This window comes from Asaia sp. Ae19-3 (assembly GCF_059801175.1).
Map to the genome: position 1 here is coordinate 2,719,388 of NZ_JBCHWF010000001.1, position 95,613 is coordinate 2,815,000.

General features: G+C 60.1%; 93 protein-coding genes and 3 tRNA genes (2 of these 96 only partly in view). 52 read left to right on the top strand and 44 right to left on the bottom strand.

Features of this window, described 5'->3' with window-relative positions; genetic code table 11:
• The 5 genes from AAID99_RS11915 to mlaD all read right to left on the bottom strand — a co-directional run.
• Positions 1 to 902, bottom strand: the 5' portion of a protein-coding gene (locus AAID99_RS11915; RefSeq protein ID WP_498493979.1) for an alpha,alpha-trehalose-phosphate synthase (UDP-forming). The gene continues 442 nt to the left of window position 1, outside the view; only the first 902 of its 1,344 coding nucleotides appear in the window; it begins with the start codon at positions 900 to 902; its stop codon lies off the left edge, out of view.
• Positions 902 to 1,645 (bottom strand): trehalose-phosphatase, encoded by a 744-nt coding sequence (gene otsB / locus AAID99_RS11920; RefSeq protein ID WP_498493980.1) that lies wholly within the window; start codon positions 1,643 to 1,645, stop codon positions 902 to 904. Before otsB ends, AAID99_RS11915 begins: the two co-directional genes overlap by 1 nt.
• Positions 1,646 to 1,771: 126 nt before the next feature.
• Entirely contained in the window at positions 1,772 to 2,590 is an 819-nt protein-coding gene (locus AAID99_RS11925) for a DUF2155 domain-containing protein (protein ID WP_498493981.1), read from the bottom strand.
• A complete protein-coding gene (locus AAID99_RS11930; RefSeq protein WP_188427170.1) occupies positions 2,587 to 2,793 on the bottom strand; it encodes a hypothetical protein in 207 nt (68 codons plus the stop codon). The genes AAID99_RS11925 and AAID99_RS11930 overlap by 4 nt, the downstream gene beginning before the upstream one ends.
• Entirely contained in the window at positions 2,790 to 3,290 is a 501-nt protein-coding gene (mlaD, locus tag AAID99_RS11935; RefSeq protein WP_188427171.1) for an outer membrane lipid asymmetry maintenance protein MlaD, read from the bottom strand. Before mlaD ends, AAID99_RS11930 begins: the two co-directional genes overlap by 4 nt.
• A 219-nt stretch (positions 3,291 to 3,509) precedes the next feature.
• Between mlaD and AAID99_RS11940 the strand changes: the two genes are divergently transcribed.
• The 4 genes from AAID99_RS11940 (at position 3,510) to AAID99_RS11955 (ending at position 7,158) form a co-directional block, all read left to right on the top strand.
• Complete coding sequence (locus tag AAID99_RS11940; RefSeq protein ID WP_498493982.1) at positions 3,510 to 5,063, top strand: TSCPD domain-containing protein; 1,554 nt, start codon at positions 3,510 to 3,512, stop codon at positions 5,061 to 5,063.
• A 32-nt stretch (positions 5,064 to 5,095) separates the two neighbouring features.
• Positions 5,096 to 5,560, top strand: a complete 465-nt coding sequence (locus AAID99_RS11945) for a RidA family protein (protein ID WP_188427173.1) — start codon at positions 5,096 to 5,098, stop codon at positions 5,558 to 5,560.
• An 87-nt stretch (positions 5,561 to 5,647) separates the two neighbouring features.
• Entirely contained in the window at positions 5,648 to 6,802 is a 1,155-nt protein-coding gene (locus AAID99_RS11950) for a GNAT family N-acetyltransferase (protein WP_498494300.1), read from the top strand.
• A 164-nt stretch (positions 6,803 to 6,966) separates the two neighbouring features.
• The gene (locus AAID99_RS11955; protein ID WP_188427174.1) at positions 6,967 to 7,158 is read left to right on the top strand and encodes a hypothetical protein; all 192 of its coding nucleotides are present in this window, start codon (positions 6,967 to 6,969) and stop codon (positions 7,156 to 7,158) included.
• 36 nt (positions 7,159 to 7,194) lie between these two features.
• Here the strand turns inward: AAID99_RS11955 and AAID99_RS11960 are convergent, their stop codons facing one another.
• Both AAID99_RS11960 and AAID99_RS11965 read right to left on the bottom strand, forming a co-directional pair.
• Complete coding sequence (locus AAID99_RS11960) at positions 7,195 to 9,129, bottom strand: M1 family metallopeptidase (RefSeq protein WP_498494301.1); 1,935 nt, start codon at positions 9,127 to 9,129, stop codon at positions 7,195 to 7,197.
• A 349-nt stretch (positions 9,130 to 9,478) separates the two neighbouring features.
• Positions 9,479 to 10,702 carry a glycosyltransferase family 32 protein gene (locus AAID99_RS11965; protein WP_498493983.1) on the bottom strand — a complete coding sequence of 408 codons (1,224 nt, stop codon included), beginning with the start codon at positions 10,700 to 10,702 and terminating at the stop codon, positions 9,479 to 9,481.
• A gap of 448 nt (positions 10,703 to 11,150) precedes the next feature.
• On the opposite strand from AAID99_RS11965, the gene AAID99_RS11970 reads away from it, so the two are divergent.
• From AAID99_RS11970 to AAID99_RS11980, 3 genes are all read left to right on the top strand, one after another.
• Complete coding sequence (locus AAID99_RS11970; RefSeq protein WP_188427176.1) at positions 11,151 to 11,516, top strand: hypothetical protein; 366 nt, start codon at positions 11,151 to 11,153, stop codon at positions 11,514 to 11,516.
• 80 nt (positions 11,517 to 11,596) lie between these two features.
• Complete coding sequence (locus AAID99_RS11975; protein ID WP_498493984.1) at positions 11,597 to 13,972, top strand: TonB-dependent receptor family protein; 2,376 nt, start codon at positions 11,597 to 11,599, stop codon at positions 13,970 to 13,972.
• An 11-nt stretch (positions 13,973 to 13,983) separates the two neighbouring features.
• Positions 13,984 to 15,351, top strand: a complete 1,368-nt coding sequence (locus AAID99_RS11980) for a PepSY-associated TM helix domain-containing protein (protein ID WP_498493985.1) — start codon at positions 13,984 to 13,986, stop codon at positions 15,349 to 15,351.
• Here the strand turns inward: AAID99_RS11980 and AAID99_RS11985 are convergent.
• The 3 genes from AAID99_RS11985 to AAID99_RS11995 form a co-directional block, all read right to left on the bottom strand.
• On the bottom strand, positions 15,337 to 16,023 hold the full coding sequence (locus tag AAID99_RS11985; RefSeq protein ID WP_498493986.1) for an SCO family protein: 687 nt from the start codon (positions 16,021 to 16,023) through the stop codon (positions 15,337 to 15,339). The genes AAID99_RS11980 and AAID99_RS11985 overlap by 15 nt on opposite strands.
• A 138-nt stretch (positions 16,024 to 16,161) precedes the next feature.
• On the bottom strand, positions 16,162 to 17,451 hold the full coding sequence (gene ahcY, locus AAID99_RS11990; RefSeq protein WP_062165552.1) for an adenosylhomocysteinase: 1,290 nt from the start codon (positions 17,449 to 17,451) through the stop codon (positions 16,162 to 16,164).
• Between the two features lie 144 nt (positions 17,452 to 17,595).
• Positions 17,596 to 17,967: a hypothetical protein gene (locus AAID99_RS11995; protein ID WP_498493987.1), complete on the bottom strand. Its 372-nt coding sequence runs from the start codon at positions 17,965 to 17,967 to the stop codon at positions 17,596 to 17,598.
• A gap of 209 nt (positions 17,968 to 18,176) precedes the next feature.
• On the opposite strand from AAID99_RS11995, the gene AAID99_RS12000 reads away from it, so the two are divergent.
• On the top strand, positions 18,177 to 19,262 hold the full coding sequence (locus AAID99_RS12000) for a CorA family divalent cation transporter (RefSeq protein WP_188427181.1): 1,086 nt from the start codon (positions 18,177 to 18,179) through the stop codon (positions 19,260 to 19,262).
• A 13-nt stretch (positions 19,263 to 19,275) separates the two neighbouring features.
• Here AAID99_RS12000 and AAID99_RS12005 read toward each other — a convergent pair whose 3' ends face one another.
• Together AAID99_RS12005 and trhO are read right to left on the bottom strand one after the other, a co-directional pair.
• The gene (locus tag AAID99_RS12005; RefSeq protein WP_498493989.1) at positions 19,276 to 19,800 is read right to left on the bottom strand and encodes a 2'-5' RNA ligase family protein; all 525 of its coding nucleotides are present in this window, start codon (positions 19,798 to 19,800) and stop codon (positions 19,276 to 19,278) included.
• Positions 19,801 to 19,888: 88 nt separating this feature from the next.
• Complete coding sequence (gene trhO / locus AAID99_RS12010) at positions 19,889 to 20,818, bottom strand: oxygen-dependent tRNA uridine(34) hydroxylase TrhO (RefSeq protein WP_498493990.1); 930 nt, start codon at positions 20,816 to 20,818, stop codon at positions 19,889 to 19,891.
• Between the two features lie 298 nt (positions 20,819 to 21,116).
• Here trhO and AAID99_RS12015 point away from each other — a divergent pair, with 298 nt between their 5' ends.
• On the top strand, positions 21,117 to 23,345 hold the full coding sequence (locus AAID99_RS12015; RefSeq protein ID WP_498493992.1) for a Hint domain-containing protein: 2,229 nt from the start codon (positions 21,117 to 21,119) through the stop codon (positions 23,343 to 23,345).
• A gap of 18 nt (positions 23,346 to 23,363) precedes the next feature.
• Here the strand turns inward: AAID99_RS12015 and AAID99_RS12020 are convergent, their stop codons facing one another.
• Complete coding sequence (locus AAID99_RS12020) at positions 23,364 to 25,709, bottom strand: TonB-dependent receptor (RefSeq protein WP_498493993.1); 2,346 nt, start codon at positions 25,707 to 25,709, stop codon at positions 23,364 to 23,366.
• Positions 25,710 to 26,127: 418 nt separating this feature from the next.
• Between AAID99_RS12020 and AAID99_RS12025 the strand changes: the two genes are divergently transcribed.
• Together AAID99_RS12025 and AAID99_RS12030 are read left to right on the top strand one after the other, a co-directional pair.
• Positions 26,128 to 27,000 carry an aldose 1-epimerase family protein gene (locus AAID99_RS12025; protein WP_498493995.1) on the top strand — a complete coding sequence of 291 codons (873 nt, stop codon included), beginning with the start codon at positions 26,128 to 26,130 and terminating at the stop codon, positions 26,998 to 27,000.
• A 102-nt stretch (positions 27,001 to 27,102) separates the two neighbouring features.
• Positions 27,103 to 28,014 carry a S1/P1 nuclease gene (locus tag AAID99_RS12030; RefSeq protein ID WP_498493997.1) on the top strand — a complete coding sequence of 304 codons (912 nt, stop codon included), beginning with the start codon at positions 27,103 to 27,105 and terminating at the stop codon, positions 28,012 to 28,014.
• A 45-nt stretch (positions 28,015 to 28,059) separates the two neighbouring features.
• Here the strand turns inward: AAID99_RS12030 and AAID99_RS12035 are convergent, their stop codons facing one another.
• The gene (locus AAID99_RS12035; RefSeq protein WP_498493998.1) at positions 28,060 to 29,949 is read right to left on the bottom strand and encodes an alpha/beta hydrolase family protein; all 1,890 of its coding nucleotides are present in this window, start codon (positions 29,947 to 29,949) and stop codon (positions 28,060 to 28,062) included.
• 169 nt (positions 29,950 to 30,118) lie between these two features.
• Between AAID99_RS12035 and AAID99_RS12040 the strand changes: the two genes are divergently transcribed.
• From AAID99_RS12040 to AAID99_RS12050, 3 genes are read left to right on the top strand one after another with little or no spacing between them, the layout of a single operon-like run.
• Positions 30,119 to 30,703 (top strand): DedA family protein, encoded by a 585-nt coding sequence (locus AAID99_RS12040; RefSeq protein ID WP_188427189.1) that lies wholly within the window; start codon positions 30,119 to 30,121, stop codon positions 30,701 to 30,703.
• Positions 30,700 to 31,650 (top strand): SDR family oxidoreductase, encoded by a 951-nt coding sequence (locus tag AAID99_RS12045; RefSeq protein WP_188427190.1) that lies wholly within the window; start codon positions 30,700 to 30,702, stop codon positions 31,648 to 31,650. The genes AAID99_RS12040 and AAID99_RS12045 overlap by 4 nt, the downstream gene beginning before the upstream one ends.
• A gap of 2 nt (positions 31,651 to 31,652) precedes the next feature.
• Positions 31,653 to 31,955: a hypothetical protein gene (locus tag AAID99_RS12050; protein ID WP_188427191.1), complete on the top strand. Its 303-nt coding sequence runs from the start codon at positions 31,653 to 31,655 to the stop codon at positions 31,953 to 31,955.
• A gap of 244 nt (positions 31,956 to 32,199) precedes the next feature.
• Here the strand turns inward: AAID99_RS12050 and speE are convergent, their stop codons facing one another.
• The 4 genes from speE to fbaA form a co-directional block, all read right to left on the bottom strand.
• Positions 32,200 to 33,072: a polyamine aminopropyltransferase gene (speE, locus tag AAID99_RS12055; protein WP_188427192.1), complete on the bottom strand. Its 873-nt coding sequence runs from the start codon at positions 33,070 to 33,072 to the stop codon at positions 32,200 to 32,202.
• Positions 33,073 to 33,152: 80 nt separating this feature from the next.
• Entirely contained in the window at positions 33,153 to 33,629 is a 477-nt protein-coding gene (gene speD, locus AAID99_RS12060) for an adenosylmethionine decarboxylase (protein ID WP_025841063.1), read from the bottom strand.
• Positions 33,630 to 33,773: 144 nt separating this feature from the next.
• Complete coding sequence (locus AAID99_RS12065) at positions 33,774 to 34,082, bottom strand: hypothetical protein (protein ID WP_188427193.1); 309 nt, start codon at positions 34,080 to 34,082, stop codon at positions 33,774 to 33,776.
• A 5-nt stretch (positions 34,083 to 34,087) separates the two neighbouring features.
• On the bottom strand, positions 34,088 to 35,197 hold the full coding sequence (fbaA, locus tag AAID99_RS12070; protein WP_188427194.1) for a class II fructose-bisphosphate aldolase: 1,110 nt from the start codon (positions 35,195 to 35,197) through the stop codon (positions 34,088 to 34,090).
• Positions 35,198 to 35,451: 254 nt separating this feature from the next.
• Between fbaA and AAID99_RS12075 the strand changes: the two genes are divergently transcribed.
• The 3 genes from AAID99_RS12075 to AAID99_RS12085 all read left to right on the top strand — a co-directional run bounded on the left by AAID99_RS12075 (position 35,452) and on the right by AAID99_RS12085 (position 38,030).
• Entirely contained in the window at positions 35,452 to 36,138 is a 687-nt protein-coding gene (locus AAID99_RS12075) for a TetR/AcrR family transcriptional regulator (protein WP_188427195.1), read from the top strand.
• A gap of 130 nt (positions 36,139 to 36,268) precedes the next feature.
• Complete coding sequence (locus tag AAID99_RS12080) at positions 36,269 to 37,060, top strand: glutaminyl-peptide cyclotransferase (protein ID WP_188427196.1); 792 nt, start codon at positions 36,269 to 36,271, stop codon at positions 37,058 to 37,060.
• Positions 37,061 to 37,253: 193 nt separating this feature from the next.
• Positions 37,254 to 38,030: an IclR family transcriptional regulator gene (locus tag AAID99_RS12085; protein ID WP_188427197.1), complete on the top strand. Its 777-nt coding sequence runs from the start codon at positions 37,254 to 37,256 to the stop codon at positions 38,028 to 38,030.
• 337 nt (positions 38,031 to 38,367) lie between these two features.
• Here AAID99_RS12085 and AAID99_RS12090 read toward each other — a convergent pair whose 3' ends face one another.
• Entirely contained in the window at positions 38,368 to 38,676 is a 309-nt protein-coding gene (locus AAID99_RS12090; protein WP_229719876.1) for a YggT family protein, read from the bottom strand.
• 133 nt (positions 38,677 to 38,809) lie between these two features.
• On the opposite strand from AAID99_RS12090, the gene AAID99_RS12095 reads away from it, so the two are divergent.
• Positions 38,810 to 38,885, top strand: a tRNA-Ala gene (locus AAID99_RS12095).
• Positions 38,886 to 38,935: 50 nt separating this feature from the next.
• Here the strand turns inward: AAID99_RS12095 and AAID99_RS12100 are convergent.
• Positions 38,936 to 39,862 (bottom strand): retroviral-like aspartic protease family protein, encoded by a 927-nt coding sequence (locus AAID99_RS12100; protein ID WP_188427198.1) that lies wholly within the window; start codon positions 39,860 to 39,862, stop codon positions 38,936 to 38,938.
• Positions 39,863 to 39,868: 6 nt separating this feature from the next.
• Positions 39,869 to 40,804 carry a tyrosine recombinase XerC gene (locus AAID99_RS12105; RefSeq protein WP_188427199.1) on the bottom strand — a complete coding sequence of 312 codons (936 nt, stop codon included), beginning with the start codon at positions 40,802 to 40,804 and terminating at the stop codon, positions 39,869 to 39,871.
• Positions 40,805 to 40,878: 74 nt separating this feature from the next.
• Here AAID99_RS12105 and AAID99_RS12110 point away from each other — a divergent pair, with 74 nt between their 5' ends.
• The gene (locus AAID99_RS12110) at positions 40,879 to 43,095 is read left to right on the top strand and encodes a primosomal protein N' (RefSeq protein ID WP_498494001.1); all 2,217 of its coding nucleotides are present in this window, start codon (positions 40,879 to 40,881) and stop codon (positions 43,093 to 43,095) included.
• A gap of 128 nt (positions 43,096 to 43,223) precedes the next feature.
• Here the strand turns inward: AAID99_RS12110 and AAID99_RS12115 are convergent, their stop codons facing one another.
• From AAID99_RS12115 to ykgO, 3 genes are all read right to left on the bottom strand, one after another.
• Positions 43,224 to 43,478, bottom strand: a complete 255-nt coding sequence (locus AAID99_RS12115) for a hypothetical protein (protein ID WP_498494002.1) — start codon at positions 43,476 to 43,478, stop codon at positions 43,224 to 43,226.
• A 70-nt stretch (positions 43,479 to 43,548) separates the two neighbouring features.
• Complete coding sequence (locus tag AAID99_RS12120; RefSeq protein ID WP_498494003.1) at positions 43,549 to 44,199, bottom strand: tetratricopeptide repeat protein; 651 nt, start codon at positions 44,197 to 44,199, stop codon at positions 43,549 to 43,551.
• Positions 44,200 to 44,236: 37 nt separating this feature from the next.
• Entirely contained in the window at positions 44,237 to 44,362 is a 126-nt protein-coding gene (gene ykgO, locus AAID99_RS12125) for a type B 50S ribosomal protein L36 (RefSeq protein WP_023978233.1), read from the bottom strand.
• Positions 44,363 to 44,529: 167 nt separating this feature from the next.
• Between ykgO and AAID99_RS12130 the strand changes: the two genes are divergently transcribed.
• On the top strand, positions 44,530 to 44,922 hold the full coding sequence (locus tag AAID99_RS12130) for a hypothetical protein (RefSeq protein WP_498494005.1): 393 nt from the start codon (positions 44,530 to 44,532) through the stop codon (positions 44,920 to 44,922).
• A gap of 35 nt (positions 44,923 to 44,957) precedes the next feature.
• On the opposite strand, the gene AAID99_RS12135 is transcribed toward AAID99_RS12130, so the two are convergent.
• Positions 44,958 to 47,042: a S9 family peptidase gene (locus AAID99_RS12135; protein ID WP_188427204.1), complete on the bottom strand. Its 2,085-nt coding sequence runs from the start codon at positions 47,040 to 47,042 to the stop codon at positions 44,958 to 44,960.
• 240 nt (positions 47,043 to 47,282) lie between these two features.
• Here AAID99_RS12135 and AAID99_RS12140 point away from each other — a divergent pair, with 240 nt between their 5' ends.
• A complete protein-coding gene (locus AAID99_RS12140; RefSeq protein ID WP_188427205.1) occupies positions 47,283 to 47,810 on the top strand; it encodes a YjjA family protein in 528 nt (175 codons plus the stop codon).
• A gap of 287 nt (positions 47,811 to 48,097) precedes the next feature.
• Here the strand turns inward: AAID99_RS12140 and mdoH are convergent, their stop codons facing one another.
• The 6 genes from mdoH to AAID99_RS12170 form a co-directional block, all read right to left on the bottom strand.
• Positions 48,098 to 50,275: a glucans biosynthesis glucosyltransferase MdoH gene (mdoH, locus tag AAID99_RS12145; RefSeq protein ID WP_498494006.1), complete on the bottom strand. Its 2,178-nt coding sequence runs from the start codon at positions 50,273 to 50,275 to the stop codon at positions 48,098 to 48,100.
• Positions 50,251 to 51,774: an OpgD/OpgG family glucan biosynthesis protein gene (locus tag AAID99_RS12150; protein ID WP_498494007.1), complete on the bottom strand. Its 1,524-nt coding sequence runs from the start codon at positions 51,772 to 51,774 to the stop codon at positions 50,251 to 50,253. The genes mdoH and AAID99_RS12150 overlap by 25 nt, the downstream gene beginning before the upstream one ends.
• Before the next feature lie 135 nt (positions 51,775 to 51,909).
• Positions 51,910 to 53,373 carry a mannitol dehydrogenase family protein gene (locus AAID99_RS12155; RefSeq protein ID WP_498494009.1) on the bottom strand — a complete coding sequence of 488 codons (1,464 nt, stop codon included), beginning with the start codon at positions 53,371 to 53,373 and terminating at the stop codon, positions 51,910 to 51,912.
• A 168-nt stretch (positions 53,374 to 53,541) separates the two neighbouring features.
• Entirely contained in the window at positions 53,542 to 54,597 is a 1,056-nt protein-coding gene (locus AAID99_RS12160; protein ID WP_188427209.1) for an FUSC family protein, read from the bottom strand.
• Positions 54,598 to 54,600: 3 nt separating this feature from the next.
• Positions 54,601 to 56,145: a Do family serine endopeptidase gene (locus AAID99_RS12165; RefSeq protein WP_498494011.1), complete on the bottom strand. Its 1,545-nt coding sequence runs from the start codon at positions 56,143 to 56,145 to the stop codon at positions 54,601 to 54,603.
• A gap of 19 nt (positions 56,146 to 56,164) precedes the next feature.
• Positions 56,165 to 57,364: an OpgC family protein gene (locus AAID99_RS12170; protein ID WP_188427210.1), complete on the bottom strand. Its 1,200-nt coding sequence runs from the start codon at positions 57,362 to 57,364 to the stop codon at positions 56,165 to 56,167.
• 142 nt (positions 57,365 to 57,506) lie between these two features.
• On the opposite strand from AAID99_RS12170, the gene AAID99_RS12175 reads away from it, so the two are divergent.
• A complete protein-coding gene (locus tag AAID99_RS12175; protein WP_267310416.1) occupies positions 57,507 to 58,652 on the top strand; it encodes an Mrp/NBP35 family ATP-binding protein in 1,146 nt (381 codons plus the stop codon).
• A complete protein-coding gene (locus AAID99_RS12180) occupies positions 58,649 to 58,819 on the top strand; it encodes a hypothetical protein (RefSeq protein WP_188427268.1) in 171 nt (56 codons plus the stop codon). Before AAID99_RS12175 ends, AAID99_RS12180 begins: the two co-directional genes overlap by 4 nt.
• A 126-nt stretch (positions 58,820 to 58,945) precedes the next feature.
• Here AAID99_RS12180 and AAID99_RS12185 read toward each other — a convergent pair whose 3' ends face one another.
• A complete protein-coding gene (locus AAID99_RS12185) occupies positions 58,946 to 59,578 on the bottom strand; it encodes a preprotein translocase subunit YajC (protein ID WP_188427212.1) in 633 nt (210 codons plus the stop codon).
• 317 nt (positions 59,579 to 59,895) lie between these two features.
• Between AAID99_RS12185 and AAID99_RS12190 the strand changes: the two genes are divergently transcribed.
• The gene (locus tag AAID99_RS12190; protein ID WP_498494012.1) at positions 59,896 to 62,142 is read left to right on the top strand and encodes a TonB-dependent receptor; all 2,247 of its coding nucleotides are present in this window, start codon (positions 59,896 to 59,898) and stop codon (positions 62,140 to 62,142) included.
• On the opposite strand, the gene AAID99_RS12195 is transcribed toward AAID99_RS12190, so the two are convergent.
• Positions 62,115 to 63,206 (bottom strand): lysophospholipid acyltransferase family protein, encoded by a 1,092-nt coding sequence (locus AAID99_RS12195; protein WP_498494013.1) that lies wholly within the window; start codon positions 63,204 to 63,206, stop codon positions 62,115 to 62,117. The two genes, AAID99_RS12190 and AAID99_RS12195, sit on opposite strands and share 28 nt — an antisense overlap.
• A 263-nt stretch (positions 63,207 to 63,469) precedes the next feature.
• On the opposite strand from AAID99_RS12195, the gene AAID99_RS12200 reads away from it, so the two are divergent.
• Positions 63,470 to 64,039 (top strand): HdeD family acid-resistance protein, encoded by a 570-nt coding sequence (locus AAID99_RS12200; protein ID WP_188427215.1) that lies wholly within the window; start codon positions 63,470 to 63,472, stop codon positions 64,037 to 64,039.
• Positions 64,040 to 64,107: 68 nt separating this feature from the next.
• Here the strand turns inward: AAID99_RS12200 and trpA are convergent, their stop codons facing one another.
• On the bottom strand, positions 64,108 to 64,923 hold the full coding sequence (trpA, locus tag AAID99_RS12205) for a tryptophan synthase subunit alpha (RefSeq protein WP_498494014.1): 816 nt from the start codon (positions 64,921 to 64,923) through the stop codon (positions 64,108 to 64,110).
• Positions 64,920 to 66,146: a tryptophan synthase subunit beta gene (gene trpB / locus AAID99_RS12210; RefSeq protein WP_188427217.1), complete on the bottom strand. Its 1,227-nt coding sequence runs from the start codon at positions 66,144 to 66,146 to the stop codon at positions 64,920 to 64,922. Before trpB ends, trpA begins: the two co-directional genes overlap by 4 nt.
• 124 nt (positions 66,147 to 66,270) lie before the next feature.
• Between trpB and AAID99_RS12215 the strand changes: the two genes are divergently transcribed.
• The 3 genes from AAID99_RS12215 (at position 66,271) to rho (ending at position 69,301) form a co-directional block, all read left to right on the top strand.
• On the top strand, positions 66,271 to 67,257 hold the full coding sequence (locus AAID99_RS12215) for a magnesium transporter CorA family protein (protein ID WP_188427218.1): 987 nt from the start codon (positions 66,271 to 66,273) through the stop codon (positions 67,255 to 67,257).
• The gene (locus AAID99_RS12220; protein WP_498494016.1) at positions 67,254 to 67,781 is read left to right on the top strand and encodes a hypothetical protein; all 528 of its coding nucleotides are present in this window, start codon (positions 67,254 to 67,256) and stop codon (positions 67,779 to 67,781) included. Before AAID99_RS12215 ends, AAID99_RS12220 begins: the two co-directional genes overlap by 4 nt.
• Positions 67,782 to 68,005: 224 nt before the next feature.
• Entirely contained in the window at positions 68,006 to 69,301 is a 1,296-nt protein-coding gene (gene rho, locus AAID99_RS12225; RefSeq protein WP_188427220.1) for a transcription termination factor Rho, read from the top strand.
• 179 nt (positions 69,302 to 69,480) lie between these two features.
• Here rho and AAID99_RS12230 read toward each other — a convergent pair whose 3' ends face one another.
• Positions 69,481 to 69,927 carry a methylated-DNA--[protein]-cysteine S-methyltransferase gene (locus AAID99_RS12230; protein WP_188427221.1) on the bottom strand — a complete coding sequence of 149 codons (447 nt, stop codon included), beginning with the start codon at positions 69,925 to 69,927 and terminating at the stop codon, positions 69,481 to 69,483.
• Positions 69,928 to 69,940: 13 nt separating this feature from the next.
• Between AAID99_RS12230 and mnmE the strand changes: the two genes are divergently transcribed.
• The 6 genes from mnmE to AAID99_RS12260 all read left to right on the top strand — a co-directional run bounded on the left by mnmE (position 69,941) and on the right by AAID99_RS12260 (position 75,534).
• Positions 69,941 to 71,245 carry a tRNA uridine-5-carboxymethylaminomethyl(34) synthesis GTPase MnmE gene (gene mnmE, locus AAID99_RS12235; protein WP_229719879.1) on the top strand — a complete coding sequence of 435 codons (1,305 nt, stop codon included), beginning with the start codon at positions 69,941 to 69,943 and terminating at the stop codon, positions 71,243 to 71,245.
• Between the two features lie 7 nt (positions 71,246 to 71,252).
• Positions 71,253 to 73,109, top strand: a complete 1,857-nt coding sequence (mnmG, locus tag AAID99_RS12240) for a tRNA uridine-5-carboxymethylaminomethyl(34) synthesis enzyme MnmG (protein ID WP_498494017.1) — start codon at positions 71,253 to 71,255, stop codon at positions 73,107 to 73,109.
• Entirely contained in the window at positions 73,106 to 73,687 is a 582-nt protein-coding gene (gene rsmG, locus AAID99_RS12245; RefSeq protein ID WP_188427223.1) for a 16S rRNA (guanine(527)-N(7))-methyltransferase RsmG, read from the top strand. Before mnmG ends, rsmG begins: the two co-directional genes overlap by 4 nt.
• On the top strand, positions 73,677 to 74,489 hold the full coding sequence (locus tag AAID99_RS12250; RefSeq protein ID WP_498494018.1) for a ParA family protein: 813 nt from the start codon (positions 73,677 to 73,679) through the stop codon (positions 74,487 to 74,489). Before rsmG ends, AAID99_RS12250 begins: the two co-directional genes overlap by 11 nt.
• Positions 74,486 to 75,373, top strand: a complete 888-nt coding sequence (locus AAID99_RS12255) for a ParB/RepB/Spo0J family partition protein (protein WP_188427225.1) — start codon at positions 74,486 to 74,488, stop codon at positions 75,371 to 75,373. The genes AAID99_RS12250 and AAID99_RS12255 overlap by 4 nt, the downstream gene beginning before the upstream one ends.
• A gap of 85 nt (positions 75,374 to 75,458) precedes the next feature.
• A tRNA-Lys gene (locus tag AAID99_RS12260) sits at positions 75,459 to 75,534 on the top strand.
• A gap of 288 nt (positions 75,535 to 75,822) precedes the next feature.
• Here AAID99_RS12260 and AAID99_RS12265 read toward each other — a convergent pair.
• The 5 genes from AAID99_RS12265 to AAID99_RS12285 form a co-directional block, all read right to left on the bottom strand.
• Positions 75,823 to 75,897, bottom strand: a tRNA-Gln gene (locus AAID99_RS12265).
• 46 nt (positions 75,898 to 75,943) lie between these two features.
• Positions 75,944 to 76,573: a TetR family transcriptional regulator gene (locus AAID99_RS12270; RefSeq protein ID WP_188427263.1), complete on the bottom strand. Its 630-nt coding sequence runs from the start codon at positions 76,571 to 76,573 to the stop codon at positions 75,944 to 75,946.
• A 96-nt stretch (positions 76,574 to 76,669) separates the two neighbouring features.
• Complete coding sequence (gene proC, locus AAID99_RS12275; RefSeq protein ID WP_188427226.1) at positions 76,670 to 77,467, bottom strand: pyrroline-5-carboxylate reductase; 798 nt, start codon at positions 77,465 to 77,467, stop codon at positions 76,670 to 76,672.
• A complete protein-coding gene (locus AAID99_RS12280) occupies positions 77,464 to 77,970 on the bottom strand; it encodes a type III secretion system chaperone family protein (protein ID WP_188427227.1) in 507 nt (168 codons plus the stop codon). The genes proC and AAID99_RS12280 overlap by 4 nt, the downstream gene beginning before the upstream one ends.
• Before the next feature lie 158 nt (positions 77,971 to 78,128).
• Positions 78,129 to 78,413 (bottom strand): accessory factor UbiK family protein, encoded by a 285-nt coding sequence (locus tag AAID99_RS12285; RefSeq protein ID WP_188427228.1) that lies wholly within the window; start codon positions 78,411 to 78,413, stop codon positions 78,129 to 78,131.
• A gap of 206 nt (positions 78,414 to 78,619) precedes the next feature.
• Between AAID99_RS12285 and rfaD the strand changes: the two genes are divergently transcribed.
• The 4 genes from rfaD to AAID99_RS12305 are packed head-to-tail and all read left to right on the top strand — an operon-like array spanning position 78,620 to position 82,155.
• Positions 78,620 to 79,600: an ADP-glyceromanno-heptose 6-epimerase gene (gene rfaD, locus AAID99_RS12290; protein WP_498494019.1), complete on the top strand. Its 981-nt coding sequence runs from the start codon at positions 78,620 to 78,622 to the stop codon at positions 79,598 to 79,600.
• 8 nt (positions 79,601 to 79,608) lie between these two features.
• On the top strand, positions 79,609 to 80,442 hold the full coding sequence (gene lgt, locus AAID99_RS12295; RefSeq protein ID WP_188427230.1) for a prolipoprotein diacylglyceryl transferase: 834 nt from the start codon (positions 79,609 to 79,611) through the stop codon (positions 80,440 to 80,442).
• Entirely contained in the window at positions 80,435 to 81,229 is a 795-nt protein-coding gene (gene pgeF, locus AAID99_RS12300) for a peptidoglycan editing factor PgeF (protein WP_498494020.1), read from the top strand. Before lgt ends, pgeF begins: the two co-directional genes overlap by 8 nt.
• The gene (locus tag AAID99_RS12305; RefSeq protein ID WP_188427232.1) at positions 81,226 to 82,155 is read left to right on the top strand and encodes a hypothetical protein; all 930 of its coding nucleotides are present in this window, start codon (positions 81,226 to 81,228) and stop codon (positions 82,153 to 82,155) included. Before pgeF ends, AAID99_RS12305 begins: the two co-directional genes overlap by 4 nt.
• Before the next feature lie 70 nt (positions 82,156 to 82,225).
• On the opposite strand, the gene AAID99_RS12310 is transcribed toward AAID99_RS12305, so the two are convergent.
• Entirely contained in the window at positions 82,226 to 83,230 is a 1,005-nt protein-coding gene (locus AAID99_RS12310) for a glycosyltransferase family 61 protein (RefSeq protein ID WP_498494022.1), read from the bottom strand.
• A gap of 238 nt (positions 83,231 to 83,468) precedes the next feature.
• Here AAID99_RS12310 and AAID99_RS12315 point away from each other — a divergent pair, with 238 nt between their 5' ends.
• The 13 genes from AAID99_RS12315 (at position 83,469) to AAID99_RS12375 (ending at position 94,008) form a co-directional block, all read left to right on the top strand.
• Positions 83,469 to 84,194: a CsgG/HfaB family protein gene (locus tag AAID99_RS12315; RefSeq protein WP_188427234.1), complete on the top strand. Its 726-nt coding sequence runs from the start codon at positions 83,469 to 83,471 to the stop codon at positions 84,192 to 84,194.
• Positions 84,195 to 84,246: 52 nt separating this feature from the next.
• The gene (locus AAID99_RS12320; RefSeq protein WP_498494023.1) at positions 84,247 to 84,672 is read left to right on the top strand and encodes a DUF4810 domain-containing protein; all 426 of its coding nucleotides are present in this window, start codon (positions 84,247 to 84,249) and stop codon (positions 84,670 to 84,672) included.
• The gene (locus AAID99_RS12325) at positions 84,669 to 85,337 is read left to right on the top strand and encodes a DUF799 domain-containing protein (RefSeq protein WP_229719882.1); all 669 of its coding nucleotides are present in this window, start codon (positions 84,669 to 84,671) and stop codon (positions 85,335 to 85,337) included. The genes AAID99_RS12320 and AAID99_RS12325 overlap by 4 nt, the downstream gene beginning before the upstream one ends.
• 317 nt (positions 85,338 to 85,654) lie before the next feature.
• On the top strand, positions 85,655 to 86,587 hold the full coding sequence (locus AAID99_RS12330) for a ribose-phosphate pyrophosphokinase (protein WP_188427236.1): 933 nt from the start codon (positions 85,655 to 85,657) through the stop codon (positions 86,585 to 86,587).
• Positions 86,588 to 86,599: 12 nt separating this feature from the next.
• Complete coding sequence (locus AAID99_RS12335) at positions 86,600 to 87,184, top strand: histidine phosphatase family protein (protein ID WP_498494024.1); 585 nt, start codon at positions 86,600 to 86,602, stop codon at positions 87,182 to 87,184.
• A gap of 235 nt (positions 87,185 to 87,419) precedes the next feature.
• Positions 87,420 to 88,058 (top strand): 50S ribosomal protein L25/general stress protein Ctc, encoded by a 639-nt coding sequence (locus tag AAID99_RS12340; protein WP_188427238.1) that lies wholly within the window; start codon positions 87,420 to 87,422, stop codon positions 88,056 to 88,058.
• A gap of 20 nt (positions 88,059 to 88,078) precedes the next feature.
• A complete protein-coding gene (pth, locus tag AAID99_RS12345; RefSeq protein WP_188427239.1) occupies positions 88,079 to 88,657 on the top strand; it encodes an aminoacyl-tRNA hydrolase in 579 nt (192 codons plus the stop codon).
• Positions 88,657 to 89,751 carry a redox-regulated ATPase YchF gene (gene ychF, locus AAID99_RS12350; protein WP_188427240.1) on the top strand — a complete coding sequence of 365 codons (1,095 nt, stop codon included), beginning with the start codon at positions 88,657 to 88,659 and terminating at the stop codon, positions 89,749 to 89,751. The genes pth and ychF overlap by 1 nt, the downstream gene beginning before the upstream one ends.
• A 104-nt stretch (positions 89,752 to 89,855) precedes the next feature.
• Positions 89,856 to 91,010, top strand: coding sequence for a glycerate kinase (locus AAID99_RS12355; RefSeq protein WP_498494025.1), 1,155 nt, complete (start codon positions 89,856 to 89,858; stop codon positions 91,008 to 91,010).
• A gap of 75 nt (positions 91,011 to 91,085) precedes the next feature.
• Positions 91,086 to 92,342: a glutamate-5-semialdehyde dehydrogenase gene (locus AAID99_RS12360; protein ID WP_498494026.1), complete on the top strand. Its 1,257-nt coding sequence runs from the start codon at positions 91,086 to 91,088 to the stop codon at positions 92,340 to 92,342.
• Position 92,343: 1 nt separating this feature from the next.
• Complete coding sequence (locus tag AAID99_RS12365) at positions 92,344 to 92,970, top strand: nicotinate-nucleotide adenylyltransferase (RefSeq protein WP_229719883.1); 627 nt, start codon at positions 92,344 to 92,346, stop codon at positions 92,968 to 92,970.
• A 114-nt stretch (positions 92,971 to 93,084) separates the two neighbouring features.
• Entirely contained in the window at positions 93,085 to 93,543 is a 459-nt protein-coding gene (gene rsfS, locus AAID99_RS12370) for a ribosome silencing factor (protein WP_188427265.1), read from the top strand.
• Positions 93,544 to 93,552: 9 nt separating this feature from the next.
• Positions 93,553 to 94,008, top strand: a complete 456-nt coding sequence (locus tag AAID99_RS12375; RefSeq protein ID WP_188427266.1) for a 23S rRNA (pseudouridine(1915)-N(3))-methyltransferase RlmH — start codon at positions 93,553 to 93,555, stop codon at positions 94,006 to 94,008.
• Positions 94,009 to 94,109: 101 nt separating this feature from the next.
• On the opposite strand, the gene AAID99_RS12380 is transcribed toward AAID99_RS12375, so the two are convergent.
• Complete coding sequence (locus tag AAID99_RS12380) at positions 94,110 to 94,886, bottom strand: CHAP domain-containing protein (RefSeq protein WP_498494027.1); 777 nt, start codon at positions 94,884 to 94,886, stop codon at positions 94,110 to 94,112.
• Positions 94,887 to 95,036: 150 nt separating this feature from the next.
• Entirely contained in the window at positions 95,037 to 95,387 is a 351-nt protein-coding gene (locus tag AAID99_RS12385; RefSeq protein ID WP_188427245.1) for a RidA family protein, read from the bottom strand.
• 194 nt (positions 95,388 to 95,581) lie between these two features.
• On the opposite strand from AAID99_RS12385, the gene AAID99_RS12390 reads away from it, so the two are divergent.
• Positions 95,582 to 95,613, top strand: the beginning of a protein-coding gene (locus tag AAID99_RS12390; RefSeq protein WP_498494028.1) for an MBL fold metallo-hydrolase. Its footprint extends 610 nt past the window's final position; only the first 32 of its 642 coding nucleotides appear in the window; the start codon lies at positions 95,582 to 95,584; the stop codon falls past the right edge of the window.

The following is a 95,613-nucleotide window of genomic DNA, read 5'->3' on the forward strand; positions in this document are numbered from 1 at the left end:
CGGCGCAGGGCGCGATAGCTCGCGACCCCTGCGCGAGAGACAGGGGTGATCTGAAGCAGAACCGTCTCGCCCTTGTGCTCGGGATAGCGGTTCAGAAAGGTCTCATAGCCATGGATACGCTCGGGAATACCCTTGGAATAATCGAGACGATCGACGCCCAGAATGAGCTTGCGTCCTCGCAGTGAGGCCTGCAGGCGTTGTACCTCTTCGGCCATCACGTTCTGGATGGCCTGTTCGCCGAATTCGACCGGGTCGATACCGATCGGAAAATGCGCGGCGCGGTTGGGCAGGTTATTGGCTTCGAAGCAGCCATCCATATTGCGGGCGTCTTCGGCGGTCTGCACACCGATCAGATCATAAGCCGCCATTTCACGCAGCATTTCCTCAGCACAGGGCAGGACGCGGGTCACGCTCCAGGGCGGAAAGGGAATATGCAGGAAGAAGCCGATCTTCGCCTTGACCCCGCGTCTGCGCAGTTTCGCGCCCAGCGGGAAGAGATGGTAATCATGGATCCAGATCGTGTCGTCATCGCGCAGCAGGGGCACGAGCTGATCGGCAAAGAGCGCGTTGACCTCGCGATAGACCTTATAATCGGCGCGTTTGTAATTGATGATGCCGATACGATAATGACAGAGCGGCCAGAGTAATCCGTTCGAGAAATTCTCGTAGAAATGCTCGTACTCGCTGCGCGTCAGATCGATCGTGGCATAGGTGCAGCTCTCATGCGTGTCGAGCTTGGGTGTCTGGTCTTTCGACTGGCTGGTATGACGCCCGGACCATCCGAACCACAGGCTTTCAGTGCCGCGCACGGCATCGCGCACGCCGACAGCAAGGCCGCCTGCAGGCTGACTGCGTTCACGAGGGGCGGGAACACGGTTGGAAACGACAACGAGGCGACCCATCAGGCATTCTCCCCAAGCTGGGCGAGCCAGGCCCGGAAATCATGAGCGGTCCTGAAATCATCGGGGATGAGATAGCCATATCCCCCCATCGCCTTGGCTGCCCGCACACCGTCCATATCGGTCACATCATCGCCCACAAAGACGGGAATGCGCCCTGCGAAAGGAGCCTGTGCCATAAGGGCCTCGACGGCGTTGCCCTTGTGGATACCGGCGAGCCGGATTTCCCATGCCATTTTGGAGGGATGGATTTCGAAAATATCCTGCCCTGAAAGCCATGTTTCGATGGCGGTCCTGAAAGGCGTCTCGGCAGCAGGATTGCCGCGATAATGCAGCACCAGACCAGCCTTTTTGTGCTCCAGCGCCGTATCGCGAAACTGGCTGACAAGGGCTTCAGCCTGTTGCTGCCATGCGGTGGGTATCGGGCTGGCGCTGACGGGCTCTTCAGCGCCGTCCGGGCTGCGACGCAGGGTCAATCCATGCTCGCCCGCGACAGCTGTCGGTATGCCGGGCAGGAAATGGTCGATCTGGGCTATGGGTCTGCCGGTTACGATGGCGAGGGCGCCGCCGCAAAGATCTCTCAGGCGCAGGAGGGTGTCGATAAGGCCGGGCTCGACCTGAACACTGTCAGGGGTTGGTGCAATATCGACCAGAGTCCCGTCGAAATCGAGCAGAAATGCCGCACGGTCCAGCGAGGGCGCTGAGGGACCGGATGACGAGTAAGCCGAGGGAGAGGGGGTTGTCATGAGACTGATAACTTCCTCATTGATACGCGGTTGCACCGAAATGCAGGATCAGCCGCGTTATCACCCTCAAATCTGATCATAATATGGTCAGAGGATTACTTCGGTCATTTATCTCCGGCTACAGGGTCATTGATTATAGGGCTGCGGTGGCGGCAGTGCCTGCCCGGTGCCGCCCGACGTGCTGCCTCCGGAGAGAGGGGCAAGCTGCATCGGGCCGCCTGCGTCCTGATGCTGTGGCTGGCCGGTCATCTGACGGGGCGCAGAAACCGGGGGACGCGACGGCGTCGTCTGTTCGCCGAAGGGGGTCAGAGCCATCGGACCGCCGGATTGTGTGGCAGGAGGTCTGGCTGGCAGGGAGCCCGGAGGGGTGTTCGGCAGGGTCTGTGGCGGGGCGCCGCCGGAGGCTGCCGCATGGGTGGGGTCGTCGAGATCGCCCGGCTGGTTCTGTGCGCCTTCGGGTGTCGCATTGGTGAGCACGGGCACCACTGATTGTGGCAGGGGCGCCAGAGCCGGATCGGTTTTCGGGCCTGAGCAGGCAATGACGGTAATGCCGTAAAGCGCGCTCTTGTATCCAGTAAGCGACGGCTCTTCAGCCAGAATCCAGCCTTCATAATGACCGCCCGGATCGGTGTCATCGCTGGTGGTGATCAGGGCTGCAGAATCGCTGGGCAGGGTCTCGGGGCGATCGACGCAGCGCGTGACGCCAAGATGCAGACTGCGATACTGCGCCTGCCCGCCAACCGGAATGGTCAGGGTCTCGATATGGGAGTCGGTGCGGTTGAGTACGCGGATAACCGCCTCACCGCGACCCTGCCACAGATCGGCCGGATACATGACGGGGGGAGCAACGGCTTCTGCAGCCATGGCCGCAGGGATGATCGCACCAGGCGCCATGGCGAGAGGCAGAGCGACAAGCATCGCCGTTCGGGAGAGGGCGCGTTTCATGCGTTGAGCTCCTTGAGGGCTGCGACCATATCGACCAGATGGCGGCGCATTGCGTCAGGATCGACCCCCATCAGCAGCGCGTCCTCAAACACATCCTGCAATGTCTGGCGCAGCTCGGTCTCGTTCTCTCTCAACACCTTGAGCTTTTCGACGCAGGCGATGGGGGCGCCCTGACGATCAGTCCAGAGGGTGGGGCTGCTCATTGGGCAGCGGCCTTGCGGCTCTTGTCGAGTGAGTCGGTGACCGAGAAAATGAACTTGCTCAGAAGCTGCTCGAGGCTGATCGCACCCTGTGTCTGCGACACGATCCCGCCCGGCTTGAGGTTCTTCTCGTCGCCGCCGGGTGAGAGGGCGATGTACTTGCCGCCCAGCAGACTGTCAGAGGTCACGATGGCGGCGCTGTCGGTCGGCAGTTCGATGCCGTCACGCACCGTGAAGCCTACTTCGGCGCGATAGCTTTTCGGATCGACCGTCTCGGAGGTCACGTGCCCGACCGTAATGCCCGCCAGTCGCACATCGGAGCCGACTGACAACCCGTCGATCTGGTTGAAGACGGCGCGCAGCTTGTAACCATCATTGCCACTCTGGCTGCGCCCCAGAACGGCAATCACCAGAAGGGCCGCCAGGACCGCAAGCACAAGAAAGCCGGTCGTCAGTTCGAGAAGATCGCGACGGGGGCGAACGCCAGACAATGAACTCATGGTGATTTGGAACTCACAGGCTTGGGTCGCGCAGGGAAGGACGCAGGAAAAACGATCCGTTCCAGTCCTACAGGCTTCGCTTGCCAGCGTCCATCACCCCGCCGGGCTTTGAGTCGTGGAATGTTATCCACCATATCCCCATTATGCGGACCATTATCCCCTGTCCGGCGGCCCGAATGCCCCTTTTCCAGCCCCAATTCGGGGCCTAGATTCATAGGTATGACAACGCTTCTCCAGTGGAACGGGGTGCGGATGCGCGTCGCGCATGTCGCTGCCGATCCTGACGATCTCGCCCTGCGTGCCGTAACTCTTCCTGCCAGTTGGGAAGACGAGGCGGCGATCGCGCTCATGCAGCTTTCCGGCTCGACTGGCGCCCTGCGTCTGTCGAGCGAGGCAGCACGCTGGCTCGATCGTCTTGGCAGCCTGCCTGCCTTGCCCGGTGAGACGGAAATGCCTGTGCCCGCTCTGGGTCCTGCTCTGGCGGGTGCCCTGCTTGAGCGCCAGATCGCGCCACTTGCGGCCCTCTGGCAGGGGCAGGTCGATCGTCGTTCCGGCTTCGTGGTCAATCTGGCCGCATTCGTTCAGGAAGGCGATTTCGACGGTGAGCGCTTTGTCGAGACCCTGCGTCTCGCCTGCGTGGCGCTGCGTCGTCTGCATGCCGTCAACGGGCCGATGCTCAATGGCGAGTTGCCGCTTTTCGACGCACCTTCGGCCTCTGCGCCGGAGCAGGATGGTCTGGGTGGACCGGCGGGTACGCTGCTTCTGACCAATCTTGATAGCTGCCTTGCCCTGATGGGTCTCGATTACGACAGCGAGACCGGGCGCGATGCGGCCTGCTATCTGAGTTGGCTGGCCACGTCTCTGGCGCGTCAGGGGGCTGGCCCTGTGCCGTTGCCGCCTATTTCCTGCCCGATTGCCGGGCTCGAGATCACGGGCCGTCAGATACGTGACGAGATGGAAGACAGCCTGCCGGATCTGCCCAATCGCGCGTTGATCGAAACAGGCTTCTCCCTGCCCGGCCCTGTCGATGCCCTGCTCGGTGTCGAATCCTGCGGTCTGGCACCGATCTTCTCGCCGCTGCGCGCTGATGGTCATCTGCGTGCAAGTGCCCTGTCGCGTCTGGCCCATCGCGGTCTCAGCCTCGAGGCGGCTCTGGCTTCAGCCGTTCTGGGCGAGAACCCGCTTCCGCAGCCGGGGCCGGAGGCGCATCTGTCTATGCATCGTGCCCTGACGGGTTTTGTCGATCGCATGCCGGCACGTCCCGATCCGCGCGCGTCGCTGCCGCTCACGGCGCGTCTGGGGCGTGGTGTGCGCCGTCCTCTGCCTGCCCGTCATGGCGGATTCACGCAGCGCACCGCCATTGGCGGCCATCGCCTCTATCTGCGCACGGGGGAATATGAAGACGGTTCGCTGGGCGAGATCTCCCTGACGCCGGGGCGTGAAAGCTCGATGGTGCGCGGCCTGCTTGAAAGCGTGGGTCAGGCGGTCACGATCGGCCTGCAGCATGGCGCACCTCTCTCGGCTTATGTCGAGCAGTTTGCCCATACCCGTTTCGGGCCTGCGGGCACGGTCGAGGGCGATCCGGTGGCTGCCTATGCCTCATCGCTGCTTGATTATGCATTCAGGGCGCTGTCAGATAGTTATCTGGGCAAGCGTCTGCCCGACAGTGCGCCGGAAGATCCTCATGTGATTGAAGAGGATCCGATGTTGCCGCTAGATATCCCCGGTGATCTTCCCCCGCGTGAACGCGGCAGGCTGCGTCTGGTCAGCTGAGGGGAAGCACCCCTCAGCAAGGAGACTGGTCCATGTCTGAAACACCGTCCATGCGCCTCGCGGCGCTCGGCCTTCATCTGCCAAAGGCAGCGGCGCCGGTTGCAACCTATGTGCCTGTAGCACGCACGGGTTCGCTGCTTGTCGTGTCAGGACAATTGCCCCTGTCGGGTGGCACGCTCAAGGCGACAGGAAAGCTGGGAGAGGATGTGTCTCCCGAACTGGGGCGTGAATGCGCCGAACTCTGTCTGTTGAACGTTCTGGCGCAGGTCCAGGCCGAGTTGGGCGATCTGTCAAAGGTCAAGCGCATCGTGCGTCTGGGCGGCTTCATTGCATGCACGCCTGACTTTACACAGCATGCCACCGTCATGAATGGTGCGTCAGATCTGGCGGTCGCTGTGTTCGGTGATGCCGGTCGTCATGCCCGCTCGACGATCGGTGTGCCTTCCCTGCCGCTCGATGCTCCTGTCGAGGTCGAAGCACTGATCGAGATCGCCTGATCTCACAGCGCAAGACCTTGTCGTTTTTCAACCGCAACTGTCCGGCTTGCGGTTGATTCGATCTCAGTGACAGCCCACATGCCCTGCATGACGGACTGGTCCCTGACGCTGCATGCTTCCATTACCGAAATCGGTGCCACAGCGTGGGATCGCTGTGCCGGGGACGATAATCCCTTTCTCAGCCATGCCTTCTTTCTGACTCTCGAGGAAAGCGGTTCCGTCGGGGCCAGAACGGGCTGGCTGCCGCGTTATGCGGCCCTGCATGACGGCACCGCTCTGGTGGCTGTGGCTCCTCTCTTCCTCAAGGGGCATTCCTACGGGGAATATGTATTCGACCAGAGTTGGGCGCGTGCCTATGAGCAGGCCGGGGGGCAATACTACCCCAAGTTGCAGATTGCCGTCCCTTTCTCTCCTGTCAGTGGAAAACGGCTTCTGATCGACCCTGCCCAGCTGGCGCAGGATACGATCGCGGGTGTTTTCGGCGATGCGCTGCGCCAGGCCTGTCAGGAGCTGGGGCTGTCTTCCGTTCATATGAGTTTTTGCACCGAGGCCGAGCAGGATGTGCTCGCCGGTCATGGCTGGATGAAACGCATTGGCCTGCAATATCACTGGTATAACCAGGGCTATGCCGATTTCGAGCAGTTTCTCGAGGTGCTTGCGTCGCGCAAGCGTAAGGTCATCAGGCGCGAGAGACGCGAGGCACAAGGCTGCGGCCTGACATTTCGCACACTGCGCGGACCCGAAATCACGGCGCGGGATTGGGACAGGTTCTTCACTTTCTATCAGGCCACGATCGACCGCAAATGGGGGCAGGCCTATCTCACGCGCCAGTTTTTCAGTGGCTTGGCAGAGCGGCTTGGCAAGCGTGTGGTACTGATTCAGGCCCTGCATGACGGGATACCTGTTGCGGCGGCGCTCAACCTCGCCGGGCGCGATACGCTCTATGGTCGTAACTGGGGCTGCGAAGGCGACTGGCCCTTTCTGCATTTCGAGTTGTGCTATTACCAGGCCATCGATTTTGCCATTGCCGAGGGGCTGGCCCGGGTCGAGGCTGGTGCGCAGGGCGAACACAAGATCCAGCGCGGTTATCTGCCGAGTCTGACCTATTCCAGCCACTTCATACGCGACCCGGCGCTCGCCCGGGCTGTCAGGCCGTTTCTCGAAGAAGAGCGAGAGGCGATTTTGCAGGAGAAAGAAGCACTTGCCTCTTTCTCGCCCTATCATCACAAAAATAGTTATTGAGAACGACTCTCACTTTCATATAGGCTGATCACATCGTCAGCACGCGGGGGCGCTCTCCGCGTCTTTCCAAATGGCCTTCAGGCCTTTGGGATCGTTGTTTTCATGCGCCTTGCCTGCCTGATGGAGTGATCGGGTCGGGGGTGCAGTCGTGAGGGTCAGACTGAATGATCAGATATCTTTCGACCGGTGCCGCCGATCTTGCCCGCCTGCTCGCGCAGAGCCATGCAGCACAGCCATCGCCCGTCTGGGCCGAGGCACAGCTTTTTTTCGGTTTCGATTCCGCCGAGCGCAACGAGGCCGCAGGCCTCGTTACCTCCGCAGGTTGGGGTGAACGCGTCGAGTCCATCGCCGGGTGAAGCGCTTCCTCCTGCCAATGGCAGGAGGAACAGGGATCATGGGTGGCTGGTGGCTGCCGGCGTGATCGTGAGCCCATTCCGGTCAGGTATGGGCAGACCCTGATCGGGGTCGAGCGCGATCGCCTTGACGGCACCATGATCAGGGAATGTGAGATTCAGCCTGTCATGCAGCATCCAGGTTTCAGTGGGGATAACCCGCTCGGTTCTGGAGCCATCCTGCCAGGTAATGCGCAGCGTTACGGGCAGCATCAGCTTGCCTTCGTTGCGTACGCCGATGCTGATCGTGCTTTCCTCTCCGGGTTTGGCATTGCTCTGGCTGAAGCCATCCAGACGATATTGCGGCCACCAGTTCTCAAAATACCAGCCACGCCAGAACCAGGTCAGATCCTCGCCCGCTTCGCTCGACATGAAGCGGAAGAAATCGGACGGGGTCGGATGCTTGAAGGCCCAAGCGCGGATATAGGCTCGGAAGGCCGCATCGAACCGGTCTGGACCGAGAATTTGCTCACGCAGCAGCATCAGCCCGTAGGCGCCTTTGAAATAGGTCACCTTGTGGCGATATTTCTCTGGCACCAGCTCGGCGGGCATCATCAGGGTGGGAGCATCCGACGCTGTCAGAACAGGAACGATATCTTTCGCCGGATCGCCGGTCTCGGGGGCGAATTCCGCGTCTTTCTTCGGGGCATATTCCCCATGATTGAAGTGCTGTGAGGCATAGGCGTCGATGAAGGTATTGAATCCTTCATCCATGAAGGCATGACGGCGCTCGTTGCTGCCGACGATCATCGGAAACCAGCCATGACCCAGTTCATGCGTGGTGATCCAGAACAGGACGTCATTCTTGTCCTGCCAGCCATCGAAAACGATGCCCGGATATTCCATGCCCGCGCCATGGCCGCCCAGATTGACGGCATTTGGCCACGGGTAGGGATACCATTGCGACGAGAAATACTCGATGGCGTGTTTGACGTATTCGGTCGAACGGTCCCAGGCCTGCGGGCCTGCACCCTCACGCGGATAGACCGACATGGCGAGGCGGGGCTGCGGCTTCAGGCCTTTGGCAACAGGCAGGGCGGGCAGATCGAGTTTGGCGGCGTCCCAGACGAAAGCGGGCGATGCGGCGAAAGCGACGTCGCGCGTATTCTCCATATGGAAGCGCCATGTCTTCTCACCTGACCGCGCCAGATGGGAATTGGGGTCGAGCACATCCTGCGGGGTACGGATCAGCACGGGTTTGTCGCTCTTTGCCGCATCGGCGAGACGCGCCCGTTCGGTGGTGGTCAGCACGTCCTGCGGATTGGTGAGTGCGCCCGAGCCGACCACGGTGAAGTTCCAGGGCACGGTCACGGCATAGTCGATGCTGCCGTATTCGAGATAGAATTCCTGCCCCAGATAGGGAAGCGTGTCCCAGCCACGCAGATCGTCATAGACGCAAAGACGCGGATACCACTGGGCGACTTCGAAAATTGCTCCGTCCTTGACCGGGGTAACGGCCGTGCGGCCGCCCCACTCACCGGGAATGGTATGATGCCAGGTGACATGCAGCTTCAGGGCATGCCCTGAGGCTGCGAGGGGCACGGGCAGGCTCACCTGCATGCGGGTATCGGAAATCCGGAACGGAACGGGTTTTTCCACGCCGTTCGTCTCGAGTGTCACACGCTCAATGGCATAGCCGTCCGAACTGGCCGGATGCCAGTCAGGAAAGGCCACCCAGGAGCGGGAATCCTTGCGATAGAGGTTCTGGTCAAGTTGCAGCCAGAGCACGTCGAGCGCATCGGGGCTGTTATTGGTATAGGTGATCGTCTCGGTGCCGGTCAGGACATGGCTGGCCGTATCGATGCGGGACTCGATGCGATAATCGGCGCGGTTCTGCCAGTAGGCCGAGCCGGGGCGGCCAGAACCGCTACGCCAGATATTGGGTGCGTCAGGCAGGACCAGCGTATCGAAAACCGGACGCATCGAGAGCGGCATGTTCTGGCTGGGGGCCGGTCGCGCCGCCAGGGCGGGCTCCAGACACAATGCCAGACCGAGAAACGGGAAAAACGAACGCATAGGCAGAAAGCCCTATTGATCAGGATGAAGAAACACTCCTGCCAATCGTTTCATTTTCGATCCCATCGCACAAGGTGCTTTTCCCCGAGGGTCGTCTTACGTGGGGATCCGGGTGTACCGTCGGGCCCGTGGGATCGGACATGCGTCGTCGGGTTGGTGTTCAGGGAGTAGAAACGTCACAGAGGATTCATGGCGCTCCATGCCAGGTCAGACAGGACGAGGCATGGGCAGAAGCCATTATGGTGCGTGTTACGCGTCCGGCGATGGCTCAGACGGCCTGCCAGTGCTTGATCTGATACTTGTAGGGAGTATCGAATTCTTCGATCAGGCGGCTGAACACGTGATGGTCATGCACGCTGGTCGGTGCCATGGGGGCGATGCCGGAAACATCGCGATGAATCAGGCGGTTTACGGCGCGATTGAACACGCCGGGTCCGGTCTTGTACGAGATAAACAATCCCGTATGCAGGTAGCTGTTGCGGTAGATGTTCAGCAAGCACTCACTGAGAAGCGGGCTCTGTGGAACCGATCCGTAGAAATCGTTATGGACAAACTTGTTCTGGGTCAGGAACAGGACATTCTCTTCCTTCTGGTCGAGCATGAACTGGATGGTCTGATCATCACGCAGGCGGATATCAGCATCAAGCCACCAGCCGCCAAGCGCCTGAATGACGTGAACGCGCAGGATATCGGCTGCCTCGGCTGGATGACGGGCCGAAAGGAAGAGCGAGCGCGCTTCGACGCCGTAGACGTCGTAGAGCCATTGTTCTGCCTCAGGCTTGTCGAAGATGCGGACATTGAGCCCGGAGATCTGACGATGGAAGTCGAAATTGGCGCGGATCTCTTCGGGAGGGTTCTGGTCCCAGTAGAGGAAAAGCTGATTGGGGATGACGCGGTGTTCGCTGCGTCCCTTTGTGAAAGGGAAGCCGGCTTGGAGAGCGAAGCCGAGATAAAGCTGGTCGATTTCCTCGCCTGTATGGAATTCCTCAAAGGTATTGGCCGTCAAGCGCATGGCGCCCGTCGGGTCTCCGCCACGCCAAGCCAAATGAACGCCTCTGATGAAATTGGCATAGAGTGGAGCGAGAGTTTGCAATTCAGCAATCTCATCGTCGGGCAACTCCAGACCCGCCTTCATCAGGCATAGCAGGCGGGCCTGCAGGAGCGACTGCGCCAGGGGGTATTCGCCAAGGTTTTTCGAGTGGAACTCGTAGGCAATACGATAAAAGCGCGAAGCTTCTTTCACACAGAAGTTGGTATGCAGGATATTCGCGAGGGTAAAGGCCTGCATGAGTGTCGAGCAGCCATTCTGCCGGTAGAAAGCGATGGCCTGCGCCTCATGGGCAAAATCGTCGTCGGTCAGCGCGTCAAGGCCAGCGAGCACACTCGGGAGCGAAGCTGCGGCTTCCTGCTGCGGTGCTTCTTCGGCTCTCAGTTCATCCCACGCATCGATATCGACCAGAGCAGGATCTGATCCCGGATTTTCGCTGTCCATTGCCCTTAATTTCCCGCTTCTGTGATAATCGCGTCAGTAACCTATCTCACATCTGTATCCACATGTCCATTCATTGATGGTCATCAGTAATGGAGTATATTATCATTTTATTTCTGATATCATAATATATATGTTTTCCACATGTCGGGAAATATTTTGAATGAGTTCAAATGTCCTGCCGTATTGACTGGATTGCGTGTCTGGCATTCTGGCGCGTCGTCACCTTGTTACGTACCATCAATATTACTTGAATCCGTTCAACCATATTTTTTCGCGATATAAGTCTACCTAAACCAATGCTTGTTCCGGCTTGACCTTGTCGGTGCATGTGTCGAACTCTGGGGTTGTCTGAACACGGTAGTGACGCGATTTCCTGACTCCCTATGGGCAAAGCCGTCTTCATCGCCTAGTGAATCAGGGCATGAGAGCAATGGGGCGAACGGGTGGCATGAGGGCGGCATTCCTGCTGCTGACTGCGCTCGCCCTGATGGTTCGTCTGGCCGGCACGCCTCCTCAGACCGGTGTTGCAACCGATGACCCGCTGGGCACTCTCGCAGCGCTCTCTGTTCTTTGCGAGACGCCCTCGCCTGATGATCCTGACCATAGACATCATGACACGACCCTGTCTGACGGGGCCATGCTGCTCTCCCTCGGTGCAGACATATCGGGGCCTGCCCTGGCCCTGATGGTGCCGCAACGCGGTATCGTGCTTTTTGTCCATTCTGTGGGGTTCTGGTGTTTCCCTCCCGTGCGTGGCCCTCCCGAGCCCGCGCGTGACAGCCGATCACCCCAGGGGCCACCCGTCTCAACCTGACACACGCCGCTTCATGACAACGGCTGCGCCTGAAGGCGCTCGTCCGGTCATGACCTTTTTCCCGGTCAGGTTATCTCATCATGTCCCTGTTTTTTCGGACCGTGCGCCGCTGTGGACGCACGCTTCCTGCTTTCCTCGGTCTGGGCAGTCTTCCTGCTCTTGCTGCACAAAACCCGTCTTTGCCGATGCTGCCTCACCATGGTGCCTCCATGCAGCGCCCTGTTCAGTCATCGCAGACGCCCCCGCCTCAAAAGCGCAATGCACACGAAAAGAAGCGCCTTGCAGCAAGCGAGATCATTCAGGTCACAGGGCAGGCCCGTGGCCCTGCGACCCTCTCGCCTACAGGGCAGACAAGCTATAGCGCCGAGCGCAAGGATTTTGCCGGTCACGTCGCGCAAAGCGTGGCCGACATGCTGGTGACTGTGCCCGGGGCGAGTTTCCTGCAGGGCAACGGCCCGCGAGACACCGTCGTTTCCATACGCGGGTCAGGGGCGCGTCAATCCTACGGGTTGCGTAACCTGCAGGTTTCGGAAGACGGATTCCCCGTCACGCAGCCTGACGGTACGGCGCGTGCCGATCTGATAGACCCTCACGCCTATGAAGGGGTCGATGTCTTTCAGGGCCCGGCCTCGACCCTCTATGGCAATTACGCCATCAACGGGGCGATCAACTTTCGCACACGCAGCGGCGCTTCGATCCACGGGCTCGAACTCGGATCCGATTTCGGCAGCTTTGGCATGTTCAATAACTACATGACGCTTGGTGCGGGCAATCGCGTCTATGATTTCATGCTGTTTGCGAGTGATGTGCGCAGCGATGGCTTCATCGCCAACAGCCAGTATGCGACCTCGACTGAAAACATGCGTCTGCGTGTGTCCCTGTCGTCGAAAGATCGTCTGGTACTGAAATTCATCAACAATGTGACCGATGCCTTTCTGCCGTTGCGTCTGTCTCTCAGCCAGTATCGCGTCAACCCCTATCAGCAGGGTTGTACCACGGCCGCTGGTGCCGCCGCCGGATGTGGTACAGTCTCACTCTATCGCAATGGCGCTTATGGCGTGCAGACGGCGGTAACGCCCCAACAGGCCAATCTGGGGCGGTTTGACCGGCGCAGTATCGTCGGGCTGCGCTGGGAGCATGATTTCACGCCGCGCATGTTCTGGCGTACGCAGTTCACCTATGACCAGCGTCATATCGAGCAACCAACTTCGACGACCTCCTTTATCGGGCCGTTCAACTCCTACAACGTCCAGACTGATCTGACCCGTCACGACAAGCTGGGCACGACACCGCTCACAAGCTTTGTCGGGGCGAATTTCGACTATATGGATTATGGCTATCAGGTTTACGCCTTGCTGCCACAGCCCGGTGCAACACGCGGCAGCCAGACATCGACTTCTTATGGCCATCAATGGAATATTGGCCTGCGTTTTGAGGAAGACTGGCAGTTCGCACCGAGATGGCATGTCGTGATCGGATTGGGGGGCACGCAATCCGATATCGGCGCCGTGCAGACCGTCTCCAGTCACGCTGCCACGGGTACGCGCACGCAATACATCACGGCCAACAGACGCTTTTTCAATCTCGCCCCCGAAGCCTCTGTCGTCTTTGCGCCTGACAAGGCCTGGACATGGCATGCCCGACTGGGCACTGCCTATGCCACGCCGGGTTATTCCAGCTTCTTTGTAACGCCGCAGGGCAATTACGGGAACAACACCCAGCTCAAGAGTCAGAGCAGCCTTGGCATCGATCTTGGAACAGAATGGCACCCCTCGCCGTCAGTCAATGTGCAGGCGACCGGGTTCTATGAGTTTTACAGGAACGAACTGGTCAGCCAGTCGGCCGGGGTGAACACCCAAGCGGGCAGCTACACCTTCAATGCCCCCGCGTCCCAGCATCGCGGTGTGGAACTCGCTGCCACATGGCAGGCCTTGCCCCGGTCCCTGCCGGGGGCGAAGCTGCGTCTGTCCTATACCTATGACAACCAGATCTACACGAATTACACCGAAATCCTGTCGAACAGCACGTTGTCGCGCAGCTTTTCGCGCAAGGGTAATCTCATACCCGGGGTCATGCCGCATTTTCTGAATGCGCGCGTGCTCTATGACCAGCCCTCAGGGATTTTCGAGGGGCTGGGTGGGTTTGCCGAAGTGACATGGCGCAGCGCCTTCTACATCGACAATGCCAATCTGCTCAAAATCCCCGGTTACGGTCTGCTCAATCTGGAGGTGCATTACGACCCACCGGCACGGCTGGGCTGGGTGCATCGTCTGCACAGCTATCTCGAAGTGCAGAATGTCGCCAACACTGTCTATGCCGCCGGTGCGACGACCATCAGCGATACGCTTCTGGCCAACGGGCAGCAGGCCGGGGCGGCCACACTCGCGACAAAGACTGGCTCGATCTATGCGGGTAGCCCACGCGCCTTTTTCGGCGGTGTACGGGTGCGGTTCTGAGGGAAGATATCATGGCTTTTTTTTCCAGTCGCAGTCATGTCCTGTGGCCAGACCGCACCACACTCTGGCGGTGGCATTTCTTTGCCGGGCTTTTCTGCCTGCCTTTCGTGATCATGCTCTGCGTGACCGGCTCGCTCTATCTGTTCAAGCCGCAGATCGAAACCTTTCTGGATCGCGATATCGATCATGCGGTTTCGGACGGGCTGCCACGAAGCGTCAGTGCCCAGCGCGATGCGGCTCTCGCCGCCGTGGAGGGGGGACATTTCCTGGCACTGGAAATGCCCTCTCGGAAAAAGCAGGCAACACGTGTTCTCGTGGCGCATGGTGCCGATGTCGCGCGCGTCTATATCGACCCGGTCACGCTCAGGGTGTTGGCCTGTCGCGATGAGCAGACACGGTTCGAGCGGCTGGTGTTCCGGCTCCACGGGCAATTGCTGATAGGCAACTGGGGCTCGGTGATCATGGAGATGGTGGCCTCATGGACCATTGTTCTCGTGGTGACGGGGCTGCTGCTCTGGTGGCCGCGTGGGGGTGGGGCGCAGGGCAGTTTCGTGCCGAGGCTTCGTCTGGCCGGGCGCCCGTTCTGGCGCGATCTCCACGCTGTCGGGGGGATGTGGGTCTCTCTGGTGCTGGTCTTGTTTCTGGTGTCGGGGCTGCCCTGGTCGTTTGTCTGGGGCTCCGCATTTTCGGCTGTCGAAAGCCGTATCGGCAGGCTTGTGGCGATACAGGATTGGGAGATCGGGGCGGTTCCCATCGCGGCAACGCTCTCGGGCCATGCGGCAATGCCGGGCATGTCTGATGCCGAAATGGCCAGCATGGATGGGGGCAGCGAAAACGGTTCAGACTCTGGTCGTCAGACTGAGAGGGCAAGCCATTCCGGTCTGGATGCGGTTTTCGAGACCGCGCAGCATCTCGCCTTTCCCGCACCGGTGCTTGTGACACCGCCCACATCAGCCGGGGGCGAGTGGCACATACGCTCTGACGCGCAAAATCGCCCCAGACGTATCGAGGCAAGCGTGACGGCTGGAGGCGCCGTTACGCATATAGCGCGTTTTGCCGACAAGACTTTTTCAGATCGCCTCATCGGTTATGGCGTGGCCTTTCATGAGGGGCATCTCTTCGGCGTGCTCAATCTCGCGCTCAACCTGCTCGTTGCGTTTGTTCTGACCCTGGCGAGTGTGGCTGCGCTCGTGATCTGGCTGAAGCGACGCCGCCCCGGTCATCTGGACGCCCCCAAAGCCTCACCACGCCCTGTCGCGGCAGGGGCTCTGGTCGTCATGGTCGTTCTGGGAGTTCTGCTGCCGGAGCTTGGGGCGTCACTGCTTCTGCTTGTGCTGGCGAATGCCCTGTTCGGGCGGCGTTTTTCAGCGCTTCGATAGATAGGGCATGAGATTACGCGCAACGAGGGCCGGGCTGGAATCTGCGGGCAGTATCGCCTGTAGATGGTTCTGGCCGTCCATCAGATAAAGCACTGAAGAATGGTCGATGCGGTAATCGCCCTTCTGCTCACCCGCCATCATGGCGTGATCCGGATCGGATCCGCTCATGGCGGGCATCGTAATATGGGAGGTGACGTGAAATTCCCGGGCCACGGCCTCTATTTGGGCAGGTGTACCGGTGAGGCCGACAATATCGAGTGAGAAATGCCTCGTATAGCGGGCGACATCTTCCGGCCGGTCGCGCTCCGGGTCGAGCGTGATGAAGAGCGGGACAGGGGGGCGTTTGTCTGGGGGCAGAAGCGTATAGGCCTGCGCAACGGTAGCCAGTGTCAGCGGGCAGACATCGAGGCAATGCGTATAGCCGAAATAGATCAGGGTCTGCTGCCCGGCAAAGCGCGCCTCGGTAGTTGGCCGGTTCTCGCTGTCGATCAGGGTGTAGGGGCCACCAATCGGCGCGCTCTGCCGATGCGCAAGAAGCGTCTGAAGCCCGATGGCGCCAGCAAACAGACCGGCCAGGACAAGCGCGGGCACGATCCAGAGACGGCGTGCAGAATGTCGGGATGCGGGCTGTCTGGAGCGGGAGGGTCTGGCGGCGGAGCGTTTTCGGGCCATGCGCGTCTCCCTTGTGGAAGGAGGCGGGGCTCTGCCCCGCTCCCCGGAAAGGAGCGAACCCCTTTCATCCCTGCAAGAGGGTTTCCAGAGGGCGATGACCCTCTGGCGGTTTGCAGGGTGGAACCCTGCGCACCTCTTTTAGTAGCGGTATTCTTCGTGCTTGAACGGACCGGCAACCGGCACACCGATGTAATCGGCCTGCTTGTCGCTCATCTTGCTCAGCTCGGCGCCGACCTTGGCGAGATGCAGCGCTGCCACCTTCTCGTCCAGCTTCTTCGGCAGGGTGTAGACCTTGACGTCATACTGGCCGGGCTTAGCCGTCCAGAGTTCGATCTGGGCCAGGGTCTGGTTGGTGAAGGAAGCCGACATGACGAAGGACGGATGACCCGTGGCGTTGCCAAGGTTCACGAGGCGGCCTTCAGACAGCAGGATGATGCGCTTGCCGTCGGGGAACTCGATCTCGTCCACCTGCGGCTTGACGTTGTCCCACTTGTAGTTGCGCAGCGCCTCGACCTGAATTTCGCTGTCGAAATGGCCGATATTGCACACGATGGCGCGGTGCTTCATCTCGCGCATATGCTCGACGGTGATGATGTCGACATTGCCCGTGCAGGTCACGAAGATGTCGCCACGCGGTGCGGCGGCTTCCATCGTCACGACCTCATAGCCTTCCATTGCGGCCTGCAGGGCGCAGATCGGATCGACTTCGGTCACGAGCACGCGGCAGCCTGCGTTGCGCAGCGAGGCGGCAGAGCCCTTGCCCACGTCGCCATAACCGGCAACCACGGCGACCTTGCCAGCCATCATGACGTCGGTGCCACGGCGGATGGCGTCCACCAGGCTCTCACGGCAGCCATAGAGATTGTCGAATTTCGACTTGGTGACGCTGTCATTCACGTTGATGGCCGGAACCTTCAGCGTGCCCTTCTTTGCCATTTCCCACAGGCGATGCACGCCCGTGGTCGTCTCTTCGGACAGGCCGCGCACGTCGTTCAGCATCTCGGGGTACTTGTCGTGCATCAGCACGGTCAGGTCGCCGCCGTCATCGAGGATCATGTTCGGCGTCCAGCCATCGGGACCCTTGATGGTCTGCTCGATGCACCACCAGAATTCTTCTTCGCTCAGGCCCTTCCAGGCGAAAACCGGCACGCCGGTCGCGGCGATGGCGGCAGCAGCCTGGTCCTGGGTCGAGAAGATGTTGCAGGACGACCAGCGCACGGTCGCGCCGAGAGCCGTCAGCGTCTCGATCAGCACGGCGGTCTGGATGGTCATGTGCAGGCAGCCAGCGATGCGCGCGCCCTTGAGCGGCTGGCTGGCGCCATATTCCTCACGGAGCGCCATCAGGCCGGGCATTTCGCCTTCGGCAATGGAAATCTCCTTGCGGCCCCATTCGGCCAGGGCGATGTCGCGCACCTTGTAATCGGTCATTCTGAAACCCTTGTTTCTCTGATGAGGGGCATTTGTATAATGCGAGTTCCGGCTTTGGGCCAGCGCACAAGAAAAAAGCGCCCGACCCCATGAGGGCGGGCGCCTGATTCAGGCCCGGTAAGGCGGGATGGACGCTATGGTTGCTTATTGCTGGGCCGATTTGTCGGACATCTTCATGCCCTTCATGCTGTGCTTGTGCTTGGAGGCCTGCTCGTGCTGCGGCGACGAGATGGGCATCTTGTCCGAGGTTTCGCCCGTGGGCACGACCGTCGCACCGGGTGCGCTCGCTGTTTTCGGATCGGGCTGCTCATTCGCCTGGTTCTTGAACGTCTTGTTCTGTTCGGTCGGGTTATGGATGCGGGTCGACTGGTTCTTGAGCGTTTCGGCCTTCTGGGCTGACGGGGCCTGATCGCTGTCGGTAGCCGTCGTCGCCTGGGCGAAGGCAGGGTCTGAAACGAGAGGAGGGGCCGCAAGCAGGGCGGATGCGGTCAGGACGGCTTTGAATGCGTGTTTCATGACAGGCTCCTGTCGGAAAACGGGGTAGGGATGTCGGGCCAGGTTCTTCGTTTTGCGGGACATCTGGACGAACTGGTAACAAACCGGCGGCGTTCCGGTTTCCTCGTCACAAGATTAAGGTTTGAAACCGGTTGCCTGTCTCGGGCACACATGCGAGAGAGCGAGCGGCGCCCAGCTTGCGCTTCCGATCCCTCACGATGGAGGATGGCATGTCCAACACACGCTCGCAGCTGCCGTTCTCAGTCGTCGCAGGCCAGGACATGAAGCCGAACGGCGTATTGCCTCACGGCATTGCCAACGGGCTGGTGTGGGCCATCAGGGCGAGGCCGGGTGAAGATCCTGTGCCGCTCGAGCCGCATGAGATCGAGAGCCTGCTCAATGATCGCACGCCACCCTCGAATTATCCCAAACCTTCGGAAAGCTGGGCCTGGCTGCATTTCGACACCGTGCACAGCTCGGCGCGACAGCATGTAGCCACCCTGCCCTGCCTGCCGGAAGACGTTAGCGCCATGCTGGCCGAAACCGAATATGGCGTCATGCTGGAGGCCCTTCCCGGTCTCGTATGGGGGGCGCTCCCTGCTTTTGACGATGCCGTTTCGGAAGAAGATCGCGATATCTGCGCCTGGCGCTTTGCCATGCGCCCCGATCTGCTCATCACGACGCGACGCAACCCTATACCGGTTCTGGGGGCTGCGTTTCGCACGCTGCGGGCAGACTCCATTCCGCGCAGCCCCGCTGGGGTGATCGATCGTGCCCTGCGCGAATTTACCGGCAGTGTGCGTCGTCAGATCGGCAAGCTCGATGACGAACTCGACCGTGCCGAAGACGCGCTGCTTCTGATCGAGCGTCGCACCGACCTGGGTCATCTTGGTGGTATTGTCGGTAAGGGCCGTCGTCGCGCAACCGAACTACGTCGCGTCGTGACCCCGATCGACCGTGTGTTGCGTGACGAGGATCTCGAACTGCCGGAATGGGCCGAAGACGAGTTGCGTGACCGTACCGAGCGTCAGGTTCATGCGGCGCTGGACGACATGATCGCGCTTCTCGATCGCGCACGCTCGCTTCAGGACGAACTGGGCTCCTCCCAGGCCGAAGAGACGAACCGGCGCCTGTATATTCTGACCGCTGCCACCATTCTCATGTTTCCTGCGACGCTCGTGACCGGATTTTTCGGCATGAATACGGGCGGCATGTATCTGGCCAGCGGGCAGCTCGGCACACTCGAGGCGGGCGCTGTGTGCTTTATCGCCATGATCCTGACCTGGGTGTTCCTGAAGCTCGCCCGCCTGCTCTAGGCTGGTTTCAGGCTTAGTGGTCCTGACCGGGTGTGAAAGCCGCCCGTTCGATCTGCTCCCAGGGGCCGCCCAGATAGCGCCACAAGGTCAGGGCTGCGGCAGGACGGGTCTCCCGCATCGGTTCGGCCAGCAGTTGGTGATGCAGGTCTCGCGCCTGCTCTGGCGATACCTTGTTCTGCACGGTCAGATGCGGTCGCCATGGCGCCTGATCCTGCCTTGTCATTCTGTCTTTGGGTATGAGCGCGCAGAACGATGCGCGTATTGCCGCGCCCTCCGGGCTCGAGAGGCGATACGCCACGCCTTTTCCCAGCAGATAAGGCGCGCCGATCGTTACGAGAGGGGCCGGACGTGGCTGTCTCATGAGGGTCAGAACCTGCGTCAGATACTCTGCGGGCAAGGCATGAAACAGGGTGACATGGGCAGGCACGATATTCCGCTCGCGCGGAAAATACAGGTCGCGCTGCGTCTGCGCCCACGCCTGCTCTTCCGGCGCTAATTCGAGCGTCATGATCAACGGCGCTTCGCTGGGTTCGTGCACGGTTTTTCCTCTCTCCGCCCGGGTGGGAGCCAGAGCGGTTCAGCCGCAGCTATGGTTGCATGAGGAAAAGGCGAAGAGGTCGACGCGTTCACTCCGCGCCGATATGGTGCGTGCCACGGGCGCGGGCGAGGTCTTCCTGATGCTGGCGGGCGGCATAACGGGCGCGTTGTTCATCTGTGCGTTCGGCAGCGCAGGCAGGGCACTGGACGCCTTCGATATAGAGATCTGACAGCTTGTCCTCTGCGGAAACCGGGCGGCGGCAGGCATGGCACAAATCATAGGCACCGGGCTCGAGGCCGTGACGCACGGTGACACGCTGGTCGAAGACGAAGCATTCGCCTTCCCACAGGCTTTCGGATTCCGGCACGTCTTCGAGATATTTCAGAATGCCGCCCTTGAGGTGATAGACGTCTTCCACGCCTTCGGAGAGCGCGAAGGCGGTCGATTTTTCGCAGCGTATGCCGCCTGTGCAGAACATGGCGATTTTCGGCTTGCGTCCCTCTGCTTCAAGAGCCGCGCGGCGGGCACGAAACCACTCGGGGAACTGACGAAAGCTTTGAATGTCAGGGTCGATGGCGCCCTTGAAGGTGCCGACAGCCACCTCATAGTCATTGCGCGTGTCGATCAGGATCGTATCGGGGTCTGAAATCAGCGCGTTCCAGTCGGCGGCAGGCACGTAATGGCCGACACCGGCAAGCGGATCGATATCAGGCTGTCCCATGGTCACGATCTCACGTTTCAGACGCACCTTCATGCGATTGAAGGGCATGGAAACATCATAGGACAACTTCCACTCCAGCGCATCGCAGCCAGGCAATGTGCGAATATGGGCAAGAATGGCGTCTATGCCCTCGGGGGTGCCGGCAATTGTCCCGTTGATACCCTCGCGCGCCAGAAGCAGCGTACCCCGAATACCAAAACTGGTGCAGGCATCCAGCAGGGGAGCGCGCAGCCCGGCAGGATCTGCAAAACACGTAAAACGATAGAGGGCTGCAATGCAGATGGAATGCTGCGGCATAATGGAATCCCCGGTAACCTCAAGAGCTATTCGGGGGCTTCATAGCGCAGGAAGACGGTCGGCTTCCACCAGGAATGGTCGGTATGAGCAAGGCCTTGTTCGTATTTCACGACACTCGCCCCACAGAAATAATTAACGTTATTTAACTGAGATATAGCAATCTGAAGATTGCAATCGTTAATTTAATGTCAAAAAATCTGCATTTTAATTGTATCGTCGAGGGTGATTTAGCATATGCCGCGTTATCGTGAAACTTTAACGATTTTAGCCTTAGGATGAGCGGGTTGGGGAGGCTCAAATGGCAACATCAGTGACAGTTCTCAGCGGTGGTAACTGGACTGCGACATACAAAAACGGTGCGACCTGGTATGTGAGCGGCTCAGTGTCTGCCACGGGTGCCGTAACGCTGTCGAATATCGGGACTCTCACCGTTTCCAGCGGTGCCGTCGTGTCCGGGGCAACTGTTACGGGTGGCGTCCCGACCGTTTCCGTCCTGAATGGCGGAACCATGGTCTCCTCTTACGAGCTCAACGGTTATCTGCGCGTAGCGAACGGGGGAGTGGTTTCGGGGAATACCCTCAACTCCACCGAGGTCACCCTGTCTTCAGGCGGGAGTTCGGTCAATGATCTCTTCGTCAATAGTGGATCAGGGACAGATACTGACGCCTATGTCTATGTGAGCTCGGGCGCTTCTCTGGTGGGTGCCACCATGAGTGATGGTGCAGTGGCAGGGCTGGCTCTTTCGGCATTTTCAGGCGCAACGGTGTCTGGGCTGACCTTGGGATCTGGCGCCAGTGCGTATGTGTCTTCCGGCGCCACAGCCTCTGACATCAACACGGGTGCTGGCAGCGTTCTGTCGATGGCTACCTCTTATGGCAGTGGCAGCGCCTATGTGTATGTTCCGCCGCAGAGTGCGGTGGTTCTGCGCGGCGGAACATGGTCGGCTGTATCGATCAACAAGGTCACCTATTATGTCAGCGGCAATGTCTCTGCGACTGGCGCCGTGACCTTCTCGGGAATATCGACACTGACCATTTCAAGTGGCGCAACTGTTTCTGGCGTCACAATCAGCGGCAGTGTGGCGACAGTATCGGTCATGGGCGGTGGGACTCTGGAGAATTCTCTCCTTCTCAACGGCTACGTCTCAGCCATGAGTGGCGCGACGCTTTCGAGCAATGTCCTCAATTCGAATGTTGTCTATCTCTCATCGGGTGCGCAATCCATAAATGATACCTACGTCAATAGTGGGTCGGGTGCCGATGGGTATTCGGATGCCTATATCTATAGTGGCGCGAGTATTATCTCTCCCTATATAGGATCGGCGGGTGCGGGCAGTTTCGTTGTGCGCGTGTCCTCCGGTGCGTCGATTACCGACCCGACATTAATTCAGAATGGCGGCCAGCTTCTCGTATCTGGCGGCACCGTCAGTACGACAGACCCGGCCCCCTGCTTTCTGGCTGGAACACTCATCGAAACCCACAAGGGGATGGTCGCGGTTGAGGATATCGAGATCGGTGACAAGGTTCTGGCCCGTGTAGGGGGAGTGACCGAGGAACGCGAGGTGATCTGGGCCGGAAAAGCATCCGCGATAATCCGGCCTGATCTGCCAAGTGATCTTTCTGGTTATCCCGTCCGGATACTGAAAGATGCTCTCGGAGAGAGCCTGCCCTTCAAGGATATGCTCATCACTTCAGAACACTGCCTTTTTCTGGATGATGCGTTCGTTCCCGTCCGCATGTTGGTCAATGGAAGCTCGATTTTCTATGATCGAACCTTCAGTGAATACGAGTATTATCACATCGAAACAGAGCATCACTCGGTGATCATGGCTGACGGTGTCTGGAGCGAAAGCTATCTGGATACCGGCAAGCGCCAGTCTTTCCGGCAGACCGGAGCGGTGCATGTTCTGGGTGCGCGAACACTGGACTGGCATATCGCCGCCGCCGCCCAACTGAGGACTGACCGCGCATTTGTTGAGCCGATCTTCGAGCGTGTGGTGGCCCGTGCTGCGCTTAATGATGTGCAGACCCGCGATGGGGCTCAACTGGAGACGACGCTTGATCCGGACCTCTACATCGTCACAGAAGCAGGTGAGTGGATCGGACGCAGTCGATCCAGAGACGGTCACTATGTTTTCGTTCTGCCGGACAACGCCCGTGACGTGCGTATCGTCTCCAACACAAGTCGCCTCAGTGACGCTATTGCGCCTTATGTCGATGACAGACGGCGCCTCGGCGTTCTGGTGGGAGCGATCACGCTTTTTGACAGCTGGGAAACAGTCAATCTGCCGGACGCGCTCAATAATGCTGGCCAGCATGGTTGGAATAATCTCGAGCCGTGCGGCAGACGCTGGACAAATGGCAATGCTGCCTTGTCTCTGCCTGAGCGCCGTCCGGGAGGGCTAACTCTTCTCGCGCTCAGGGTTGATGCTGCCGGCCCATACCTCAAGCCGCGTTTTCCGGCAGAAACCGCTTATTACGGAAATATCGACGATGAAGACACTGTTCAGGCGCTGCGTCGCGCCTGACATTTCCCTGAGGCAGGATCAGTAGCTCATGCTGATCTGCCCCAGGAAGGTACGGCCGCCGGAAGGGGTGGCACGGTTCGAAAACAGGCTCTGATAATTCAGACGGTTTGCCAGATTGTACCCGTTAAGGGCGAGCTTCCAGTGCTTGCCGAGACGATGCGAGACAACCGCATCGAAGTCGAGATTGGCCGGCACGCGCAGCGTATTGGTCGTGTTCAGCCAGACCTGCTGACGCCAGGTCATGCCGCCACCGAACGAGACGTTATAGGGAGTATTCGGGAAAGCTTCGTACACAGACCACAGCGTTGCCTGGTTATGCGGCACATACTGCACCTGCTTGCCCACGGCTGCTGCTGTATCGGAGGCCAGAGTGTCGCTGTCATACAGGGCGTAGGTAGCCGAGACATTCCACCCGCGCATGATCATGCCGCTGACAGAGAGTTCGAGGCCCTGATTGCGCTGCTTGTCGCTTGAGCCCAGCACCTGGCCCGTAACCGGGTCGGCATTGATGGCGTTGTTCTTTTCCAGACGGAACAGCGAGGCCGTAAAGCCCATACGGTCATGAAAAGCGCTGTATTTCGCACCCACTTCATAGAGCGTGGCCTTTTCCGGGCTGGCGAAGGAGTTGGTACCGGGGCGGATCGGCACCGAGCCATTGGTCACATACATGCCGCTAGGCGTGGTCGAGGTCGCCCAGGTGAAATAATAGGTCTGATGCTCGTCCGGCGTGCCGACAAGGCTGACATTGGGATTAAAGACGCTGCTGACCTGATGGTAATGGATGTCGGGGTTGGTCTTCACGTTGCCGCCCGTCAGATTATAGCTGGTCTGCCAGCGATCCCAGCGGAAGCCGCCCTTTACCGACAGCCAGTTGGTCAGCCAGATCTGGTCATAGAAGAACAGACCCGTGTCAAAGCCATAGCCATTGGAATGCGACTTGGCGCCCAGCGCACCGAGCGAGACCAGACCGGCGGGGTTCAGATCGCCTGGTACCAGCTGCAGATTGCCAACATAGGGGTTCGGATTGACCAGAGAGGCATAGGGCTTGGCCTTGAGATAGGTCGATTGCGAGCGCACGTCATTGACGCGTTCAAGATCGAAGCCGGTCACGATCTGATGCTTCAGGAAGCCCGTGCGGAAATCGGCGACCATCGAGCCGACATTCTGAACCGACCAGCTTGTCTGCTGATAGGGCAGGGGCGCCATAGTGGTGCCTGGTCCTTTGCCATTGCCCGCGCCACTGGGGCCAGAGCGCGCGACGAGCGCCGAAGCCGGGTTGCCCAGGAAGTAATTATTGACGCAGGTCGTGTCGCAGGTCGCCTTCGAAGCTGCGAAGGTCCGGTAGAACTGGCCGCCACGCAGATCATCGTAGAATTTGATGTGGTCGTTGAGTTTGTAGGAGAAACGCGCCGTTTCCATATTGTCGTTGGTGGCGTTCTGGTCGTTGTTCGTGCCGTAGAAATTGGTCCGCCGAATACCGTATTCGGTAATCGGACCGCCAATCCTGGCGCCCGGCGGCGTGACGACAGGCACACCGAAATCGGGGATCGAATTCTCCTGCTGATGCATATATTGCAGCACGAGCGTGGCGCGGTTGCCGAGCCCGAAAGCGATCGAAGGTGCGATGCCCCAGCGATGCGAATAGAGGAAATCGCGACCGACAATATTGTTCTCGTTGCCCATGCCGGTGATGCGAAGCGCCGTATGGTCGTCGAGCTTCTTGTTGACGTCGAGCACACCGCGATAATACGAGCCCGAACCGCCATTGAATTCAGCGCCATAATGATCGGTCAGGGTCGGTGTCTTGGTCACCATATTGATGGCGCCGCCTGTCGTGCCATTACCGAACACCTCGGATGACGGCCCCTTGATGACAGAGATCGTCTCAAGATTGAACGCATCGCGGCTATAGACGCCGAAATCGCGCAGACCGTCCTGGTAGATATCGTTCTGGGCCTGAAAGCCGCGGATCAGGAACTGGTCGCCATTCATGCCGCCCGCGCCTTCGCCAATTGAAGACGTCACGCCGGGCACGTTGCGCAGGGCTTCATCAACCGATTTCACGTTCTGCTGCTTCATCAGCATCTGCGGCACGATATTGATCTGCTGCGGCGTATGCAGCGCGTCCTGCGGCATGCGCGAAAGGCCGATCGGGTCTTTCAGCGTGTTGAAGCCGTTCCCTATGACCGTGATCTGTTCATCGGACTTGTCTCTGTTGCGTTTTTCTTCCTTGCGCTGGCGCTGGGGTTTCTTGTCGTTGCGGGCATCGACATCATCCGTGGCGGCATGGGTCTGAGTCGCGCCAAGAACGAGACCAGTCAGCATCGGAAGAAGAGACAGGGATTTGCGCGTAGGGGAACGCATGTGGCGCGATGCTCCGTGATGTTGCGAGAATTTCGCAACTCCTTACTGAAAGCGCGACTGAGTCTCAATTGATTTGTTGCGAAATGTGTTTGTAAATTTCACAAGTGTTAAAAATGAAACACTGGAATACTCCTTTCTGTCGCGCTGGTTCTCGTGTCTGCGAAAGAGAAATGGGCTGGCAGTGTCAAATAAATCTAAGCAAAAACAGGCTCGTAAGATCTGAAGCGCAGAGCGCGCTCGCCCGAGGGCATGTGGCACGCGCAGGCCGGGTTGTCCGGCACCACCTGGTTGGCCCTACAGCCAGGGCTCACGAAACAGTCTCTTGATCTGGGGGGCGTTTTGGGGAAGGTCGAGGGAACGCCGTCTCTGTGGCCCACCTGGCCGCAGAGAGAAAAATTCTGGTCGAAGGAGCGCGTTGATGACGTCTGAAAGCCATAGTTTCAGCAATGGGCGATACATGGCACGGGTCGCCGCCCTGGGGGCAGAGTTGTGCTCGTTATGCGATGAAACGGGGCGCGAACTGATCTGGAGTGGTGGTGCCTGGCCACGTCATTCGCCGGTACTCTTTCCGATCGTGGGTCGCCTGCTCGATAATCATGCCCTGATCGACGGGCTGGATTATACCCTCACCCAGCACGGTTTTGCGCGCGATCGTGTCTTTCGCTGGGTCGAGCGGACGCCGACCGGCTGCGTTCTGGTGCTCGAAGACGACCCAACCAGCCGCGCCCTGTTCCCCTTCGCATTCAGACTGACGCTCAGCTACAGCCTCGATGATGAGGGGCTGCATCTGCGCTACGATCTGGCAAATCCTGACAGTCTAAGCGTGCTTCATGCCTCTTTTGGCGCGCATCCGGCTTTTGTCTGGCCTTTCCAGCCCGATACGCAAAAGACAGACTATGTCATCGATTTCGAGGCGCCCGAGCCTGAATCGCTGGCCGTTCTGTCCGAAGGCCTTATCGCGGAAGGGGAGCGGCCAAGCCCGGTCAGTGGCACAAGAATCCAGCTTGATGACAGCCTGTTTGAAAATGATGCGCTGATTTTCATGAATCCAGCCAGCCGCAGCCTGCGTTTTCATGCAGATAAAGGCGAAGCGCTCGTCTTTTCCTGGCACGGTTTCGAGCAGCTTGGCCTGTGGATGAAGCCGGGCTCGGATTTTCTGTGCATCGAGCCCTGGCAGGGCTATGCCAGCCCTGTCGATTTCGAAGGGCCCTTCGAGCAGAAACCAGGTCTGCTGCATCTGCAACCCGGTGCACAGTGGTGCGCGGGCTGGTCGGTGCGTCTCGGTGACTGACCGCACGCAGTGACGGCGCGTGTCATCATAACATCCCTTGCATGATCGGTCGGGTGGTGGAACGTTCAGGCCCTTCGCCCCCTGATCCCGATCCGAGGTTTCATGATCCGACGCTCGCTCTGTGCCGTTTCGACGCTTTTTACGGTCACACTTGTCACATCTTTTTCCGGGCAGGCCCTTGCCTGGGGGCCCTATGGCCACGCCATTGTCGCTGATATCGCGCAAAGCCGCCTGACGCCTCAGGCGACGAGCGAGGTCACGCGACTTCTGGCCCTGGAAAACCACCAGACACTCGATCAGGTGGCCTCATGGCCCGATACGATCGGCCATGTGCCCAAGGAGAAGGGCGGCCTGCCCCAGACCCTGCCCTGGCACTATGTCGATACCGACGCGAAATTTGCGACCTATGACATGGCACGTGATTGCGGCAACGATATCTGCGTCACCGAAAAACTGCCCGAGATGGAAAAAATCCTGGCCGATCCCAAGGCGGCACCGGCCGATCGTCTGGTCGCCCTGAAATGGATCGTGCATCTCGCTGGCGATCTGCATCAGCCTCTTCACGCCGCCGAGCGCGATCACGACAAGGGCGGCAACATGGTGAAGGTCTCGTATTTCGGCCAGGATCGTGACGGGCATGAAAACCTGCACTCACTCTGGGACGAAGGCATCATGGATCACGAGCGTCATCTCGTGGTGGGGCCGCATTATTCCATAGATTTCACTAGGGCGCGTGAAGAAGCCGATCGTCTGAACGCCCAGATCACGCCGGGCCAGGCTGCGTTCTGGACCGGCGATTTCTCGGCGGGAACGGTGCATGACTCGGTTGTGAAATGGACCGATGAAAGCCATGCCCTGGCCCGTGATGTTGCTTATGGCGCCCTGCCCGCAGGCAGGAAGAAAGACCTCGGCGAGGCCTATACGGCCAACGCCTTTCCGGTGATCGAAACCCGTCTGCAGCAGGCAGGTGTACGTCTGGCAGACCTGATCAACACGGCCTTTCCGACCCCCTGATGGATCGGGCTAGGGGCGTTGTCAGGCAACGCCCCGTTTGCCGGATCAGAGCTGGCCGAAGATCTGCTGATAGAAAGTCAGTTCTCTGGCAAAGCTGTCCTTCAGGGTCTGTTCCTGACGAAAGCCATGGCCCTCGCCTTCATAGACATGCAGTTCAGAGTGCCTGCCCAGTGCCAGCAGGCCGTCATGCATGGCCTGCGCCTGTGCCAGAGGGACGACCTTGTCGAGTTCGCCATGCAGGAACAGAACAGGTGCCGTGATTTCCGAGACATGGGTAAGGGGCGAACGCGCCAGATACAGCGCTTCCTGCTCGGGATAGGGACCAATCAGCCGATCGAGATAGCGGGATTCGAACTTGTGCGTATCCCCGGCCAAAGCGCGCAGATCGGCCACGCCATAAAGCGAGCACCCGGCGGCGAAGACATCGGATGACGCCAGCGCCGTCAGCACCGTAAGACCGCCCGCGCTGCTGCCCCGAATGACGCAGCGCTCCGGGTCGGCAAGACCCTGTGCGATGACATGACGCACGGCAGCGATGCAATCCTGCACATCGACGATGCCCCATTGACCTTCAAGCGCCTCGCGATAGGCGCGGCCGAACCCGGTCGAGCCTCGATAATTGACGTCCAGCACGGCAAAGCCACGGCTCGTCCACCATTGCACCTTGAAAGAGAAAGCGGCGTTGGCGCGTGCCGTCGGGCCGCCATGGGCCATCACGACGAGTGGCGGACGCTCCTTTGTCGCAAGCCTGTGGTGACGATTGGCTGGTGCATAATAAAGCGCGTGGGCGGTCTGGCCTCCTGCTGACGGGAAGGCAAGCGCGACAGGCGCCGCGCAGTCGCTTGCATCTATCCCATCGGGGAAGGTGAAGGCCTGTCTGATCCGGTTGGTATCTTGGCCAATGACGATGGCCGGGGGAGCATCTGGCGGCGTATCGATCCAGGCGAGTGTGCCATCGAACGGTACGGGACTCTGGGCAGCATTGCGTTCAGGCTGGTCAGTCCACACGCCGTTTTCCAGAATACCGATTCGGCTGACGCCCTCGGTCACGATCTGCGCCATGAGGCGTCCATCGGCCAGAGGGACCAGACTGCGCTGACCGAACACCCAATGAGGAAATCCGGTTTCTCCCTTCGGGTCGGGTAGCCATTCCGGAGCCTGTTGGGGGTCGATGGAAAACCGGCAGGGTCGCCAGGAGCCGTCTGCATCGCTGCTGGCGAGCAGCGTGCGGGCGCTTTCCCAGACAGGATCGACCACGCTGCATCGCATGGCTGCGCCGCAAACAGCCCGATGAGTGCCAGAATCCGGCACGCCGTCATGCCAGCTGAGCGGTGCTATCGAGAGTGTCGTAGCATCCCAGGGCATGTCCGGGTGAGACCAGGAGATCCAGGCCAGATGGGCATCGTCTGGTGCGGGGCGAGGGGCCGCATAGAAATCATCGCCTTCGATCAGGACTTTCTCGGTCTGACGGTCCAGCCAGACAACGGCAGCCTTTGCATCGCCCGGCTCGCGAGAATCTTCACGCACGCAGAACACGCCGCGTTCTGCTGCGTCAAAGGCAAACTCGGCATAGGTGCAGCCTGTGCTGGCAGCGAGGCTGACCAGGGTACCGTCGGCTTCCCTGAGCCAGACCGCGCCGGTCTTGCGATCGCTGAATACCACGCGCTGCGTTGGCGACACACAATAGGCCCCTCCGCCATATTCATGCACGCGTGAACCCACATCATGGGTTGGTGGTAATAAATCCTGAGGCGTTCCGTTGCGTTCAACGCTGACAAGGGCCATGCGCCCCCCTTCCTGCGGTCGCCCTTCGAGCCAGTACAGCCTGTCTCCGGCGGCCTGAAGCTCGGCAAGGGAGACGCTGCGGCCCGCCACAAGGTCTGGTGAGACCCATGAGGGCCAGGAACCGGAAGGGATCGGAGATGGATTCGTCATAGGATTCAAGATAATCCGACAGAAACCATCTGACGAGTTTTCCTGGGAGCGGCTTTCAGGCATCAAGTCGGACTCTTTATCGCCAAGCCCACCAAGGATAAGAGCCCTGCTGCATTTTCTGGAACATCTGCTGAAGGAGTACGGCTACGGCATTGTTGGCGTGGTTGTCATGCTGGAAAGCATGGGTCTGCCCCTGCCCGCCGAAAGCCTGATCATCGGGGCAGCGCTCTATGCGGCCACGACCCATCATCTCGAGATACGCTGGGTGGTTGTCGCGGCTGTGACCGGCGCTATCATGGGCGATAATTTCGGCTATCTGATCGGGCGTTCCGTCGGTTTCAAGCTGCTTCAGAAACATGGCGGCAAGGTTGGGCTGACCCATGAGCGCCTGCTTCTGGGGCGGTATCTGTTCAAGCGTCATGGCGGGACGGTCGTTTTCGTCGGTCGTTTCGTCGCCATTCTGCGCGTCTTCGTGGCCTTGCTGGCCGGGGCAAATCACATGCCCTGGAAATCCTTCCTCTGGCATAATGCGCTCGGTGGCGTAGTCTGGGCGGGTGGCTATGCGGTAGCGACCTATTTTCTTGGCAAGGAAATCTTCAGCCTTTCCGGCCCCCTTGCCATCGGTATCGGGTCTCTGGTCGTGCTGTTCCTTGGGGTCAGCCTCTATTTCCTCAAGAAAAATGAAAAGCGGCTGACGGATGAGGCTCTGAAAGAGGCCAAGGCCGAGGCTCCGGCTGAAAAGGATGCGACATGAGCGAGACAGTCTATCCATCCAGCCAGGGGCAAACGGCCATCGTCACCGGCGCAACTGGTGGTCTGGGTCTTGCTACTTCTATCGGTCTGGCGCGCAACGGGGCGGAAGTGATCGTGACCGGTCGCAACGCCGAAAAGGGGCGCGAGGCCCTTGCCACGATCGCAAGGACCGTACCCGGTGCGAAACTGCGTTTCGAGGGGCTCGATCTGGCGTCCCTCGCCTCCATCGCGCGCTTTGCCGAGCGCATGAATGGCCAACCCGTGCATGTTCTGGTCAATAATGCCGGCGTCATGGCGCCGCCGCAGCGTCGCAGCACCCAGGACGGGTTCGAACTGCAATTCGGGACAAATCATCTGGGGCATTTCGCCCTGACCGGCCGGCTTCTGCCATCGCTGATTGCCGGTGAGGCGCGTATCGTTACGGTTGCCTCTCTCGCCGCCTGGAAAGGCGAGATACCGCTCGATGATCTGAACGCTACCGAAAGCTACCGGCGTTTTGCCCGCTACCGTCAGAGCAAGCTCGCCAATCTCCTGTTCAGTCTGGAACTCGACCGCCGAGCCAGAGCGGCAGGTGCCCCTCTCCATGTGCGTGCCGCGCATCCCGGCTGGTCGACCAGTTCCATCATCACCAATAGTGCGGCTCTGGATATCTCCCGGTCGCCTGCGAGCCGTGCCCTTGCCATGATCCAGGATCGTCTCGGGAATGTGTTGTTCCGCCTGATGGGGCAGGATGTGACAGCAGGTGCTGCACCGTTTGTCTATGCTGCGCTCTCTACAGCCGCACGGAATGGCGGTTATTACGGTCCACAAGGGGCCGGAGAGAGACGTGGACCGCCCGGTCCTGCCATGCTTCCCCCCTCCGCCATGGGGCTTTCCCTTGCTGAAAAGCTCTGGCAGGCTTCTGAAAACATGACCGGTGTACGGTTTGAGTGGGAGAGAGTTCGATGAGCATGACCCTATCCGTTTTCAAGGAAAGCCTCGAAGACGGTATTCCGCCCCAGGGCCTCTCTCCCGCTTTGCTCGCCCTGTGGTGGGGAGGCCGCTCTGACTGGCCCGCCGCCCATGAAATCGTGCAGGCGAACGAGCAGGACCCTGAATGCAACTGGGTTCATGCCTGGCTGCACCGTGTGGAAGACGACGTCGACAACGCGCGCTACTGGTATCGCCGCGCAGGTCACGCCATGGGTCACGGCCCGGTTATGGATGAGTGGCAGACCATCGTGATCCGCCTGCTGAGCGGCTCCGGGTATTAAGCGGCCTGCAGGCTGCCCCGCCTCCGTTAGAGGCCAGTTTCTGAAAACTGATTGATCAAAAAGCGGGGATCAAAGGGGTGCGCCCCTTTGCGGGTTCAGGGCGGAGCCCTGAGTGCGGTCCTGCACGGGGCGCTGCCCCGTCCCCCGCCAAAGGACGGTCGTCCTTTGGAAACCTGATTTGACTCAAGCGGGGATCGAAGGGAGGCCCCTTCGCGGGTCCGGGGCAGAGCCCCGGAGAAGCGTTTCAGCCTTCCTGCTTGGGCAGGTTTTCAGCGATGTAAGGCGGCAGGTTGAACGCGCCAACATGGATTTCCGGCGTCCAGTAGCGTGTCGTGCCGAGAATGCCTGCAGCTTCGGCGCGCGCGCGGACATCTTCCACGCTCTGCTTGGTGGGGTTTACACCCTTGGCAGCAACGCCCAGCGTCATGAAGCCACCGACATAGGTCGGTACAGCGGCAACGTAAGCCGAGACATGTGGGAAGAAACTGGCGCGACGGGCACTGGTCTCACGCAGTTCGTCTGCCTGCATGAAGGGCACGCCGCACTGATTGACGATGAGACCCTGTGCCGAAAGGATACGGGCGCAATCCTTGTAGAAAGCGTCGGTAAAGAGCACTTCGCCCACGCCGATCGGATCGGTGGAGTCGACGATGATGACATCGAACGAACCGTCTTCGGCCTTGGCGACATAATCGATGCCGTCACCGACGATGACATCGGCGCGCGGGTCGTTCCAGGCATCGCCGGCGATGTTGGGCAGGTGCTGCTTCGAAAGCTCGATCACGGCGCCGTCGATCTCGACCATGACGGCCTTTTCGACGGTCTTGTGCTGCAGCACGCGACGCAGAACGCCGCCGTCACCGGCACCGATGATCAGCACGCGCTTGGCATCGGGATGCGTCAGCAGGGGTACATGCGTCAGCATTTCCTGATAGACGAATTCGTCACGCTCGGTGATCTGGATGACACCATCGAGCACGAGAACGCGGCCGTGGAAATCGCTTTCGAACACCACGATGTCCTGAAAGTCGCTCTTGACGCGTGCAAGTTCACGCGTGACGCGAAAGCGCTGGCCCCAGTCGGGGTACAGGGTTTCGTTGATCCAAGATTCAGACATTGCGCTGCCTTTCCCTCATGAAAAAAAGGCCGGGCTGCTCGCCCGGCCTTATCTGCATTTCACGCAGATCCTGACATCGGTCAGGCTACGTTGTCGATCTTCTCGCGACCGCGGCGCACCTCGTCAGCGACGACGCGACCGGCCTGGAACAGGCGCTGCATGACCGGAATCGTGAGATTCGGGTCGCAGGCACCGCACATGAACACGTCAACAGCGGCGAAATTGCGCTCGGGCCAGGTGTGGATCGAGATGTGGCTTTCAGCCAGAACGATCACGCCCGACACGCCACCATTCGGCGTGAAGTGATGGAAGTGGCTGTGCAGGATTGTTGCCCCTGCGGTAACCGCGGCTTCGCAAAGCGTTGCGTCGATTGACGCAGGGTCGTCCAGATTCTTGGCGTCCCAGAAATCAATCAGCAAATGATGACCGGCGAAGCGTTCACCATCACGCTCAATAAAGTAATCCTTGCACACCTCTTCATGAGATGTGTTCGATGCGACAGTCTGGTTATCTCTCGGGAGTCCCGATACCATCCCCAGTTGAGCAAGTGCGTTCATCACGTACCTCTAAACCAGCAGACAGCCTGTTGGGCAACATGCCCCCTTGGGCCAAGGCCGCGCAATTAAAGGTCATACCCCCCGGATGCAAGAAGTTTTTGCACCCGGTCATCGTATTTTCATCAAACAGTCAGATCTGACCCATCATCCGCGCACGATACGGAAGGCGCCGAAAAACTCGACGCTGACGATCAGGGGGGCACAAGCCTCGTCAAGGGCGGCAAAGGCTTCGGGGTGGTCGGTCTTGAACTCAAGATAATCCTGATAGGACGCCCATTCGTCGATCGCGATGTAGCGCCCGGTCTGCATCACGTCTGCGATGAGTTTGGTCCCTCTGAAAGAGGGCTCGTTGCGAAATAGCCGAGCCCATGGGCCTTCAGGCCCATAGGTCGATTCGAACGTCTCGATCTGACTCGGTACGACAGCGTAGCTTCGGACGATCTCGCAGCTCACCTCCGTCAGCCCTTCGTGGCGATCGATCTGTCCTTGGAGCCCAGATCGGCAAAGGCTTCTTCCAGACGATCGACGATGCTCTTTTCGCCGACGCGCAGCCATTTGCGCGGATCGTAGAACTTCTTGTATGGCGCGTCGGTCTCGGGGTCGATCTGATGCAGGAACGCCTTTGGGTGGTCGAGCACATATTTCCCGATGCCATTGGCGAAGGCGAACTGAACATCGGTGTCGATATTCATCTTGAAGACACCATAGGAGACGGCAGCGGTGATCTTGTCCTTCTCCGAACCCGAACCGCCATGAAAGACGAGAGCCAGCGGCTTGGGGCCGAGGCCGGTCTTCTCGGCGACATGCTCCTGCGAGTGAAGCAGGATCTCGGGACGAAGCTGCACATTGCCGGGCTTGTATACGCCGTGCACATTGCCGAATGACGCAGCAACCGTGACGTGACCGAGCGGTGAGAGGCGGTTCCAGGCAACCAGAACGTCTTCGGGCTGGGTGTAGAGATGGGCGTTGTCTTCATGATCTTCGAGATCATGACCAACGCCGTCTTCCTCGCCGCCGGTGACACCGAGTTCGATCTCGAGGCTGATCCCGAGCTTGGCCATGCGGGGCAGCAGGCGCGCGCATTCAGACAGATTGTCTTCCAGCGGTTCAGCCGAGAGGTCGAGCATATGCGACGAAAAGAGCGGCGGCCGGCCAGCGGCGACCTCTGCCTCGCTCAGATCGAGCAGCCCTTCCACCCAGGGGATGAGTTTGCGATCGGCGTGATCGGTGTGAAGAATGACGCAGATGCCATATTCCTTGGCGAGAAGATGCACGTGGCGTGCCATGGCTGCAGCACCCAGCACGCGTGCCTTGTGCTGGTCAGCCAGTCCTTCACCCGCATAGAAGCGGGCGCCGCCGTTGGAGCATTGAATGATGACATCCGAGTTGTTGCGGGCTGCGGCTTCGAGAACCGCATTGACGCTGTCGGTGCCGACAACATTGATGGCCGGCAGGGCATAACCGCCCTCCTTGCAGGCGTCGATCAGGGCGAGATAGTCATCACCTGTGACAACTCCCGGGGGCAGGGCTCGGCTGGGGCGCGACGCATTCGGGCTTGTAGGGGTCATAATGATCTCATGTCTCTGATAACGGGTCGTCACGGCTATTTTATCGCTATCTGACAAAGCCGTGCCTAGACCTTTCATGGACACATTGAAGTCATTCTCGTTGCAGAACCACAGGATTTACGCGGGTTTGATAGTTTACCCTTGCGCTGATCGACCCGTTCGGTCAGTTTGTCGCCTCTCTCCACGGGAATGATGCGACACATGTCCGACCCGCCGGATCGGGGCAGGATTAACGCAGAGAACAGGTGGGCCGTTTGAACAAGAAAGAAGAGATCTCCTTGCCGACGACGGAAGAGCGTCAGGAAGAGAGCGTCTCGTGCAATGCGAAGCGCCGCCAGATTCTGGATGGCGCCGAGGCAATCTTTCTCGAATCCGGCTATGAAGGGGCCTCGATGTCCCAGATTGCCTGTCGCGCCAAGGTGTCGAAGGGCACGCTTTATAATCACTTCGAAAACAAGGCGGCTCTTTTTGGCGCTGTCATCGAGGATCTGAGCCGAAGCAAGCTCGCGCCCGCCATCTGCCAGAGCCATCTCACCGCCATCACCTGTGCCGAGGCGTTTGCACAGCTTGCCGAGCGCTTCATCAGCATCTTGCTTCAGCCCGGCCCGCTGCGTCTGTATCGCATTATCGTGTCCGAAGCGCCGCATTTTCCTGATCTTGCCGATACGTTCTGGCGTTACGGTTTTGGCAGGACTCTGAGCACGATGACCCAGTGGATCGAGTTCTGGATCGAACGCGGGGCGATCCGGACCGATGATCCGGTTTTTGCTGCCGAGCAGTTCATGGCGCTTTGTCAGACCCGGCTCGTGCAGCGCAAGCGTTTTGAACTGCCTATCGATAGCAGTGAAGAACAGATCCGGTTCGTTGCCGGACGTATCGGCAAGGCGTTCGTCGCTATTTATGGAACCGAAGCCGAGCAGGGTGCGGCACGGCAGGCGTAGATCCCGGTTTCGTGGCGGCTATGGCGTTAAACGGGTCGCCGTTCTGGTTCTGGCGCGGGATGTGATTTTAAAAACGGCGTGGCAGTGTCTATAGCGGGCGTCATAACGTCCCGTCGTAAAGTGTCGCCCGATGAATTGGTTCCGTTTCCGGCTATTTGGACTTGCCGCCTGTCTGGGTTTGATCGCCTCGACCCGAAATGATGCCATGGCAGGCGCTGTGGTGCCTGTAGAGCAGGCCGAAGTGGTGGCCGTTCTGCCGCATGACCCGACCTCATTCACCGAAGGTCTCTTTTTTCAGGATGGCTCCCTGTTCGAGAGTACCGGGCGGGTCGGGCATTCCGTCATACGAAAGGTGGCGCTCGATACGGGCAAGGTTCTGGCAGAGAGTGTTCTGCCTGACGGCTATTTTGGTGAAGGTATCGTCACGTGGCGTGACCGGCTGATCAGCCTGACCTGGCGCAGCGGAAAGGGCTTTATCTGGAGCTACCCAGGTTTGGCGAGAATCGGGGGTTTTTCCTATCTCGGTGAAGGCTGGGGCCTGACTCATGACGACCGCACGCTCATCATGTCCGATGGAACGCCCTGCCTGAGGCGCCTTGACCCTGTGACACTTCATGTCCTGGCAAAGCTTTGTGTAACAGCGGGCGGTGTACCAGTAAGAAGACTGAATGAACTCGAATATATCCACGGTGAAATCTGGGCGAATATATGGATGACGCCGGAAATAGCTAGAATCGATCCCGTAACGGGTGAAGTGAAATCCTGGCTCGATCTCACTGCGCTGCAAGAAAACATTAACTCTTTCGATCCCGATGCTGTCGCCAACGGGATCGCTTTTGATCAAAAAAATGACAGGGTATTCGTTACTGGAAAATATTGGCCAAGATTATACCAGATAAAATTTCCTGACCGTAAGCACTGATTTTCTTTGTAATAGGCACTTCTTCGGTCTTGATTACATAGATGTGACCAGAAAACGCAGATAATGGTTTATCGGGCCACGAATAACGCTATGAGATGCTCTCGCCCCCCTTGTGGAGCAATTTGAACCTTTGAATTGAACGATAAGTCCTTGAAATGAACAAGGCACCGTTCATGATGGGATGGAGCGGCACGTGGCATATTCGGATCAAGATTGGCCCCAGGGTACGCAAACCCTTGGTCGTGGTCTTTCAATCATCCTGGCCGTCAAGGCCGGGGTCGACACACTTTCCGAATTGGCGCTCGAAATCGGGTGTACGCGCAGTACAACGCAACGCCTTACTGCGGCGCTGTTGCAGCAGGGCTGGCTGCGCCTGAAATCGACCGGCCGTTACGGATTGGGAGAGAAGCTGACCACACTGACAGCGCAGGCCCAGACGGCCTCGCCGCTTCTTGGTCTTGCCGCCCCCCTGCTGCAGAATCTCAACGAAACCACCGGCAAGATGGTCCATCTCGGCGTGCGCTCTGACAGCCATGTCATCTATCTCATGCGTCTTGAGGGTCGTCACCCGCTCGCCTTGCGCACGCGCACGGGCCAGCATGTTCCGCTTGCCCGCACGGGCACGGGGCGCGCCCTGATTCTCGATGAGAGCGAAAGCGACTGGGCGCGGTTCTACCGGGCGAGCTATCGCCACATGCCTGCCGGTCTGCCAAGCTGGATCAACCGCATGCGCTTCTACCGCGCCTCTGACTGCGTGTTCGATCTGGAAGATGACGAGATCGGCGTTCACTGTGTTGCCGCGCCCGTGCGCGATGCGACCGGAGCGATTGTCGCCTCGATCAGCGTGACGGAACGTGCCGGCGAGATGCCGCTCATGCGCATGAAGGCCCTGGCGCCCCAGATACGTCAGACCGCTTCGCAGCTTTCGGCAAAGCTGGGCTGGCACGAGCTGAGCGATGTCGCCGACTAGGGGGGCCGCCGGGAACGGGTTTTCAGGGCATCTGCGACCTGATTGCGTGGGCCCCGCAGGGCGTCGTTATACTGATGGCAGGCAGGTACCGAGCAATGGCGCGTCTCATGTCTGGACGCTGCGGGTGTCCGGATACGCCGCAGGATGTGCCCGGCCGGTTTTGCAGAGCTGATCGGGCCAGAGCTCTTTAACGCGCCTCGTTCTTCTGGCAGAGAAGCTGGCCCGCGAATGAACATTCTCTGCAGCGCGGGCGCTTTCAGGGTATTCTGGGGCGTCTTGTAACCCTGTTAAGGCTGTTTCAACGCCCTTTCACCGGGAGGCGTTGGTTGGCGCTGTTTCAGTAATGGGATTGCAGGGACAGCATGACGAGCTGGCGCAACGCCGGGACAACCAGATATTGCAGCGCCAGCAGCACCGCCAGCGGGCTGAGATCGAGCATACCGAACTGAGGCAGGATCGACCGTACCGGGTTGAGAACGGGCTCGACGATCCGTCCGAGAAAGACGGCGACATTGTAAACGAAGCGGTTGCTGGGATCGAGAATTCTGAAACCCAGCAGCATGCTCATGACGCAATAAAGGACCAGTGCCCAGGTGAAGACCTGGATCAGCATCATGATGATTTTGTAGAGGGTAAGGATCAGCACGTCTGGTCTCTCTGCAGGAAGGCAAGGCATTTCTTCTAACGCCTGACACAGGCCTCGCACAACCGAGCCCAGGCATTACAGGCCGTCAATCTTGACTTTGACATGAATCCGTGTAGCCTCCGTCGCGTTCCGTGGGGCTGTAGCTCAGATGGGAGAGCGCCTCGTTCGCAATGAGGAGGTCAGGGGTTCGATTCCCCTCAGCTCCACCATGGAATCCTTTCCAGATCCCCCGCCAGTCGACTTGGTCCCGCCTTCCGTCTCAACGTACCCAGACGCGGCCAGCGCTCAGAGAAACCCAGATATCGTGCTGGGCAAACCAGTCTGCACCAAGCAGCATATCCACATTATCGCGCATGTCCGAAACGGTCAGAACCGGGTCTTTCCAGATCGGGTTACCGCTACCGGCTGTCTCTTCGCCGAGATGCAGCGCATGGAAGCGATGCCAGTGATACCAGCGCGCATTGAGATCGACACCACTGGTCACGCCGCCCGGATCCTGACGCAGAACATCGTCTGTAATGCCCATCGCATGGGCGAAGCGTCGCGAGAGAATATGTGAGCGTGCGCCGCTATCGAGCAGGGCTGTGCCGCTTTGGCCGTCCAGTGTGAAGGAAACGGTCAGTCTTGTGCCCTCATGTCTGGCCTTGAGGGTTGTATAGCCGGCTGGCCATGACGGTTTCGCCACGCAAGTACCGCTTTGGCCGACGGGGCGCCAGAGAGTGAGACGCTGATGGGGGACATCGAATTCGAGATCGAAATGCTGGAGCAGATCGACCCCCATCAGCCCGGCAATGGGTGGGGTCAGGATCGGCAGGCCAGGCAGCGCGCCCAGCGGGATGGAGCGCTGACCCAGAGGGATTAGGCCGAGGGAAAGCGCGCGTATCAGCATGTTGGGCGCAAGCTGGCCGCGGTCATTCGGGCCCTGAATGACGGTTGCATGGGCAGGGTCGGGCGTCAGATGCAGTGCCGCCGCCGCTTCGGGCGTGATCAGACTGCCTTCGGACCCGGTATCGAGAATGAAGCGCGCCTGACGCCCGTCGAGCACGACAGGCGCGTTGAGAAACAGCGCGTCGTTGTGGAGCGGGATCTCTGCAATACGCTCGGCGGCGCAAGGCGTGGCCATAGCACGAGGGGGCAGAAATCCGGCCATGATCATGGCGGGCAGGGCAAGAGCAGGGCGCAGCACGTGTTCTTATTTCCTTGCGCGTGGGTGAGCCTGCCAGACGGCAAGGAGATGATTTTCATCAGCCAGCGTATAGTTTTGGGTCGTAGAAAGGCTGGCATGCCCCAGAAGTTCCTGTATGGCGCGCAGATCGGCGCCGCCTTCCAGAAGATGGGTGGCGAAGGAGTGCCTCAGACTGTGCGGGGTGGCGCTGGCATCCAGCCCGCCCTGTTCGCGCCAGAGCTGCATCACGCGTCGCGCTACGGCAGGCTGCAGGCGCTTGCCGCGCAGCCCGACAAAGAGCGGCGCCTCCGGTATGGGGCAGGGGTGATGGACGCGCCAGGCCGCAAGAGCTTTTGCGACATGAGGCAGAAGCGGCACCAGACGTTCCTTGCCGCCTTTGCCCACCACACGCAGGCCATTTTGCGCGGCCCGGTCATGATCGCGCACGTTCAGCGACAGGGCCTCGCCTATACGCAGCCCTGCCCCATATAAGAGGGTGAACAGGGCCTCATCGCGCGCGGCGCAGAGCGGGTGCTCGGCCAGCGCCGCCATTTCAACAGGAGCCGTGCGTGCGACGTCGCGCGCTAGGGGGCGCGGCAGACGTTTACGGGTTTTCGGCGCGCTCAGCTGGCTCAATGCCGAGGCGCTCACCCCATGGATGGAATTGAGATAGCGGGTGAAAGACCGCAGGGCCGAGACCCGTCTGGCACGCGAGCGGGCGCGGCCATCGGGTGTCCCTGGCTGCATTTCTGACCGGCTTGCGTCATGGGCCAGCCAGGCGCGAAAATCCGCCGTGCGCAGAGCGGCGAAAGCGTTCAGATCGGGCTCCTGCCCCAGATGCTCACCAAGAAAGCCGAGTGCCGATGCCACATCATTGCGATAGGCCTGCACGGTGTTCGGGCTTGCCCGTTTTTCATGCGCCAGCCAGTCCAGCCAGTTTTCGAGACATTCATGCATCTGCATGACGGCGGACCTCGTCTCGGTTAAGAGGACAGGGCAGAAGGGGGCGCTCAGGCAACATGACGGAACCGAGCTTAATGAAGCTGACAGCAGATGGCGAGAGAGCGGTGCGTGTCAGCGTTCTGCTGCCGCTGCCTTTTCCGACACCGCTCGATTATCTGGCCCCTGAAGGGCGTGTTTCCCCCGGCGATCTGGTTAGCGTGCCCCTGGGGCGCAGGCAGGAAACTGGTTGTGTATGGGATACGCAAAGCGATGTCCCGGCCGATTTTGCGCCCGCACCTGCCAGAGAGGTTGCCCTCGCCCGACTGAAGCCGATCCTCGGGCAGCTCGATCTGCCCCCGATCCCGGCTGATCTTCGGCGCTTCATCGACTGGCTGGCTGCCTATACGCTGACCCCACCCGGGCTCGTGCTGGCCATGGCCATCAGGGCGCGCCACACACAGCCGACCCGCGTACAGCTTGGCTGGATCAGGGGGGAGGCCGATCTTGCCGGGCTACGCCTGACCGAAGCCCGGCAACGCGTACTCGATGCCATAGGGGATGTGCCGCTTTCGACGGCAGCGCTGACAGAAAAAACCGGCGTTTCTCCCGCAGTGCTGCGCGGCCTCGCGTCGGCGGGCGTTCTGAAAGAGGCCCCGCTCGTCGTTGCGCCTCTTTTTGCGCCTCCCGATGCGGGATTTCACCCCCCTCACTTGTCAGAGGAGCAGCGCGAGGCCGCCGATCATCTGTCAGAAGGGGTCAAGGCCCATCGTTTTGGTGTCACGTTGCTGGAGGGTGTGACCGGGTCGGGAAAGACAGAAGTCTATTTCGAGGCTGTGGCTGCCTGTCTTGCGGCCGGGCGGCAATGTCTGGTTCTGCTGCCTGAAATCGCTCTTTCCACCCAATGGACCGACCGTTTCGCACGCCGTTTCGGTGTGCAGCCTGCCTTGTGGCACTCCGAGCTTGGCGGCAAGAAGCGCCGGGAGACCTGGCACGCCATCGCTCAGGGGCAGGCGGCTGTGGTCGTTGGCGCGCGCTCTGCCCTGTTTCTGCCCTTTCCCGATCTTGGCCTCATCATCGTCGATGAGGAGCATGAATCCGCTTTCAAGCAGGAAGAAGGCGTGACCTATCATGGTCGCGACATGGCCATCGTCCGGGCGCGCCTTTCCGACGTGCCGGCGATACTGGTCTCGGCCACGCCCAGTCTCGAAACCCTGACCAATGTAGAGAACGGGCGATACCAGCATGTCACCCTCCATAGTCGTCATGGCAATGCGACCCTGCCCGATGTCAGACTGGTCGATATGCGACGCGCCCCGCCGGAGCGCGGTCAGTTTCTGTCGCCGGAACTCGTTGCCGCCATCAGCGCGACCTTCGAGCGTCAGGAACAGGCCATGCTGTTCCTCAATCGCCGAGGCTATGCGCCGCTGACGCTGTGCCGCAGTTGCGGCCATCGCATGGAATGCCCGAACTGTTCCGCCTGGCTGGTCGAGCATCGCGCCCGTCAGATGTTGACCTGCCACCATTGCGGTCATCATGAGGCGCTGCCCGAAACCTGCCCGTCATGCGATGCCGAAGCCAGCTTGGTGGCGATTGGCCCCGGTATCGAGCGTGTTCATGAAGAAGCACGGCTGCATTTTCCCGACGCGCGTATTCTGGTCATGGCATCCGACACGCTTGGCTCGCCCTCTGCGACAGCTGAGGCCGTGCGCCGCATCAGTGACCGGGAGATCGATCTTGTCATCGGTACCCAGATTGTCGCCAAAGGCTGGCATTTTCCTGATCTGACTCTTGTAGGTGTGGTCGATGCCGATCTCGGGCTGGGCGGGGGCGATCTGCGCGCCGCAGAGCGCACCGTGCAGCTTCTGCATCAGGTCTCTGGTCGTGCCGGTCGTGCCGACAAGCCGGGCGCGGTGCTTCTGCAGAGCTATCTGGGCGACCACCCGGTCATGAAGGCGCTCGTCTCGAACGACTATCAGGCCTTCATGGAACAGGAATCTGCTCAGAGAAAGCCCGGTTTCTGGCCACCATACGGGCGTCTGGCAGCGTTGATTGTCAGCGCCGATTCCGCCGAAGCCGCCGATCGTCTGGCTGCCACGCTGGGTGCCAGAGCGCCCGAACTGCCCGGAACGCAGGTGCTTGGCCCCGCTCCAGCGCCTCTGGCTATTTTAAGGGGTCGTCATCGCCGACGCCTGCTTTTGCGCACACGGCGCAACGTAGCCGTGCAGCCTATTCTGCGGCAATGGCTTGAGGGCGTGAAGCTTTCGAGCCATGAGCGGATCGACATTGATATCGATCCGATTTCGTTTCTGTAGGAAGGTTGCGAGGCACCGTCCCGCCCCCCAAAAAGGAGATCGCCCCTCTTATCCCGTTGCGGGATATTGAGGGGACGACGACCTTTTGTCGGAGGCAAGGGAAGTACCTCCCGACAGGAGAGGCTTTTTCAGGCAGCCTTGTCTTCGCGCTTGGGCTTGATGGCCTTGACCACGAAGGTGACGATGGCGATGACGGCGAGAATATGCTGCAGATGGGGGCGCAGCTTCTTGGGGCCGAACAGGCTGAGGAAGGTGAGGCCACCCAGAATGGCTTCTTTCGTCTGCGGCTTGGCAGAGCAGCACATCTTGCTGATGCAGCAGCCTTTCTTGCCTTCGTCCGGGGCGGTCAGTTCAGTGACCTTGGCTTTGTTCTTCTTGAACATCGGATTCTCCTTTGACGTCTCTGTCTTATCAAACAACGCAGACGCGACAGAGTTGAGATCGTGACGTGCTTTAAATCGGACGTCCATCCACGGCGGCCTGCAATGTCTTCACACGTTTGGCACCATTGCTGGCAAGCGGATCGACGACAAGCACCTGCCGGGCGGCGGCGAGAGCGGCTTTCATGTCATGTCGCTCTTCCTCTATCTGAGAGAGGAGCTGCCATGACAATGGATCGTCAGGATCTTTCTGAAGGGCGACGCCAAGGTCGCTGATAGCCCCTTCGAAATCGCCTGCCGCGTAGCGTACGCGGGCGCGGCCGCGGCGAATGAAGGCCTTGTCCGGCTGGAGGACAAGCGCATTGTCCAGAGCGGCCTCGGCCTTGCGATAATCATGAGCCTTGAGGCTCGAATCGGCATTTTCGAGCAGAAGGCGCGTGCTGGTCGACAGGCCCTTCTGTCGTAGGGTTTCAGCGCGGCGCTCCAGCTCACGGGCTTCCGTTGCGGTCTTTGCCGCACGCAGCGCCTTGCTGGTCTCTTGCAGCGGATCGGGTTTCGGCTTGGCGGGGGAAGTGGCCTTGGCAGAAGGCGCTATCTGGCTGGGCTGAAGAGCCGGAACAGGCGCGGCATGGGTAGAGGAAAGCGTAGAAACGACAAAAGCCGCGCTGCTGAAAAGCAGACACGGCCTGACGACGGCCCGGTAAAGGGCCGTGCAATGCGTCAAAACGGGGCGGTGGCTCCGTTTCGGCATCAACAGGAGATTAGCCCTGGCGTGCTTTCATACGCGGGTTCTTCTTGTTGATGACATAGACGCGGCCACGACGGCGAACGACGCGGCAGTCCTTGTCGCGGAGCTTTGCGGATTTGAGGCTGTTACGGATCTTCATGATAATTTGCTTCCCGGGCCATGCAAGACGAACGGGCGTCGCGCCCGCGAGAGGTGGTCGGAATACTAACCGGCATGGCGGGAGTCAACTCTTTGCTGCGTTTCCCGGCGCCGAAAGCCTTTATTTTGGGCGTTTTCAAAGGAGAGAAACGCAATTATCCTGATTCCATGAAGAAAGCCCTGCCTGTTTTCGCCATCCTCCTCCTGGGACTCCCACTTGCGGCCCAGGCTGCGCCTCATCCGAAAAACGATCCGGCGTCGGTGCTCAACCGGATTCTCGGTGTGCTACAGACCGACCCGGACTCGGCGAGCGATACATGCGTCGAAGCGCTGAAGGAACTGCACAAGACGCAGGGTATCGTCGCCAATCAGGATACCGACAGCAACAACCAGGATGCTGCGGTCGCCCGCGACGTGCTCGAATCCGATTTCGAGGAAACGATTGAGGTCTGCGGGGCCGATGCGCGCAGGCTGTGCCGTACCAAGGGCGAGAGCGACCCCAAACTGCCGCCGCTCTGTGCGGCTGCCCAATCCCGCCCGCCGAACGAGAATGACGACTGACAATCAGGCCCGGCGCTTTGCCGGGCCTGTTTTGATCAGAGTGGGCGTCGTTCCATGGCCCACAGGGCAAAGCCCTGCACATAGGCCACTTCTTCGAGACGCTTGAACCGGCCTGAAGACCCTCCATGACCGGCATCCATGTTGATGCGGCACAGGAAGGGCCCACCCTGGGCGATTTCGCGTAGTTTCGCGATCCATTTCGCGGGTTCCCAATAGGTCACGCGCGGGTCTGACAGACCGCCCATGGCCAGAACCGGCGGATAGGCAACGGGCCGGATGTTGTCATAGGGCGAGTAGCTGGCGATCAGGTCATAGGCGTCACCGTCTTCCAGCGGATTGCCCCATTCGGGCCATTCGGGCGGGGTGAGCGGCAGGGTGTCGTCAGACATGGTGTTCAGCACATCGACGAAAGGTACCTGTGCCGCGATACCAGCGAACAGATCGGGGGCGAGATTGGCGACTGCCCCCATAAGCAACCCGCCTGCCGAGCCACCATGGGCGACGATGCGCCCTTCCCTGCCATAGCCCTGTGCTGCGAGATGACGCCCACAGGTGACAAAATCGGTGAAGCTGTTGGGCTTGTGCTTGCCGCGCCCCTGAAGGAACCAGTCCCAGCCCTTTTCCGATCCGCCACGAATATGGGCAACGGCATAGATCCAGCCACGATCTACCAGACTGAAGACAGAGGTGCTGAACCCGGATTCCATCGAGATGCCGTAAGAGCCATAGCCGTAAAGTAGCAGCGGTGCCGTGCCATCGCATGGCGTGTCACGGCGCTTGAGCACAGTGATCGGCACTTCGGCACCATCAGACGCACGGGCAAAAAGACGCCGCGTTTCATACAGGGCCGGGTCATGACCTGACGGAATCTCGCGGATCTTCTGCAGGGTCTGGGCGCCGCTCGCCATATCGACATCGTACCAATGGGCCGGCGTGGTCGGTGACTCATAGATATAGCGCAGTGTCGTATCGCCATATTCGAGAAAGCCGAGCAAGGTGAGGTCGAAGGCTTCCTCCTTCATGCCGATGGTTCTGGCCTCGGCACGTACCGGACCTTGCACATCCTGACGGATGACATGGATTTCGATATTGCCATTCACCCGTTCGGACCAGGCGAGATAATCCCGGCTGGCGGCGGCGCCAAGCAGGAAGCGACCCGGCTCGTGCGGCACGAAGGGCGTCCAGTTTTCGCGTGACGGCGAGGAATCCGGCACCTGCATGAACTGGAAATCGATCGCGTTGCCGGTATTGGTCAGAACGATGAAGCGGTCATTCCAGTGCGTGAAGTTGTAGCGTTCGCCTCGTACCAGAGGAGACGCAACCTGCGGCATCTGTGTCGGGTCGCTGGCAGGAATGAGAAGCGTCTCGTTGGTATCGTGATCGCCTCGTTCAATCACGATCCACTTGCGCGACGCCGTGACATTCAGGCTGACGAAGAAGCCCGAATCCGGTTCGTCAAAGACCAGCACATCCTCACCACCGGCGAGCGGACGGCGATAGACCCGTGACGGACGGCCATTATCGTCGCGATAGACCCAGAACAGCCACTGGCTGTCAGGCGAAATGACGAAGCTGCCTGCGGCACTCTCGACCGCAGGGGCATAGGCCTTGCCTGTTTCGAGGTCGATACTGTGCAGGCGATAGACTTCAGAGCCCTGCATGTCTGCCGCGTAGACGAAGACCCGATGATCGTCGGAATGGCGTGTGCCCGCGAGCGCGAAATAGGCATGCTCCTTTGCAAGGGCTTCGACATCGAGAAGAACCTGCTCATCCCCTCCGGCGCGGGGGCGACGCAGATAGACCGGATGCTGGGCGTCTTTCGCAAAGCGCGAGAAATAGAGCCACGCGCCATCGGGCCAGGGTACGGAATCCTCGGCGGGCGGGATACGCCCGATCATTTCCTTGAGCAGGGCCTCGCGCACGGGCGCCGTTTTTTCGAGGCAATGCTCGGTGTAGGCGTTCTCTTCGCGCAGGGCCTCGGCAATATCGGTTCGCAGCAGCGATGGGTCGCGCAGCACCTTCTGCCAGTTCTCATCCTTCATCCAGGCATAATCATCCTGCCTGACACGTCCGAGCTGGGTGATGGTGTGCGGGACGCGCCGGGGAGCGGGGGGGATCATGGCAAGGCCTCGAAGTTGTTCAGAAACAAGGTCGGTAGAGTGCGGCAGAACAGGATGCGCCTCAACGCCCTAAAATTCTGTTTCTGCGAAGTTTCGATGTGAGAACAAACCTGCGCCCGGCTCACATGTTACAAAAGCACACGTCCTTCACCCCGGCATTCGGCTTCGGGAGAAAGCGTTTTAACGGCCCCCGGCTTTGCAGGCGGGGTCTGACGAAGAGCAGACAAAGGATAGTTTTTCATGTTCGCACGTACTTGCCTCGGCCTGACAGCTCTGTGCAGCCTCGTTTTTGTTGGTGCAGCTCACGCCCAGCAGGCTCCCGTTCCCTCGGTTGCGCCTGGCACTCAGTCCACCGTCATGCCTGCCGGATCGCTGCCCGTGCACCGCGATGGCGCACCGCATGCGCCCACCAACGTCATGCAGTCGGTTGGCGGAGCCGAAGTGAGCGACACGGTGTCGACTGCCGCCACGCCGGGCGTGCTCGACACCTATGGTCTGCCCTCGCTCGACTCAGCGAAGGCTGGCAATCTGGCCGGGCTCGCAAGCTACTGCGTGCGCAACCACCTTGTGCATGGCACCACCCTGCGCGTTGTCGGTCGCACCCTTGCCAAGCGTCCTGACGTGAAGAACGATCAGTATTATTCGCTCGGCGGCAAGGGCCTGCTGCAGACCAGCACGAATGTGCCGTTCGATGTGTCCACGCTCGACCTCAGCCATCGCACGCAGCTCTGCGCGCAGGTCGGCCAGCGCGGTCAGGACTACAAGTAAGTCCTGCCTGTAAAAGCATTCGCGAAGGGGCCAGTCCGCAAGGGCTGGCCTTTTTACTATGTCGGGGGTGTTTTCTGTTGAGGCTTCCCGAGGGGCTTCGCCCCTTTCCCCGCTAAAGAACAGCCGTCGTTGAAGCGGGATCGAAGGGGCCAGCCCCTTCGCGTCTCAGGGTGGCACCCTGACGAGGCTTTGCAAGCCATGCAGCCCTGCGCCCGGTCAGAAAAGCATAGCAGGGACTGAAAAAACCAACCCCTCTGCGGGTCCGGGGCAAAGCCCCGGATGCCGCTTCAGTAAGGCAGAGCCAGCACCAGATCGAGGCCTTCTGCACTGCAGAGAACAGCGGCCTTTTCCTGACGCGTGAGCACGTTGAGGGCATCGGCGACAGAAGGAGCCTCGCGCAGTTTCAGCAGACCGACAACGAGGTTGGCATCGATGGCGGTGCCGGGTTTACGCGGGGCGGGCAGGGCGCGGCGATGCTCGGCCACCAGTTCGGGATCGACGCGCAGGGCGGCAAAAGCCTCTTCGGGTGGACGGTTGGGCATGGCTTCAGCCTGTGTCCGGCGCAGATCGTTCTCGGCGGCCAGCTGCAGGATGGGCGGCAGAGCGGTTTCTTCAGGAATCAGAAGCAGCCCCCAGCTTTTCAGCCAGAGTCCCACATCACGGCTGGCCGTCATGGCCGCCAGCGGTATGGCAAGCGCGAGGCCGAGCAGAACCGGTGTCATCCAGAGGAACAGCGAGAAGGAGACAGACCAGGCAGCGGCAGCCATGACGACACCGAAAGCGGTGTAGATCCAGTAGCCGTGAGCGATTTCCTTGAGGGAAACGCGACCGTCATCGCGGTTCTGGGCGTTCCAGCCAGAATCGCGCCCGCGCAGGATGGAGATCACGCCCGAGGTATGGATGAGCATGGCGATGGGGGCGATGAGGCCACCGATGAGTGTCTCGAGAGCAATGGAGGCCGTCAGGCGCAGTACCCCGCCACAGCTACGCAGCATGGCGCGGTCGAACAGCGTCGTGATCAGAGCAAGCGCCTTGGGGGCGAGCAGTACAGCCATGGTGCCGATGAACACGTATTTTGCCTGTACCGGATCGACCTGCGGCCAATGCGGATAGAGGGTCTTGGTGTCACCGAAATATTCCGGCCGGTCGAAATGCGACTGGAGCGAAATCAGGATGCCGAAAAGCAGGAAAAGCAGCCAGAGCGGTGAGGTGATATAGGCGCCGATGCCGACCATCATATGCATCCGGCTGACCCAGTGCAGGCCGCGTGACAGCACGATCTTGCCATGCTGCAGATTGCCCTGGCACCAGCGACGGTCGCGAATGGCAACATCGGTGAGCGAGGGCGGGCTTTCTTCATAGGAGCCGAAAAGACCGGGGATCATGTGAATGGCCCAGCCGCCGCGACGCATGAGGGCCGCTTCGACAAAATCATGGCTCAGAATGCCACCACCAAAGGGTTTGCGACCCGGCAGATGGGGCAGACCGGCCTGTTCGGCAAAGGCGCGCGTGCGGATGACGGCGTTATGGCCCCAGTAATTACCCTCGGAGCCGTGCCACCAGGCAATGCCATGGGCGATGAGCGGGCCATAGACACGCCCGGCAAATTGCTGCATCCGCGCAAAAAGCGTCTTGCCACCGATGATGACGGGCAGGGTCTGGATCAGGGCCACTTTCTCGTGGCGCTCCATGGCCGAGACGGTACGGACGATCAGCCCGCCATCCATGACGGAATCGGCATCAAGCGTCAGCATCTGCTGATAGGCCCCGCCGAAGCGCTTAACCCATTCTTCGAGATTGCCAGATTTGCGGTCGATATTCTTGGGGCGGCGACGATAGAAAACGCGACCCTGACCATGAACGGCCTCGACGAAGGCGAGATAGGCGCGCTCTTCACGAATCCAGACATCCGGATCGGTCGTGTCGGAAAGCAGGAAGAAATCAAAAGCGTCGATACGGCTTGTGGCCACCAGACTGTCATGAATGGCGCGCAGCCCGACCAGAACGCGGTCGGGGTCTTCGTTATAGGTGGGCATGAGCACGGCTGTGCGTGTCATGAGGGCAGGCAGCGGCGTGTCACGCGATATGCCCAGCCCAAGCCCGCCATGGCGCAGTACCGAAACGAAACCGGCCAGGGACGAGGTGAAGGAAAGCGAGATCCACGCCCCGAGAATGACGAACAGCGCAAGCACGATAATGCCGAGCGTCGAAACGCCCATGCTGTTCAGCACCCGGTTCATTTCAAAGGCGCCCCATGCCGTCAGGAGGATGGCGCCTCCGATGACGAACAGGCGACGCAGCCAGAGAAAGGGCGGCGTGGTGGGGGGATGACGGTCACGCCCGAACGTCTCGGGACGCTGACGCAGGTTCTGCGTCGGCATCTCGAGAGGCGATTCCGCCGGAAGCACGTCGAAAGGGGTGAATTTGCGGGGAAGGCTGCTCACGGCGTCCAACGATACATCCATTTTTCGGAAATCGGGCCCTGCTCATTGGCAAGCTGGCAGGTCAGCTCCGCCAGCTTCGCGCTGCCCGGATAGAATTCGAACGTCGTGCGCCAGCCCTTGATTTCAGGATTGGGCTCGACCACCACATTCTTGATGGTGCCGGTCGAGGCCTGCGGCAGAAGATGGAAAGCGGCGTTGGGCGGCAGGTTCTCGAAGGGCTTGCCGGTAAAGTCGATAACGAACATGCGGCCATCGGCATGGTCGGTCACGGCGCCGATGCGGGTGGCGCCGATACGGGCGAGATCGGTCGGCCAGGGCGTGTCCCAGCCCCAGTACATGCGGTAGGTATAGGCATATTCATGCCCGGCCTGCATGGTCTGCTTGGGGCGCCAGAACGAGACGATATTGTCGTTCACCTCGTTGGGAGTCGGGATTTCAACCAGATCGACGGCGCCTTCGCCCCAGTCGCCGATGGGTTCGATCCACAATGACGGGCGCTTTTCATAATTCAGCGCAAGATCCTCGAAATCATGGAACGAGCGGCGACGCTGCATCAGGCCAAAGCCATGCGGGCTGGCATCCTGGAACGCCGAGAACTGCAGATCGACTGGGTTGTTGAGCGGGCGGTAAAGCTGCGCGCCCGTCCCGGTCCACATCTGCAACGCTTCGCTGTCATGAGCGCCCGGGCGCCAGTCATCGACATGATTGCGGTTATTGGCGTCGAAATAGAACATGCCCGTGAGAGCCGCCACGCCGCCTTCGGTGATGTCGGTGCGCGGATAGAAGCTCGACTGCACATCGAACACCGTGGTGGCGCCGGGGCGAATGGTGAAACGGAAAGCGCCCACGACCGAGGGGCTGTCCATCAGGGCGTGAATGACGACGGAATCGACACCGGGCTTCGGCTTCTCAAGCCAGAATTCGCGGAAGAGGGCGAATTCCTCGCCCTTCGGATCGCCCGTGCCATTGGCAAAGCCGCGTGCTGAAAGACCGTAGTTCTGGCCCTTGGCGACGGCGCGGAAATAGGAAGCGCCAAGGAATACGGCGCATTCTTCCATGACATTGGGCGTGTTGATGGCATTGCGCAGGCGCAGGCCCGAAAAGCCGAGATCGTCGGTCACGCGCAGCATCGGATCGGGATAGGTGAACATGTCGGGGTCATAGACGATGGGCGTCGATTGCCCGTCTATGACCTCGTTCATGTTGATACGTGGGCGGTACAGAAAGCCACGCGGGAAGAATTCGACGTCGAAGGCCAGATTCTGACCGCGCCATAAGGCGCGATCTTCTTTGTAGGCAATACCGCGAAACTGGTCGAAATTCATATTGTCGATGGCGCTGGGCAGAGATTGCTGCGGCGCCTTGTAAGCCGATTTCGACAGCTTCTGTGCGATGAGGCGTACGGTGTTATTGTCGAACGCCGTCGCCTGCGGCGCGGCGGCAGGGGCCGCCCGGGCGATCTTGCTAGCCCCCAGTATCGAGAGGCCAGCACCGATTTTTACAAGGTCGCGACGCAGCACTATGACTTTCTCCAGCAGGCCCGGCCGGAAGCCGGGTGATGTCTGATTTTCCTAACGCCCATAAGTTACTTTGGGACACAGGAAAACTCGCCTGCCTTAGAAATCTGTCACGAGTGCGGCTTTCACGCATCCTTTTCAGGCGGGAAGCGCGGCTTTTACGCCCTTCTCACGAATGATATGGCGCAGTTCGATCACTTTTGCGTCAAGCGCCTTATGGTCGAGCTTGCGCCAGCCATCGAATGCCGGAAGGGCGAAGCCTGCTTCGAAATCGTCGCTTCTGGCGATCTTCCAGGTTTTGTCGGTAAAGGTCGGCTCGATCGGTTCGAAGCTGCCGCCCTGCTCGTTCTTGCCGCGCAGCATTTCAAGATAGGCGGCCAGACCGTAGGCCACGCGATCGATCGACAGCTTGTCCTTGAGCAGGTTCTGGATCGTTGCCGTCCAGAAAACCTGAACCTTGGAGGCGCCATCGCTGCCAATACGCAGGTTCTGGTCCGCCATGGCCGGGTTGGAGAAGCGCGAGATGACCGACTGCTTGTATTTTTCGAGATCTTCGCCTGGTGCCGCCTTGAGAGTCGGGATGACATCGGTATCGAGATAGGTCTCGACCAGCTTGCGCAGATCGGGATCGTTGATCGACTCATCGATATGATCGTAGCCGAGCAGCAGGCCCGAGAATGCCAGGAAGATATGCGATGCATTGAGCATACGGATCTTCATGAACTCGTAATCGGTTACGTCATCGACCATCTGCACGCCCACTTTTTCAAGGGCAGGGCGGCCATCGGCAAACTCATCTTCAACCACCCACTGGGTGAAATCTTCGGCAACGAGCGGCAGAAGATCGTCAAGACCGCTTTCACGGTTCAGGCGCTGCGCGATTTCGGACGAGACTGTCGGCGTGATGCGATCGACCATGGCGTTGGGGAAGGTCGCATTGGCTTCGATCCAGCTCGCCAGTTCCGGGTCACGGGCACGGGCAAAGCCCAGGAACGCCTTGCGTGCCACATTGCCGTTATGGCGCAGGTTATCGCAGGACATGATGGTGAAGGCACGGTTGCCGGCATCGCGTCGGCGACGCAGACCCTCGACCACATAACCGAAAATCGTCGAAGGCGATTCCGGATTGGCGAGGTCACGCTGAACACCCTCATTCTCAAGGGCAAACTCGCCAGTATGCTCATCGATATTATAGCCGCCTTCCGTAATCGTCATGGAGACGATCTTGATGGCGGGGTCGGAAAGAAGATCGAGTACCGCATCGGGCTTTTCCGGGGCCAGAATGTAATCGCGCAGGGCGCCGATCACACTGCGCTTGCTTTCGCCTGACGGGGCGGTTTCGGTCAGGGAGAAAAGGCAATCCTGTGCCTTGAAGTCGTCTGCTTTCTTCTTCGAGCGGTCGCCCGATGTCAGGCCAACCCCGACGATGCCCCATTGCTGCTGGCCCGGCAGGCCAAGAACCTTGTTGACGTAATACGCTTCGTGCGCGCGAAAGAAGTTCCCCACGCCGAAATGCAGGATTCCCGGCTTGATGTCCTTGAGATCATAAGACGGCGCTGCCACGCCTTCTGGCAGGTTCTGCAGAGTCTCACGGGTGATCATTAGCTTAAATCCCTCTTCGTTTTTTATACAGGTTGCCGTTCCCGGGCGGGGCAGAGTGACCTGATCGGCTGCCCCACGTCAAAAATGGTGCGTCGCCTTTTATGGGCGCATTACGTTCGGATAAACGCCTCAGGCCGTTCACAAGTTCATCGCCGGCCCGCGCCGACGCTATTTTCCGATCATGTCCCGCAGGTCCTTGGCCCGGCTTTCCGGTGTGCTCATCAGCACATCCGTCGCACGACGCAGATCCTGCCGAAGCAGTGCGATAACAAAATGCATTTCCGGCAGGGCATCCTGCCCGAGTGTCGGCAGGGCACTCAGCACGTCTTCGCGTCCGGGGCGATAAGGCTTTTCATGTGCCTTGCCGGCAGCATGGATCTCGCAGCGCCGGGCCAGCGAACGATAGGCATGGCTGAGGCCGGTATGAAGCCCCGCCACGCCCGAAAAGCCGCCCCTGTCCTTGCCGGCATTGATGGCGCGCGCCACCAGCATGGTATCACTCAGCATCCGTCGCATCAGGGCCGGCAGCACGGTCAGGATGGGGTGACGCTTTTCGAGCAGGCCCCAGTTTTCGCGATAGGCCTCTGCCACGCATTCGTTGATGACAAGCAGATTGCGCGCGCAGTGGTCGTTACGGCTCTCAAGCTCGCTCCACATCTCTTCACGTCTGAGAGCGGCCTGTAGCAGCTCATCCATCTCGCGAAACATGCGCCCTGCGGTCAGGAAGCCACGACGCCGTGCACTCGCATGGAGTACGACAAACGACACCACCAGCGAGACGATGACACCCAGGAAAATGGCAGTCAGTCGCTCTGTCAGCGGCCAGTAGGGGTTGCTGCCACGAGAAGGCAGCAGATAGACGATCATGAGCGTCACCCCGGCAAAGCGCAGAGAGGGCCTGACAGCGGCCATATACGCCAGGGGCAGGAGGGCAACGCAGAAAATCGGCCAGTAAAGGCCGAAGACCAGCCGTGCGGTTATGGCCAGCGTGCCCACAACCGCGCCGAGCAGCGTGCCGATGATCTGGTCACGTGCCGTCGAAAAAGTCTGGTCGATGCTCGATTGTGTGACGATCAGCGCCGTGATCAACGCCCAGATCGTTTCATCCAGCCCGGTGGCCTCGCCAATGATCCAGCAGAGCGCGACCGCAACGAGTGTGCGGACCATCTGGCGCCAGGGTGCTTCTCCGTCTTCACGGGCCCTGAACAGCGAGGCGAAAGGCATGGGTCACTCCCCGGAGAGTGGCAACGGCACCCAGCGCAATCCGTCCTGCCCCTGAACAAGCAGCAGGATCGTATGTTTTTTCTGCTGGCGCGCCCGTGCCAGTTCTTTCGAGAGGGCATCGGGCGAGTTGACGCCTACCTGCTGCACCTCTGTCACCACGTCGCCCGGCTGCAGGCCGCGCGTATCGGCCGTGCCGTCGCGCGTGACATCGGTCACCACCACACCGCGCTGTGAGTCGGAGAGATTGTATTTGGCGCGGGTGTCATCGTCGATTGCGGCAAACGTCACGCCCAGATCGGCAAGGGCGAGCTTGCTCGGTCCCTTGGTCTTGGCGTCTGTCGGCGGCATGTCGGGCGCTTCGGGCGAGGCCTTGATGGTCAGGGTCGCATCCAAGGTCTTGCCCTTGCGCCAGATACCGAACACCGCCTTGGTGCCGGGTGTGATCTCGGCCACCAGTCGCGGCAGGGCGTGGCCGTCGATTGGTTTGCCATCGAGCGAGGTGATGACATCGCCCGTCTGAAGTTTGGCGGCTGCGGCTGGCCCCTTGGGATCGACGCCTGCGATCATGGCCCCTTTTTCAGGCTTGAGACCAATGCTGTCAGCAATTTCATGCGTGACATCCTGCACCCGCACCCCGACCCAGCCACGCGACACATGGCCGTCACGACGCAGCTGGTCGATCACGCCCTTTGCATCATTGGCCGGAATGGCAAAGCCGATACCGATGGAGCCGCCGCTCGAGCTGTAGATGGCCGTATTGATGCCGATGACCTGGCCATCGAGATCGAAAAGCGGACCGCCCGAATTGCCGCGGTTGATGGAGGCATCGGTCTGGATATAGTCGTCATACAGGCCGTGATTGATGTCGCGCCCGCGTGACGACACGATACCGCTCGTGACCGTGCCAGACAGCCCGAACGGATTGCCGATAGCCAGCACGCGATCGCCCACGCGTGCCTTGTCGCTATCGCCGAAGGAGACGGTGGGAAAGGGCGTCTTGCTCTCGATCTTGATCACACCGAGATCGGTGCGGCTGTCACGACCGATGATCTTGGCGGGCAGTACTGTGCCATCCTGCAGTGTGACCGATACCTTGTCGGCATCCTTGATGACGTGATTATTGGTCACGATGTAGCCATCGGGCGAGATGATGAAGCCCGAGCCCAGTGCCTGCATCTTGCGCGGCGGGTCCGACGGGGTCGGCGCATGATTCATGTAGTCGTGAAAGAATTTCTCCATCGGCGAGCCGGGGGGAAATTGCGGTACCTGCGGGCCGTCATCGGGGCTCGCATCCGGACCGTCATCATCGTCTTCATCCTCGCCCGGCTTCAGCGTGGCCGAGATCGAGATATTCACGACAGCGGGCAGCAGACGGGCGGCAAGGTCGGCCAGCGAATCTGGCGCCGCGTGGACGCTGCGCGCTGTGGCAGCGCCATCGCCCGGGACCGCCGCCGGTGTGACGGGAGGGGCGGCGGGCTGGGCGAGAACGGAAGAGCTGGCGGAGACCCAGCCACCCATCAGGGCAGCGAGAACGAGGCGATGTTTCATGGTCTTACGCTAACGCAAATCAGGGGTTTGCGTCACCTATCTCTGCGTCACGATCTTTCTTCTCTTCCTCTCTGGCTTCCTTTCGCGTCTCACCGGCCATGAGGGCGGCCTGGCGGCGATGGCGGTCAAGCCAGACGGCCACGCCGTAAACACCGGCCAGACCCAGCACATTGACCAGGATCTGGATGACCCAGCCGTCGCCGAAGCTGTTCATAACCAGTCGTGCGAAGAGGTCGAGAATCGTGCCGAAGCTGAAGACCTCGAGAGAATGGCGACCCAGTAATGCCAGACCCTGCCCTATCCGCGTTTCTGAGAGCTTCGTCGCCGTGAGTGAAGACTGAACGAGCAGCAGAATGGCCATGGCGTCGACCCAGCGCCAGATGGCGAGGTCTGATTTGTCGGCCTGCGGCACATCCGCAAGCGGCCTCAGGCTTGGCAGGTTCCAGCTCTCATAGGGAAAGCATTCCAGCGCGCCGAAAAGCAGATAGGCGCCCGCAATGAGCTTTGCCCAGAGCGGACCGGGCAGATTGCCGTCACGCTTGCCTGCCACAATCGCGGCCAGCATCCCCAGCGTGAAAATGAGCTGCCAGGCAAACGGGTTGAAATACCACCCATCCGGATCGAGCCAGTTCGGCAGATTGAGCGTGGGGTCGCTGTTGATCAGCCCCCACAGGGCGAAACTCGCCGCAGCCAGAAGCCAAGGCGAGATCTTCCAGAGAAAGACCAGCAGCGGAAAGCCGAGCAGCAGCACGATATAGAGCGGCAGGATGTTCAGATTATTCGGCAGGGCCTGCAGAGACAGGACACGCCAGATCCATTCATGCCCATGGGCGAGTTCGGGTTCGAGAAAATCGACCGGAACAGGAGAATAGTGGCGCCATTGCCTGATGGTGAGTACCGAGACGAGCAGCATGACCATCTGGAACAGATAGAGGCGCCAGCATCGCCGCACGATCCGCTCGATGCCCATCAGCCAGCCACCTGTTGGCGGGCCGCGCAGGATCAGCCGCCCGTAAGCCAGCCATGAGGCGTATCCGGCCAGCAGCACGAAGATCTCGGCGGCATCGGCAAAACCGAAATTGCGCAGGGTAAAGCGGTTGAGCACATCCTGCGGGGCGTGATCGGCCAGCATCATCAGCAGCGCGATGCCACGCAGCGCGTCGATACGATGGTCGCGCTTCTTGCGTTTGCGGGCGGAGTCGGTCTTGGCCTCGCTCATTCCTGTCCTGCTCTCCTGCCCGGTCGGTCCGGGGGCGGTGCCCCGGCTTTGCCTGCTCATACGCGCAGATGCTTGCGCGATCCACTTCCCGCCATGCTAAACGAAAAGACATGGGGTACGGCCCCGTCGCCAGAGGACAAACATGACCGATTTTGAAAAACCCGCCAATGAAGCCGACCAGCGCAGGATTCTCGAGACCCTGCGTCTTGTCAAAGACGAGGCAGGCACATCGAATGTTCTGAGCTTTGCGTCGCTCGAAGGGATCGCCCTGCGTGACGGTCACGCCCATGTGTCGCTTGCGACATCGCGTGAGGATGCCGCCCGTATCGAGCCAATGCGTCCCCGTGTCGAGGCGGCTCTTGCCAGTCTGCCCGGCATTACCCGTGCCACCATCATTCTGACCGCGCATCGCGCCCCGGGCAAGGCGGCGCCCCAGCCACAGGGGCATCGCCCCTTCCAGCTCGAGCAGCCCGCCAACAGCCCCGGTCATCCTCAGCCGACGCGGCCGGATGGCAAGGCCCTGCCGCAGGTGCGTGCCATCATTGCCGTGGCCTCCGGCAAGGGCGGTGTCGGCAAATCGACCACTGCCGTCAATCTGGCGGCGGGGCTTGCCAAGCTCGGCCTGCGCACCGGCATGCTGGATGCCGATATCTACGGTCCCTCCCTGCCGCGCATGCTTGGCCACTCCGCCAAACCGGCGCTTGAAAATGGCAAGATCATTCCTGTCGAGGCCTGGGGCATGCACGCCATGTCGATCGGCTTTCTGGTGGACGAGCAGCAGGCCATGATCTGGCGTGGCCCCATGGTGATGGGCGCCATTGGCCAGTTTCTCGCCGATGTGGCCTGGCCCGCTCTTGATGTGCTGGTGATCGACATGCCGCCCGGTACGGGCGATGCGCAGCTGACCATCGCGCAGAAGCTCAGCCTGCGCGGTGCCGTGATTGTCTCGACCCCGCAGGATATTGCCCTGCTTGATGCCCGTCGCGGCCTGACCATGTTCGAGCGCATGAACGTGCCGCTTCTCGGTGTGGTCGAGAACATGTCCTATTTCTGCTGCCCGAACTGCAACCACCGTACCGAGCTATTCGGCCATGGCGGTGCGCGTGAGGAAGCCGAGAAAGCTAATGTGCCGTTCCTTGGGGAGATTCCTCTTCTGGCCGATATCCGCATGAGCGCCGATGCGGGTACGCCAATCATTCTCTCAGCCCCGGAAAGCGAGGCGGCGCAGGCCTATACCCGTCTTGCCCGCGCGGTTGCCGACAGTCTGCGTCTGGAACCCGGCGCATGACACGTCTGGCTGTGGTGCTTCTGGTCGCAGGTGCGGGTCTTTGCGGTTGCGGCCCGCAGAGGGTGGCGCATCATGGCTATGCCGCCGATGGCTATGGGGTGATCGACAACTCACCCCATCTGCCGCCGCCGGATACACTGTGGAAACCGGTATCGACAGCGCCCTGAGAGACAGGCGGGGCGCTGCCCCGCCCCCCGCCAAAGGACAGTCGTCCTTTGGAAACCTGACTGATCAAAGCAGGGATCGAAGGGGCAAGCCCCTTCGCGGGTTCAGGGCAGAGCCCTGAGGACCCTTTATTTGCCCGCAGGCTTCGTCTGGGTGCCCTGATCTTCCGTCACAGAGACGTCGCCGTTTACTGTGCGGTTGAGCACCGAGAACGAAACGGCGTCCATGGTCGTCACATCGACTTCATCGCCCATCTTCAGCGAAGAAAGAAGCGGCAGCAGAGCCTTCTGGTCGATGGTTGCCGTGCGGGTGACATCGGCATGATCGATGAACGTCACCTTATGGGCGGCAGCATCGACAGCAAGGATGCGCACGCGCTGACGCTGGAATGAAATCAGCATGCCGTGCGGATGACGCTTTGCGTATCCCTTGGCCGATGAGACCGTCGATTCAGGCAGGGGTGAGTCGGGTCGGGCGATATCAGCGGCCATTGTCTGGAAGAACTGCATGCTGATGCGGTCGCCCGCTTCCAGATGGGGCAGATCCTTGGCGCCTTTGGGGATCGTGACGTTCAGCAATCCACCCTTCTTGTCGCGAAGCAGGATGGTGCGTGTCTCATGATCCACGCTCTCTACGGTTGCGACCATTTTCTGATTGCCCGTGATGACAGCCTGAGCCGCGGCGTAGGGCGCCGTGACTGTCAGAGCGGGAGCCGACAGAAGAAGGGCAGTCAGTGCAGGGCGCAGAAAATGACGGGTCATGCGCATTGTCCTCGAAACCATGGGAACGTTCTTGTCCTTCTTGGGTGTCAGTCAGAGCAGAATGATCAACTGTTCTGTCTTCTTGGCACGGGAGACCAAGAAACTCAGGTTGCCCTATGTTGGTCCTTCCGGAAAGGGGGCGTCCGCCTCGCCTTGCGCAATTGTCATGCGCCGCGGCCATGGCTGCCATCTGTGATGGTCAGCCCGACAGGCGGATGAGGCGGGAGTGAGGCCCGGGTGCAACCGATGCAGACGAAACGCGGCTTTCGCTGCACGACAGACGTGACATCCGCCTTATTTTGATGTGGAAACGAGCCATGGCTCGTCTCTCCATTCCCGGCGTCTGTGGACGCAGTCTTCTGCTCCTTTGTATTTCCATCACGGCTGTTGGCTCTGCCCGTGCCGAACAGGCCGTGACGAAACCGGCATCGACAGCGCCTGTGCGCAAGGCACCTCATACGCCGGGGCAGCGTCAGGCGGGATCAACGGGAAAAGGCCGGACACCGGATGAGCGCATCACAGTGCGCGGGCGTCAGGCCGCCGGCATGCTGGCGGAATACGGCAGCAAGGAAGCTGCCCTCGGGCCGCTCGGCACGCGCGATCTGCTGGATACGCCCTTCTCGATCATGACCGTGCCACGGGATGTGATCGTGAACCAGCAATCGCGCAACGCGAATGATCTGGCACAATATATGCCATCGGTGCAGCTCGAAATGCGCGGCGACCCCAATACGAGCCGACCGCAATCGCGTGGCTTCGAGGCGGATGTCATTTCCAACTCGCGTCTTGATGGGCTGAATATGGTTATCACCACGCCCTATGCCGCCGAGCAGTTCGACTCGCTTCAGGTGCTCAATGGCCTCTCGGGTGCGCTCTACGGGCCGCAGAATCCGGCGGGTACTTTCGACTATACCCTCAACCGACCGACCGATCGGCAGCGTGAGCATCTGGCGTTTGGTGTCGATTCGACCAGCGCACCATTCGAGTCACTCGATGCGTCCGGTCGGGTGGGGCGCAATAAATGGTTTGGCTATCGGGTGACCATGCTGAACCAGTCCGGAGGCACCTATGCGCCCGGTACGCATCTCCGCCGGGGGCTCATTTCCGGGGCCTTCGATTTCAGGATCGATTCCAGGACGACGCTTCAGATCGATGCCAGCCAGTACAGCTATGCCCAGCGCGGCTATGCTGGCGGCTTCTCCTACGCTACGGGTCTTGCCCTGCCTGCAGCACCCGATCTGTCCCGACGCGGCTATGGACAGGATTTCGCAGGATATAACGCCTCGACCAACACCGCGCTGGCCAAACTTACCCATCGTTTCAACGAGGACTGGTCGGTAACGCTTGGTGGTCTGTATCAGGACGCCTGGCGCAATGTGTTTTCCGTCACCAACACGCTGACGGACTCGGTGGGTCGCTACCGGACCAGCATCGCAGCGGCGACAACAGCCAATGATTTCAAGGTCTGGTCGAATCTGGCCTATGTGAATGGCCGCTTCCATACGGGGCCTTTCGCTCATCAGATCCTGATCGGGTCGAATGGCTACAGCATGGGGACATTCAACCCGACCCAGGGCCAGAGCGCCGTTCTGGGTACGGCGCGCATCGGGGCGCCTGTCGTGTTTTCAGGAACCCAGCCCTATTTTTCGGGCCGGTATCAATCAGCCTCCATCATGTCGCAATCGCTGCTGGCAGGCGACACGATCGCATTGACACGGCACTGGTCCGTCATGGGGACGCTGGCCTGGAGCTGGCTCGATACGACAAGCGGCAATACCCAGGGTGTCACGACGGCACGCTACAGCGTCGGGCCGGTCTTCACGCCTACGACCAGTCTGATCTATCGCGCAGACAGCCGGACCAGTCTCTATGCAACATGGGGGCGGGCTGTTCAGGCAGGGCCGGTGGCCCCTGCCACCAGCACGAATGCCAATGAGGTGCTCTCGCCTCTGCGCTCTGAAGAATATGAGGTTGGCATCAAATATCGCCCGCTGCCGGATCTGATGGTGAGTGCCGCCGGGTTTCGCATGACACGCGGCTTTGCTTTCACCGATCCGACGACAGGCGTCTATCGGGAGGCAGGGCAGCAGCGCAATTACGGTGTGGAGGGGCAGGTCGCTGGAAAGCTGGGCAGAGCGCTCAGCCTGTTTGGTGGCGTCACCTGGCTGGATGCCCAGACGGGCGCAACGGGCCAGGGTCTTACCGCCCATAAGCAGGTTGTGGGTGTGGCGCCGGTTCAGGCCAGCATGCTGCTCGATTATCATGCGTCATGGATGCGGGGTGGTGCTGTCAATGCCAGCGTCCATGTAATGGGCCGGCGTGCAGCCGATGTCGAAAACCGTCAGTTCGCTGCGGGCTTTACGACGCTCGATCTGGGCGCCCGTTACGGTTTTCATCTGTATCGCGTGCCGGTTGTGGTGAGGTTCGGCGTGACGAATGTGACAGACAAGCGCTACTGGGCGTCTGTCTACCCCAGTTCGATCAATGGGGCGGCGACTTCCACGAACTCAGCGGTGGCCGGGTTGCCCCGGACCTATCACGCAACGACCGAAATCGATTTCTGATCGCATGCTTCTGAAGCAGTAGCGAGGCTTGGTTCCACAAGTGGTTCGGGAGACCAGCCCTGCACGGTGTCGTTGTTCTGTCTGAGTGCGGCGGCACCCTGAGCGACAGCAGCCCAGGCGGCGTTGGCCAGCGCCTTGCGGCTGGGGAAATCTTCCGGTGCCAGCGGGGGGTGCATCAGGATGGTGGCGCGCTTGTTACGCTTCTTGAGAAACTGCCAGACATGCGGCCCGAGATCCATGTCGCCATACCAGGCAAAAACAGCGCGTTTCGTGCGATTGACCGGTAGCCCCTCCAGCCTGTCATAGACGAGAGAGATGGGCTGGATGAGCGGGGTGAGGCCGGGCGGGTATGACGGCATGTCGACAGGCGGGGCGTTTTTCGGCAGGCGCGGCAATTTGGCGATGGCGAAAAACGTCGACATGAACGGCAGGACGCGCGATCCGTCTGACGACGTGCCCTCAGGGAAAAGGATGAGATTATCGCCAGTGGCAAGGCGGGTGATCATTTCATCACGCTCGCGCCCTGTCGTGCTTCTGTTACGGCTCACGAAAATCGTGCGCCCGATCTTGGAGACCAGCCCCATGATGGGCCAGCGCTCGATATCACCCTTGGCGACGAAGACAGAATAGATCTTGGTGCCCAGAACAGGGATATCGAGCCAGGAAGAATGATTGGCCACATAGATGACCGGACGCTCGCCACGGTCGCGACCTTTTTGCCCACCAACCGTGCCGACGGGGCGGCCGATCATCTTGATGTCCAGATCGAGCAGCTTGCACAGCACGCCCCAGATCACGCGTGTCCAGCGTATTTTCATCACGCCGGGAATGGGCAGGAGAAGCGCTTCGAACCCGACCGAAAGCGGCACCCAGACCACAATGCCAGCCAGACGCAGGCTCGCGCAAAGGGCTTCGATCTTTCCATGGATACGCCCGGACGACGTGCAGTTGGCGCTCTCTTCAAGAACAGGACGCGACTTGCTGCGTATAGGGGCGCTGTCTGAAGCATGGCCCCGTCGCGGCAGCAATCCGGCGAGCCGGTTTCGGAAGAGATCTGCACTCATGCATCGTTCAATACTGTCATGATGCAAGTGTGACAATCGTCGTGCCAAACTGATGGGCGCGAATGGTGGGGCGTAGCGTCCCCCAATATGGCGGACCAGCGTACGCCAAGCATACGCAGAACGGTCGTTTCTGCTGATTGCCTCAGCGTTTCACGTGAAACATCGCCGCCGTCGGCAGGGAAGATAACATATTGTTCACAACGCTCTGATGCGCCCGGATGCGACGTTGATGCGTAGAGATGCGAAAGAAAGGAATAAACAATATGGCTGGCCTTGGTGATTTTCCCGGTCTTCCCCCGATCAATCCGAAACTCAAACCCAACTGGTTTATCGGTATCGGTGTGGTGCTGCTCATTCTGGGAGGCATTGCCTTTGTCGATACCGTGGTGACGACTCTGGCGAGCATCATTGTTATCGGGTTTCTGCTGATTTTCTCGGGTGTGGCCTATCTTGCCCAGAGCTTTGCCCATCGCGATGTTGAAGGCTCGCGCTTCTGGATCACGGCGCTGATGGGCTTTCTTTATGTTCTGGGCGGCATTCTGCTCATTCAGGAACCTGCAACTGGCTCTGTGTTCCTTACGGCTTTTCTGGCTGGCTGTCTCATGGCGTCGGGTGTCATGCGCGCTCTCTGGGCGGCAGGTCACCGTTACGTGGCCAATTGGTGGACGCTGATCCTGAGTGCTGTCGTGGCGCTTCTGACGGGCGTTCTGATTTTCGTGACGCTGCCCTGGTCCGGGCTATGGCTGATCGGGACCTTTATCGCCATCGAACTGATCTTTGGCGGTATTTCGGCTCTGTCTTTTGGTCTGTCGCTCAGGAACGCCGGGAAATGATACTGAGCGGCTGCGTGATGCAGCCGCCGGGTCAGGTAATGAAAAGGGGGCGGTGAACGCCCCCTTTTTTATGAGCCGCGTACGGCCCTGGCGATGGTGGCAAGCTGGCCGAGAACGGCAGGCACTGTGCCGTCAGTGGCTTTGCCGTCTTCAAGGGTGGTGGCGAGGGTCGAGATAAGTGCCGACGCCACGACAGCCGCATCACCTACCGAGGCGGCCTGGGCCGCCTGCTCCGGTGTGCGTATGCCAAATCCGATGGCGACAGGCAGGGGGCTTACGGCGCGCAGGCGGGGCAGGGCTGCTGCCAGTTCATCGCCGCTCGCTGTACGCGTGCCTGTGATGCCCGTGATGCTCACATAATAGATGAAGCCCGAGGCCGTATCGAGCAGATAGGGCAGACGCTCATCGGGCGTGTTGGGGGCCACGAGCTGGATGATATCGAGCCCGTTTTTCTGCGCATCGTCAGAGAGCAGATCGCTCTCTTCCTTCGGGAGGTCGACAATGATCAGGCCATCGACCCCTGCCTGTGCGGCATCTGTGCAGAAACGCGCCGGGCCATAGCTGTCGATCGGGTTGAGATAGCCCATCAGGATGATGGGGGTCTCGTTGTCGCTTTCACGGAAGGCACGCACCATGGTAAGCACACCGGCAAGCGTTGCCCCTGCCTTGAGACCGCGCAGCGCGGCGGCTTGGATGGTCGGGCCATCGGCTGAAGGATCAGAGAACGGGACGCCGATTTCGATCAGATCGGCACCTGCGCCCGGCATGCCCTTGAGCAGGGCGAGAGAGGTTTCGAGATCGGGATCATAGGCCTGAAGATAGGGAATGAGCGCGCCGCGCCCTTCGGCCTTGAGGGATTCGAAACGGGCCTTGATACGACTCACAGCGACACTCCCAGATGTTCGGCGACGGTGAAGATGTCCTTGTCGCCGCGGCCGGAGAGGTTGAGAACAATGATCTGATCCGGCGTCATGGTCGGGGCGATCTTCATCACCTGGGCCAGACCATGGGCGCATTCCAGCGCGGGAATGATGCCTTCGGTACGGGTCAGAAGCTGGAAGGCGTCGAGCGCCTCCTTGTCGGTTACGCCGACATATTCCACGCGTCCGATATCGTTGAGCCAGGAATGCTCAGGCCCGATGCCCGGATAATCGAGGCCTGCGCTGATGGAATGCGCCTCGGCAATCTGGCCGAATTCGTCCTGAAGCAGATAGGTGCGGTTGCCATGCAGCACACCCGAGCGTCCACGAGAAATCGAGGCTGCCGTCAGCCCGCTATCCAGACCATGGCCTGCTGCCTCGACACCGACCATCTTGACCGATTCATCGTCGAGGAAAGGATGGAACAGACCCATGGCGTTCGAGCCGCCGCCGATTGCCGCCACCAGAACGTCAGGCAGCCGGCCTTCGGCCTGCATGATCTGTTCGCGCGTCTCGATGCCGATGATCGACTGGAAGTCACGCACCATTTCCGGATAGGGGTGCGGCCCTGCGACCGTACCGACCAGGAAATAGGTGTCATGCACATTGGCCACCCAGTCGCGCATGGCCTCGTTCATGGCGTCTTTCAGCGTGCCGGAGCCCGCTGTCACGGGGTGTACCTCGGCGCCAAGAAGATGCATGCGGAATACGTTTGGCTTCTGCCGCTCGACATCGACCGCGCCCATATAGACGGTGCATTTCAGACCGAACAGCGCACAGACGGTCGCCGTGGCCACGCCATGCTGACCCGCACCGGTCTCGGCCACGATGCGCGTCTTGCCCATGCGTCGTGCCAGCAGGATCTGCCCCATGACGTTGTTGAGCTTGTGCGAGCCTGTATGGTTCAGTTCTTCGCGCTTGAGATAGATCTTCGCGCCGCCGAGTTCCTTACTCAGGCGCTTCGCATGCCAGAGCGGGCTGGGGCGGCCGACATAGTCGCGGAAGTAGTAATCGAGTTCCTGTCGAAAGCTCGGATCGGCCTTGGCTGCCTGATAGGCATCGGCCAGATCCTGCACCAGAGGCATGAGGGTTTCAGCAACGAACTGGCCCCCGAACGTGCCGAAACGGCCGCGCTGATCGGGACCGTTGCGCAGGCTGTTGAGACGGGGGGAGACTTCAGAACTCATGCGAATTGTCCTGTTTGAGGCATGGATCGACACGGCAAGCGGGTTTCTGCGATACCAGAGGGGCGGCATGACGTCCATTCCCGACCCGCAGGGGAAAGCTGTCTGAGCCGGAAAGGAAGGTTCGATGTTTCTAGCGCATCCTGTGGGGCGCCCTATTCATGAGATCGTTGCCGCCGAAGATGCGAAAAACGTCTCCTGGCTCGATCTGATCGAACCGAGCGAAGACGAGATCAGACTGGCAGAGGCCGTGACGGGGTTGAGCCTGCCACGCCGTGATGCGCTGGAGGAAATCGAGAGTTCGTCACGTCATTACCGCAAGGGAGATGTCATCTATCTCTCGACGCCTCTTGTACGCATGATCGATGACCGGCTGACGACCTATCCTGTCGGTATGGTCGTCTCGCCCAACTGGCTGATCACGCTGCGCTATGCAAGCTATACGGCCTTCGAGACCATGAGTCGCGATCTGGCGGCCAATGATGTCGATTTCGCCCTGTCGGATGTGCCCGAACTCGCCATTCACCTGCTTGAGACCATCGTCAATCGTCTGGCGGATATTCTCGAAAACGCCGGGCATACCCTCGATACGATTTCACGCACTGTCTTTGCCGACAAGCGCTCGCGCAGGCGCGTGCGCAATGCCGATGTGCTGCGCCAGACACTCAGGAAGCTGGGCGAGAGCGGCGATCTGACCTCGTCGATCAGGGAAAGTCTGCTGGGGGTGGATCGCATAGGGATGTTCCTCGGCGATGCGCGCTATTTCGAGTTTCGCGATACGCTGCAGACGCGGCTGCGCATCATGGGTCGCGACGTGGCCTCACTGAACGACTACGTGGCGCAGATGACGGTCAAGGTACAGTTCCTGCTCGATGCGACGCTGGGCTTTATCAGTATCGACCAGAATGACGGCATGAAATTGCTGACCGTGGTGAGCTTCGTCGGTATTACCCCGACCCTGCTTGCGGGTATTTACGGTATGAATTTCAAGATCATGCCGGAACTCGAATGGCGCTACGGCTATTATTATGCGTTAGGCCTCATGGCTTTCTCGGTGCTGCTGCCCCTGTTCATTTTCTGGCGCCGGGGATGGTTTGGAGATCGTTCATCGTGAACCGGTACGCTCTGTCTGTTTTCCTACTCGCATTGGCTTCGATTGCCCATCAGGCTCTGGCTGGTCCCGTTACACAGACCACCACTCAGCAGGCCCAGGCGATGCTCGACAAGCTGGTGCAGGAGCCGCTGAAATTTGAAGGGGCAAGCGACTTCCCTCTCGGCTTCCGTCAGGCGCCTGGCTATCAGGGCAGGCAGCCAACCCGCGTGCTGATCGGCTATCATCTCGATGGATTGCAGATTGCAGGTGAATTCGTTGCACTCGATGCCGAGAACCGCCCGCTCCAGGCCGCGCCTTTGAACGGCCATCTTCTGGAAGCGAGCCGGGGCGAAACTGCGATAGCCTGTCGTGTCTACATCGCGCTTCCCAGCACATTGCATCTCAGCGGCATGTGCGGCCCGGCCCTAATCTCGGGGGCCTATAGCGAAAAGGTGAAAGCCCAGCCCCTGATGTTTCTTCTGCCCGGCCTGGGGGAAGGGGAGAACAGCTCCGGTGAGTACCTGATGAAGCCCTGGCGCGGCTGACCGGCACTATTGACAGAAAGCGTTATTTCTCATTAGACTGAACAGCAAGAGCCGCATGCGTTCACTGCATCGCGGCCTCTCTCACAAGACCTTTCGTCTTCGCTCATCGTCGGGCCCGGTTCTGCGGCCCATCTGACGGGGCATTCTTTCGCGATCGATCATCTGTCACGGATACGGATTCCGTCTCCCGAGCAGTGGACTATAGCCCATCTAAGGCGCTTTTCATGCATCTTGCTGAACTCAAGAAAAAATCACCTGCCGATCTGCTGGCCTATGCTGAAGAGCTGCAGATCGAAAACGCGTCCTCAATGCGCAAGCAGGACATCATGTTCGCCATTCTCAAGACCCTGGCGGATAATGATCAGGCCATCTATGGCGAAGGCACGCTGGAAATCCTGTCTGACGGTTTCGGCTTTCTCCGCTCACCCGAGGCCAATTACCTTCCTGGCCCGGACGATATCTATATCTCTCCCGCCCAGGTGCGCCGCTTCGGCCTGCGTCCCGGTGACACGGTTGAGGGTCAGATTCGCGCGCCGCGCGATGGTGAGCGCTATTTCTCGCTGCTCAAGGTCAACTCGATCAATTTCGAAGAACCTGACTCCGTTCGTCAGCGCATCAATTTCGACAATTTGACGCCGCTCTATCCCGAGCGTCGCCTGCGTATGGAAGTCGAGCAGGTCGGTGCCCCCGAGCCGCAGCCGACCGGCAAGGGCAAGAAAGACCAGCGCGACTACACGCCGCGCGTGATCGATCTCGTTGCTCCCATCGGTATGGGCCAGCGCGCCCTGATCGTGGCCCCGCCCCGCACAGGCAAGACCGTGATGCTGCAGAGCATCGCCTCGTCGATCAGTGCCAATCATCCTGACGTCTTCCTGATCGTTCTTCTCATCGACGAGCGTCCTGAAGAAGTGACCGACATGGCCCGCTCGGTGCGTGGCGAAGTCGTGTCGTCCACCTTCGATGAGCCCGCGACCCGCCACGTTCAGGTGACTGAAATGGTGCTCGAAAAGGCCAAGCGTCTGGTGGAACACAAGCGTGACGTTGTGATCCTGCTCGACTCGATCACCCGTCTTGCCCGCGCCTACAACACCGTTGTGCCCTCGTCGGGCAAGGTGCTGACCGGCGGTGTCGATGCCAACGCCCTGCAGCGCCCCAAGCGCTTCTTTGGTGCGGCGCGTAACATCGAGGAGGGTGGCTCGCTCACCATCATCGCCACGGCGCTGATCGATACGGGCAGCCGCATGGACGAAGTCATCTTCGAAGAGTTCAAGGGTACGGGTAACTCCGAACTCATCCTTGATCGCAAGCTCGCCGACAAGCGTACCTTCCCGGCTATCGATATCACCAAGTCGGGCACACGTAAGGAAGAACTCCTTGTCGATCGCGCCATGCTTTCGAAGATGTGGGTGCTGCGTCGTATCCTGTCGCCGATGGGCACGATGGATGCGATGGACTTCCTGCTCGACAAGCTGAAATACAGCAAGACGAACCAGGATTTCTTCGACGCCATGAACAACTGATTTTCGGGTCAGTTCGTGACGGTCAAGCCGCTGGGTGCCTGTGGGTGCCCGGCGGCTTTTTTTATGGGGCTTTACCCCATCCCCCGCCAAAGGGCCGTCGCCCTTTGGAAACCTTTAAATCGGGATGAAAGGGGCGCGCCCCTTTCCGGGGGACGGGGCAGCGCCCCGTGAAGGCCACGTTAGAGCGCGACACCTTCCAGACGCAGCAGATAGCGTTTGTCATCCAGTCCGCCTTCACCCGAATAGCCCCCGAGATGGCCTTTGCCGAGCACACGATGGCAAGGGATCAGAATGGGGATGGGGTTATGCGCCATGGCGCCGCCGATAGAGCGGGCGGAGCCGCCAGCCCTGGCAGCCAGTTCGGCATAGCTGACGGTCTGCCCATAGGGAACGTCGCGCAGGGCCGCCCAGACCGCCTTGCGATAGGTGGTACCCCAGGGCGTCAGTGGCAGGTCGAAACTTTCAGGCTCACCATCGAAATAGCGTTCCAGCATGGTCTGGGCGCGGGTAAGAAGGGGTGTCTTTTCCTGATCGCGTCCCCATCCCCAATCAAGGGCGACGATGGCGCCTTCATCCTCGCTGAGGGTGAGGGGACCGAGAGGAGAATGCAAAGAGAGCTGGGGCATAGAAGGAATTCACATGGTTGACGCGATGGAAAGCCCGGCAGCGCGCAAGGGCGAAGTCATTTTCGCTCTGGCGACAGGGGCCGGACGGGCGGCGATCGCCATCATGCGCGCAAGTGGTCCCGGCGCTCAAGAGGTGCTGGCCGGGTTGTGTTCAGACCGCCTTCCACTGCCGCGACAGGCGAGCCTGCGAGCGCTGCGTCATGAGGGCGAGCATCTGGACGATGCCATGGTGCTGTGGTTGCCGGGCCCGCGTTCCTATACCGGTGAAGACGGGTTCGAACTGCATCTTCATGCCGGGCCCGCGGTGATCGATCGTGTTGCCCTGGCCCTGACCGTACTTGGGGCGCGACCGGCCGAGGCGGGGGAGTTCACGCGTCGTGCGGTGCAGGCTGGCAGGCTCGATCTGCTGCAGGCAGAAGCCATCGGCGATCTGGTTGAGGCCGAAAGCGAAAGCCAGAGGCAGCAGGCGCTGGCCCAGGCCGATGGTGCGCTCAGCCGTCTATACGAAGGCTGGAGCGAGCGTCTGAAAATCCTTTTGGCGCATCAGGAGGCATTGATCGACTTCCCGGACGAAGATCTTCCGGATTCTGTCGAGCAGATGCTTGCGAACACACTTGATGATCTGCGCGCGGCGTTGAGTGCCCATCTGGCAGATAAGCGCGGTGAGATTGTGCGGCGCGGTCTGACCGTCGTGATTGCAGGCGCGCCCAATGTCGGCAAGTCGAGCCTGCTCAATTATCTGGCTGGCTATGATGCGGCCATCGTGACGCATCGTGCCGGGACGACGCGCGACGTCATTGCCATCGACTGGCTTTTTCATGGCGTACGCCTGCGCCTCGTCGACACGGCGGGGCTGCGTGAGACCGAAGACGAGATCGAGGCCGAAGGTATCAAGCGGGCGATGTTTCACGTGGAACATGCAGACCTCGTGCTGCACGTGATGGCGGGTGAAGCCGAAATGCCGTTGCGGCCTGATGCGCTTCTGGTGAGCAACAAGATCGATCTGCAGCCCGCCATTGCGGGTAGCCTGGGGTTGAGTGTGCAGACAGGCGAAGGGATGCAGGCTTTCGAGGCGGCGCTTGCTGAACGCATCAAGGGGCTGACGGCTGGGGTAGGTGCCCCCCTGACCCGTGCGCGCCACAGAGCCGGAATTGAGGAGGCACTGCTTTATCTCGACCAGGCGCGCAATGCTTCCTGGCCAGAAGTGAGGGGTGAGGCGCTACGTCTGGCCATGCGCGCGCTCGGGCGCCTGACGGGACAAGTTGATGTCGAGTCCCTGCTGGATGTGATATTTGGACAATTCTGCATTGGTAAATGAGGGCTGTGTGAACGAGTTTGATGTTGTCGTCATAGGCGGCGGACATGCGGGAAGTGAGGCGGCGGCAGCTTCGGCACGGTTCGGTGCGCGTACGCTTCTTCTGACCCAGAAACCCGAAATGATCGGTGCCATGTCGTGCAACCCGGCGATTGGCGGCATAGGCAAGGGCCATCTGGTGCGCGAAATCGACGCGCTTGACGGCCTCATGGGGCGTGCTGCCGACCGGGCAGGTATTCATTTCAAGCTGCTGAACCGTTCCAAGGGGCCTGCCGTGCACGGGCCGCGTGCGCAGGCCGACCGCTATCTTTATCGCAACGCCATTCAGGCGCTTCTTGCAGAGACGCCCAATCTGACCATCCTCGCTGGTGAGGTGGCTGATCTGGAAATTCACGACGGTCGTGTCACGGGTGTCGTATGCGAGGACGGGCGGGTTTTCAGATGCGGCGCTGTGGTCGTCACCAGCGGCACGTTTCTGCGCGGGGTCATTCATATCGGTCATACACAGGAGCAGGCGGGGCGCATCGGTGAGCGCCCGGCAGCTCGTCTGGGTGAGCGGCTGGAGGCAATGGGCCTGCGTATGGGGCGCCTCAAGACCGGTACACCTGCGCGTATCGCACGAGACTCGATCGACTGGGAATCGCTCGTCGAAGACAAGGGCGATGCGCTGCCGGAGCCTTTCAGCCGCCTGACTGACAGGATCACGACCGATCAGTTGTCATGCCGCATCACCACCACTACGCCCGAAACGCATCAGATCATTCGCGATAATCTGGCGCTTTCTGCGCTCTACGGCGGAGCGATTGCAGGAAGGGGGCCTCGCTATTGTCCGTCGATCGAAGACAAGGTCGTGCGCTTTGGCGAGAAGGACGGGCATCAGATCTTTCTCGAGCCTGAGGGGCTGCCGGGTAATCCGGGCGGCGATCTGGTCTATCCGAACGGGATCTCTACCAGCCTGCCCGCAGATATCCAGGCGCTGATGATCGCTTCCATTCCGGGGCTGGAAAAGGCGCGTATCGTCACGCCGGGCTACGCTGTGGAATATGATTATGTCGACCCAAGAGAGCTGGCGCCCAGCCTTGCGCTGACAGCCATGACAGGGCTCTATCTCGCAGGGCAGATCAACGGCACCACCGGCTATGAAGAGGCTGGTGCGCAGGGGCTTCTGGCCGGGCTGAATGCCGCCCGTTTCGTGGTGGGGAATGCGCCCCTCATTCTGGGTCGCGATCAGGCCTATCTGGGGGTGATGCTCGATGATCTCACGCTTCAGGGGGTGTCCGAGCCTTATCGCATGTTCACATCGCGTGCCGAGTATCGTCTGAGTCTGCGTGCTGACAATGCCGATCTGCGTCTGACAGCACTGGGCAAGGCCATGGGCTGTGTCGGTGCCGAGCGGGCAGCGAAGCTGGAAGAAGATGAAAGCGCTATTGCTCAGGCGATGGAGCAAGCGCGTCAGGCTCTTCACGCGCCGCAGGATCTGGCAGCGCAGGGCATCACCGTATCTCAGGACGGAAGGCGCCGTTCGCTGCTCGATGTGCTATGCGGCCAGACTGAAGAGGGGGCGGTCGAGCGTCTGGCGCCGTGGTTTGCGGCGTTGCCTTTGCGTGTGCGGCGGCATGTCGAGACTGAGGCCCGCTACGGTGGCTACCTGCAACGACAGGAGCGTGAGATCAGGCAGCTCGCCGGCGAGGCGCAGATCACTCTGCCAAGCGATCTCGATTATGCCCGCATCGGCGGGCTGAGCAGTGAAATGAAGGAGCGTCTTTCACTGGCAAGACCGGCCAATTTTGCTGCCGCGCAGCGTGTGCCGGGTGTGACACCTGCTGCCATGATTGCGCTTCTGGCTCATGTGAGGGCTATGGCATGAATGGCGTTTCACGTGAAACCAGAGAACGTCTGGAAGCCTTTGCAGCAATTCTCGAAAAATGGAATGCGCGCATCAATCTGGTGAGCCCGCGTGATATGCCTCATCTGTGGGAGCGTCATATCGAGGATTCTCTCAGGCTGGTGCCATATATCGAGCACGGTTCCCGCGTGATCGATCTCGGCTCCGGCGGGGGGTTCCCGGCGCTCATGATCGGGATCGCCTGCGACGCCGAGATGGTCATGGTCGAGTCAGACCAGCGCAAATGTGCCTTCCTGCGCGAGGCGGCGCGAGCCTGCGGTGTGAAAGCCCAGGTCGTGTCCAGGCGCATCGAGCAGGCAGAGGTTGCGCCTGCACCTTATGTGACGGCACGGGCTCTGGCCTCGCTCTCACAATTGCTGGAATGGAGCGCGCCATTTCTTCTGCCGGAGGGAAAAGCCCTGTTTTTGAAAGGGAAAAATCTGCCGGACGAGTTGACCGAAGCCGAACGGTGCTGGCACATGCAGCATAGAATTCTGGACAATCGCGCCGCCTCAGGGGGCGCCATCATCGAGATAAGCGATATCAGACGTGTCGACTAACGACACGGGCAAGAAGGCCCGTATCCTCGCCATCACCAACCAGAAAGGTGGTGTGGGCAAGACCACAACAGCAATCAATCTGGCCGCGGCGCTTGCCAGTACGCAACGCGTGCTGCTGGTCGATCTCGACCCGCAGGGCAATGCCTCGACCGGGCTGGGGGTTGATTACAATGCCCGCCAGATCGGCAGCTATGCTGCCCTGATGCAGGAGGCGCCGCCTGAAAAGCTACCCCGCCCGACCGAGACGCCCAATCTCGATATCATCGTAGCCAACACCGATCTGGCCGGCGCCGAGATCGAACTGATTGGCGGCGAGCGACGCGAGTTTCGCATCCGTGAGGCGCTGGAAGCCCTCTCGGGTCGCTATGACGTCATTCTGATCGATTGTCCGCCAAGCCTCGGGCTGTTGACGCTCAACGCCCTTGTGGCGTCCGATGCCGTGCTGATTCCGCTGCAATGCGAGTTTTTCGCTCTTGAGGGGATCAGCCAGATCGTCCGCACGGTCGACCGAGTGCGCCGGGCGTTCAATGCCGATCTGCATGTGGCCGGTATCATTCTCACCATGTACGACCGGCGCAACAACCTGTCAGAACTGGTTGCTGCCGATGCGCGCAATTTCTTCGGTGAGCAGGTGCTTGAGACGCTGATTCCGCGCAATATCAAGATATCCGAAGCGCAGAGCCATGGATGCTCCGTGCTCGAATATGATCGTCGCAGCAGCGGCGCCGCTGCCTATCTCGCTCTGGCGCAGGAAATTGCCGGACGTCTGGGTATCACCGACAAGGAAGGGGCTTCGTCATGAGCAAGAAACCGGCTCCGCGCCTTGGGCGCGGTCTCGCGGCCCTTCTCGGCGATCAGGCCATCGACATGCCCAGAGCGCAGTCTCCCAGCCATGAGAGCGCTCCCAATCCCTCCATGCTCGGTGTCGATCTGCTGGCCCCCGGGCCGTTTCAGCCGCGTGTGGACATGGATGAGGGGCGTCTGAACGAGCTGGCGGATTCGATCCGCAGCCGTGGCGTTCTGCAGCCTATTCTGGTGCGGCCCGACCCCGACCAGAAAGGGCGCTACCAGATCATCGCGGGTGAACGCCGCTGGCGTGCGTCGCAGCGCGCCGGGCTGCATGAAGTGCCGGTGCATGTGCGTCTGCTGGATGATGCCGATGCCATGGCGGCCGCTCTGGTCGAAAACCTTCAGCGCGCCGATCTGAACGCGATCGAAGAGGCAGAAGGGCTGCAAAGGCTTCTAACCGATTATGCGCTGACGCAGGAAGAGCTGGCTGGTGCGGTGGGCAAGTCACGCCCCCATATCGGCAACATCCTGCGCCTGCTGAACCTGCCCGAGGCAGTGCGTCAGAAGGTACGTGACGGGATGCTGAGCGCTGGGCATGCCCGTGCGCTTCTGGCCCATCCTGACCCCTGTGCAGCAGCCGATATCGTGATCGCTCGTGGGCTCAATGTGCGTCAGACAGAGGCTCTTGCCCGTCAGGCCCCGAAGGCCGAACAGGAAGTGATCAAGGCCCCGCGTGATAATGAGCTGGTGCGTCTCGAGCGCGACCTGGCCACGAAGCTCGGGCTCAAGGTCAAGATCGAGTTCAATGGCAAGGGCGGATCGCTGCGTCTCGACTATCGCAGCCTCGACCAGTTCGACACGCTGATGCGTCTGTTATCGCCGGAGAAAGCTTCCTGATAGTTACGGATGCGGAATAGTGCATTTTTCCTCTTGATGCCTGTTCCGCCCCCTGTTAGAAGCCACCTCACCGGAGCGGGGCTATGGGCACATAGCTCAGTTGGTAGAGCAGCTGACTCTTAATCAGCGGGTCCAAGGTTCGAGCCCTTGTGTGCCCACCATTGCCCCGCCGGTACCTCCCTTTACATTATGCACCCAACCAGAAGACCATGATCTTCTATTCATTATCGTGCTCTGGCCAGTTCGCTTTTGTGCCTGAGGCCCTGAAGCGGGTTTGCCTGAATTATGTGGGATTATGGCTACGCGCCGCCTCCAGAGGCTGTTCGGCGCCTTGGGAAGCATAGATCTGCCCTGCACGTCTCTCCTGTTGGAGAAGAAATGCTTCCGGACGTCATGATGCGTGACAGCACAGGGCGCCAGAACAAGCAGAGATTTTCAGAAGGAAACGCTGGCTGGGATGGGAGGGATCGAACCTCCGAATGGCGGAATCAAAATCCGCTGCCTTACCGCTTGGCTACATCCCATTGCGTGTCAGGGCTTTTAGTCTGCCTCTCGGCAGACGTAAAGCCATTATGTTTCGAGTTCGAGTGAATGATCGGCGATGCCCGTATTGCGGGTTGCCTCTTCCATCAGGCGGTCGGGCGAGGGCTTGAGCGCGCCGTAGCGCTCTGCCTTGTCCAGCGCCTGATCGAGCGCTGCCATGGTCTGGGAGAGATCGGGGCTTTCGTCCTTTTCCCAGGCGCGCAGGGCAAAGCCCCAGACACCTACCAGCGCATTCAGACGCATCGCCCCGCCAAAGCCGCTGCGGTCGATACCGCCGAGATCGGCCATCCAGCGCATGGTGTCGAGCGTTGCGGCGCCGAGAATGACGGCAAGGCCCGGTTCGGTCGGCAGGGCCTGCAGCACGGCGCGAATGCCCTCGCGATATTGCTGGAAGACGTCAAAGCGACGCATGAAGAGGTCAAAAATACGCTCGCGTACAGAGCCGCCAAGACCATCGTCCCGGAAAGCCGACTCATCGGCCAGTCGCCCCAGGCGAAGCAGCAATGTGTGACGGAAGGCAAAGCGGGCACGGACTTCATCGACTGCAAGTCCGGCTCGATGCGCGGCCTCTACCAGCGAGAAACGATGCCAGCCCTTATCAGCGGCGAGGGTGAAACCCGCCTCCAGAAGTGCGAGATCAAACTCTTCGCGATCGATATCCGTCATGAACCTGTCCCTGTCTTGAAGCGCCCGATAATAACCTATGGGCGCGTCGTGACAATCGAATGACAGGTTCAGAGGCGGGTTTTCGTCTCAGGAGGCCATCTCTTTCGCCCGTGCCATGGCCTGGTCAACGGCCCTGGTCATGGTCTCGGGCCACGCTTCCGGTGCCATGAGGACATCAAGTGCCCTGGCAGTGACGCCATTGGGGCTCGTGACGTTCTTGCGCAGGGTCGCGCTCTTCTCGTCCGAGGCAGCAATCAGCGCGCCTGCCCCTGACACCGTACCGCGCGCGATGAGCCGCGCCGTTTCGGCAGGCAGGCCGACACGCAGGGCCTCCTTTTCCAGCAATTCGGCCAGAAGGAAGACATAGGCCGGGCCACATCCCGAGATTGGCGTCAGGGCTTCAAGCTGGGCTTCGCTCTCGACCCAGGCAACGTCGCCCACGGCCGAAAGCAGCGCCGTGCAGAGCGTGCGTCCGTCCTCATCAAGATCCTGACTGACGACGCCTGTCACGCCCTTGCCAATCGCCGCAGGCGTATTGGGCATGGCACGCACGATCTTCGTGCTGGCGGCGTCACCACAGGCGGCGCGCAGGCTGTCTATGGTGCGTGCAGCCAGCATGGAGATGATGATGGCGCCATCAAGGAACGGACGCAGCGACGCGAGCGCCTCTTCCATTCCGGCTGGCTTGACCGCCAGAATGATGATGTCGGGTTTGAAATCGGCAGGAATTTCACTTGCTGTGCGGGCCAGGCGATGAGGGGCAGGCGGGGCAGCGCAGCTGCGGTCGAGAATGACCGAAGGGGCGACGCCCTGTTCGAGCCAGCCCTGCCAGAGTGCGCCGCCCATCTTGCCGCAGCCGACGAGAAGTAGAGAAGGCAGGCTCATGCTTCACCCATACAATCGAGCATGGCGGCTTCGAGGGCTTCTGCCGGCGTCTTGCCGCTCCAGAGTGTAAACTGGAAGGCGGGGTAGAACCGCTCGCATTCCGTGATGGCGATATCGATCATGTCTTCCATGCTTTCTGCGGCAAGGCTGGTCGCACCGCGCAACAGAACCGAGTGCCGGAAAACCGGCGTGCCGGTCTCGAGGTCGAGGCTGAAATGCCCGATCCAGAGACGCTCATTGGCGAGCGCGATGAGTTCGTACAGAGCCTTGCGGCGATTGGCGGGAGCCCGCAGGTCGAAGGTGCAGGTGAAGTTCATGGCCGCAATTTCGCGGGACCATGAAAAATACAATCCATAGTCGCACCATTTGCCCGGCGCTTCGGCGGCCATTTCCGATTCGGTACGGCGGTCGAACGCCCAGTCATGGCCGCAGACGATCTGCTCCATGACGTCGAGCGGATTGGTATCCTGATGCGAGGAGGAGGAGAAGGAAAGAGCAGGCATTCGGGACTCCCTGGGCCGGTGATGCGCGACGCGAGGCGGTGCGCATCATGATGTCTGCAAAGATATGAAAACCCGCGGAAATCAGACCGCGAATCGTCATATCAGGTCACGTTACGGATGCCCGGCCCCGGTTGCAAGGACGCAGATATCCGCAGAGTTCAAGAGTGCGATGAAGGGGCGGTAACGGCTTTTTCCAGATCGGCGAGACGCTCCTCGATACGGGCGAGGCGGTCATTGGCATCTTCCTGGGCCATGCGGGCGCGGGTGGCCAGCTCACGGGCCACGTCGAGCTCGTCGCGACGCACCAGATCAAGCGAGGAGAGCACTTCGTCGATACGGGCGCGTACGACGGCGTGAAGCTCTTCGCGCAGCCCAGTCAGGGCCGAGAACGCGCCTCCGGCGGCGCCTGCAAGATCATCGAAAAAACGGGGCCGGTCTGCCATGGCGGTTTCCTTGCTGTCTTGGCGTCCGGTCTGGCGACCGGGCGATTATGAGGCCCCCGTGCGTTCAGTCGGGGCCAAGCTGTGCCCAGACTGACTCTCACCTCTGCCAAGAGCAACGCAGGAGGCCCCGTCAGGGATGCCCGTGCCGCGTTTTTCTCCGGCTGGTGTGGCTTGGAGGTTGCGTTGCGGCGTCTTATACAGGTTCCATGATGATCGTCACCGGCGGCGCCGGATTTATTGGTTCGTGCCTGGTCGCTGCGCTCAAGGCGCGGGGCGAGGTTGTCGCGGTCGTGGACCGCCTTCGTGACCAGGGCAAATGGCGTAATCTTGCCCAGCATCCGCCCGATCTGCTGATCGATCCGGACGCGCTCGAGACGTTCCTGTCGAACTCGACCGAGATCACTGCCGTGTTTCACATGGGGGCGATCAGCAGTACCACGGCCCGTGATGGTGATCTGGTGTGGCGCACCAATGTCGAGCTGTCTGAAACCCTGCTCGACTGGTGTGCGGTGCGTGACGTACCGTTCTTCTATGCGTCTTCGGCAGCCACTTACGGGGCGGCAGACAGGCCCGAGCTCTTTTCCGATGCGCCTGACTCGTTGTCCGCGCTCAGACCCCTCAATCTTTATGGCTGGTCCAAGCATGTCTTTGACCAGCATCTCCAGGCCCGGATCGACTCGGGTGGTCTGATGCCACGCCAGTGGGCGGGGCTCAAATTCTTCAATGTCTATGGCCCCAACGAGTATCACAAAGGGTCGATGATCTCCGTCGTGAAGGTCAAATACGACGAGGTGATGCGCGGTGCACCGGCGAGGCTTTTCCGTTCTGACCGGCCAGATCTGGAAGATGGCGCTCAGGCACGCGATTTCATCTGGGTAGGCGACCTGATTTCGGTCATGCTCTGGCTGCACGACCATCCTAGGGTCAGCGGGCTTTTCAATTGCGGCACGGGCACGGCTCGTACCTATGTCGATCTCGCCAATGCCGTGTGCGATGCCGCGGGTGTGCCGCGCCGCATAGAGTTCATCGACATGCCCGAGTCTTTGCAGGGGCAATATCAATCCTATACCTGTGCCGACATGACCCGTCTGCGTGAAGCGGGCTATGATCGACCCTTCACCTCGCTTGAAGACGGTATCACGCGCTATGTGCGCGATTATCTCGCGACGCCAGACCCCTATCTGTAAAGTTTCCCATGCAATCCCACCCGATCATCCTGCCCCAGTTCGATCCGATTGCCGTTCATCTGGGGCCACTGGCCGTGCATTGGTACGCGCTGGCCTATATCCTCTCGATCCTGATCGGGTGGAAAATCGCCATCCGGCTCTGCGGCCTGGCGCCGCGTGCTGCGACACGGGAACAAGTGGATGATTTCGCCTTCTGGGCCATGCTCGGCGTCGTGCTCGGGGGGCGGCTGGGATATATCCTGTTCTACAAGCCGGGTTTCTATCTCACCCATCCGCTCTCCATCCTTGAGGTCTGGCAGGGGGGAATGTCTTTCCATGGTGGTGCGCTGGGCGTGATTCTGGCGCTTGCCTGGTTCACCTGGCGCAACGGGCTCAGCTTTCTGTCTTTCTCCGACCGCATCACCATCATCGTGCCGCTCGGTCTTGGGCTTGGCCGCTGTGCGAACTTCATCAATGGTGAATTATGGGGACGCCCGGCGCCGGACTGGCTGCCCTGGGCGATGGTGTTTCCGACGGGCGGCCCTGTCGCGCGTCATCCCTCGCAGCTTTATGAGGCGCTGACTGAAGGGCTGCTGCTGCTTGCTGTCATGCTCGTTGTCGCGAGCCGCCCCTGGGCGCGCATGCGCTATGGCTTTCTCTCCGGTCTGTTCCTGTTCGGCTATGCGGTGGCGCGCAGCTTCTGCGAGCTTTTTCGCGAACCTGATGCGTTTATCGGCTTTCTGCCTTTCGGCGTGACGATGGGGCAGGTGCTCTGCATTCCGATGGCGCTGGCCGGGCTTTGGCTTATGGCCTATGGCATGCGTCACCCGCATTCGATCGAGGGAGAAAAGGTCGATGGCTGATCAGGCACCGCGTGGCTGGGTGCTGCAGGCAGATTCCTTGGCCTTTCTGCGTCATGGCTTCTTCACCCGATTGGGCGGCGTCTCGCCCAGCCCGTTCAATTCGCTCAACTGCTCCCTGGCCTCTGCCGACCGGCCGGAAAACATTGCCGAAAATCGTGGTCGGGTTGCGCGGTTTCTTGGGGTCGAAGCGCCCTCGCTGCTGGGGCTGACGCAGACCCATTCAGCTGATGTTGTGACCCTGACGCACGGAACGCCTGTCTGGCAGACCGGACGTGGCCCCAAGGCCGACGCGCTCGTGACCGATCGCGATGATCTGGCGCTTGGTGTCATCACCGCCGATTGCGGCCCGGTTCTGTTTGCCAGTCCCGATGGCCATGTCGTGGGCGCAGCCCATGCAGGATGGCGTGGAGCGGTCGGAGGCGTACTTGAGGCAACGCTTTCGGCCATGGCAGCTCTTGGTGCCGGGGATGTCGTGGCCAGTGTCGGGCCCTGCATCCGTCAGGAGAGTTACGAAGTCGGACCCGAGATGCGCGAAGCCGTGCTCGATACCTCTCCTGAGGCGGCCCATTTCTTCCTGCCTGCCTTGCGTGACGGACATTTTCTTTTCGATATGCCCGGCTACTGCCTTCACAGATTGCGTCGTGCCGGGCTGCACCATGTTTCTGCGGTAGGGCTCGATACGCGTTTCGATGTCAGGCGCTTTTTCAGCCACCGTCGTCGCACCCTGGCCGGTGGTGGTGCGATTGGCCATCAGATTTCGGCCATCCGGGCAGGAGCCCGGGCATGAAGGGGTCTCTGAAAGCCTGTATCGGTCTGTTCAGCACCATGACCCTGCTGGCAGGGTGCGTGGACATGCCGCATCCGTTTGGTGATCCCGGACCGGAAGGCCGTCGTCTGGCACTGACCACGCCGCCGCCGCGTCTGGCGGTGCCGACCCCGCCTGATTCGTTGCTCGATAATACGGCCTCGGCGCTCTGGGCGAGAGAGGTCGCAACCCAGCTGGTTGATCAGTCACTTCCTGCGGTGGCGCAGCCAGCCAAGCCCGGTGACTGGTGGCTCAAGCTCTCTGCGACCCTGCAGGGCAGCGATGTGACGCCGCATTATGTCGTGATGATGCCCAATGGCGAAGCGCGCGGCCACTGGGATGCGGCGCCCGTCCCGGCTTCCGTCTGGGCGCAGGGCGAAAAGCCTGTGCTTTCCTCGCTGGCCGCCGCATCGGCACCGCAGATCAGCTCGGTTCTGACCGGTATTCAGGCTGCGATGATGCAAGCTGACCCGCATAGCCTCAAGCGCCGCCCCGCCAAGGTGTATTTCAAAGGCGTAAAGGGCGCCCCCGGTGACGGGAATGTCTCGCTGGCGCGCGCTTTTACTGCAAGCTTTCCTGACAGGCATGACCAGTTGCAGAGCACGCCCAAGGACGCCGATTACAGCGTCGAGGCGATTGTGACCGTGAGCGATGGCCCTGCCGGCACGACTGGCCACCCAAGCCAGCATATCGAGATTTCATGGCGCACAGTGGCTGCCGACGGCAAGGAGGCGGGCGCTGCCACGCAGCTACATGATATCGACGCCCATTCACTGGATGGGCCTTGGGGGGATGTTGCCATGGCCGCAGCTTCCGAGGCAGCGGGTGGCGTGCATCAGATCATCACCAATTACTCAGGACGTGATCACAAGCCCTTGCCACCGGAAACGCCTGCGACGAAAAAATAGCCCCCCTTGCCATGCAGGTGCGGCAACATGTTGCTCAAGGCATTACCGCCCCCATGCGCTATAGCGCGCTTCAGCCAAGGCGCCGTATGGCGGTGACAATCTCGGCCCCAAGAGCGCCAGGCCTCGTGATACGGTAACGCTGAGAGGTTGCATCCTGAAGCTTGAGAAAGGGTGACACATCCAGATAGAGGGCCCTGTTTCCCGCAATAGAATCGATCATGCGCTGTGTGCCAAAAACATAGCCGTCATGATTGAGGACGATGAGCGTCTTGTTCTCGAAGAATGCCGCATTCATGAAAGCCGAGCCTGAAAAGCCGATGAAAACGGCGTGGCTATCCCAAAAAGCCAGCTGCTCCTGCAATGAGAGACATTCAGGATGACAGGATCTGATGCCGAGAGCCATCAGAAGGCTCGTCAGTTCGTCTTCTCCGTCATAACTGCGCGTGGGTGAACGGGTCAGACTGCGAGAGAGAAAGACTGGATATTTCTCAGGCGCTGTCCCACGGGAGCCAAGAATCTTCCTTCCCAGTTCCCGCATGAATGTGCCCCAGATTTCGTAGCAATGTGCGTTTTCGATAAAAGCTGGTTCGGCAACCATGATGTTTCTCATCATGGTATTTTCCGGAACATGAAAAATCTGTGTCTCGTTGATATTCAGAATTTCGAATATTCTGCTCATGAACGGGAGGTTTTTTTCCGAAATCCTGCGATTGGGGAAAACATATCCCGCGTAATGACGCTGCCATTTCTGAATATGCCAGAGACGCTGCAACGTGCTGGTGAGAAAATGGCCAAAATGGTCGTGAAAATAGCCCAGCCAGAAGCAGTCTTCCGGTCCGTCACAGACAGGTAGATCAGGCGAGATCACCCGCGGAGCGTAAACATGATAATCGAAGGTGCCGGCAATATTTTCCCCTGCGCAATAAGTGGCGTTTTCAATCAGAATACCAGCAGGTGTATAAAGCGTGTGATGGCGTACGAGCGCGGCCTCATGATGGGAAAACGAAGGGTTTCCCGTCAGAACAAGTGACCTTCCAAACGTGTTCGGGCAATGAAGATCTTTTTCTTGCAACATTACTTTTAATATTTAAATTATTTTCACTGATAAATAAATATAAAACATAACATATAATAAATAACTATTTGATAAAAATTACAAATACAAAAACAATATGATAAAATATCTTAAAATTATCTGTTGGGTAACATAGGCAGTATGGAAACGATGAAATTTATCGCGGATATCTTTCTTAAGTATCGAAAAATTTATCACACCCGGAGATTGTTCAATATTTTATGAGGTTATTTTTATCATGAAGAATTCTCTGATTCTTTGGTGTATTGACTGGATAATAACGATCAAGGACACGGTTCTCGTGCGCGTAAAAATTTTCATCTCCGGAATGCTGTCATCAGCCCTGCTTCTGGCAGGCTGTGCGACAGAATCCTCACATACTCTGCCCGTGCCTCCCGTTCAGGTAGCGCAGACGCCCTATAACGGGCCACGCATCCCGATTGCCGCAGGTAAATTCGCCAACAGGTCGAACTACATGAACGGGATCTTTTCCGATGGTATTGATCGTCTGGGAAACCAGGCGCGCGTGATTCTTCTGACGCGCCTGCAGCAATCGGGCCGGTTTTCGGTCATGGATCGGGATAATCTGGCCGAGGGAAAGCAGGAGGCAGGATTCCTGCGACAGGGGCAGTCGATCCAAGGCGCGCAGTATCTTGTAACCGGCGACGTGACGGCGTTCGGTCGCAAGGATGTGGGCGATATGCAGCTTTTCGGTATTGCCGGTCGGGGGCACAGCCAGATTGCCTATGCCAAGGTGAGCCTGCAGATCGTCAATCCTCTTACCTCCCAGATCGTGGCAACCAGCGAAGGGGCAGCAGAATACAGCCTGTCCGATCGCGAAGTGATCGGGTTTGGCAGCACAGCCGCCTATGACTCGACCCTCAATGGCAAGGTACTCGATCTGGCTATCCAGGATGCCGTGAACCATTTCGCCCAGGAGGTCGATTCGGGTCAGATTCACTGACTCTCTGTGACTTCGATCCTACTTATAAAACCAATAAATGGATTTCCAAACCATGTCTCGTTACGCAAGAATTCTGGCAGGCATAGCGCTGCCAGGAGTTCTGGCTGCCTGCTCCGGGCAGTCAACGCCGCCGCTCTATAGCTGGCAGAATTTTCAGGCTCAGCAATATCTCTACCTTCAGGGCAAGACAGATCCGCTGGCCCAGATTAACGTCATGGAAAAAGACATGGAGAAGGCGCGCGCCAAGGGGCTTTCGGTTCCTCCTGGTTTTCATGCACATCTCGGCCTGCTTTATGCCACAGAGGGCAAGACCGATCTGGCGCAGCAGGAATTCACTCAGGAAAAGACGCTTTTTCCTGAAGCCACCACCTATATGGACTTCCTGCTGAAGAATCTCGGTCAGGCCCCAGGCTCGTCTTCCAATTCGCCCCAGACTCAGAATGTCAGTGCGCCTCAAAATACGAAGGTGTCGTCATGAAGTCTTTTTCTTTGATGGGGCGTTTTGCCGCGCTGGCGCTCTGCTTTGCCGTTACAGCCTGTGCCTCACAGGTCAAAGCTCCCGATTACACCGCTTTCAAGGCTGCGAAGCCGCGCACCATCCTCGTTTTGCCGCCGGTCAATCATACGCCCGATATCAAGGCTACCAGCGGTCTGTTGTCGCAGATGACACTGCCGCTGGCCGAGGGCGGTTATTACGTCATTCCCGTCACGCTCGAGACCGAGACATTCCGACAGAACGGATTGAGCGTTCCTGATGAAATCATTCAGGTCCCCGCCGAAAAGCTGCGTACGATTTATGGCGCCGATGCCGTGCTGTACACCACCATTACCGATTACGGCTCGGTCTATCACGTGATCAACAGCAACACCGTCGTGACAGCCAGTGCGAAGCTCGTGGATCTGAAGACCGGCTCAGTGCTCTGGACTGGGACCGGAACGGCTTCGAGCGCTGAGAAGAATCAGAATTCCGGCGCTGGTGGTCTGATCGGTGTGCTCGTCAATGCGGCTATCAATCAGGTTGTCGATAGCCTGACGGATGAGAGTTTTGTCGAAGCCGGCACAGCCGCCAACCGTCTTCTGAAGGTAGGGCCGCCGGATGGTCTGCTCTACGGGCCGCGTTCGGTGAAATACGATACCGACTGAAGCTGTCTGTCCTCCCTCTCTCCGGAGACGGGGAGGGGGGGATGACAGGAGCATCGTTCCTATAGAAACACAGTCCCGCTGATATCAGGTGGCATCTGGCCTGATGGTAGGGAAAGTGTTTGGGATATGCTGGACGGATATGATGACGTCGGAAGCCCCCCCTTTGGGGTGGATACCCAGCACATGGGTGGCGAGAGTCACAGAGTTGTAAAAAACGCTCTATCGGTCGATCCGGGCCGCCATGAATTAATGACAGCGTGGCGCGGCGTTGTTAGAAGGCCGCGTTTGCTGCCGTCCCGGACCGGAGTCGTTTCCCGATGAAGATCGTCGCCTGTAACAGTAACCTGCCTCTGGCGCGTGCCGTGGCTCAGGAGCTGCGTTTGCCTCTGTGCAAGGTGTCGGTGCGGCGCTTCGCCGATGCCGAGGTCTTCGTCGAGATCCAGGAAAACGTGCGTGGCGAAGACGTCTTCGTCATTCAGAGCACCTGTTCGCCGACCAATGACAATCTGATGGAACTGCTGATCATGCTTGACGCCCTGCGTCGCGGGTCGGCTCGTCGTGTCACGGCTGTGATGCCCTATTTCGGCTATGCCCGTCAGGATCGCAAATCCGGTCCGCGTACGCCGATCAGCGCCAAGCTGGTGGCCAACCTGCTTGTCGAGGCTGGTGCGAACCGCATTCTGACCATGGATCTGCATGCCATGCAGATTCAGGGATTTTTCGATATTCCGGTCGATAACCTTTATGCCGCACCGCTTTTCAAGCGCGACATCAATGCCCGTCACCCGAATGAAGACCTCATGATCGTCTCGCCGGATGTCGGCGGCGTGGTTCGTGCCCGTCAGCTCGCGCAGCGTCTGAACACCGATCTGGCCATCATCGACAAGCGTCGCGAACGCGCCGGTGTGTCCGAGGTCATGAACGTGATCGGTGATGTCGCGGGGCGCTACTGCATTCTGGTCGATGATATCGTCGATAGCGGTGGTTCGCTGTGCAACGCGGCCGAAGCTCTGATGAAGCATGGTGCCGCCGGGGTCGAGGCTTATGTGACCCATGGTGTGCTGACCGGCATGGCAGTCGATCGCGTCAAGGCGTCTCCGCTCAAGATGCTGACGCTCACCGACAGCATTCCTGCGACGGATGTCATGGAAGAATCGCCCAATATTCGTCAAATCAGCACGGCCAATCTGCTGGCGCGCGCCATGAGTGCTGTGGCAGATGAAAGCTCTGTCTCTTCGCTTTTCGACTAAGGACCGGTTTTCATGCTGCTTCGTCGCCCCTTCTGGTATCTGCGCCACGGTCAGACCGACTGGAACGCACAGAATCTCTCTCAGGGCCGGACAGATATCCCGTTGAACGCCACAGGGCGGGAGCAGGCCATCAAGGCGGGAGACTCACTCTCCCGTCACTGGCGCGATGGCGCTTCGCCCATCGCCCGCATCGTTTCTTCCCCGCTGACACGCGCCCATGACACCGCGCTGGCCGCGCAGGAGGCGATTGCCGTTTCGAGCGGCGTCACCCTGCCGCTGGTGACCGATCAGGGCCTCGAGGAAGTCTGCTTCGGCGTAATGGAAGGCGAACCCATGGGCGACTGGTACGATCCCTGGATCGAAGGTCAGTTCACACCCGAAGGTTGCGAAACCTTCGAGGGGCTCAAGACCCGTGCGGCTGAAGCCGTCAATCGCGCGCTCGAACAGGACGGTATCCCCATGATCGTGGCCCATGGCGCGCTTTTCCGTGCGCTGCGTGCTGCGATGAGCCTGTCGATCAATGTGCGTCTGGCCAATGCTGTGCCACTCTACTGCGACCCGACAGAGAATGGCTGGGTTCTCACCGCTTACGAGTGAGCGATGCGGGGCGCTGCTCCGCGCCTCGGGAACGGAACAGATCCCTTTCATCCCTGACTGAAACAGTGTCAGGATCAAAGGGGCTGTGCCCCTTTGCGGGTTTCGGGGCAGAGCTCCGAGAAGAATCCCCCTCCGAATCCCGAAGAACATTGCTTTACCCCCCCATTTCCGGTAAGGCGCCCCATCACTCAGGCACCCCTGGAGGCCGTGAGTGCAATGAATTTGGGAGAATACCGTGACAAATATGACGTCCCTCGAAGTCTCTACGCGCGCGAAGGCTGGTAAGGGGGCAGCGCGCGCAACGAGACGTGCCGGTCTGGTGCCGGGTGTTGTGTATGGTGGCAAGCAGGAGCCGGCGCTGATCGCGATCGACCCGCGCATCATCCACAAGGAAATGGTTCGTGGCGGCTGGCGCTCGCGCCTGTTTGAGCTGCCGCTCGAAGGCGGCACCGTGCGCGCCCTGCTGCGTGAAGTGCAGCTGCACCCCGTGACCGACGCTCCGATCCATGTCGATTTCCAGCGTCTTGCGGCTGGCGAGAAGGTCCACGTGACCGTCGCCATCCATGTGACGGGTGAAGACAAGGCTCCGGGCATCAAGCGCGGTGGCGTGCTGAACCTGGTTCGCCACACGGTGGACGTCATGGCTGACGTTGACAGCATTCCGTCCAGCTTCACGGTTGATCTGAGCGCGCTCGACATCCACGACAACGTGCGTTGGGACGACCTGACCGGCACCGAGAACGTGACGCCTGTTCTGCAGCTGCCGAACTTCGTCATCGCCACCATCGCACCGCCGACGGTCGATGCCGAGATGGAAGCTGAAGCCGCTGCGAAGGCTGCTGCTGAAGCCGCCGCTCCTGCGAAGAAGAAGTAAGACCGCTCAGGGTGGCCGCAATGCTACTCTGGACCGGGCTCGGCAATCCCGAGCCCGGCATGCGCAGGCAGCGCCATAATATTGGCTTCATGGCTGTCGAGCGTATTGCCGAATACTACCGGTTTTCTCCCTGGCGTGCGCGCTTCAAGGGGGAGACGGCCGAGGGCAGCATCGAGGGACAAAAGGTTCTTCTGCTCAAGCCCATGACCTATATGAATTTATCCGGCGAGAGCGTGCAGCAGGCTGCGCGGTTCTTCAAGATTCCGGTCTCTGACATCACGGCGTTTCATGATGAGCTCGATCTTGCCTTCTGCAAGGTGCGCGTCAAACGGGGCGGCGGCGCAGCGGGGCATAATGGCCTTCGCTCAATGGACAGGATGCTGGGGGACCAGAACTACCAGCGCGTGCGCCTCGGTATCGGCCATCCCGGCCACAAGGACCGTGTGACGGGCCATGTGCTGGGCGATTTCGCCAAGGCCGAACAGAACGAACTCGAAGCGCTTCTCGATGCCGTGGCTGCGGCGTCGCCTCTGCTGGCCAAAGGGGAGCCGGAAGCAACAATGACAAAAATCGCCATGCTGTGCGGGGAGAAACGCTGATGGGCTTCAATTGTGGCATCGTGGGGCTCCCTAATGTGGGCAAGTCCACCCTGTTCAACGCGCTGACGGAAACGGCAGCGGCCCAGGCGGCGAATTATCCCTTCTGCACCATCGAACCCAATGTGGGGCGCGTGGCCGTGCCTGATTCGCGCCTCGATAATCTGGCGCGCATTGGCAAGTCGCAGAAGATCCTGCCGACCAGCCTCGAATTTGTCGATATTGCCGGTCTCGTGCGCGGTGCATCTCGTGGTGAAGGTCTGGGCAACCAGTTTCTCGCCAATATCCGTGAAGTCGATGCCATTATCCATGTGCTGCGCTGCTTCGAGGATGACGACATCACCCATGTCGAGGGTGGCGTGGACCCCGTGCGTGATGCCGAAATCATCGAAACCGAGCTGATGCTGGCCGATCTGGATTCGCTCGAAAAGCGCCAGGTCTCGCTGCAGAAGCGCGCACGCGGCAATGACCGTGAAGCGCAGCAGCAGCTCGCCATCATGGACCCCATCATCGCGGCCCTGCGCGAGGGCAAGCCTGCCCGTACCGCCGTGCCGAAAGGTGAGGAAGAGACGGCGCGCCGCCTGCAGCTCATGACCACCAAGCCGGTGCTCTATGTCTGCAATGTCGAGGAAGGCTCTGCTGCCACCGGCAACAGCCATTCCGAAGCCGTGCGCAAGCGTGCCGAGGCCGAAGGGGCTGCCATGGTCGTGGTCTCTGCCGCCATTGAAGCCGAAGTCAGCCAGCTGCCGCAGGAAGAGCGCGCAGAGTTCCTCGAGGGGCTGGGGCTGAGCAATTCCGGTCTCGACCGCGTTATTGCTGCTGGTTATGGCCTGCTGGGTCTCAGCACCTATTTCACGGTCGGTCCGAAAGAGACCCGCGCCTGGACCATCACCAAGGGCACAAAAGCCCCGCAGGCGGCAGCCGTCATTCATAACGACTTCGAACGTGGCTTCATCGCCTGCGAAACCGTGGCCTACGACGACTATATCGCCTGTGGCGGTGAGTCCGGCGCCAAGGAAGCAGGCAAGCTGCGCATTGAAGGCAAGGAATATGTGGTGCAGGACGGCGATGTCCTGCTGTTCCGTTTCAACGTCTGACCTCTTTGACCCCATCGGGGTAAGAGATTTTGCCTGACGCGGGCGGTCACTACTTGACCGCTTGGCGTTACAGGCAAGAATGGTGCGTTGTTCTGGAGCGCGCCATGGAAATCCTCGTCGCCTGTGATTCCTTCAAGGAGAGCCTGACCGCCGAGGCGGTGGTCGAGGCGATTGTCACCGGTTTTTCCGATATTTTCCCGCAGGCACGCTATCACGCCTTTCCCATGGCCGATGGGGGCGAGGGTACGGCGGCTATCATGGCGCGCACGCTTGGCGGCCAGCTGGAAACGCGTCTGGTCTGCGGTCCGCTCGGTGTGCCGGTTGCAGCCAGATTTGCCGTTCTGAACGAAGGGCGTACGGCCCTGATCGAACTGGCCGAAGCTGCCGGGCTGGCGCAGGTTCCCCCTGAATCGCGAGAGCCCCTTTTCACAACGACCCGTGGTGTAGGCGAGCTTATGCTCGCAGCGCTCGATTTGGGCTGCGAGCATCTCGTTCTCGCTCTGGGCGGAAGTGCCACATGCGATGGCGGAGCAGGGCTTCTGCAGGCACTCGGCGTGTCGCTGCGCGATCTGCGTGGTGAGGAAATCGCCCAGGGCGGGGGGCCGCTGGGCTCTGTCTTCACCCTTGACGACGCAAAGCTCGACCCGCGTCTTGCCGGATGCCGTATCGAGATTCTCTGTGACGTGACGGCACCCCTGCTCGGGGAAAGTGGCGCTGCAGCCGTATTCGGGCCCCAGAAGGGCGCAACACCCCCCATGGTCACTATTCTGAATGGGGCGCTGGCCCGGTTATCCAGTCTGCTCGAGGCGCGCTGCGGGCGCGACCTGTCTATGGATGCCGGTATGGGGGCTGCGGGTGGCACCGCTCTGGGGCTGGTCGCGCTGTGCGGGGCAACGCTCGTTCCCGGGGCTGAAGCCATTGCGCGTCTGCTCGGACTGGACACACTGATGAGCCAGGTCGATCTGGTCATCACGGGAGAGGGGCGCCTCGATGGGCAGACGGCGCAGGGCAAGGCGCCTCATGCGATTGCGAGCATGGCCAGACAGGCAGGCAAGCCCGTTCTGGCGTTTGCGGGTACGCTGGGAGAAGACTGCGAAAAACTCTACGAACTGGGCTTTGATGCGCTGTTCAGTAGTCTCGATCGTCCCTGCTCGCTTGAAGAAGCCTTGTCAGACGCTGCCCCCTCCCTGCGTCGCTGTGCACGCAACGTTGCAGCAGGGCTGGCGGTCGGGCGATCTTTTCAAGCGGTGCAGGAGTGATACATAGCCTGATCGCTCTTTTGCAGCCCTGGCGCTGACAGAGCGCCCGATGCATCGCAGACAGGAGAATGCAGGATGGAAGCCGTCACCCCCCAGTCCGACTTCAAGGCTCTGACCGGACCAGCACGCGCTGCCGCCCGTATTCTTGCGATTGCCCCGGAAAGCCAGCGCAATGAGGCCCTTCGGGCAGCAGCCGAATCGCTGCGTCGCCATTCGGCCGATATTCTCGTGGCCAATGCCCGCGATGTGGCGACATCAAAGGCAAGCGCCGCTTTCATCGACCGGCTGACACTGACCCCGGCACGTATCGAAGCCATGGCCAAGGGACTCGATGCGATTGCATTGCTGCCTGACCCCGTGGGGCGTGTGCTGTCTGAGTGGACGCGTCCCAATGGTCTGATGATTCGTCGCGTAGCGACCGCTCTTGGTGTGCTCGGCATGATTTACGAGAGCCGGCCGAATGTCGGCGCCGATGCCGCCGGGTTGAGCATCAAGTCGGGCAATGCCGTCATTTTGCGTGGTGGGTCTGAAAGCCTCAATTCGGCACGCTGCATCCAGAGCTGTATTCAGGAAGGTCTCGAGCAGGCGGGTCTGCCGCGCGAATGCGTACAGATCGTGCCGGATGCCGACCGCGCCCATGTGGCGTCCATGCTGGGTGCAGCGGGCGAAATCGACATGATCATCCCGCGCGGGGGCAAATCACTCGTCGAGCGTGTGCAGCGCGAAGCGCGTGTGCCGGTGCTCGCCCATGCCGATGGCCTTTGCCACACCTATATCCATGAGGACGCCGATTTCGCGATGGCACGCGAGATTCTGGCCAATGCCAAGATGCGCCGGACAGGTGTGTGCGGCGCAACTGAGACCCTTCTGATCGACCGGGAAATCGCGGCGAGCCTCTTGCCGCTTCTGGTGCAGGATCTTCATGCGCTGGGCTGTGCGATTCTGGGTGACGAGACAGCGCGTAGCATCGTGCATGACCTCGAGCCCGCCAGTTCCGACGATTTCGCCACAGAGTGGCTTGATGCGCGCCTGTCTGTGGCGGTGGTCGACGGCGTCGATTCAGCGCTCGCCCATATCGCGCGCTATGGCAGCGGTCATACCGAAGCGATCATCACAGCGAATGCGGAAGTGGCGGAGCAGTTTCTGAACGGCACCGACAGCGCGGTGGTGATGTGGAATGCCTCGACGCAGTTCTGCGATGGCGGCGAGTTTGGATTCGGCGCCGAGATCGGTATTGCGACCGGCAAGATCCATGCCCGCGGCCCGGTCGGTCTCGAGCAGCTTACGACCTTCCGTTACGAGGTGCGCGGCACCGGCCAGACGCGCCCCTGACGTGCCGCAAATTCCGAAATACGGTGACAGTCGCGCCATTTCGATCGGTCTGCTGGGTGGCTCATTCAATCCTGCCCATGCGGGCCATCTGCAACTGGCCCGTTATGCCCTGACCCATCTGCGGCTCGATCAGGTGTGGCTCATGGTCTCCCCCGGCAACCCGCTGAAGCCGCGAATCGGTATGGCCCCGTTTGAAGACCGTCTGGCTTCGGCTCATGCGCTCGCTGACGGGCGGCATATCATCGCCACCGATATCGAGGCGCGGCTGAACAAACGCTATACGGTCGAGACGATTGCCCTGCTTCGCCTGCGCTTTCCTCGTGCCCGCTTTGTCTGGCTCATGGGGGCAGATAGTCTGGCCACACTTACCCGCTGGCGGCGCTGGCGCGAACTGGCCCTGCATGTGCCCATGGCCGTGGTGCCGAGACCGGGCAGCAACCGGACGGCCCTTTCAGGACGGGCGACCCATGCTCTCAGCCATATGCGTGTGCCCCCAAGGCAGGGGCCAGTCATGTCGCGCTCTAAAGGTGGTGTCTGGGCTTTTCTTCCGGCGCCGCAAAACGGTATATCAGCGACAGCGCTGAGGGATTCTGGAAATTATCCCGCCGCGCGCTCTCTAATGAATTGACCGGAGTGTCGAGCCATCGCCAGAAAACCGTCCGACGAGACGACCACCCCAGCCCGTCGCAGCCGTGCGTCCGCTGGTGAGACCAAGCCTGCCACGGGCGAGAAGACTGCAACCCTGAAAACGGCGGGCACGCCGCGCAAGAAGGCGGCTGCTGCCGGGCCGCGCAAGTCGCGCGCTGCCGCCGCACCGCGTGAAACCGTTGCGCGTGAACTTGTCGAGCAGGCACTGGCTGTCATCACGACCAGCCTTGATGAAGACAAGGCAGAAGATATCGTGACCCTCGATCTGCGCGGTCGTGCCAGCTTTGCCGATCATATGGTGGTCGCAACCGGTATTGCCGATCGTCAGATCGCCGCCATGGCGTCGCACATTGAAGACAAGCTGAACGAGATCGGCATCAAGCGCATCACCATCGAAGGCGCGAACGGCACGGATTGGGTGCTGCTCGATACCGGCGATATCGTGGTGCATCTCTTCAAGCCTGAAAGCCGTGCGCTTTATGCGCTTGAGCGCATGTGGGGCAAGGATCTCGACGACAGCGCCGCAGACGAAGCCGACACCACGGATCTCTGATCTTTCATGATCAGGATCGTCGCCGTCGGTCGATTGAAGAGAGGGCCGGAGCGGGAACTGTTCGACCGTTATGTCGAGCGCACCCGCCCCAGGGTCGAACTGGTTGAGATTGCCGAATCGCGCGGCAGTGCGCTCGAAATCCGCCGCAAGGACGCTGCAGCAATTCTTGCAGCCTGCCCTGAGGGCAGCATTGTGGTTGCCCTCGATGAAGGGGGTACGTCCCCCGACTCCCAGCAGTTTTCAACAATGCTCGAGACCTGGCTGGCTACAGGCAAGCAGGTGTCTTTTGTTATTGGTGGTGCAGAAGGGCTCGAGGCAAGCGTGATCAATCGCGCCGATTCGCGCATTTCCTTTGGGCGCATGACCTGGCCGCACATGATCGTCCGTCTGCTTCTGGCTGAGCAGATTTATCGCGCGCGCGCGATCAGCGCGGGACATCCCTATCATCGCGCTGCCCGGCCGTAGCCGACACGATATTGGTCTTGCTCTGATCAGCCTGCCTTTCGGGCAATAAAAAAGGCGACCCGTTTCCGGGCCGCCCAAGGGCAATGCGGTGAGAGAAGTGCTTAGCGCAGGTTGCGGCTCGGGCCTTCAAGGCCGAATGCATCATCCGGCGCTTCTGCAACTTCCGTCGAATTCATCGGATGCTGCAGCGCGGCAAAGCTCTGCGTCGCAACAGAATGCGAGCGGATGGAACGATGTGCCGGGGCAGGCGTATTGTTAGCCATCATCACCCCGTCATCAGGACGGCCATAGATGAAGCCGTAGGTCGGGTAGATGCTGCCGTAGGTCTCGGTCTTGCTGTTGAGCGCAACGCGAACTGCCGACCAGTCATTATTGGGAGAAACGTCGATGACTCGTACGTTCTTTGCCACGCCATTCTGCGCCCAGTGAGACTGGTCGATAACAATGGTGCGGTTGTCTTCAATCGCGCGAACCACAGCGACATGACCGTAAGGCATGCGACGAATCGCGCGGAAGTTCAGAACGGATCCAGGCTCGGGAGCGGAGCCGCGGGCATACACGCCACGGGAATTTTCCCACCAGTCGCGAGCGTTACCGCTCAGAACAACATCGGAAGCGGCTTTGGCGTAGGCAACACACTGGATCACATGTCCGCCCGAGCGGTGGCGGCGCGGTGTGAAACGGGTCTGGTGAATGCCACCGCGATGCGAGCCGCTCACATGAGCGACATGCACACCATGCATGGCAGATTTGTGAGAAATCTTCTGGCGGGCTTCAGCCTTCGGTGCGAGAAGCGCCGACCCGATCAGAACGGATAATGCGGTCAGAGACGAAAAAAACGGCCTGCGCAGAAGTTTGAGGCAACTTTTCTGTCTCACGTTCATTGATTCCGCATCCGCCCGTTATGTGTTGCATCTAGGTAACTGTGTTCACCTTGAATATGCAACCCGTGTAGTGCGGAGTCATGGCGAATTTATGAACTTTCCCCGAGAAAATTTTGTGTCAGCCCGGGGAAAGGTCAAGAGGCCTTACTTTGTTGTGATCAGCATGATCTCAACAAGCATGCGCGGGTCAGCCAGAACGGCCTGAACGCAGGCACGTGCGGGGGCCGATTCCTTCGGCAGCCATGCCGTCCACTGAACATTGAGCGCATCGCGGTCAGCAATGTCCTTCAGCCAGATCTGGGCCTGCAGAATGCGGGTGTTGTCGGTGCCATGCTGCTCGAGCAGGATATCGAGCTGCTCGAGCACGTCTGCCGTCTGCGCAGCGAAATCGGCGTCGAGGTTACGGGCAACAACACCCTGGGTGAAAACGAAGCCGTGATATTCGACGGCCTTCGACATGACGGGGTTGGGTTCCGTGCGGATGATGCGGCTCATGAGGGTCTCCTGAAAACCTAGGGTTGCCGGGCCAGCCATGCCGTGCCCGCTTGGCCGAACTCTGGTCCGGGTAAGGCATCGGGTCAATCCTGACGGGTCGATGATTGCTTGCCTGTGAGACAGTGGCGCGGTATCGCGCCTAAAGGCCTCTCAAGGACCTGCCTTTATCCACGACCGCGAAGGAGAAGCCGGTTTTGCGTGCCCGCACTGTAAAGGTGACCCCCCT

Excerpts from the sequence above, each read along its gene's own strand:
- trpB (WP_188427217.1), bottom strand. The coding sequence starts at position 66,146 with ATGAGTTCTGAAGTCTCCCCCCGTCTCAACAGCCTGCGCAACGGTCCC.
- AAID99_RS12135 (WP_188427204.1), bottom strand. The coding sequence starts at position 47,042 with ATGATCCCCCCCGCTCCCCGGCGCGTCCCGCACACCATCACCCAGCTC.
- ahcY (WP_062165552.1), bottom strand. The coding sequence starts at position 17,451 with ATGACCGATTACAAGGTGCGCGACATCGCCCTGGCCGAATGGGGCCGC.
- AAID99_RS12025 (WP_498493995.1), top strand. The coding sequence starts at position 26,128 with ATGACGTCTGAAAGCCATAGTTTCAGCAATGGGCGATACATGGCACGG.
- AAID99_RS12050 (WP_188427191.1), top strand. The coding sequence starts at position 31,653 with ATGACCCTATCCGTTTTCAAGGAAAGCCTCGAAGACGGTATTCCGCCC.
- AAID99_RS11960 (WP_498494301.1), bottom strand. The coding sequence starts at position 9,129 with ATGCCGCTCTCGATGCGTCCGGTTTTCGATACGCTGGTCCTGCCTGAC.
- AAID99_RS12355 (WP_498494025.1), top strand. The coding sequence starts at position 89,856 with ATGGAAATCCTCGTCGCCTGTGATTCCTTCAAGGAGAGCCTGACCGCC.
- rfaD (WP_498494019.1), top strand. The coding sequence starts at position 78,620 with ATGATGATCGTCACCGGCGGCGCCGGATTTATTGGTTCGTGCCTGGTC.
- AAID99_RS12330 (WP_188427236.1), top strand. The coding sequence starts at position 85,655 with ATGAAGATCGTCGCCTGTAACAGTAACCTGCCTCTGGCGCGTGCCGTG.
- AAID99_RS12315 (WP_188427234.1), top strand. The coding sequence starts at position 83,469 with ATGAAGAATTCTCTGATTCTTTGGTGTATTGACTGGATAATAACGATC.
- AAID99_RS12305 (WP_188427232.1), top strand. The coding sequence starts at position 81,226 with ATGAAGGGGTCTCTGAAAGCCTGTATCGGTCTGTTCAGCACCATGACC.
- AAID99_RS12175 (WP_267310416.1), top strand. The coding sequence starts at position 57,507 with ATGACCGATTTTGAAAAACCCGCCAATGAAGCCGACCAGCGCAGGATT.
- ykgO (WP_023978233.1), bottom strand. The coding sequence starts at position 44,362 with ATGAAGATCCGTAACAGCCTCAAATCCGCAAAGCTCCGCGACAAGGAC.
- rho (WP_188427220.1), top strand. The coding sequence starts at position 68,006 with ATGCATCTTGCTGAACTCAAGAAAAAATCACCTGCCGATCTGCTGGCC.
- AAID99_RS12385 (WP_188427245.1), bottom strand. The coding sequence starts at position 95,387 with ATGAGCCGCATCATCCGCACGGAACCCAACCCCGTCATGTCGAAGGCC.
- AAID99_RS11940 (WP_498493982.1), top strand. The coding sequence starts at position 3,510 with ATGACAACGCTTCTCCAGTGGAACGGGGTGCGGATGCGCGTCGCGCAT.
- AAID99_RS11950 (WP_498494300.1), top strand. The coding sequence starts at position 5,648 with ATGACGGACTGGTCCCTGACGCTGCATGCTTCCATTACCGAAATCGGT.
- AAID99_RS12015 (WP_498493992.1), top strand. The coding sequence starts at position 21,117 with ATGGCAACATCAGTGACAGTTCTCAGCGGTGGTAACTGGACTGCGACA.
- AAID99_RS12160 (WP_188427209.1), bottom strand. The coding sequence starts at position 54,597 with ATGCCTTTCGCCTCGCTGTTCAGGGCCCGTGAAGACGGAGAAGCACCC.
- AAID99_RS12335 (WP_498494024.1), top strand. The coding sequence starts at position 86,600 with ATGCTGCTTCGTCGCCCCTTCTGGTATCTGCGCCACGGTCAGACCGAC.
- AAID99_RS12170 (WP_188427210.1), bottom strand. The coding sequence starts at position 57,364 with ATGAGCGAGGCCAAGACCGACTCCGCCCGCAAACGCAAGAAGCGCGAC.
- AAID99_RS12130 (WP_498494005.1), top strand. The coding sequence starts at position 44,530 with ATGAAGAAAGCCCTGCCTGTTTTCGCCATCCTCCTCCTGGGACTCCCA.
- mlaD (WP_188427171.1), bottom strand. The coding sequence starts at position 3,290 with ATGAGTTCATTGTCTGGCGTTCGCCCCCGTCGCGATCTTCTCGAACTG.
- AAID99_RS12195 (WP_498494013.1), bottom strand. The coding sequence starts at position 63,206 with ATGAGTGCAGATCTCTTCCGAAACCGGCTCGCCGGATTGCTGCCGCGA.
- AAID99_RS12215 (WP_188427218.1), top strand. The coding sequence starts at position 66,271 with ATGTTTCTAGCGCATCCTGTGGGGCGCCCTATTCATGAGATCGTTGCC.
- AAID99_RS12035 (WP_498493998.1), bottom strand. The coding sequence starts at position 29,949 with ATGACGAATCCATCTCCGATCCCTTCCGGTTCCTGGCCCTCATGGGTC.
- AAID99_RS12360 (WP_498494026.1), top strand. The coding sequence starts at position 91,086 with ATGGAAGCCGTCACCCCCCAGTCCGACTTCAAGGCTCTGACCGGACCA.
- AAID99_RS12020 (WP_498493993.1), bottom strand. The coding sequence starts at position 25,709 with ATGCGTTCCCCTACGCGCAAATCCCTGTCTCTTCTTCCGATGCTGACT.
- ychF (WP_188427240.1), top strand. The coding sequence starts at position 88,657 with ATGGGCTTCAATTGTGGCATCGTGGGGCTCCCTAATGTGGGCAAGTCC.
- AAID99_RS12040 (WP_188427189.1), top strand. The coding sequence starts at position 30,119 with ATGCTGGAAAGCATGGGTCTGCCCCTGCCCGCCGAAAGCCTGATCATC.
- AAID99_RS12325 (WP_229719882.1), top strand. The coding sequence starts at position 84,669 with ATGAAGTCTTTTTCTTTGATGGGGCGTTTTGCCGCGCTGGCGCTCTGC.
- AAID99_RS12255 (WP_188427225.1), top strand. The coding sequence starts at position 74,486 with ATGAGCAAGAAACCGGCTCCGCGCCTTGGGCGCGGTCTCGCGGCCCTT.
- AAID99_RS11930 (WP_188427170.1), bottom strand. The coding sequence starts at position 2,793 with ATGAGCAGCCCCACCCTCTGGACTGATCGTCAGGGCGCCCCCATCGCC.
- AAID99_RS11925 (WP_498493981.1), bottom strand. The coding sequence starts at position 2,590 with ATGAAACGCGCCCTCTCCCGAACGGCGATGCTTGTCGCTCTGCCTCTC.
- AAID99_RS12285 (WP_188427228.1), bottom strand. The coding sequence starts at position 78,413 with ATGGCAGACCGGCCCCGTTTTTTCGATGATCTTGCAGGCGCCGCCGGA.
- pgeF (WP_498494020.1), top strand. The coding sequence starts at position 80,435 with ATGGCTGATCAGGCACCGCGTGGCTGGGTGCTGCAGGCAGATTCCTTG.
- AAID99_RS12230 (WP_188427221.1), bottom strand. The coding sequence starts at position 69,927 with ATGCCCCAGCTCTCTTTGCATTCTCCTCTCGGTCCCCTCACCCTCAGC.
- AAID99_RS11985 (WP_498493986.1), bottom strand. The coding sequence starts at position 16,023 with ATGGCCCGAAAACGCTCCGCCGCCAGACCCTCCCGCTCCAGACAGCCC.
- AAID99_RS12000 (WP_188427181.1), top strand. The coding sequence starts at position 18,177 with ATGTCCAACACACGCTCGCAGCTGCCGTTCTCAGTCGTCGCAGGCCAG.
- AAID99_RS11945 (WP_188427173.1), top strand. The coding sequence starts at position 5,096 with ATGTCTGAAACACCGTCCATGCGCCTCGCGGCGCTCGGCCTTCATCTG.
- AAID99_RS12280 (WP_188427227.1), bottom strand. The coding sequence starts at position 77,970 with ATGCCTGCTCTTTCCTTCTCCTCCTCCTCGCATCAGGATACCAATCCG.
- AAID99_RS12190 (WP_498494012.1), top strand. The coding sequence starts at position 59,896 with ATGGCTCGTCTCTCCATTCCCGGCGTCTGTGGACGCAGTCTTCTGCTC.
- fbaA (WP_188427194.1), bottom strand. The coding sequence starts at position 35,197 with ATGACCCCTACAAGCCCGAATGCGTCGCGCCCCAGCCGAGCCCTGCCC.
- AAID99_RS12110 (WP_498494001.1), top strand. The coding sequence starts at position 40,879 with ATGAAGCTGACAGCAGATGGCGAGAGAGCGGTGCGTGTCAGCGTTCTG.
- otsB (WP_498493980.1), bottom strand. The coding sequence starts at position 1,645 with ATGACAACCCCCTCTCCCTCGGCTTACTCGTCATCCGGTCCCTCAGCG.
- pth (WP_188427239.1), top strand. The coding sequence starts at position 88,079 with ATGCTACTCTGGACCGGGCTCGGCAATCCCGAGCCCGGCATGCGCAGG.
- speE (WP_188427192.1), bottom strand. The coding sequence starts at position 33,072 with ATGTCTGAATCTTGGATCAACGAAACCCTGTACCCCGACTGGGGCCAG.
- AAID99_RS11955 (WP_188427174.1), top strand. The coding sequence starts at position 6,967 with ATGATCAGATATCTTTCGACCGGTGCCGCCGATCTTGCCCGCCTGCTC.
- trhO (WP_498493990.1), bottom strand. The coding sequence starts at position 20,818 with ATGCCGCAGCATTCCATCTGCATTGCAGCCCTCTATCGTTTTACGTGT.
- AAID99_RS11980 (WP_498493985.1), top strand. The coding sequence starts at position 13,984 with ATGGCTTTTTTTTCCAGTCGCAGTCATGTCCTGTGGCCAGACCGCACC.
- mdoH (WP_498494006.1), bottom strand. The coding sequence starts at position 50,275 with ATGGATGTATCGTTGGACGCCGTGAGCAGCCTTCCCCGCAAATTCACC.
- AAID99_RS12105 (WP_188427199.1), bottom strand. The coding sequence starts at position 40,804 with ATGCAGATGCATGAATGTCTCGAAAACTGGCTGGACTGGCTGGCGCAT.
- mnmE (WP_229719879.1), top strand. The coding sequence starts at position 69,941 with ATGGTTGACGCGATGGAAAGCCCGGCAGCGCGCAAGGGCGAAGTCATT.
- AAID99_RS12320 (WP_498494023.1), top strand. The coding sequence starts at position 84,247 with ATGTCTCGTTACGCAAGAATTCTGGCAGGCATAGCGCTGCCAGGAGTT.
- proC (WP_188427226.1), bottom strand. The coding sequence starts at position 77,467 with ATGAGCCTGCCTTCTCTACTTCTCGTCGGCTGCGGCAAGATGGGCGGC.
- AAID99_RS12165 (WP_498494011.1), bottom strand. The coding sequence starts at position 56,145 with ATGAAACATCGCCTCGTTCTCGCTGCCCTGATGGGTGGCTGGGTCTCC.
- AAID99_RS11970 (WP_188427176.1), top strand. The coding sequence starts at position 11,151 with ATGAGGGCGGCATTCCTGCTGCTGACTGCGCTCGCCCTGATGGTTCGT.
- AAID99_RS11975 (WP_498493984.1), top strand. The coding sequence starts at position 11,597 with ATGTCCCTGTTTTTTCGGACCGTGCGCCGCTGTGGACGCACGCTTCCT.
- AAID99_RS12200 (WP_188427215.1), top strand. The coding sequence starts at position 63,470 with ATGGCTGGCCTTGGTGATTTTCCCGGTCTTCCCCCGATCAATCCGAAA.
- AAID99_RS11965 (WP_498493983.1), bottom strand. The coding sequence starts at position 10,702 with ATGGACAGCGAAAATCCGGGATCAGATCCTGCTCTGGTCGATATCGAT.
- rsmG (WP_188427223.1), top strand. The coding sequence starts at position 73,106 with ATGAATGGCGTTTCACGTGAAACCAGAGAACGTCTGGAAGCCTTTGCA.
- AAID99_RS12045 (WP_188427190.1), top strand. The coding sequence starts at position 30,700 with ATGAGCGAGACAGTCTATCCATCCAGCCAGGGGCAAACGGCCATCGTC.
- AAID99_RS12030 (WP_498493997.1), top strand. The coding sequence starts at position 27,103 with ATGATCCGACGCTCGCTCTGTGCCGTTTCGACGCTTTTTACGGTCACA.
- AAID99_RS12310 (WP_498494022.1), bottom strand. The coding sequence starts at position 83,230 with ATGTTGCAAGAAAAAGATCTTCATTGCCCGAACACGTTTGGAAGGTCA.
- AAID99_RS12185 (WP_188427212.1), bottom strand. The coding sequence starts at position 59,578 with ATGACCCGTCATTTTCTGCGCCCTGCACTGACTGCCCTTCTTCTGTCG.
- speD (WP_025841063.1), bottom strand. The coding sequence starts at position 33,629 with ATGAACGCACTTGCTCAACTGGGGATGGTATCGGGACTCCCGAGAGAT.
- AAID99_RS12080 (WP_188427196.1), top strand. The coding sequence starts at position 36,269 with ATGAATTGGTTCCGTTTCCGGCTATTTGGACTTGCCGCCTGTCTGGGT.
- AAID99_RS12155 (WP_498494009.1), bottom strand. The coding sequence starts at position 53,373 with ATGATCACCCGTGAGACTCTGCAGAACCTGCCAGAAGGCGTGGCAGCG.
- AAID99_RS12140 (WP_188427205.1), top strand. The coding sequence starts at position 47,283 with ATGTTCGCACGTACTTGCCTCGGCCTGACAGCTCTGTGCAGCCTCGTT.
- lgt (WP_188427230.1), top strand. The coding sequence starts at position 79,609 with ATGCAATCCCACCCGATCATCCTGCCCCAGTTCGATCCGATTGCCGTT.
- AAID99_RS11995 (WP_498493987.1), bottom strand. The coding sequence starts at position 17,967 with ATGAAACACGCATTCAAAGCCGTCCTGACCGCATCCGCCCTGCTTGCG.
- AAID99_RS12115 (WP_498494002.1), bottom strand. The coding sequence starts at position 43,478 with ATGTTCAAGAAGAACAAAGCCAAGGTCACTGAACTGACCGCCCCGGAC.
- AAID99_RS12180 (WP_188427268.1), top strand. The coding sequence starts at position 58,649 with ATGACACGTCTGGCTGTGGTGCTTCTGGTCGCAGGTGCGGGTCTTTGC.